This window comes from Lacinutrix sp. MEBiC02404, from assembly GCF_053601575.1.
This window is the reverse complement of record NZ_JBSHNV010000113.1, coordinates 57,672-140,814: the sequence shown is the minus strand read 5'-3', so window position 1 is coordinate 140,814 and position 83,143 is coordinate 57,672. Positions and strand designations below refer to the sequence as shown.

The following is an 83,143-nucleotide window of genomic DNA, read 5'->3' as shown; positions in this document are numbered from 1 at the left end:
GTCTATTGTTAAGTTTTTCTTGAATACTCATTAGTGATTTTTCATCAATTTGATTGAAGTCAGTTCCTTTAGGAAGGTATCTTCTAATAAGTCCATTTGTATTTTCATTAGTTCCTCTTTCCCAGGAAGAATATGGATGGGCAAAGTAAATTTTCATGCCAGTATTTTGTGTTATTTTTTCGTGTTTTGCCATTTCAATTCCGTTATCGTATGTCATTGTTTTCTTAAATAATTGATTTAATAGGTTTAGTTTTTTCGAAAACATTTTTGCTACTTCATCTGATTTTCTGCTATTAAGTTTTATTATAATAGTGTATCTAGACTTTCTTTCAACAATGGTTCCAATAGCACTCTTTTGATTCTTACCAATCATTAAATCTCCTTCCCAATGACCAATTTCTTCTCTTAGTTCAATGTGTTTGGGCCTTAGATCTATACTGACTTGGTTGATTATTTTACTTCCTGTTCGGCGTCTTTTTTTAGGGGTTCTTCGTCTAGTTTTTTTGCGTACAAGAAGCTTAATTAGTTTTTTGTTTAAACTAGCTTGAGGACGTGTATAAATGTGTCTGTAAATAGCTTCATGTGAAATTGTCATTATGGGATCATTAGGATAATCTTGTTTGATTTTACCAGCTATTTGCTCAGGAGTCCAATTTGATAAAAGACCTTTATATACAAAGAATCTTAAAAGAGAGTAGGTGCTTATTTTGTCAAGATTTCTTTTGTTTAAGTAGTCTTCTTTAGCACACCAATGTGCCAAATGAGCTTCGTATTTATCGTACTTATTTTGTACCCACTTATTGACTTCTCGAGAGATTGTAGATCGCGATCGATTTAGTCTTTTAGCTATGTAAGCTTTAGTGTTGTTTTCGTTTAAAAGAGTCTCTATTTGAATTCTCTCCTTTAAGGTAAGTCGTTTATGTTTTTTTACTTCCATTGTAACAAATCTATAAATTTAGATTTGTTGCGTTAAGTTATTGAATTCGGAATCTTACAGGCTTATGCAACATAACTGGTTCATGTATAGCCGTTCTATTTTATAAAATAATAAACAGCTACTTTAGGAAATATATATAGCTAAATTTGAAAAATAAAGCAATGCTGTATATGGAAAAATAAGTCCTAAATTTCATTCTTTTTATAGTCCCATAATAGGATTTTTTCTGTAGGCTAAATCGCTCAATTATTAGCCGTTTAGCATGCAAAAAACGTCTTTTATCGTTATAATTGGATTTTTTTTTACTTTTTTTAAGTTTTTTTTTTACTAAAAATAGTTGCTGTTTTTTTTTTCTTCCAGATGCTCTAAAAGTCAGTGATAGCTTTAACTTAGATGCTTTTTTACAATGTGCTTTGTTTCGTTTTTAGATACAAATTACAGATGGAAATCTCCTATTATATGAGGTTAAATAAAAATTTAGGGTTGTGCATTTTGATTATTTGCCTAGATTTGTTGCATAATTTTAATTATTAAAGATTTACAAATATGAAGCTTAAACTTGTTTTTTTTAGTGTTATTTTTTTATTAATTACTGGAGTAGGAACAGCTCAAAATAGAACTGGAGCTCCAAAGAGTATTATTAATAAAGATGTTGCGATCTCTAAATATCATGATCTTAAAGAGTTAGAGGATATGCAAAAAGGGAAATTATTAGAGTTATATACCGAACGAATGGAAATCATTATTAAACTATTGCCATCCATCGCTTTCGGAATTAAACCAGGTATTACAATGTCTAGTTTTGGTATTCCAGATTCTAAAGAAAATAGAAGTGCATTGGAGGATCATCATGAGGCTACTGCAAGTTTTTTCGCAAATACTATTGCCTTTCAGAGTAGAATTTTGCCATATTCCGATAAAGCTAATTTAATAGCAGCTATTTTGTTTTATGAACAAGTTTTGAAGTCCCTGCATATTTACGGACAGGAAAATAAGTTCTAAATGGATTACAAAAAAGGAGGAATTACTTGAAAATAATTAGAGACGTAAGAAAAAGAGTGCAATGTGATTTTATTTTTTTACCATTACTTTCTCGATTTAGTTTATAAATATTCTTTGAAAGCCTGATTAACAGTCGTTTTTTTTAGTAAAAACCTATTAATCGGGCTTTTTTATTTTTTCGCTTATGATTTTATATTTTGCATTTCGTCGATAAAATTTGCATTACATGGAATTTATCTCTAGATTTACCATCTTAAATAACACACTTAGAATTATTAAATATTTTTCGTTATGAAACATTTACTTAAAACCGCATCTATATTCCTTTTAATTATTGGAAGTACCTACGCACAGCAGGAAAAAGGTATAATAGGTAATAGCAATTGGTTAAATTCTTGGACAGAATTTAAACCAGACTTAGTGGAGTATAATGAGGCTACCGAAATTCTTACAGGAATTATTTCAACAGACACAAAATTACTAAAGAGAAACACTTATATGTTACTCGGTGACGTTTTTGTAACGGCTGGCGCTGTACTTACTATAGAACCAGGTACGGTTATTATTGGTGATTTTAAAACAAAAGGATCGCTAACTATAACTAAAGGTGCTACAATAATTGCAAACGGTCTAGAAACAGATCCTATTGTGTTTACGTCCAATAGAAGTGTGAAAAAAGCTGGGGATTGGGGAGGTATAATTATTCTTGGTGATGCTCCCATAAATAACTTCGGTAATGGCGTTTTAAAAGGCTATAATTTTAATACAGATCCTTCTTTAGATATTAGCTACGGTGGTGAAAACCTAGAAAGTAATTCTGGTGTTTTACGATATGTAAGAATAGAGTATGCAGGTAAAAGAACTAAAGATGGTGATAATTTTAATGCACTATTATTAGCTGCTTTGGGTACGGAAACAACTATTGATAATGTGATGGTAAGCTATTCTGCTGGTAATTCATTTGATATATATGGTGGAGAGCTATACTTAGAAAAGTTGGTTTCCTATAAATCTAATCGTATCGACTATAACTTTAATTTTGGAGCGCAATGTAATTTATTTAACTCGTTGGCAGTTCGATCTTCTTATGTGTCGAGCTCTAAGGGGTCCAGAAGTATGAATGTTGCATCTTACGAAAAAGGGGACGACGTTAGTTCTGTCAAACTAGAAACGACAGTTACGGCTTTAAACTTAACATTAATTAATGTAAGTGATGATTTAGATTACGAAATTAAATTAGACTTAGTTAAGGAAGGTATTTTTATTGGAAATGATGCAACTCTTAGTATGAAAGAAAGCGTGGTATCCGGATTTAGTCCAGCGGTTATAATTGATAGTGACGTGCGTGTTAATAACGAAAGTTTAAAGAAAATAATATTTCAAAAAATGTATTTCAATAATTGTAATGGAAATATCTTTAAAGAATACAATAGTAATAATGAAGATTTAGAAAACTGGTATGGTAACAGTAGCTTTTTTAATGTGTACTCTAAAGGATTAGATTCGGAAACATTTATTGATCTGAAAAATGATAATCGACTAGATTTTAGATTGCGTATTAATAAAATTCTTGCATCTAGTATTGATTAGAATTCAACCATATAATATAACTGTCTTAAATGCGGAAGCATGACGTTTAAATAAGCTTATACTTTTGGTATTTGTCTTTAATAAGTAAGTGTATGATGAAAATTACTTTTCTACGTAAATTATTTTTAGGATTATGCATTAGTGTTTTTTTAGTTTCTCAAAAAATAAATGCACAAATAGTAATTGGTACTCCAAATTTAGGATTCAGTCAAGCATGTGCAAATGCGTCTTTTAATTCTTATAATGTCAATTTTGTCTTTTCACATAGTGCTCCATTAGATGCATCCAATCAATTCAACATATTATTGTCCGATGCTAACGGTGATTTTACTAACGAAACCGTTATTATTCCAACGAATGCAGGGACAATAACTTCTTCTCCTGCAGTTTTAAATTTTTTATTACCAACCAATCTCGCTGGTGAAGGATATAAAATAAAAATAAGAAGTACTGCTCCTGTTGCAACGAGTTCTAGATCTGTAGCATTTGCCGCATATTATAAAATTCAAGACGAACCATTTACCATTAATAATTTGATAGATACTGCGGTTTTTTGTGCCGGCGGAAGCTATTTGTTAACCATTGATAATCCTGGAACAGGAACCAATGATTCGCCACTAAATTATCCTTCTTTATCCTTTAAATGGTATAAAGAAACTAGTATGACAACATCTGTTTTTGTTTCCGATGGCCCTAGTTTATCTGTAAATAGTCCTGGAACTTATTTTGTAGAGACCTATTATGGTTCTTGTACTTCCAGTTCCTATTCTAATAGGGTACAGGTTTCTGAAGCTATGTCAAGTATAGAAGCTGTAATTATCTCTAGTTTAGGTAATCCGTATTGCCCAAGTAATGCACCAACTATCTTAAGTACAACAAATGGAGAAACGTACCAATGGTCCCAAGATGGTATTCCTATTTCAGGAGCTACCAACCAAATGTATGCAACTGCAGAATCCGGATTATTTGAAGTCCGGGTCGATTTAGGTGGATGTGTAGCAACAGGTTCTATCGATTTAATAAGCGAGCAGTTTACTAGTAGTATCAATGTTTTGGAAGAAAACAACATCGAATCCGATCAAACTTTAGAAGTCATTGTTACGTCATCTGCAACAAATCCAGAATACCAATGGTTTTTTAACGATGTCCTTATTACGGATGCTTTAGAGGGAACTTATATAGCAAGCCAAGAAGGAAGCTACAAAGTTATCATAACAGAAACTACAGGTTGCCAAGCTTCTAAAGAATACACTTTTACTGTAATTAAAGCAGAAGACCCATTTCCAGATGTTGCAGAAATTCCAAATTTAATTAGTCCTAATGGTGATGGCGCAAATGATACGTGGGTAATTCCTAATCAATATGTAAGTGGTACCAATACCGAAATAGTTATAATGGATTCCTACGGGAAAATAGTTTTTGAAACGGAAGACTACCAAAATAATTGGCCAGAAAATGAAATGCCTTTTAATGCTGTAAATGCGGTGTATTATTATATGATCATCACAGAAGACAAAAACACAAAAAACGGATCGATAACAATAGTTAAATAGTATGAAAAAAACATTACTTGTAATAGCTTTAATTTTTGGTTTCACGCAGTGCTTCTTTGGACAAGAAGAGGACGGAGTGATTTCGCTAGCTATACCTGTAAGAAATTCATTGAAGTTTAATAGATTCAATATCAATCCAACCTTTAGTTTTGTAAGAGAACAAAACAAATATATAAGTGTAAATAATAAAAGGGAATGGGTGCAATTTGAAGACGCTCCACAAACCTATTTATTAAGCTATTCTGGTCGATTTAGAGAGAATATAGGAGTAGGTATTGGTTTCTTTCAACAAAATTATGGTGTTTTAACTTCTTATGGTGGTATTTTAAACCTAGCCTACAATGCCATGCTGCAACCAGATAGTAATTTAACTTTCGGATTAAATATTGGCTTTTATCAAAGTGGTATCAATGAAGGTAAAGTGGTTACCAATGTGGCAGATCCTTCCTTAGAAAATATACCATCTAATTCTATTTTAAGTGTTAGTCCAGGAATTAATTACGGAACGGTGTTTTTTGACTTCGGAGTTTCCGTTAATAATCTAGTACAGTACAATTTTAAAACATCACAACTTCTTAAAGAAGATCCGCAACAAGTTATTCAGGCACATATAATGTATACCGGATATATGAGTAGTTATGGTTTTCTGGATGAAAGTAAATTTTCGGGTATCATAAAATCGGAATTTAAAAAAGATAAAACAGTGCTTTCCGGATTAGCAATGCTTACGGTACCTAAAGGAATTTGGGGACAAGTTGGTTATAATACGCAGTATGGTATTTCAGGTGGTATCGGACTTAATATTACTTCACAAATAGCTATTGAGTATAACTACGAGAAAGCTATTGGAGATCTTTCCGCTTTTGGTTCTTCACATGATATCACGTTGGCATATAAATTTAAAAACACAAATAATTTTTATTATAGTGGAGATGATGAGGAAGAAACGATGCTTTTCAAAAAGAAGAAAAGAAGAGTGGTTTCTTCAAAACCAAAAGTAGATACAGCAGCTAGAGCGATAATTGCTAAAGAAAAAGCAGATGCAAGAGCCTTAGCCCAAGCCAAAATTAAAGCAAAAGCGGATGCAAGGGCAGCAGCAAAAGCAGAAGCAGCTGCAAATAGAAAACAAGTAGAAGAAGTAACAATACCGGTCGAAGAAGTAGAAGAGGAAAGCGTAATAACAGATACAGAACTACAAGCACAAGCACAAGCACAAGCCGATGAAGCAGCAAGATTAGCAGCAGAAGCAGCAGCAAAAGCGCAAGCAGAGGAAGATGCAAGATTAGCAGCTCAAGCAGCAGCACAAGCACAAGAAGAGGAAGACGCAAGATTAGCAGCAGAAGCAGCGGCACAAGTTCAAGCAGAGGAAGACGCAAGATTAGCAGCAGAAGCAGCAGCACAAACACAAGCCGATGAAGCAGCAAGATTAGCAGCAGAAGCAGCAGCACAAACACAAGCCGATGAAGCAGCCAGATTAGCAGCAGAAGCAGCAGCACAAGCACAAGCCGATGAAGCAGCAAGATTAGCAGCAGAAGCAGCGGCACAAGTTCAAGCAGAGGAAGACGCAAGATTAGCAGCAGAAGCAGCAGCGCAAACACAAGCCGATGAAGCAGCCAGATTAGCAGCAGAAGCACAAGCACAAGCCGATGAAGCAGCAAGATTAGCAGCAGAAGCAGCAGCGCAAACACAAGCCGATGAAGCAGCAAGATTAGCAGCAGAAGCAGCGGCACAAGTTCAAGCAGAGGAAGCAGCCAGATTAGCAGCAGAAGCAGAAGCACAAGCACAAGCCGATGAAGCAGCAAGATTAGCAGCTCAAGCAGCAGCGCAAGTTCAAGCCGATGAAGCAGCCAGATTAGCAGCAGAAGCAGCAGCAAAAGCGCAAGCCGATGAAGCAGCAAGATTAGCAGCCGAAGCAGCAGCGCAAGCACAAGCAGATGAAGACGCAAGATTAGCAGCCGAAGCAGCAGCACAAACACAAGCAGAGGAAGACGCAAGATTAGCAGCGGAAGTAGCAGCGCAAACACAAGCAGAGGAAGCTGCAAGATTAGCAGCGGAAGCTTCTGATAAAGAAGAAGCTCTATCTGAAATCACACAGAAAGATGTGATAGCAAAAGAGATGTTTGCAATTACAGAATCGGCAAAAATATCTAAAGAAAAGCAGGATGCATTGTTAGCGAAATTAAATGAAGCAGTTGCAAGTAAAGATAAAGACCTTAAAGACTTAAAAGAAGAAAATGATTTGAGTGAAAAAGGAATTTATTCAGAACCTAAACCATTTAAAAGTATTGCTGCAGAAAATCGAATGCTAGAATCCTTAAAAACAGAAGTAGATCAAGTTATTCAAGAGCGTGGTGAAGAAATAGTAGCATTAGAAAACCTATATAATAATAGACTTAAAGATGTTTCTAACAAAAAGGACGAAACGAATCAATATTATTTAAATGCAATTCAAACTTTAAAAGAAGAACAATTACAATCTAAAAGAGCGAAAGAACAATTAGTATCTACTTTAGAAAGTATTAAGATTGCTACCGATTTTGAACGTAAACGAAGAATTAAACGTGCCGTTTATGATAATGAGAAAGATCGTTATTTAAAGGATAAAGCAACCCTAGAAAGTATTATAGAAAATACACCTTTAAGCACCGAACCTATTACAGCAGAAGATTTTGATTTTGGCGAAGCGCAAAGTGCAACGGTACAAATATTAAAGGATGTGCAAAATGTAGACGAAGGATATTATATCATTATTGCAGTACATAGTGACAAGGTGAAGAGAGATGCATTTTTAGAAAAAGTAGTCGCTACTGGACAATCTAATATTAATTTCTTCTTTGATGTAAATACCAATAAGTACTTTATTTACTATGAGAAATTTGATTATGTAGATGGAGCTATGCGAGCTTTAGAAGCTAAAGGAAGCAAGCCTTACAATGGAAAAATGTCTGTTATTAAAATAGAAAATTGATAAAAAATTAAAGTAAAAATATCATTTAATCCATATTCCCAAATGGTTTAAATGTATGAAACATATAACATGAAAAAACCTACTTTTTTTAAGATCGGAATAGTAATTATATTACTAACAACTAGTCTGCAGTCTATCGCTCAGAATTACGTTCCATTTACACCTAGATTTAACCAAGACCTAAAAGGAGATATTCGCTTGATTGGGAATAATATATTAGGTCCAGATAACAATGCCTTCAACAATAACAATGTATATAATCACAATGTGGATATGCAGTATATTGATATTGATGGAGATCCTTCAACATTCAATTCTACCAGTGCAGATTTAGAAATTCCGAATCCTGGTTGTTATAAAATTATACATGCAGGTTTGTATTGGGGTGCAGTTACAAATGGAACGGATCCAATTACAGAAGTAAAGTTTAAAGGTCCAGAAGGAGGTTATAATGATGTTGTAGGAACGCCAATTTATAGTGCAGGAGGAGTAGCAACGGGTGATAGTTATCCGTATTCTTGTTATGCAGATGTAACCGCTATAGTTAATGGTTTTACCAATAATTTAGGTACATATACTATAGGAAATGTTTCTACAGCACAGGGAGAAACATCTGATTTTAGTCCTTATAACGGAACAGGATATTCTGCAGGTTGGTCCTTGTTTATTGTTTTTGAAGATCCAACGTTACCAGGAAAATCGATTACCAGTTTTGATGGTTTTAGTGCAATTAGTTTCGCCGATAATCCTAATTTAGATATACCTGTTTCTGGTTTTAGAACAGTACCAGCACCTATACCAGTAAGAGCAAATTTTGCGTTTGCAGCTTTAGAAGGGGATAAACCAATTCAAGGGGATAGATTAAGAATTAATGGCGTAAACATGTCTACGGTAGATCGTCTTGCTAACAACTTTTTTGATAGTTCTGTTACACAACTAGACGCAACGCCTGTAATGAATAGAAATCCTAACAGTACAAATACTTTAGGTTTTGATACAGGGATTATGGCGGTTCCTAATCCAGGGAATTCCGTTATCACAAATGATTCTAATAATGCAACAATAAGTTTGTCAACACAAGGAGATACTTATTTTGTGTACCTGTCTGCTATAGCTGTAGAGATTATAGAACCTAATATTGTTCTTACTAAAATTGTACTCGATGAATTTGGAGCCGATATTGGTGGGCAAATGGTTGCTTTAGGACAGCCTCTAACCTATGTTATTGGTTTTCATAACACAGGAAATGATGATGCCGGAAATTTAATTATCAAAGATATACTTCCTATTAATACCATTTTTGATTATCCTGCTGGTTTAGAATTACCTCCTGGTGTTACGGTTGTCAGTTATGATCCTATTACGCGAGAAATTATCTTTAGTGTAGCTAATTCTTATGTAGAGCAAGGATATCCTGTTTCCGAAATTCGAATTAATGTAAATGTTGTTGAAAACTGTAATGAAATTGATGATGCTTGTTCTAATACGATTAATAATCAGGCTTTTGCAACCTATACAGGTATTACGAATGCTAATTATGAAATTACAGATGATCCTAGTTTAAATAGTAATACTGGATGTTTATTAACACCACAAGCTACTAATTTTCTTGCCGATTTAAACGATTGTGTTTTTACACAAAATGAAGTGCTTTGTGGGGAAAGTGTACAGTTAACTGCCGCTGATGGTTATGATACTTATTCGTGGTCTACAAGTGCTACAGGTACACCTGTAATAGGAACAACGCAGACAATTACAGTGACCAATGTTGGCACGTATTACGTGCATAATGCTGCTGTAGCTCCTTGTCAATCTATAGATCAAATATTTACCGTTACGCCGTATGGTGCTTCTATTACAAATCCTGTAATTCCGTATGCGGATGAAGTTGTTACTTGTCCGAATGATGGAAAATTACTACCAAATATATTCTTATGTGGTGCCAATGATTCCGTTTTTATTGAAACAAATATTGCAGATGCATCTACGATTATTTGGGAGCAATTAGACGAAGCAAGTTGTGCGCCAGTTTCCGATACAGATTGTGCCAATGAAAATACTTCTTGTACTTGGACGCAAGTTGGAACAGGACCCGACTTTTTAGCGAATACTTCCGGACAGTTTAGGTTAACTTTAAACTATGATGGTGGATGTTTTAATCAGTTTTATTTTAATGTGTATCAGAATATTTTAATTCCGACGGTTAATACTCGCGATATTATTTGTACAACTCCTGGTCAAATTACAGTTGGTGGTGTTCCTTCCGGATATGAATATAGCATCGATGGAACAAATTTCCAGGCTAGTAATATTTTCTCCGTTACCGTTGCAGGTATTTATACCATCTATATCAGACAAACAGGAGTAACTACAAATCCTTGTATTTTTACGGTTCCAGATATTCAAATTAGAGAAAGAGATTTTAGCGTTTCTACAAACGTGACACAGCCACTTTGTAATGGCGATAAAGGAAGTATTCAATTGGTTGCAAATGATGTGAGACCACAATATTTTTTCACCATCCATAATGGTGCAACACTAGTAAATAATGTTGGTCCGATTACCGAAAATAATTACGCCTTTAATAATTTAAATCCAGGTACTTATACCGTTTTAGTCGAAACCGAAGATGGATGTAGCTATACCGAAGATATTACCATTTCAGAACCACCACTATTAACAGTTACAGCGGCTATTACTAGTCCGTTAACCTGTGCAGATGGCGAAATTACAGTATATCCACAAGGCGGAACACCTCCGTATTTTTATTATATAAATAGTACAACAGATTTTCAAACCGTACCAGAAATAGTGGTAACAGCTGGAGGTACTTATGATATTACGGTATTAGATGCTAACAATTGTAGTGCTAGTACAACTATTGAAATAGTAGATATACCAGCTCCAGAATATACTATTAGTCAAACCGATGTTTTATGTTATAATGATACTACTGGTGAGATTCAAATTAATGTTACCAATGCAAATGGATATACTTTAGAATATAGTATGGACAACGGAACAACTTTTACTTCCAATTCTACTTTTACTAATCTAAATGGTGGGAATTATGAAGTCGTAATTAAATACACGCTTGGTGGTTCTGAATGTTTTACAACGGCAGAAACAATTACCATAAATCAACCAGATGAAGCTTTAACCGCTACCGCAGGAATATCTGCACTTGCAGGTTGTGGTCCATCAGGAGAAGGTACTATTCGTATTACTAATCCGCAGGGAGGAACACCTTTTCCTGCACCAAATTTTTATGAGTATAGTTTTGATAACCAAACAACATGGACAACATCCAACGAAGCATACGTAAATCCAGGAACATATACCGTTTATATTCGTGATGCTAATGGTTGTGTTTTTGTGATGCAGGATACTATTTTAGATCAGGAACCTCCTGCGCCAACGATTGAAGTTGGTGATACTACGTTTAATTGTGATGGTTCTGGAAATGCAACGGTAACAGTAACCAATAATGGTGGCGTTTCTTATGCTTATGATTATTATTTAGATGGTACACTTAACCCAAATACAACAGATCCAGAAACGTTTATAAATGTGCCTTCCGGATCGCATACGATTAGTGTAGAGTACACTTTATTAACGGTGCCTACATTTAGTAATTTACTTTATGAGACATTTGGTTATGGTGAAGACACTACTTCTCCTGGAATTAACCCAACCTATTATTGTTTTGAAAGACAAGTGGTTGCAACACAATGTAGATATAATCCAGCAATTAATGATGGGGATTATTCTGTTACTGCTAGTATTGTACATCCATTTGGAACATGGATAAACCCAATAGATCATACGCCAGTAACGACTCCTGCAACACCAAACGGACGATTTATGGTGGTGAATATTGGAGCAGCAATTCCTGCAACCGAAATATTATATGAAAAACAAATAGTCGATATTATTCCAAATCAGCCAATACAAGTAGAGTTTGCTGCTATGAATTTGCTGGAAACAGGAAACTCGCAATATGACCCTAATTTAAGAGTAGCATTAGTAGATGGTTCTGGTACAGAAATATCTTTTTACAATACAGGAGATATTCCTAAAACAGAAGATTGGGTAGAGTATCCTACAACACCAATAACTTTAGATCCCGGAGCGAATACTAGTTTAAAATTCATTTTAAGATCCAACGTACAACAAGTTAGTGGAAACGATGTGGCAATAGATGATTTGAAAGTGTTTCAACTTCCTGTCGCTTGTGCTAATCTTGTAGATTTCCCTTTTGTTATTCCTTCCGGAAATGCATTTACTGCAGATATTACAGGAACTTCTATGATAAGCTGTTCTGGTAATGCAGATGGTGAAATTACCATTGCGGCACAAAATTTTGATCCTATTCTAGGTTTTCAATATTCCATAGATAATGGTGTAACTTGGATAACCGAAACAACATCACCGCAAACGATTACCGGATTAACAGATACAACGTATACTATTCAAATACGTTATGAGGATGCAGCCGATACCTGTGTTTTTGACTTTACAGAGACAATAACCTCAGCAAACCCATTAACTATTAGTATTACTAATACCGAAGTAAATTGTGTAGATGGCGCAACCATTACAGCTACTGCAACAGAAGGAACGCCTGGATATTCTTTTCAATTGATCGATACGGTTTCTCCTTTTACAGTAACCGATTTTCAAAATGGTACTTTAACAGATGTTGCTCCGGGAACCTATACTGTGGAAGTGACAGATGCTTCCGGTTGTACAGCATCGACAACACTTACGCTAAGTGCAACAACTGCACCAACGGCAATTATAAGTACTACATCTAATTTTTGTTATGATCCAACAAATGGAGCAACTCTAGAAGTTACTGCTTCAGGAGGTGTAGCACCATATCAATATAGTAGCAATGGAGGCGCATTTCAAAATGACTATATTTTCAATGGCTTAACACCTGGAACATATACCATAACCGTACGAGATACTTTTGGATGTGAAGTTACTTTACCAGCTCAAACGATAGAGCCTCAGTTAGTATTAGGCACTATAATATCTAAAGACTTAGACTGTACAACGTCTCCGGATGCAGTAATCACAGGAACTATATCTGGTGGTACTGCGCCATTTACGTATGCGGTTTCTGAAAACGGTGGGACATACACAGACTTAGGAACTACTGGTACACCTTTCACTTATACGGTGGCAACAGCAGGAACGTATCAATTTCAAGTAACAGATGCACAAGGTTGTATTGCAATATCGGAAGTCAATACTATTGCTTCTATTTCTGCGCCAACAGGAACTGCTACTGGTGTGGACCCACTTTGTTTTAATGATGCAAATGGAGAAATTCAATTGTTTGCAGCAGACGGATCTGGAGGATATACTTTCAGTTTTAATGGAGGTGCTTTTGCAACAACTTCTTTCTATGATGCCTTAGATGCAAATACTACCACAGCTACGACTACAGAATATACCTATCAAATACAAGATAGTAATAACTGTCTATCTCCTATATATACGATTACTTTAAATAATCCGACAGAGATTATTGCGACAGCTACTTTATCGAATAACACCAACTGTAGTACTACAACAGATATTACGGTAACTGCTTCTGGTGGTGCGGGTAATTATACCTATAGTTTTAATGGTAATACTGCTTATACTGCTACAAACGTATTAACAGTAACCAATACAGCTACAACACAAACCGTAACGTATGCAGTAAAAGACGCTAATGGTTGTATCGATACGGAAACGATAGAGATTCCACCATTCAATCCTTTAACAGGAATGACTTTTGTCGATTCTAATACCATTACTTGTAATGCTGCTACTACAGATGTAACCGTGACACCTACAGATGGTGTTGCTCCATTTACCTTTGAAATAACAGCTCCAGCAGCAGCAACTTCTAATACTTCTGGTGCAACAAGTGGAGTTTTCACCAATGTTGGTCCAGGAAATTATACCTTTCAAATAACAGATGGTAATGGTTGTACAAGTACTGCTTCTCATACCATTGCACCAGCAATTAATATTGCAGTAGCGCAAACAAACACAGATCAAATATGTTTTGGTTCGGATGATGGAACTGCTGTTTTTACAATGACAGATGTTAGTAGTTTAGGAAACTATAGCTATACATTAACTCCTTCCGCAGGAACAATAATACAAACTAGTAATGAAGTTACAGTAACTAATTTACCAACAGGAACCTATACGTTTGATGTTGTAGATACTACAACAGGTTGTACTAGTGCTGCTACTGTTACTATAGATGCAGTAACTCCAATTACTTTTACAGTAAACGCAACTAATATAAGTTGTAATACGACGACTTCTACCATTAGTTTTTCTGCATTATCTGGAGGAACTGGTGGTTATAGCTATGCGTATGTAACCTCTGGAAGTGCAGCTCCTACTAGCAGTGATTACAGTACTTCAACAACAGTAGATACTAGCGTTTTAGGATTAGTAATTGATGTTTATGTCATGGATAGTAATAATTGTGTGGTTATGGATACTATAACTATTACAAGTGATGTATTACCTACCGTAACAGCAAGTATAGATAACCAATGTTCAGGAACAGGGAATGATTTCACGATTACAGCAACGGCAACAGGTATTGCCACGTTAATGTATAGTATCGATGGAACGAATTTTCAAACAGGAAATACATTTACAGTAACTGCAGGAACATACACTATAACCGTTAGAGATGGTAACGGTTGTGAAGTAACAGATACGGTTACTGTTAATCCGCAATTAACACTTGCTGCTGTATTAGATAAAGATATTACTTGTGTTTTACCAGCGGAAGCGGAAGTAACATTAACAGCTTCAGGAGGAGATGCGTCGGTTTATACGTATGCATATTCTACAGATGGTGGTGCTACATATACCAATATGGCTACTAGTGTACTAAATACAACAACACCTGGAAGCTATGTTTTTATGGTTACAGATGCAAATTCTTGTACGGCAGTAACAACAATTCCTATAGAAATTACGGCAGCTGTTAATCCAGATATTACAGTAGCACAAACCGGATTCATTAATTGTAATGGAGAAGAAACAGGAGCTATTTCAATAACACCAGATGTAACACTTGGTCAAGCGCCATTTGTTTTTGAAGTATATAATACAACTACAAGTACTTCTTATGGGACACAAATTTCAGGGTTACCAGCAGGAAATTATACGGTGACGGTAACAGACGCAAGAGGTTGTACTGAGGTGGAGCCTATTAATATATTACAACCAAACGCCATTATTGTTAACCATTCGACTGTGCCAATTACATGTACTGCTAGTGGGGTTTCACAAGGGTCGGTAATTGTGGATAATGTTACTGGAGGTACAGGGCCATACAACTATTTTGTAACCGGTACCAATGGTTACGATGAGGTAGAGCTTAATAATATAGGAGATACATCGACTACTTTTGATGTTGTAGATTTCGGTTTATATCAAATTAATGTTGTGGATACCAATGGATGTTCTGTATTAATACAAAATGTATTAGTAGCTTCTCCTCCAGATGATTTAGATATTACTATTGATGCGACTGCAGACTGTGCAACAGGTGGAGAAGCTGTAGTTACAGTAAGTACAGCATTAGCTGGCTCGGGTCCTTTCTATTTTGATATTTATAATGGTACTATTCCAACAGCACCACCAGGAGGAACATGGCAACTAGAGACATCTCCGGGTTCTATTACCTTTTCAGGATTAACAACGGGTGTTTTATATACTTTTATCGTTTATGATTCGCTGACTGGATGTACGTATTTTGAAACTGCAGCTGCTCCAATACCAACAAATGCTACCTTAACAGTAGATACTGTAAGTTCTAATAATATTACATGTACTGGAAGTGCAGATGGTAATGTTTCTTTCACGATACATAATCCGGAAACGAGTGCTATTGATGTTAATTTTGAAATATTTGATTCCTTATCACAAATAACAACAGGTGTAAATGGAAATGGAACGGTACCTGCAGGAGGATCACTTCCTATAACTAATTTAGGACCTCTACCTTTTGGAAACTATTATGTTTTAATTACAGAAACATCTGGAACAAATGCAGGTTGTAGTATTGTAACTGCTTCCCCATTTAATATTACAGAATCTGCTATAGCTTTTAATTTAACAGCTTCGGTTTCTTCCACTGAAAATTGTAATGCTTTAGGAGTTATTACTGCAATTGCAAGTGACGGTACAGCACCTTATCAGTATCAAATTTTATTAGATTCAGATACTGCTCCAATAGCATCAAGTACCAGTTGGGCATCTGCTAACACATTTACTGTAGCAGCAAATGGTTATACCGTTTATGCTATCGATGCTTACGGATGTATTAGAGATTTTGATGTTACTCTAACTAAAGATGCAGAGCCAACAATCGATCCGCAAACGGCACCTTGTTTTGAAGGTAATCCTATAAATATTACCATTACTGGTAGTGTAGCTATAGGAAGTCCGTTGTATAGTATGAATGGAACTACTTTTGTTTCCAATCCTAATTTTACGGTTTCCGCTTCCGGAACGTACACTTTATATATACAAGATGGAAATGGTTGTGTGGCATCTACACCTTATATTGTTAATGATCAGTTATTATTAAGTGCAGCTTTAACTAGCGCATTAGATTGTAGAGCAACACCAAATGCAGAAATTACATTATCCGCAACCGGAGGAGATGCTACATTATATACCTATGAAGTATCTACCGATGGTGGTGCTACATATAGCCCAATGGGTACCAATGTATATACCACTACAACAGCTGGAACGTATACGTTTATGGTTACCGATGCTGCTGGTTGTACGTCTACAGTAACCTATGTTGTGGATGCGATACAGCCAACAACGTTTACAACTGCAGAAATAAATGTGAGTTGTAATGGTGGTAGCGATGGTTCTATTACGGTAACCACAACGTCATCTACAGGTCCTTTTATGTATCAATTAGATAGCGGAACACCACAAAGTGCTAATGTGTTTAGCGGATTATCTCAAGGAACGTTTACAATTACCGTTATAGATGCAAATGCTTGTACTACTACAAGTACACCAATTACTATAAACGAACCATTGCCATTAACAGCTACCGATTCTGTTTTAGCAACCACGACTTGTGATGTTGCAACCGTTATTACAGTATTAGGTCAAGATGGAACGCCTACAGTTTCTGGAGAATATTATTATGATTTTAATGGAACTGGTTTTTCAACAACCAATACATACACCGTTAATAGTAATGGTGCGATACAAACAATTAATTATACGGTAAGAGATGCAAATGGTTGTGAGGTTATGGGTTCTGTAATTGTTAATCCGTTAGATTCTCCAACAGATTTAGATTTTTCTGCAACGCCAATTACCTGTTTAGTTAGTATTAGCGATATAACCTTAACAGCAACAGGAGGTACTGGAGCGTTAAGCTATGAGATTTTGTCTCCTGCAAGTGCAACAACAAATACTACAGGTGCAACAAATGGAATTTTTACAGGATTAACAACAGATAGTTATACGTTTCAAATTACAGACGCTAATGGTTGTTCTTACCAAGAATTATATGTGTTAGAAGATGTAGATAATATAGAAGTTACCGGTCAATTAATTAGTGATGTTACTTGTAACCCAGGAACAGATGGGGAAGTGTTATTTACTATTTCTAATTTTACAGGAACATACAGCTATTCTATTAATGGAAATCCAGATGTCACCGGACAAACAAATCCTACAGTTACCATAAATGGATTAACAGCTGCAGGTACACAAACGATTGTGGTTACCGATGAAGCAACAGGATGTACGGCAACAACATCTATAACCGTATCTCAATCTACACCATTAAGTTTAGTAGCAGATCCTTTTATTAATGCGAATTGTAATGCAGGTGCTCAAGTAAGTGTAACCGCTTCTGGAGGAAATGGTTCTTACAGCTATTCTTTTGTTGTAAGTGGTGCGCTAGTAGGAACGTATTCTAGTTCCAATACCGCAGTTTTAGATCCAGCAATTTCAACCACTTGGGATGTTTATGTTCAGGATACTAATAGTTGTACTATTTCTACACCTTTAACCATTACGATTGCTACAGATCCTATTCCAACAGGAATAACGGTTTCAGGTTCTCCTTGTCTAAGTGCAGCAAACGATTATACGTTTACCGTAAATGTGGCTTCCGGAATAGCGCCTTACGAATATAGCATAGGAAACGGATTTCAATCTAGTCCTATATTTACAGTAAACGCTACTGGTACATATACTATAACCGTGCGAGATGCTAATGGTTGTGAGGCTACAATTCCATATACTATTGATGAACCAATAGCTTTAACTTTAGCAGCGGTATCTCCAAGTTGTAGTGATGATGATGGAGAAATTACAGTAACAGGTTTTGGAGGAACTGGTAGTTATACCTATTCTATAAATCCGAATCCTGCTTCTATAACTATAACAGGAAATGTGTTTTCAGGAGTGCCTTCTGGAAATTATGTAATGACTATTACCGATGCAGCAACATCTTGTTCTAATGATGCGAGCGTAACATTAGATACAGCAACACCAGTATTATTTTCTACTAGTGTTAACGATGTAACTTGTAATGGAGATGCGAATGGTGTAATTACGGTAGACTTACCTGCAAGTAATGATAACCCAATTTATACGTATGAGATTACTGCACCAATTATTGTAGCGCCACAAAGCTCCAATATATTTACAGGATTAGCTGCAGGTACCTATACGGTTCAAGTAACTTCGGGAAGAGGTTGTACAATGACAGCTAACGTTCTTGTTGAAGAACCAACAATTATCGATGTTCCTGCACCAGCAATTGTACAATACACATGTACAATTGGAACAAACACCATTAATTATGCTTCTATAACGGTAACTGGTGTTACTGGAGGTTCTGGAACCTATACTATTTATGAATTTCTAGAAAGTGGTACCGTTGTGCAATCTGGTACTAGCAATGTGTATACAGAGTCCGATGCTTCTGGAGGGAATTACATAGTGAATGTATATGACGATCAAGGTTGTTTAGGAAGTACACTAACCGCAGTTATTATTAATCCGTATCTAGATTTAGATACGATAGCTGTTGCTGTGGATAATGCTATTACATGTACTAATTTAGAAGATATTACCGTTACCGCTTCAGGAACTACTGGTACACCAACAAATTTAGAATATACAGTAGAAGATGTTACTGGTACTGTAACAGGTGGAATATATAGCGAGACAAATACAACAGGAATCTTTACAGGATTAGATGTTGGAAACTACAGTATTACCGTAGTAAATTTAGATACCGGATGTACGTTAGAAAGTGTACATTATGTAAACAATCCAAATACTTTCGATCTTATTGTCGATGCGGTTATAGATGTTACTTGTTTTAACGACAACAGTGGTAGTGTTACCATTACTTTTGTAGACGACGTTGTTACCGGTACAAACCCAGATCAATCCGGGCCATTTAACTACACTATTTTAGATAGTTCTGGTACCACAGTAAATTCTGGAGCTACTGCAAATGCAGGGCCAGTTAGTATTACAGGATTAGCAGGAGGAACCTATACTATAAATGCTACTTTAATAGGAAGTCCTTTTTGTACCGTAAGTGAAAACTTTACCATTACAAGACCTACAGAAGCATTGGCACTTAGTACAACGCAAACTTCCGTAACCTGTTTGGATGGTGTAGGTACAATTTCAGCTGTTGGTACAGGTGGTTGGGGGAATCTAGAATACGAATTAACTGGAGATGCTACTGTAGCATATTCTTCTAACGGAACCTTTACAGGACTGTTTGCAGGAAATTATGTAGTGAATGTGAGAGATGCTCAAGGTTGTATTGTTTCCGAAAATGTGATTTTAGCGCCAACACCGCCAATAGATAATACTTTCATCGTAACGCCAAGTATATTATCGTGTTTTGGGGATCAAGACGCAACGATAACGGTAACGAATGTTACTGGCGGACAAGGAAGCAATTACACATATACTTTAAATAGTGCATCGCCTAGTGTTACTAATTCCGGACCACAAACTTCTAATGTCTTTACCGATTTGGCAGCTGGTGTATACTCTGTTACTATAGCAGATGGTTTTAACTGTACAGTTACTTCCGCAGATATCAACATACAAGCACCATTAGAAATAGACGCAAGTCTAGTAAAACAGACACCTATAACTTGTTTCAATGATGCAACTTTAACTTTAAGTGCGTCAGGCGGAACTGGTGCATATACGTATAGTGCGAATAGTTCCATGATACCGGTACTAGGTACATTTACAAATGCTATTACATTTCCTGTCGCGGAAGGAAATTACATGTATTATGTAAGCGATGCTAATGGTTGTATTTCTGAAGTTTCTAATGATATTCAAATTGATGCACTTCCAGATTTAATAATAGATTTAACATTAACCAATGTAGTTATTAACTGTGCTGGTGATAATAATGGTGCAGTTGTAGCGGTTGCTGCAGGTGGTTTAGGAAATTACGTGTACACATTGCAAGATGCTACTGGTGCTCCAATTACTGCAACACAAACAAGTCCAGGAGTTTTTACTGAATTAATTGCAGGTACCTATCAAGTAGAAGTAGTTAGTGGAGATTGTCTTACAACATCTGCATGGATTAATATTACAGAACCAACAGCGCCATTAACCGCAACGTTTATAGTAAACGATATTACGTGTAATGGTGCAGATGATGGTTCCTTAATCATTAATGCTTCGGGTGGAACAGGTATTATTAAATATGCTATTTCTCCGCAAATGAATCAGTTTTTTGAAACGAATACGTTTGAGAATTTAGAACCTGGTAATTACGATGTTGTTGTTCAAGATGAACTAGGTTGTTATTTAACTTCTAGTTTCACCATAAATGAACCAGCTGCTGTATTACTTAGTATGGTTGCTGGATCTATATTACCAGAAATATGTTCTGGAGATAATAATGGTGAATTTAGTGTGGATATTTCCGGAGGAACACCGGTATATTCGGTGAGTTTAGATGATTATAATGGACCATATATAACCGGAGCCGTAGGACAAACACAATTTGATTTTATGAACTTAAGTGGTGGAGATCATACGGTGTTTATAAGAGATAGTTTTGGATGTGAATCGGAATGGAATATTAATTTTCCAGAATCTGTAACTATTAATCCGATAGTTGAAATCGAGTACGGTTGTGTGAATAATGTTTCCAGTAATGTGGTTACCGTAACGGTAGATGCTAGTATTACAGATCCAACAGATTTAGATTATTCTTTAAATGGAGGCCCATATCAGGCTAGTAATGTCTTTATAGATGTGGTTCCTGGAATAGGACATTATATTGATGTAAGACACACCAATACCTGTGAGAAAAGAACAGCGCTTTTCGATATCTCCGCTTTTGATCCGTTAACTCTTTCTATAACAGATGGGGAGTTTAATGAGATTGTTGCTGTCGTTACAGGAGGGTCTGGTAATTATGTGTTTACGTTTAATGGCGAAGATTTTGGAAGCACAAGCATATTCACGATCACCGAATCTGGAAACTATACCGTAACGGTTACCGATAGTAATGGATGTATGGCAATAGCTACAGATTATTTTGAGTTTGTTGATATTTGTATTCCAGACTATTTTACGCCAAATGGAGATGGCGTTTTAGATGGTTGGGCTCCAGAGTGTGTGAATCAATACCAAAATATTGAATATTCTATTTTTGATCGTTATGGTCGTAAAATAGCAACATTACGAAGAGGTGAAAAGTGGGACGGAAGATATAACCAAACAGAACTTCCTACGGGAGATTATTGGTATGTTATTAAATTAAATGATCCGGAGGAAAACAGAGATTTCGTAGGGCATTTTACTCTATATAGATAATCATAATGTGTTTTTATTATCCAACTAAATACTATTTAAAATGAAAAAATTAACCATATATATCCTTTTATTATCTTTAACAGTAAGTTATAGTCAAGAGCTAAACTTACCTGTATTTACACAGTATTTAGCAGATAATAGTTTTGTGATTTCTCCAACTTATGCAGGTATTGGTGACAATATCAAAATTAGAGCGAATGGATTAACACAATGGGTTGGTATTAAAGGAGCTCCAGATAATCAATCTTTATACGTAGACGCTAGACTAGGTAATCGTTCGGGTGTTGGACTATCTTTATATAATGATAGAAACGGAAATACAGTACAAAAAGGATTTAAAGCTTCTTTTGCACATCATCTTACTTTAGATTATTACTCCAAACAATATTTGTCTTTTGGTATTTCATATAACTATAATACGTTTAAAATTGATATCCATAATTTCAGACCTACAGCGAGTATGCCTGTAATAGATCCTAGAGTAACAGACGATAGATATATTGCGAATAATAACTTTGATGTTGGTGCTTTATATAGAAATAAAGGTTTTTATTTTAGTTTTAACGCGAGTAATATTCTACCTAAAAAGATTGATAATTTTGTGGGTGTAGAGCCAGATTTACTTTTAAATTATCAAGCATATACCGGACTTGTGCTTGTAAACCCAAGAAATAAAAAAATAGAAATTGAACCTTCCTTATTTTTTCAATATTTTGCTAGTGATGATCGATCTAGTACCGATGTAAATATTAAAGTAAGAAAATTTAGTAGAAATGAAGATTATGTTTGGGGAGGAATTTCCTATCGTTTTTTGAATGATCAATTTTTTAATCCTTTAAATCTAGGGCCTATGGTTGGTTTTAATAAATCTAATTTTTATTTTGGATATGCCTATCAAATTACCATAAATGAGCTCGCTGGTTATAATGCTGGAACACATATGGTAACTATAGGATTCGACTTTTTACAAGGTATTAGTGAATGTGAGTGCACGCAGACTAGATCACATGTAAAATAAATCATTTTATTTTTAAAGTAAAAGCGCCGTATAAAAAACATCTTTTATACGGCGCTTTTACAGTTTGAAATTGCTATGCTTTATTCCAATAAGACCTTTCTAGAAATCACATTGTTTTCGTTTGTGATTTTTATAATATAAACTCCTTTTGCTAAACGATTTGTTTGTATTAGCAATCTTTCTGGATTAAGAGATCCTGACTAATCTTTCCTAAAGCCCAGATCCATGAACAAATCCTGTTCTGCACATATTAAAATCTTAACATAAAAAAGAAATGTATTGATTTTTGTCAAAAACACAGGAAATGACCTAGATCATTTCCTGTGTTTTAAGAAAGTGCAACCTTTGAAAAGGATAATTGTAAATATGTAACACGATGGAAAAAGAAATTTTATATAACACGAACATGCATTTTGAGCATGAACAATGGAAAGGAGAACTTGCTTTTTGGAAGGACGAATTAAAATCCTTTAATAATAGATTGAGCGAATTAGTAACGCGTTGGACAGATAAAGATGTACTAGCGAAATTAGAACACTTTCAAAATGAATTTGTCCTTCATGGTGGCGTGATTGAAGATTTGCAAGAAACTATTGAAGAGCATGAAACTCGAATAGCTGGGCAAAGTAAAACAGGAACAGATGCAATGGATATGGAATTAGCAAAAAGACATATGGAGTTTAGAAACCGCATGGAAACGCAAAGACATATTTATGCAGAACTTAAAAAAGACTTTTTTAGGTTTTTGACGAAGTATATGTAGTAATAAATTAAAACCATAAAAACAAATTACAAAAACAGACCTATTATTAGAGGCTGTATTTTAGAATATTGATTTGCATTTCAAACCTCGTTTTATGGTCTTTAATTAATCGTTTATGACATTAATGCTAATACAATGGAAAAAATAACTGCACTTATAAATGAAATTCAGGATTGTACTTTAGAGATAGAAGTGCATTATCCAGAACTATATAACAGTTTAGATGAAACAACTTATAAAGAGCTGTTTTCAGGAGTTTCTACAGAAACACTCCATGATTATTTAAACAAACTCAAAGTAGCATTAAAAAATTTCAAAAAGCCTAAATGTCATGAGTCAAGAGAAAGAATTTAGCAAGGAAAGATATATCTAATAATAAATCAAAACCATAAAAATGAATTACAAAAATATTACCATTGCAGGAAGTGGTGTTTTAGGATATCAAATTGCATTTCAATCCGCATTTCATGGATTTAACGTAACTGTTTATGATATTAGTGATGAGGTTTTGGAAAAAGCAAAAGCCAAATTTAACGGCATGTGTGAAGCTTTTAAAAAAGATCTACATGCAACACAGCAACAACTAGATAAAACAGGTGAAAACTTAAGTTATACTTCCAGTTTAGCAGATGCGGTTAAAGATGCCGATTTGCTAATTGAAGCAGTACCTGAAAATGTGAAAATAAAAATAGATTTTTATAGAAAACTGGCAAAATTGGCACCCGAAAAAACCGTTTTTGCAACCAATTCTTCCACACTATTGCCAAGTCAATTTGCAGAAGAAACAGGAAGACCTGCCAAATTTTTAGCCTTACATTTTGCGAATACCATTTGGATTCACAATACCGCAGAAATAATGGGACATGCCACAACGGATCCAAAGGTTTTTAAAGATGTAGTTGCATTTGCCAAAGCTATTGGCATGTTGGCATTGCCTTTACATAAAGAGCAACCAGGTTATATTCTTAATTCTTTATTAGTACCTCTGTTAAGCGCGGCAACCAACTTATTAGTAAATGAAGTTGCAGACCCAGAAACTATAGATAAAACTTGGATGAAAGCAACAGGAGCGCCATTAGGCCCTTTTGCTATTCTAGATATTGTAGGTGTTACAACAGCTTATAATATTAATAAAATAGCAGCAGAGAATAGCAAAAATCCATTAACAAGAAAAACCGTAGAATACTTAAAAGAAAATTTTATAGATAAAAATAAATTAGGAGTTTCTACAGGAGAAGGATTTTATAAATATCCAAATCCGACGTATAAAAATCCAGATTTCTTAAAGTAGGTTTTAAATCTTTTTATAGTTTGATTTATGTGACCTTATAATTTGTCATCTTTTAATTACCATAGTTACAACTTCTGATCTTTGTTCTAGTGATAATCTTTTTTTCAAAAGATGGCTTGCTAAATATTTCCTTTGTAGACTATAATAAAAGCCCATGAAGTGCTGAGTAGTATCCGTCGTATTATATTCTTTAGCATATAAGTTTAGTTCCATACTATTCGTTTTTAATATGGGCATATAAAGGTGCAAATAGAAGTACACTAATAAAAGGACAAGCGTAAGTAAATAACCGATAATTAGATGTTTAATAATATATGCAGGGAGAATTACTAGGTTGAAATAGTATTGGCATATTTCATAAAAAGAATACTATTTTTTTGTAAAGTGTTCTTTAATAGGAGCTTAATACTGTTTTTATACTCTCTAATACACTACTTTCTCCTCGGATAATTAAACAATAACGGCCGTTTTTCAATGCCGCTAAATAACTATTTATGTCTCCTGTCTTCATTCCCAATCCTCTAAAAATACCTAAAAGTCCTGCGGGTAATGAAGCGAGTTCTGTTTTATCTACTTTATTAAGAAATGTAGGTGTTAAATGACCTGCAATACATAACGAACCAATCTCTGGATTATGGAAATAACCAAATTGAAATGACGCACCAAATAGAACACGTAATTGCTGTTTTAAATGTTCTAAGATTTTTTTAAGTTCTTTTTTAGTACTTGTTTTATTTGTAGAAAGTGTAACTAAGAGGGATAACTGAAGCGATATATTCTTTTTTTGAGCAATAGTATTTAATACGGACTTTATTTGTAATAAACTCTGGAAGGTTTTTATAACAAATAGTTTATGTGTCGCTTTATGTTCTATGGAAGACATGCTACAAATATGAATTTAGATTCATCGTATTGCTAAATTAATGGTAACATTCCTTTTCTTCAATGACTAGGGTCAGTTCCTCAAGTTTTATCCAAAAAGAGCAATTTCCTCTAAGTTGGTTTTGTCTTCGATAATGATTTCTCTATGCGGACCTATAATTATTAATCGTTCCTCCTTAAAACCCGTTAGCATTCTAATAGTAGTTTCATTAGCGGTACCAATAAGACTAGCTAGATCTTCTCTTGAAATATGGATTCCTTTATTCTTAGAGGTACTAAGTATTTCTTTTTTAGATAAGTCTAAAAGTACTTTCGCTAATCTTTGTCTAACTGTCGAAAAAGCCATGTTCACCAGTTGTTCTTGAAGATCAATTAAATCGTTAGAAATCATGGTGATAAATTTATTAGAAATCAACTTGTCACCAAATAGCAACGTTTTAAAATCGGTTTTAGGGATTTCAAAAACTTCTGTTTGCTCTAAAACGGTTGCCGTATCTCTATAGGTACCTTTATTCGTTAGTAAAGATAATTGACCAACAAATTGTCCAGGTCCAAATAAACCGGTTACCAAAGATTTTCCAGACTCGGTAGTTTTATGTGTTTTTATAGCTCCTTTTTGGATGAAATAAAGTGTGTTTGCAGCATTTCCTTCCATGAAAAGAACCTCCTTTTTATTAAATTTTACCACATTTCGATCTGCGGAAAGACTTTCCATACCTTCATGTGTCGATATTTCATCAAAAAACTGATTAATACCTTTTATGTCTCTAGAAAATTCTTTTTTAAGAAAATTGTATTTTTTAAGTCTACAAGCAACAGCATCTAACAATTCGTTTTCTTCAAAAGGCTTAGTAAGATAATCGTCGGCTCCAAGGTTCATTCCTTTTCTAACATCTATTCTTTCCGTTTTTGCGGTTAGAAAAATAAAAGGAATGCTGGCTGTTGTTTTATCTTTATTTAGCTCCTCCAATACATCATACCCGTTAAGTTCTGGCATCATAATATCACAAATAATAATATCGGGTTTTGTAAGCTTCGCCATGGCAACTCCTTTTTTACCATTTTCTGCAGTACAAACGTCATAGTTTGCTAATTCTAAGATCTCTGCTGTATTCTCTCTCACATCTTGATTGTCTTCAATTAAAAGTATTTTTATCATGGTTTTAGAATTAAAGTGGGATGTTAGATTTTGGTAACTTCACTAAAAAAGTAGTACCTATATTTAAGGCACTCTTAAAGCTAATAGTGCCATTCATGAGTTCTACATATTGTTTTACAATATTAAGACCTAGACCGGTTCCTTCAATATTATGCGCGTTTTCTGCTCTAAAAAAACGCTCGAATAGTTTGTCTTGCTCTAGCTCTGGAATCCCAATACCTTGATCTTGAATTTCAAGATAGGCATATTGGTCGTCTTCATCAATTTTAATATGTATATCGGTGTTTTTTGGCGAATATTTAATCGCATTAGATAATAAATTCATGAAAATATGTCGCACTAGTTTTGGATCCAGATGTAGTGAAATAGGTTTTCCTGGAGATGAAAAAAGCATATTTTTACCTATACTTTTAGTCATAGACATTTCTTCAATAAGTGTTTTAGAAAGAGCAACAAAATCAAATAATTCCTTGTTTGCTGTAACCTTTCCTTCTTCTAACTTACTTAGTGATAAGAAATCATTCAAAATCACCACCAAGTGTTTTACATTGTTCTTAATTTGAGTTACATATCGCTCTCGTTTTTGTTCTTTACCAGTTCCATTTTGTTTACCAATTAAGATTGCAGAAGTCTGTATAGCACTTAAAGGTGTTCTAAACTCATGAGAAGCCATAGAGATAAAACGCGATTTTAATTCGTTCAATTCCTGCTCTTTTTTTAATGCATTCTTTGCATCTCTTTCGATAGTTTTTTGTTCCGTAATATTACTATATACAAATAAGGCATTAGAAATAATATTATTCTCATCCAGCAACGGAACGGTGTTTACCGAGAAGTATTTATTTCTATATGTGATTTCAAAACGAAGGTGCTCTCCAGAAATCGTTTTTAAAATATCCTGCTTTAGTTTGGTTTTTTGTTCTTCAGAAAAAATAGCGACGTTATCCACATTGGTGTGATTAAAAATCATTTTGTCTAAACCTAATTGCATAAACGCTTCTCCTTCTACAAGTAGCATTTCAAAATTCAGATTAAAAACAATAATAACTCCATTCGGAAAATTTTTAGCAATTGCCGAGGATAAATATTTACTGGCAGCGGCATTTTTTTCAGCGTCCTTAGTTTCCTGCATTTGATCTTCGAGACTTAAATTCGAGGCAACCAATTTTTGAACAGTAGAAGTTAATTCACTGGTTCGACTAACAACTTTTGCCTCTAACTCTTCCGAATAGTTTTTTAGTTGTTCTTGGTTAATTTGTAATATTTTTTCTGTTTTTTTCTGCTCGGTAATATCCATTACAAAAGCGATTACCACTTGTTTTCCTTTTATGGTCGTAGGGCTTAAACTTATTTCTAAAGGAAACTGCGAATCATCCTTTTTTAGTCCCCATAATTCTAAATCTAAACCCATGCGTCTTGCTTTGGGTTTTGCAATATATCCTTCTCTATGGCTTTGATGATTTTTTTTGAATTTCTTAGGAATAAGACTTTCTACTTTTTGATGAATGAGTTCTCCTTCATTATAACCAAATAGTTGTTCACTCGCTGGATTGGCTTTAATAATGAAGCCATCTGCATCTACTACCAAAATACCTTCCACAGAAGATTGAAAGATGCTTTTAAATAGGTCGGTATCTTGTAATTTTTTATTCAATAGTATTCCTGTTTAGCGCTACTAATTTACGTTATTTAAAAATGACATGCCAACCTTACGCTAATATGATTTTTAATTATTTATTTAAGCTGATCTATGTCATTTTAATTTAGGATTAAGGTCTGTAAATTTGGTCTTTATCCACAGGAGTTAAAACAATAGAAATGGAAACAATACAAGAAAAAGAACTGGTTACTTCAATGCCTAGAATAGGAGATGAGGCGCCTAAATTTAAGGCAGTTACAACGCAAGGAGATATTAATTTTCCAGAAGATTATGCAGGTAAATGGGTGATTTTATTTAGCCATCCAGCAGATTTTACGCCGGTTTGTACTTCTGAGTTTATAACGTTTGCACATTTAGAAAGTAAGTTTAATAAAGCCAATTGTGAATTAGTTGGTTTATCTATTGATGGATTATACAGCCATATCGCTTGGTTGCGAACCATTAAAGATAAAATTGAATTTAACGGAATGAAAAATGTAGAAGTCAAATTCCCGTTGATTGAAGATATTACCATGGAAGTAGCTAAAAAGTACGGAATGATTCAACCTGGTGAAAGTAAAACACAGGCAGTAAGAGCAGTATTCTTTATTGACCCTAAAGGAATAGTTAGAGCACTTATTTATTATCCGTTAAGCCTAGGAAGAAACTTTGATGAAATCTATAGAGCATTAATAGCAATGCAAACATCGGATGCATTTAACGTTGCGACTCCAGCAGATTGGAACCCTGGTGATGATGTTATTGTTTCGCCTGCAGGAACTTGTGGTGTTGCCGAAGAAAGAATGACTTCTACGGAAGAATTGGAATGTAAAGATTGGTTTTTCTGCACTAAAAAATTAGATAAAGAGGTAGTGCTAAAAGCTATTTTGAAAAAATAATGAAGACATTTCAAATGTTCCTTCACTTAAAATAATACAAATATTCACGGACAATTCATTTTAATATAAAGCATATGAAAAATACAAAAAACTTAGGCATTTGGATGGATCATTCCATTGCAAATTTGATTGATTTAAACTCCAATAAACATAGTTATGCCATAGAGTCCGAATTTACTTTCGACACCAAAGAAGAAGCATTAAATAAAAGCGAAAGTGGTATGCATAATAAAAAGCAGCAAATGCAGGAAGCCTACTATAAAGAAATTGGAGATGTTATTTTAAACTATACTAATGTACTTCTATTTGGACCCACAAATGCAAAAACAGAATTGCATAATTACCTCCATAAAGATTTGCATTTTAAGAATATAAAAATGGATGTGGAATCTGCAGATAAGATGACAGATAATCAACAACATGCTTTTGTTAAAAACCATTTTAAAGAATAAAGCATCTTCCGTATTTACATCCTATTGGTGCTATATATGTATCCAACAGGATGTATACTGTTAACTTTTTTGCAATAAGCAAAGTTGTTTCTTTTATAAGTCCTCTATTTTTATGAATTTTGGGCATTTCTACTAATCCTATTTTCTCTCTTTCAACATTTGCCTGCGCACTTATCGAAACGTATTCTTCTGCTGCCATAGATAAAACGCCAGCTACTAATCCTGCGCACTTACCAAAACAACAGCTGCTCTTAACCAATTACTTCGGTGTATGTAAAGGGTATCTAAATAGTACTCAAATATTCTAAATTGCGTTCATTGCATGTTGTAGATTTTATGAACACGAATATTTGATAGCACCTATCAAGATACAAATATTTGCTATTAAACTATTGGTATATAGCACTTTAATCCTGTGGTTTTTTAAACTAAAAGGAACGTTTAGTGATAGTTTCAACAACTGATAAATATCATTTTTTGTGGATAAAAGTTATCCTATTTTTAACTTCAGATAATAAATATGTATTGAGCCAAACAAATTCTATAACAACAAGAACCAAACTCTTTTTAGATGAAGTGGGAGATATGACTTATTTCGCCATTCGTTTTTTTAGAGAAGTATTTACATCTCCATTTGAATGGAAAGAATTATTAAGGCAATGTTACCAAATGGGTAATCGCTCTTTTGTATTAGTTGGTGTTACTGGTTTTATTTTAGGATTGGTTTTTACACTACAATCCAGGCCTACACTTTCCGAGTTTGGAGCAGCTTCTTGGATGCCATCCATGGTAAGTCTGTCTGTAATAAGGGAGATCGGTCCAGTGATTTTTGCATTAATATGTGCAGGAAGAATTGGTTCTGGAATCGGTGCAGAACTTGGTTCTATGAAAGTGACAGAGCAAATAGATGCTATGGAAGTATCTGGAACCAATCCTTTTAAATATTTAGTAGTTACACGCATATTAGCGACTACATTAATGCTTCCGTTGCTAATTCTTATGGGAGATGCTATTGCTTTATTAGGGTCTGCACTCGTCGAGAATTTAAAAGGGGAAGTTTCCTATTTGTTATATTTTAACAAGGTATTTGATGCGTTGCAGTTTAGCGATGTACTTCCGGCTACTATAAAGTCTTTTTTCTTTGGTTTTGTTATTGGTTTGGTAGGTTGTTATAAAGGCTATAATTGCTCAAAAGGGACTGTAGGAGTTGGAAAAGCATCCAATGATGCGGTAGTATATACCTCTATGCTGCTATTTGTTATCGATTTTATAGCAGTATTTATTACCGATATTTTTTTTGAAATATGATAGAAATTAAAGAGAACATAAAACCTGTTTTAGAAATTAAAGACCTTCATAAAAGCTTTGGAGATAATCACGTACTTAATGGTTTTAACTTAAAATTATACAAAGGTGAAAATCTTGTAGTCATGGGCAAATCGGGATCTGGAAAATCGGTGATGATAAAATGCTTGGTTGGCTTATTAGAAGCAGATAGTGGTAGTATTACTATAAAAGATCTTGATATTCTAAAATTAGGACGAAAAGAATTAGATGTGCTTAGAACAGAAATCGGATTTTTATTTCAAGGAAGTGCATTATATGATTCTATGACTGTTCGAGAAAATTTAGAATTTCCTTTACGAAGAAATCGAGATAAAGTGGACGCTTCTAAAACTACGGAAGAATTAGTTGTAGAAGCATTAGAAAATGTAGGATTGGCTAAGGCTATAGATTTAATGCCAGCCGAACTTTCTGGAGGAATGCAACGACGTGTCGCTTTAGCGAGAGCTTTAATATTAAAACCAAAAATTATTTTATATGACGAGCCTACCACCGGGCTAGACCCAATTACAGCAAAAGAAATTATTCAATTAATGCGAACTATTCAAAAAACATATAAAACATCTTCTTTAATTATCACGCATGATGTGGATTGCGCCCGCGTAATTAGCAACCGAATGATTTTGCTGGTCGATGGCGTTAATTATGCAGAAGGGACTTTTGAAGAACTCTCCAATTCCAAAGATATAAAAGTTCAAGCCTTTTTTAAAAATTAGATATTATGCAAAAATCAATTTCCCATAAAACCCGACTAGGCTTCTTTGTAATTCTTGGTACAGGTATTCTATTAGCAGCACTTTATTTTATTGGTAATAGGCAGTACCTTTTTAGTAATAATATGCAACTATATGCCGTGTTTAAAAATGTAAACGGACTTCAATTAGGTAATAATGTTCGCTATTCTGGAATAAATGTAGGTACCGTTAGTGGTATTGAAATGATAAACAATAAAGAGATAATTGTAGAAATGATGGTGGATGATAAAACAGGAGTTTTCATCAAAAAAGATGCAATTGCAAGTATAGGATCCGATGGATTGGTAGGTAGCATGGTTGTCAATATTACTCCTGGTAAAGAGAATTTACAAACGGTTATTTCTACAGATACCATTACTTCGTCTAGCAATATTGGTACAGATGAAATGTTATCTACACTAAATGTTACCAATGAAAATGCAGCATTGCTAACTGCAGATTTATTAAAAATCACCAATAAGATCTTGAATGGAGAAGGTGCTTTAGGTGCTCTAATTTCCGATTCCCTGCTTACTCAAGATATTCGGACTGCATTAATCAATCTAAAACAAACGACCAACGGCGCCAATACACTGATAGGTTCTCTAAACAATAAAGTTTCAAAAATCGATATGGAAGAAAGTGCCGTTGGTGTTTTATTGACGGACACTATTGTTGGAAATCAAGCCAAGAATGTGTTTTTGCAATTGGAGAATTCAAGTATTAAAATTTCGGAAGCTACAAAAATGCTAACGGATATGATTTCTGAAATAAATACTACGGAAAGCACCTTCAATTATCTTACAAAAAATGAAGCTTTACCAAAAACGATAGATTCTACCATGTTGGAAATTAAAGAAGCTTCAGAAAAGTTAAATGAAAATATGGAAGCCCTGAAACATAATTTCTTCTTTAGAGGTTATTTCAGAAAACAAGAGAAGATCGAAAAAAGAAACAATAAAGTACAAGAAGGAAATTAAATATGTAGATCCGTATTTGAAAGTTTTTATATATTCTATAGAAAAAGCTAATCGATTCTTAAAAAGAGGTTGGTCATGTATGCATCTTAATTCTCTAGTACTTTTATACACTTATAGGAACAATACCCGCCGCACCGCCACCAGATAGCACTAATCTAATCTTGTATTTGTTTTTGTACTTATTGTTTTAATAAATTATGAATGCTGTACGTGCTGTCTTCCTCTTTTACCGAAATAAGATGATCACCAATAAATTTAGAGGTTATAGTTGGTATGCTATGTTGTGATTTTAATTTATCAAATAACAAATTATGCGGACCACTTATATGTAATATAAATTTATTTTTAGTGTCCATAACTAACTCATTATAACTATAGTTAACTATGTTTTTGCCTAAAGTGTTTTTGTCACCTGTATCTATTTTATAATATTTTATTGCTCTAGCGAAACCATTTTCAAAAGAGGTTGCCGCTATATATTCTGTAGGAATAACGGTTTCTCCTTTGGTGTTTATATAACCATAAAAGACAATATTTTCACGCTTTTCTTCAATAAGACATAATCCATTACTAAATATTGGAGGCGCTGTAGCGGTAGCAACAATATCTTTTCTATAGTCAATAACAAGGGTTCCGTTGGTATCTATAAATCCCCAAGAATTTCCATTGCTAATAGCCATCAAGCCTTCATTAAAGTGGCCTAATGCATCTATGTTTTTAAGGGATTGGGCATTTGCCGAATACGCTGTACTTAAAAGAAATAATACTACTAATTTTAAATGTTTCATCGTTTTATTTTTTGTTTCTATTTAGGTGAAGTTATGGCTCTGCTTTGTTTTTTCAAATGACGAATGTCAGTTGCATTAAATTTCCTATTTAAATATATTGTTGTTTTTAAATAGCACTTATAATTTAAAATAGACTGTTTATTTTTGTTATTTACGCTATCCTAAGTTTTAATAAATTAAAGGATTTGCATCGTATTTTCTTAATACAGAAAGCAATTGTTCTAATGGGATTTGTATGGAGTAACTACCTGTATAAGAGGGACACATTACGCAATCATCAAAATAATATTCTACATAGGTTTCATTAACAACAAAGTTGTCTTTGTATTTAAAAAAATCATCATTAGATAATTCCCAGCAGTCGTAGTATGTTTCACCTAAGTTTATTTGTTTGGTGATTTCTTCGTTTAAAATAGTTGTAAACTCATCTTCAGAACCAACATTAAAAAAATCTTCATAATTCATAAATACACCTCTGGTTAAATCAAAGTTTATACAGTCAAAAGAATAGGTTGGGTGCAATGTGCCAGAATAAAAGTTCTCTTTATAAAATAAGATGCTTACCAACTCGTCATTTACATTGTAAATCTTGTAATCTATATAGCGTTTTTCTCTAAATTTTTTGGATTCTATAGAGTCACATAATGCTTTGTCTTTAAGAATCTCAGCTTCTGTGCCTACAATATCCACATAGTAATCGTTTATGTATTCATTAAAATTAATAGTAGTAGGATTAAAGTCTTCATTAAGTAAAGGATACGTGAAGTCTAAAGTGTAATTTTTTTCTTCTTTAAAATATTTTTTTTGAATAATGAGTTCCTGTAATTCGCTTCGTTCATCTTTTTTTTTGATTAGTGTTTTTTGCTTCAACTCGATAGATAGTGCTTTACTAATAGGAAGGTCTTTATCTAAAACAAGAATAGAATCGGTTAATTTTTCCGAAGGAATAATAACTTCTTCATCCATTATTGTTGGAGATTTTAACTTAGGGTCATTTTTACAAGAAATAATACTAAGTAATAATAGAATATAAAGATATTTCATAGTGTTTCGTTTATGGCAAAAGTAAAGCGCTTTGTTTATGGAAAGAATGACTTTTGTCATTTTATGTCTACTAATATGGGATTAGCTTTGAAATATATATTAAATAAATACGAGATGAAAAAAGTATTAATTCCTACAGATTTTTCGGAAACATCCATGAATGCTATTAAATATGCCATGCAATTATTAAAATATGATATTAGTGAATTTACAATAATGAATGCTTTTGCAGATGAGGTGTACAAGAATACAAATCAAATGTGTAGAGAAGATTTTGAGGAATTTAAAGATGCATTTCAGAAAAAAGTAGACCGCACATTACAGCAAGAAATTGCGGAGATGCTTGCTATTTCTCCAAATCCTAAACACACCTACACCTATATTTCTCGATTTGGAAGTTTGGTAGATGAGACCAATGAAATTGTAGAAAAAGAGAATATAGATATGGTTATAATGGGAACCAAAGGAAAAACAAATGACAGAAATATCACTTTTGGAAGCAACACGATACAAGTAATAAAATATGTAAGATGTCCTGTTTTGGTAGTGCCTGTAGGTTATCATGAATATGCTCCTAGTAATATATTATTCCCGACAGATTATATGCTTCCTTTTAAACGACGGGAACTTAAATTAGTAAGCACATTGGCAATGAGTTTTGCAGCCTCTATTCATTTCTTATATATATCCGATTTTAAAGAATCATCGCATAGACAAGTAGATAATAAATCATTTTTGGATTACTGTTTTATAGATAATCAGATCACTTTTGTGCAAACTCCTGGAAAGGATGTAACAGAACGTATTAATAAAACTATAGACGACCAAAAAATAGATATGCTTGTTATGGTAAATCAGCGCCATTCTTATTTAGAAAATATTTTTCACAACGCAACAATTGAGGAGATAGGCCTACAAATTAAAATACCATTTCTAGTGCTTCAAAATTTGAATCGCTAATACATAAACGTATTACCGTGTGTCTCCTGATAAATGTCATAGTTATTGGCAGTTTGTTGTAGTACTTTTATACTACAAATAAACTTGTCATGAAAAAAAAGATATTATTACCAACAGACTTTTCAGAAAACGCATTCAACGCTATAAATTATGCCATTGCACTCTATAAAAAGGAGCCTTGCGAATTCTATATTGTTCATTCCTATTACCTTTCAGGATATAATAAAAACAATCGCTTGAGTGCTGAACCTACAGACGAAAAATTAAAGGAGGTAAAAGAGAGAGCAGACAAAAATATGGAAGGGTTAAAGGTGCAAACCCGTTTTAATGATTTTAGTAATAACCATACGCTTCATTTTTTAAATGTATTTGGATCTTTTAATGATGTACTTAAAGATATTGTTGAAAAGGAAGATATTAAGTTAGTTATTATGGGAACGCATGGAGAAACAGATGATAGAAATGCTGTTCTTGGTAGCAACGCCGTAAATGCAATGGAGAAAATAAGAAATTGTCCAGTGCTTACTATTCCTGGAGATTATATTTTTAAAGATCTAAATGAGATTGTGTTTCCTACCGGTTTTAAAATCCCTTACAAAGAAAATGAATTAGCAACTTTAATAGAAATCTCGAAATTAGCAGATGCACCAATCCGTGTTTTGCATATCCAAAAAAATAAAAAATGGACTAAGGAGCAATTGGAAAATAAAGAGTTGCTCCACCAAATTTTAGATACCACCAGTTTTACACATCACGATCTATTCCACTTAGATTTACAAGAAGGCGTTCGTTGTTTTGCACAAAGTAGAGGGAGTGATATGATTGCTTTTATAAACAAGAAACATAGTTTTTTTGGCAGTATTTTTTCAAACCCAATGGTAAAAGACTTAGGCAATAATGCCAATGTTCCAGTACTAGCTTTACACGATTTAAGAAACTAGAGCGCTAAGTATCCATAAAAAGGAAGTTTAAAAAGAAAATTAAAAACAACGTATTCATTATAATTGGTACCTATGACTTATGTCCTTTCAAGCTTTATTCGTAGGTGTTAATTTTATTATAAATATTGAAATTATGAAAACAAGTGTTCGCTATTATCAAAACAAACAATAGTTTCGTTTATTCATAAAAAAAAGAGCTAATATTTAGCTCTTTTTTTTGTTATAGCTTTTTTTAAGCTCTTAAATCTAGTCGTTTTTTCCCTGTTATTTCTTCAATATTTATTAAGAAAACAGCAGGAATATCATCTTTATAAATTTTACTAGAAAAGTCGCTAATAAAATTTGCTTTACTTTGTTCTTTCTCTAAAAGGATATCTTTAATACCTAAGGAGAACTTGTGTAAATACGCTTTTGCATCACTACCAAAACGCTGTTCAAAAGTACCATGTACTAATACCGATCTCCAATCGGTTACATCTTTAATATCCGAAATAAGTAAAGATACTCTAGGGTTTTTGCGCATTGCATTCATTTTATGTCCATCTCCAGAATAGCATATTATAGCATTCGATTCTTTATCAAAAAAATAAGTGATTGGTACAACAAAAGGGCTGTTGTTAAATATATAACCTAACTGGCCGGTATAATTGTTTTCTAAAATATAATCCATTTCTTTTTCTTCTAAGTTTTTAAACATGGCTATTTTTATTTAATTAGTAGATGTGTTATTTTGAATGCTTTTATAGAAAATTACCTGCAGCATCTAGTTTTACTTTTATGCGTTTGTTTCCATTTGTTAATGTGATTTTATACTTTTTTTTGGCAATATCACCTTCATGATATTTTACTAAATATAAATCAGATGTAATATCCCATTTTGGAAATCTTTTTAAAACAGCTTTCACCACAGGTATTGGTAAATCGATATCCTTGAATTTTTCGGCAGTTCTTAAAATGTTGCCATCACTATCATAGGTTGCAAGAATTTTTCCTTCAGGTATTATAAAATACACCTCATAAAACTCATACTCATCCGCATAAACATCTAATGTTTTAATATCAAAATTTGCAGCTTTTAGTTCTAATTGTTCTACAGGAACAGCCAAATCTTCAGCATCTGTACCACTAATGTATTTGTAGTTTGTATTTACTAATACCACTTCATCCAATTCCGTAAGTGTAGGGTCTTGAGCATACAATGAAAAGGTTAGCCCGAAAACCAATACGCACCTAATTATTTTTTTCATAATCATACAATTTAAAGTTTATATTATATGGTATTAAAAGTAGGTATACATTACAATGGGAACTATGATAAATGTCAGTTAATGAGTAGTTTCTGTTTTATGTTTCCTTGTTTTTAATACCAACTTGTATCTCTGGTATTTTTATTAGTTCTATAGTTGTAGATGCTAAAATAACTTTTCCATTTGTTGCTTCTATTTCTTTTCGAATCGCATCGTTTAATACATGTTTTGTGATTCGTCTTTTTTTATAATCGATAATATATCTTAAATTAAATTTCACCCAATTATCGGTTAATGTTATAGCTAATGTTGGGTCTACCATAGCATCTTCAATATAATATTTAGCTACAATTTCTGTCCATTGCTCTTTAGATGCTCGGGTATATTCTGAAAGTAAATCTGTAGCAACTTTAATAATGATAGTTTTTGCTAGTTCTATATCTGAGCCATATCGTATGGGTAAATTAAATTCATCCCAAATAAACGGGAAATCTTTAGAGTAGTTATGAACAGGTCCTTTAAATACAAATGCGTTGCTAAGCTTTACAATTCTACCGGTGTAATTATCACTCTCCACCCATTGTCCAATTTCCATCATTGTGGTATAAACGCTGTCGACATCCATAACGTCTCCTTTTATACCGTTAATTTCTATTCGATCTCCAGGCTCATACACTTTTACCAAAAATATATATAAGGAGCCAGCAATACTTAAAATTAACTCTTGTAAAGTGAAAGCTAGTCCAGCGGAAAGTAATCCTAACGTAACTGTAAAGTCTTTAATACTTCCGGTGAAATATAAAATAGTAATAAAAGCAAGTATAAAATAGCCTAGTAATTCTACACCTTTTTGCGACTTATATCGTACCGAAGCATTGTCTATATTTCGTTTTAAAAATTTTCTAATAAACCGAATGCATAACAATACAAATGCAACAATTACAACGTATTTAAGAATACTTTGTAGAAGCGGGTAGTCTTGAAGCCATTGTTGTATTGTGTCCATTTTCTTTCTCTAAATTATTTATATATCTTCATATAATCTTAATTTATTATGCAATGTTGTTATTTCATTTTGTAAGCCTTCTACGTGTTGTAATAAGTTATAAACGGCATCTAAACCTTCTAAATTTATGTTTAAGTCAAAATGTAAACGCATCATTTTTTCAACCTCAATAATTTGTGTTGTTTTTATATAATTTACATTATTGGAAACTACAATTTCAATCAATTCATAATCTTGTAACTCCTTTAGAAAAGTTGCAGGCACATTATAATGTGTACAAAAGGTGGTGATAGAAATTAAATCTGTTACTTCCATAATTATCTTAGTTTTTGAAGTTCTGTAAATAATTCTTTCTCTTTATCTGTAAGTTTTGTTGGCGTTTTTAGTTGATAGGTTATATATAAATCACCATGTCCTTCTTTTTTATACTTCGGAAATCCTTTTCCTTTCAATTTTACTTTCGTTCCATTTTGGGTTTCTGGTTTAATGGTAAGTTTTACTTTTCCGTTAAAAGTATCTACCATCAAATCACCTCCAAGCATTGCGGTATATAAATCTAAATCTACCGTTGCGTACAGGTTCTCTTTATCTCTTTTAAATTTAGAATGGTTTTGAATGGAAAATTGAATTAATAAATCGCCATTCGGCCCATTATTGACACCTTTTCCACCATGCCCTTTAATCTTAATCGTTTGTCCGTTTTCTACACCTGCAGGAATAGTAATTCGTATGTTTTTATTATTTACTGTAAGTGTGCGTTTATGGTCTTCGTAAACATCTTTAAGCTCTAACTGAAGCTCTGCGTTAAAATCTTGTCCTCTAAATCTGGAGTTTCTTTCGCCTCTGCCTGAAGATTGACCTCCAAACATGTTACCAAAAATATCTTCAAAATCTCTTTCGCTATAACCACCAGATGGACCAGATTGTCCTTGATACGCTCGTTGTTGTCTACTTTGCTGCTGTTTTGCTTGTTCGTAAGCTTCCGAGTTTTGCCAATGCTCTCCATATTGATCGTACTTTTTACGATTTTCCGGATTACTCAATACTTCATTAGCTTCATTAATTTCTTTAAACTTTTTTTCCGCTTCTTTATCATTCGGGTTTAAATCTGGATGATGTTTACGCGCTAGTTTTCTGTAGGCTTTTTTTATGTCTTTTTCGGAAGCTGTTTTAGAAATCCCTAAAGCTTTATAATAATCTATAAATGCCATTTATTTCGATTTATGCGTTTCTATATGGTGTTTTAATTCTTGTTTTAAGGTTTCCAAATAATCTTGCAATTCTGCAACATCCACTTGAGGATGTTCTTTGGAAGGAATTGTAACGGGTTCTTCTAATAAAAAGGTGTACAATTCTGGGTAATTAGTTTCTATATTGGTAGTTATCTGGGTGATCTGCGTGAGCAACTCTTGTTTTGTTTTCATACCTAACTTTTATATTAACTATAAATTTACTGATAAAAATACTTCAATACTATGATTATAATCAGTTTTAATAAGTTAATTATTGACTAATTATTTTACCGTCTTCCATCGTGATAATTCGATCTGTTCGATTAGCGAATTCTTCGTCGTGCGTAACAATTAATAAAGATAGATTTTGATCTACACTTAGCTTTTTAAATATGTTAAAGACATTATCGGCATTATGACTATCTAGGTTTCCTGTTGGCTCATCTCCCATAATTATTAAAGGGTTATTTATAAGGGCTCTTGCTATTGCCACACGTTGCTTTTCTCCACCAGAAACTTGTGACGCGCGTTTATGTGCCAGATGTTCTATGTTTAATATTTTAAGCTTTTCATATGCATCTTTTTCAATTTCTTTTACACTTTTTTCACCTAATTTTTTAGCAGGAAGCATCACGTTTTCTAATACGGTAAATTCGGAAAGTAAATAATGAAACTGAAACACAAAGCCAATATGTTTATTTCTAATTACCGTCAATTTTTGTCTATTATCTCCTGTTATTAAATCGTTATTCAAATACAATTCGCCTTCATATTCTGTATCCATTGTAGATAAGATGTACAATAAGGTAGATTTTCCACAACCAGATTTTCCCATTATGGAAACGAACTCTCCTTTGTTAATCTTAAAATTAATATCCTTAAGCACATGAAAAAGCACAGGTTTTTTAAAGTATTTATTGATGTTTTTTGCTTCTAAAACGGTTTCCATTATTGTCCTCTTATTATTTTTACTGGATCTATTTTTTTAGCTTTCAGGGATGGCAAATAGCCAGCAAAAAAAGTCGATATGATTGCAAAAGCGAAACCTATTACATAATACCAAACATTAAAGTCAATAGGATAGGTATCTACTTTAGCTAATGCATCTGTTTTAAAAGGAATAGTGCTAATTATGTTAGTGAAAATTAACCCTATTAATAATCCTAAGGTTCCGCCAATTACACCAATTATCATGGCTTGACTCATAAAAATGTATTGTACATCTTTACCCGAAAAACCAATGGCTTTTAAAATGGCAATGTCATTCATTTTTTCATAAATAAGCATACTTAAAATATTATAAACACCAAAACCAGCAACTATTAATAAGGCTATAGAAACCGCGTAGGTAATAAGGTTTCTAACATCTGTACCTGTTTCAAATTGTGCATTTGCAGTTTTAATATCTATTGCTGTTACATTAAATTGTTGTTCTGTTTTTTTAGATAATGGTAATGCTTTTTCGATATCATAAAGCTTCACATTAATATCTGTGATATAATTTTCGGCTTCCCCTAAAATGCGTTGCACCGTTTTTAAGTTTACAAAACTTTGAATCGCATCAATATCGGAAACACCACTTTGATAAAGACCCACGATTTTTAAAGGGAATAGATCTCCTTTTATAGTACTTATTTGTACTCTGTCTCCAACAGATAAGGCCATTTTTTTTGCAACACCCGAACCTAATAAAATCCCGTTTTCTGTATTTTTAAGTTTCTCGGGAGAGCCCGCAATAATATAATCTCTAAAATTAAATAATCTAGCTTCTTCAATAGGTTGTACACCTGTTAAATTACCAGCGATTTCAATAGATCCTGCTATGTAAAATATTTGTGTTTTTATTTGTGGTATGGCGCCTTTTACATCTTTATTTTTCTTTAAAAAATCGATGATTGGTGAGGCGTTATGGATTTTTTTCTGACTTAATTTGGGTTTAATAGAATGTACAATGTTAAAACTATTTTTAAAAGGATCATAGATGTCAACTGGTTGTTTTTTTGAGGGTTCAATTTCGTTATAGATATGAATGTGAGGTGTTTGATTTAAAATTAAATCATCTAACATATTATTCAATCCTGTCATGAAACTGACCAAAGTAATGTAGGCGCCAATACCAAAAGTAACACCTAATGCGGCAATGGCAGTAGATTTAAACTTTGTTAGTAATTGCTTTTTTGCAATGTCTAGTATGACGGTCCAGTTTACCATTATTCAAGTTTATAAATATAGGTGTCTTTGGTAATTCCGCTTAGAACTTCAATAAATTCCATGTTTGCTAAACCTGTAGTAATAGATACTAAGCCATCGTCGGTATGCACTTGGTTGTTATCTGTGATGTAACTTTTTGGAATCGTTAAAACTTTTTCTTTTTTAGATATTACAATATTAGCTTCGCCTGAAAGTCCTGGGTATAATATTTCTGGAGGATTTATAAAAATAGCTTCTACTTTAAATGTTTGGTTCCGTTCATCTTTTTTAGGATATATCTTAGATACTTTTCCTTTTAACAGTTTACCACTATAAGCGTCCAATGTTATTAGAACCTCTTGGTTTTTTACAATTTTTACAATATCGACTTCATCTACCAACATTTCAATAATAAAAGTAGTTGCGCTACCAATAGAAGCTACTGGCTCCATGGTGTTTACTAATTCGCCAGATTCTTTATACAGCGCATATACCTTGCCATTTATAGCACTTTTTATAGTGAAATCTTTCGTGCTTATTATAGAGGTTTGATATGCATTATGTGCTTGTTGTACACTGGTGCTTAACTGGTTTTTAGTTTGATTGTATTTATTTTTAAGTACGGTTAGATTATTTTTAGACAATTGATAGTTTAGTTGTTTGGCATCAAACTCTGCTTTAGATCCTATACTTTGTTTCCAAAGGTTTTGTTGTCTGAAAAAATTAATAGAATCGTTTTTATATTTCAAATTTGCAGCTTCAATTTCATCTTTTATTCCAGATAAAATAGCAGCAGTTCCGTTGTAGTTTTCTTTTGCTAAATCTAAAGATAGTTTTGCATTTTGTGTATTTAAAATTGGAGTGTTATTTATTATTTGAGAAATAGTTTGATTTCTTTTAATCCAATCGCCTTCCTCTACGACGTTTTTATCTAAAATACCAGATACAATAGCATATGCTTGGTACATGCTATCTGGTTGAATAGTTACAGAAGAATATACCGATTCTGTTAAATCTTGCTCCGTAGGAAGGATTTTATCGGTTGATTTCTTGCAGGATATAACGATAGCGATAACTATAAATGCATAAAGTTTTTTCATTATTTTTTTAATTCCATTTCTAGTTTTGCAAGCATTATTAATTCTGATTTATTTCTGCCAGAAAAACTGCTAGCAATAGCGTTCGACGTTTGTAGTATTAAACTTTTAATCGAATTGGTAAATAAATGTGTTTCTTCCTTTTTATAGGTTACAAAATCTTGGTAGAGCGCTTCTGTATTTTGGTAATCTTCTTCCTGTAATGTGTTAAATGTACTTTCTATTTGTTGCACGGCAACTGGATCTAAAGAAGCCATAGGAAGCCATTGCGATTGTATGATTTCTTTAAGACTCTCGATTTCTAGGACTTCTACTTTTTTGTCTGAAGCAGCAATTGCATAAAATAATTTCCCTAAGTTTTTAAAAAAAGTAGGAGTGAAAATTTCATTCTTTTCCATAGTTATATACTAGATGATAGAGTAAAAATATAGGTAAGTGGATTAATAAACTATGATAAAAATCAGTTGTTATAATTTATTGTCGAAGGAGTCAAATGAATAGTGGTTTGGGATACACCGAAAGAGAAATATGATAAAAATCATATTCTGTTCGTTTTTAGTAAATTATATTTGTAATGTAGTTTTAGGGAATTACATGTTAATTAAATCGGAAGCGATTTATCCATAGAAAGCCAGATAAAAGTCTGGCTTTCTTGTGTGTTATTAAATAAGAATATTTTTATTTACTGATATTTGTCATAGTTTTTTATCGTTGTCGGCGTTAATTTTAAGGTATTAATCTTAAATACTATAGCGATGATGAAAATACTGATTCCCACTGATTTTTCAGACAATGCCATGAATGCTATTAGGTATGCATTGGCATTTTTTAATTACCAAAAAGCTGAATTTTATTTTATGCATGCTTATGAAGCTGAGGTATATAATCATAAAGACTTATTAAGTAGAACAGATTTCAATACCATTGTAGAACGCGTTAAAAAGCAATCGGAGGTGAATTTAGCAAATTTGTTACATAAAGTTAAAGAGATTTCTCCGAATCCGAATTTCAAATATTTTACAAAATCCGCTTATAATTCTTTGCTAGACGAAGCAGATTTAATAGTAGAAAGTGAAAATATAGACCTTATTGTTATGGGAACAAAAGGAAAGTCTAATAATAGTAGTCTAACCTTTGGGAGCAATACATTACAGGTTTTAAAATATGTGCGATGTCCTATATTGGCTATTCCTCAAGGTTATGTATATGAGAAGCCCAAGCAAGCATTGTTCCCTACCAATTACTTGATTCCCTATAAAAGAAGAGAACTCAAGTTGCTGTGCGATTTGCTTTCGCCTTACCGAACAAAAATAGATATGCTTTATGTTTCTAAAAGCAAAGCCTTATCCTTTAGACAAGAAGATAATAAAGCTTTTATTGAAGAAACGGTATGTAAAAACAAAATTAATTTTTATCAAACAGATAGTAAGAAAATCGATGCTGCCATCAATACGTATGTTATGAATAATAGTATAGATTTTTTAGTAATGGTGAATACGCAACATTCCTATTTAGAAAACATATTATTTCGGTCTACAATAGATAAAATTAGTTTAAAAATTGCTATTCCATTATTGGTTATGCAAAATTTAAGACGCGAATAAATTAAAAATAATATCATGAAAAAAATACTATTACCAACAGACTTTTCAGACAATTCTAAGAACGCTATAGTCTACGCCTTAAATCTATTTAAAGATGATGTATGTACTTTTTATGTTTTAAATACATACACGCCAATTGTATATCAAATGGAATATATGCAAACGAGTAGTGCACAATTTGAACTACTAGATATAGTAAAGAAAAGTTCCTTAAATGGTTTATCTGCTATAAAAGAGGAGATAGAGAAAACGTATTCTAACGCAAAACATACTGTCGAAACTATTTCTACATTTAATACTTTAATATCGGAAATAGAAGAACAGGTAAAACGTGAGAAAATCGACTTGGTGGTTATGGGAACACAAGGAGCTTCCAACGTACAAGGTGTTTTATTTGGATCTAATACAGTACATGTTTTTAAGAATATAAAATCACCAGTTTTAGCAATTCCTAGTGGTTTTGAATTTGAGTCCGTACTTGAAGTTTTGTTTCCAACAGATTATGGATTAGATTTTCAGGATAACCAACTAGAACCATTACTACATTTAGCATCTAGCAATCATTTTCGTGTAAATATTTTACATGTTAATTATGGGGAACCGCTTTCCGAAAAACAAAAACAAAATAAAGAAAATCTGAAAGTTTATTTTAAGCATGTTGCTCACATATTTCATGACGTTAAAAATAATAATGTGCAGGATGCGATAAACGAATTTCAACTAAAAACTAAAATTAATTTACTGGTTATGATTAATAATAAACATTCCTTTTTCGAGAATCTGTTTTTCAAGTCCACCATAAACCAAATCGGTTTTCATTTAAATATTCCATTTCTAGTAATTCCATCTAAATTATAAACATTAAAAAATGAAAATAAATATTTTACTACCTACAGATTTTTCAGATAACGCATGGAGCGCAATAGTATATGCCTTAAAGTTGTATGCAAACGAGTCTTGCGTCTTTTATTTTTTGCATACTATAAATGACGAAAATTTATATAAAAGAAGCCTAGTGACCGATTATTTTTTAGAAGCATTAGAAGAAGGAGCTACTAAAGATTTATCAGAATTAAAGGAACAATCTATAGCTTCTAATGCAAATGAAAAACATGAATTTGAAGTGGTTTTAAGTGCTGAAAAAATAGAGGTTGCTATTAAAAAGAGCATAGAAGAATATGCTATTGATATGGTCATTATGGGAACCAAAGGCGCATCTAAAAATGAAAATATATTTTTTGGTAGCAATACGGTTCGTGTTTTAAATAAAGTAAAAACCTGTCCGCTGTTGGTGGTTCCAAATGAATTTGATTTTGTAGAACCAACGCAAATTGCTTTTCCAACAGATTATAATCGTTTTTATAATGGGGAAGAAATTCAAGTATTACGAAACCTAACCGAATTGTATAATTCTAAAATTAGAATAGTTCATATTGAAGAAGAAAAGAAATTAAATGAAGTACAGCGATATAATATAAATGAATTAGACGAATACTTAAATCAAGTAGAACACAGTTTTCATTGGATGCCAAACTATGCTAAAAAAGCAAGTGTAATTAATGATTTTATCGAAGAATTAGATATCAATATACTTGCGATGGTAAATTATAAACACAGTTTTATTGAAAGTGTTATAAATGAGCCAGTTCTTAAAAAAATTAGTTTTCATCCTGTAATTCCTTTTTTAGTGATTCCAGAATAATTTAAAATTTTAAAACTATGGATGCTTTAGACATTAATATCATTAAATCTTCTGGGGAGAAGGTGAAGTTTTCTATAGATAAATTGCGTAATTCTTTACAGCGTAGCGGAGCAAATAAAGCTACGGTGAATCAGATTTTAGATATTGTTAGAGACGAATTATACCAAGGTATTTCAACTAAAGAAATTTATAATAGAGCTTTTGCATTACTAAAAAAAAAGCACAGGCATTTCGCTTCAAAATACAAGCTTAAAAAAGCCATTTATGAGCTTGGACCAACAGGTTTTCCTTTTGAAAATTTTATAAGTGCAATTTTAAAATATTCTGGTTATCAAACATCGACCGGAGATATTCTTCAAGGCACTTGTGTAAAGCACGAAATAGATGTGCTAGCGCATAAAAAAGAGAATACCACGATGGTAGAATGTAAGTTTCATGGGGAGCAAGGTCTTAATTGTAATGTGAAAATTCCTTTATATATAAACTCTAGATATATAGATGTGAAAACCCATTGGAATGCAAATAATAATAACAGCACCAAACTCACTGCTGCTTGGGTAGTAACAAATACACGTTTTACAGAGGATGCCACACTATTTGGGAAATGTGCAGGACTGTATTTGTTAAGTTGGGATTACCCAAAAAAGGATGGGTTGAAAGATAGAATAGATAGATTAGGATTGTACCCAATAACCGTTTCCACCTTGTTAACCAATAGAGAGAAGCAATTTTTGCTAAGTAGAGATGTTGTTTTATGTAGAGATTTACTGGATGATGCTTTCTTTTTAGACCATTTAGGGGTTTCTGAAGTTAGAAAGGAAAAGATATTGGAAGAAATAAAAAGTTTGTGTACTAATTAAAATAAGAAATGATGTCAGATTATGCTAAAATAACATTCTTAGGTGCCGCAAAAACGGTTACAGGTTCTAAATATTTACTAGAGGCTTTTGGTAAAAAGATACTTGTAGATTGCGGTATGTTTCAAGGACTTAAAGAACTTAGAGAACGCAATTGGGAAGCGCTACCAATTAAGGTTGAAAATATAGATGTGGTTTTATTAACACATGGACATTTAGATCATGTTGGCTATCTACCACGATTATTAAAGCAAGGTTTTAAAGGGAAAATTATAGGCACAGCACCAACCTTGGCTATTGCAGAAATTATTTTAAAAGATAGTGGTAAAATTCATGAAGAAGAAGCTGAAAAGGCTAATAAAGAAAAGTTTACAAAACACCAGCCAGCTCTTCCTTTTTACACGATTAAAGATGCCGAAAGAACAATACAGCACTTTCAAGTAGAAGTAGCAGATAAATGGATTTCATTTACAGATAAAATAGCGTATCGTTTTCAATATAATGGACATATAATTGGTGCAACTTTTATCGAGTTAGATGTTAACGGAAAACGATTCGTCTTTTCTGGAGATATTGGTAGAACAGATGATTATTTGCTAAACGATCCTAAAAAACCAGAATGGGCAGATTTTCTCTTTATAGAAAGTACCTATGGAAATAAATTGCATCCAAAGGAAGATGTCGAGCATATTCTTTCCGATATTATAAAAGAAACCATACATAAAAAAGGCAATCTAATCATACCCAGTTTTGCAGTAGAGCGTCTGCAAACACTTATGTATATTCTTTGGAAACTATATAAAGAAAACAAGATTCCGAACATTCCCATTTTTGTCGATAGCCCAATGGGAAATAACGTTTTAGAAGTTTTTAATCGTTTTCCAAAATGGCATAAATTATCTCCAGAAAATTATAGAGCCATGTGTAATCATGTGAATATTATTCAATCGTACAAAGAAACCTGGGAAACCATCGATGATAAAAGATCCAAAATTATTATTGCCGGAAGTGGTATGGTAACTGGAGGTCGGGTTTTAACCTATTTGCAACAGCTCATTGATGAATCATCTACTACCGTGTTGCTCGTAGGTTATCAGGCCGAAGGAACTCGCGGAAGACAATTACTAGAAGGAGCACATGAAATTAAATTCTTCGGAAAATATTATCCTGTAAATGCCACTATTAAAAACATCGATAGCCTTTCTGCACATGCAGATCAAAACGGTTTAATAAACTGGATGCGTGCTATTAAAAATGTTCCAGAAAAAGTATATCTAGTGCATGGTGAACCAACAGCTTTAGATGCTTTTAGAGTAAAAATTAAAGACACATTTAACTGGAATGTAACTATTCCGAAGCTTTTGGATACCGAAAAAGTCCAGATTTAATCGTAGAAAAAATAACCTTTAAAATATATAATTATGATAACTACAAAAACACAAGCTAAATATTTAGAACTGATGAATGCAACAGAAATGCATGAAGCATCCAAGAAATGGTATTCCGAATTAAGCTTCATCAAAGACGAACAACTATTTTTTGATGACTTAGTAAAAACATATACCCTAGAATTAATAGATAAAAAGGAATTTGCAAATAGTAAAGAAATTGTAGATGTTTTAAATAGATCTCAAAAAAGAACCGATGAACTTTTAAATATTGTTAACACACATACCAATGATCTAGAGATTTTGGTAGACAATATAAAGCAACCCAAAGAAGAAATGAGCTATAAAAAAGAGCACAAAGAACTTCTTAACATCATCAGTGATTTTTTTATAGAATATAAAAATCTAAAAACACAACTATTTCAAATCTTTAAAGGAATTCTAAAAGATGAAAAACAAATCCGTTTAATGAATAGATAGTAAACACAAGAGTTTCCTTTTTATATTTAAGAGAATACAATAAATAAGTCTTTGGTTTTTTATTATTTAAGAACGAATTACAGATGTTTATAAAATGGTAATAACCTTCATAATTTATACCCGTTTTACCAATTGGTTTTGTAAAATAATCAGCATCTTTGCATCGTTAATTATAATAAGAATAAAATAAGTTTATTAAACGTATTAAAATATAAAAAATGAACAAGCAAATTGACCAACAAGCAGCAGATAACATAAGAGCCTTGGCAGTAGCCATGGTAGAAAAAGCCAACTCAGGACATCCAGGTGGACCAATGGGAGGAGCAGATTTTATGCATATTCTGTATTCTGAATTCTTTAATTTTGATCCGTCAGATATGACTTGGGCTTCTAGAGATCGCTTTTTTATGGATGCTGGTCATTTATCTACTTTAATGTATTCGCAATATTATCTTTTAGGAAATTACAAAAAAGACGATATAGCAAACTTTAGACAATGGGGATCTAATACTCCTGGTCATCCAGAAGTAGATGTTGCAAGAGGTGTTGAAAACACTTCTGGACCTTTAGGTCAAGGGCACACCATGGGAGTTGGAGCTGCAATTGCTACCAAGTTTTTACAAGCTCGTTTTGGAGATTGGATGAATCATAAAGTATATGGTTTTATTTCAGATGGTGGAATTCAAGAAGAAATTTCGCAAGGAGCTGGTAGAATTGCTGGTCATTTAGGTTTGAATAACTTTATTATGTTTTTCGATTCTAATGATATTCAATTATCTACTTCTACAGACGAGGTAACTTCAGAAAATACTGCAATGAAGTATGAAGCTTGGGGTTGGAAAGTAGTAACTATTGATGGTCATAACCATGACGAAATTAGAAAAGCTTTAACAGACGCAAATAACGAAACGGAAAAACCGACGCTAATTATTGGTAAAACAATAATGGGTAAAGGTTGTGTTACTGCAGATGGAAGTAAGTTTGAAGGTCACTGTGAATCTCACGGACAACCAATTAGTAATACAGGAGCAGATTACGAAAAAACATTAGTAAACTTAGGGGCGAATCCTGAAAGTCCTTTTGATATTTATGAAGATGTGCAGGCATTTTATAAAAATATTATAGCGGAGAAAACGGCACAAGCAGCAGAAAAGAAAGCAGAAATTGCTACTTGGAGAAAAGCAAACGAAGCATTAGCCACTAAATTAGACTTCTTCTTATCTGGAGAGTTACCAGAATTAGATTTCGCAAGTATAGAACATAAAGCAGGATTGGCAACAAGAGCTGCATCTTCTGGAGTACTAGGATATTTGGCTGAGAATGTAGAAAACATGATTGTTTCTTCTGCAGATTTATCCAATTCGGATAAAACAGATGGTTTCTTAAAGAAAACACATGCCATACAAAAAGGAGACTTTTCAGGTTCTTTCTTACAGGCAGGTGTTGCCGAGTTAACCATGGCTTGTATTGCAAACGGATTAGCATTACACGGAGGAGTTATTCCTGTAGTAGCAACATTCTTTGTGTTCTCCGATTATATGAAACCTGCAATTCGTTTAAGTGCACTACAAGAATTAGGTGTGAAATTTGTTTGGACTCATGACGCATTTAGAGTTGGTGAAGATGGACCAACACACCAGCCAATTGAACAAGAAGCACAAATACGTTTATTAGAAAAATTAAAAAATCATAGTGGAGATCCTAGTTTCTTAGCATTACGTCCTGCAGATTCTGCAGAAACTAGCGTGGCTTGGAAAATGGCTTTAGAAAACAAAAGCAGACCAACTGGTTTAATTTTATCTAGACAAGGTATTAAAGATATCGAAGCACAAGGAGATTCTAGATATAACGAAGCTTTAGCTGCCGAAAAAGGTGGTTACTTAGTAAAAGAAGTAGGAAATCCAGATGTTGTTTTAATCGCAAACGGATCGGAAGTTGCAACATTATTTGCTGCAGCAGAAATATTGGAGAAAGAGAATAATTTAAAAGTGAATATCGCTTCTGTAATTTCAGAAGGTGTTTTTAGATTACAATCTAAAGAATATCAAAATAGCGTGATTCCTAAAAATAAACCGTTATTTGGTTTAACAGCAGGTTTACCAGTAAACTTAGAAGGTTTAGTTGGGGATTCTGGTAAAGTTTTTGGTTTAGATCACTTTGGTTATTCTGCACCAGCAAAAGTATTAGACGAGAAATTCGGATTTACTGGCGAAAAAGTAAGCAAACAAGTATTAGAATATTTACAAACCGTATAACATAATAGATATGAAATTTTTTATTGACACAGCAAACCTAGACCAAATTAAAGAAGCACAAGATTTAGGTGTTTTAGATGGTGTAACAACCAATCCGTCTTTAATGGCTAAAGAAGGAATTACTGGAGCAGAAAATATTTTAAACCATTACAAAAAGATTTGTGAAGTAGTAGAAGGCGATGTTTCGGCTGAAGTTATTGCTACAGATTTTGATGGTATGGTAAAAGAAGGTGAGGCTTTAGCTGCATTGCATCCTCAGATTGTTGTAAAACTTCCTATGATTGCAGATGGTGTAAAAGCATGTAAGTATTTTTCTGATAAAGGAATTAAAACGAACGTAACTTTAGTTTTTTCAGCAGGACAAGCATTATTAGCTGCTAAAGCTGGAGCAACTTATGTTTCTCCTTTCTTAGGAAGACTAGACGATATCTCTACAGATGGTTTAAACCTTGTAGATGAAATTAGAATAATTTATGATAATTACGGATTTCAAACACAAATATTAGCAGCATCTATTCGTAACACCATGCACGTTATTAACTGCGCTAAAATCGGTGCAGATGTAATGACAGGACCTTTATCTTCTATTACAGGATTGTTAAAGCACCCATTAACAGATAGTGGATTAGCTAAATTTTTAGAAGATTATAATAAAGGAAATTAAAGCCTTTATTAGAACTATATTTGAACAGGCTATATTTTAAATATAGCCTGTTTTTTTATTTATAAAAACTCTTTTTTATCCTTTTCATATTAAGCAAGAGTTATTTTTTTCTAGTAGATTAAATGTGGTAATTTGTAGTCTAATATAAAACGTTATTTAAATGATTTGGTGCTTATTTCTATTCCATATGTTATCGTATCCAGATCAAGGTTTGCATACAAACGATACGCATTTAAAATTTGATATTGTTTTAAAAGACAAAGTAGTAGGACAGCTTCAGGCAACTAAAAGTTTTAAGGATGCAAAAGCGCATTATCAAAGTTCTACCAATATCACCACTAGATTTATAAAAGATATTACCGTAAATTATAAATATAATGTGATTTTTAATGCTAATAATTTAGAAAAAGCAGATGTGCATATTACCGTAAATAATAAACCACATGCAGAAACTAAAACACAGTGGTTAGACGATCATTATCTCATTCAGCAAAATGAAGACAAGACAATAGTTTTTAATAAAACCATTAAATACAGCACGATTTTAATGTACTTTGTAGAACCAGAAAATATTAGTTTTTGTTTCTCGGAAGAAGATGGAAGTATAAATACCATTATACCATTAGGGAATCATACTTACAAGAAAGTCAATGCTAAAGGAAAAGAAAATATCTATTACTATAAAAATGGAAAGCTTATGAAGGTAGAAGTGGATGGCGGATTAATTAGTTTTCAAATGATAGCGAAATAGAAGAAGTTATCTAGAAGGGAATAAAATTTCAGAGAAATAAATGAACATAGGATTAGTTTTATCCGGTGGCGGCGTTCGAGGAGTCGCTCATATTGGTGCTATCAAAGCACTAGAAGAAGCAGGAATATATCCTACACATATTTCGGGTACAAGTGCAGGAGCAATTGTCGGTTCTTTATATGCTGCAGGTTTAGGTTGGGAAGAAATACTTCATTTTTTTAAAACGGTACCCGTTTTTAAGACGAGTAAATTCACGTTTAAAAAACCAGGTTTTATAGATACCGAAAAGCTTGCCGATGAGTTTAAGAGCTTTTTTCCAATCGATGATTTTAATAGTTTGCAGAAAAGACTTTTTGTTACGGCTACCAATATAGAAACTGGTAAACTAGAGGTTTTTAGCGCTGGCGAATTAATAAAACCAATATTAGCATCTGCTTCTTTTCCTGGTGTTTTTACTCCTGTTAATATTGGGAAATTCCATTATATAGATGGTGGTGTACTCAATAACTTCCCTATAGAACCTTTAAAAGATATATGTTCATCTATTATTGGTGTGTATGTAAATCCTTTAAAACCAATTAAAGTAAAAAGCTTAAAACACTCTTATTCCGTATTGGAAAGAGCATATAAAATTATGGCAGAATCCCATTCTATATCGAAGTTTTCGGATTTTGATTTAGTGATTTCCCCAGAGGAACTTATAAATTTTGGTACGTTTAGTATGAAAAGTATGGATGCCATATTTGATCTAGGTTATAGCCATACGAAAGAAAAACTAGAGAGTAATGCATCTAAACTAGAAGGAATTATAGCGAATTTATAGATGTAATTTTCTAAAAAAGAAACGTATCTTTGCAGCAAAATGTAAAGAAATGCACAAAGCAGGTTTTGTAAATATTATTGGAAATCCAAACGTTGGTAAGTCTACACTAATGAATGCCTTTGTTGGCGAAAAACTATCTATTATCACATCTAAAGCGCAAACAACGCGTCATAGAATTTTAGGTATTGTTAATGGGGAAGATTTTCAAGTAGTGCTTTCTGATACGCCAGGAATTATAAAACCAGCTTACGAGTTGCAACAATCTATGATGGGGTTTGTGAAATCTGCCTTTGAAGATGCAGATGTGCTAATCTACATGGTAGAGATTGGTGAAAAAGAATTAAAAGATGAAGCGTTTTTTAATAAAATAACCAATTCCAAAATCCCTGTTTTATTATTGCTTAATAAGATTGATAAATCCGACCAAGCACAATTAGAAGAACAAGTACAAACTTGGCAAGAAAAAGTGCCAAATGGAGAGATTTTTCCTATTTCTGCTTTAGAAGGTTTTAATGTAAAAGAAGTCTTTGATAGAATTATTGAATTACTTCCAGAATCTCCTCCGTTTTATCCAAAAGACCAGCTTACCGATAAGCCAGAACGTTTTTTTATAAACGAAACCATTAGAGAGAAAATCCTAATGCATTATAAAAAGGAAATTCCGTATGCAGTAGAGGTAGATACCGAAGAGTTTTTTGAAGAAGAAAAAATCATTCGTATTCGTTCTGTAATTATGGTAGAACGGGAAACGCAAAAAGGAATTATTATAGGTCATAAAGGAGCTGCTTTAAAAAGAGTAGGAGTAGAAGCTAGAAAAGATTTAGAAAAATTCTTTGGTAAGCAAATCCATTTAGAGCTTTATGTAAAAGTGAATAAAAACTGGAGAAGTAACCAAAGACAGTTGAAACGTTTTGGTTACAATAACTAACCATTGCTAATAGTTTCTTTTTATTAAGCTAACCTTAACTTAAAGTGCAAGCATCATATTTGGAGGATAAATAAATCAACCAAATATGAAGAATGTAAACACCCTTTTATTAGTATTATGTGTCACAATATTTTTTAATTGTGATAGCGATGATAACAATTCGCAAAACACGCCAATAAATACAACAGTAAACTTTCAGTATAAATCTACTATTAATGTAGGTGGTGAAGGCGCTTCAGAAATCTCCGCTTTTGATGCATTAACAAACAAGTTATACATTGTAAATGTAGCATCTAATGAAATTTCTGTTTTTAATATTTCCAATATAAATGCTCCTTTGCAAGAAGCGTCTATAAGTTTAAGTGCTTATGGATCTCCTAATAGTGTTGCTGTAAAAGATGGAAAATTAGCCGTTGCAGTAGAAGCTTCCGTAAAACAAGACCCTGGAAAAATTTTAGTTTTTAATACAGAAGATGATTCGTTATTAAACCAATATAATGTTGGAGCATTACCAGATATGGTAACTTTTTCAAAAGACGGAAATTTAATTGTTTCGGCTAATGAAGGAGAGCCAAATGATGACTATACAGTAGATCCTATGGGAACTATTAGTATTATAGATTTAACAAATAATACAACTACTACCTTAGATTTTACCAGCTTTAATGCAAAACAAGCTACTTTAGAAGCACAAGGTTTTAGAGTTTTTGGTCCGGGAGCAACATTAGCACAAGATGTAGAACCAGAATATGTTGCTGTTTCTGAGGACTCCCAAACTGCTTGGGTGTCCTTACAGGAAAACAACGGAATGGCTAAAGTGAATTTAGTTTCTAAAACTATTGAAGCTATTTATCCATTCGGATTTAAAGATTATAACGCCGCAGGAAATGCATTAGATGCAAGTGATAAAGATAATGTTTCCGAATTAAAAAATTGGCCAGTTTTTGGTATGTATCAACCAGATGCTATTGTAAATGTGAATATTAATGGTACAGATTATATCATTTCTGCTAATGAAGGCGATTCTAGAGATTATGATGGTTTTTCCGAAGAGGAAAGAGTAGACGATTTAACTTTAGACGAAACTGCTTTTCCGCTAATAGAAGACTATCAAAACGAAATAAACTTAGGTCGGCTAAAAACAACAAATACTTTGGGAGATACCGATAATGATGGTGATATGGATGTAATCTATTCGTATGGAGCACGATCTTTTAGTGTGTGGTCTGCAAACGGAAACCTAATGTATGATAGTGGAAATAGTATTGCTAGAGAAACATTGGCTTTGTCTCCTAATCAATTTAATGACGAAGATAAGCGAAGTGATGATAAAGGAGCAGAACCAGAATCTGTTGAAGTTTTAAATATTGGCAATCAGCGTTACATTCTTTTTGTTGGTTTAGAACGTACAGATCAAGTGATGGTGTATGATATTACAAATCCAACTTCGCCAGAATTTTTATCTATATTATCGCATTCTGGTGACGAAGCTCCAGAAGGAATTTTAGTTATTCCAGCAACAACTAGCCCTACAGGAAAAGATTTGTTGGTAGTTTCTAATGAAGATAGCGGTACCGTAAGTTTTTATGAAAACGAGTAATAAAAAGATATAGCACCTAAAAAAGCCTTAGTATGTACTAAGGCTTTTTTTTATATAATGTATTAATGTATTATGGTGTGTTTAGGTATGCATTGCATGAATACCTTTACTTCTTAAAGTGTCACGCATAAAATGGTGCAGCTCATACATTTGTGCTGTTCCCGTTTTTTTTCCAATGCTTCCACCAAAATAAAGCGCCATCCAAACCACAATCATAAATAGGGTTATTGCTAGTTGTATGGAATAATTAGTATTTAAAGACCAACTGGTATATGCCCAAACGCCAAAACCAAAAAACAGTCCTATAACTATAAAGTGGAAAAACATAAACATCGTCCAAACGGTTGGGTTCGGACCAAATAAACCATGAATAGTACTATTTGTGTTGGTTTCGTTTCTATTAATTTCTAAATGCAATTGTGGCGACCAAAAGTGTTGCTTTGCTTTAGGTATTTTAATAAAAACATGATCATCGATTCTTGAGACAATAAAATCGTTTTGTGTGTTTTTAGTTTCTTCAAATAGTTTTAAAAGCGTTTCATTATCTAGCTTTGCTTCAAATTTAAAACGTGGCCTTAATATTATTTCGTTGGTTAAAGACATTTTGCTTATTTTTAAAGTATCAATGTACCGTTTTTCTAGGAACTCATTTGTGTTTTTTATTTAGAAATGAAAATTAGCCTTTTGGAATATAGTTAAAATACTGAGGTGTAGAGGCTTATGAGGCGATACCACGGAAAAATGAAAGTAATAAGACCGTATTGAAACGATTTTTGTGCTATTTGAAAAATAAATCAATCAAATCGATAACTAAACACTACCTTTGCAGCCGCTTACAGGATATGTAAGGCAGATTAAAACATGAAATTATGAGTAATATAGTAGCTATTGTAGGAAGACCAAATGTTGGAAAATCAACATTTTTTAACCGTTTAATTCAACGAAGAGAAGCCATTGTAGATGCAGTAAGTGGTGTAACTAGAGATAGACATTACGGTAAAAGTGACTGGAACGGAAAAGAATTTTCGTTAATCGATACTGGAGGATATGTCAAAGGAAGCGATGATGTTTTTGAAGCTGAGATTGACAAACAAGTAGAATTAGCTATCGATGAAGCAGATGCCATTATCTTTATGGTAGATGTAGAATCTGGTGTTACAGGAATGGACGAAGATGTGGCTAAATTACTTCGTAAAATTACAAAACCTGTTTTTTTAGTAGTTAATAAAGTAGATAATGGTAAACGTGCCGAAGATGCTGTAGAATTTTATTCTTTAGGTCTAGGTGAATATTATACCGTTGCAAGTATAAATGGAAGTGGTACAGGAGATTTATTAGATGATCTTGTAAAAGCTTTACCAGAAGTGGAAGAAGTAGAAGAAGAAGCGGAAGCACTTCCTCGTTTTGCAGTAGTTGGTCGTCCAAATGCAGGAAAATCTTCCTTTATAAATGCATTAATTGGAGAAGACAGATACATTGTTACAGATATTGCTGGAACAACTAGAGATTCTATCGATACCAAATACAATCGTTTTGGTTTTGAATTTAATCTTGTAGATACTGCAGGAATTAGAAAAAAATCGAAAGTAAAAGAAGATTTAGAATTTTATTCTGTAATGCGAAGCGTAAGAGCTATTGAGCATTGTGATGTTTGTCTTGTAGTTTTAGATGCTACTCGTGGTTTTGATGGGCAAGTACAAAATATCTTTTGGCTAGCACAACGTAACAGAAAAGGTATTGTCGTTCTAGTAAACAAATGGGATTTAGTTGAGGATAAGGACAACAGAACCATGAAAGAGTTTGAGCGAGCAATTAAACAACAAATGGAGCCTTTTACCGATGTGCCAGTTGTATTTATTTCTGTATTAAACAAACAACGTATTTATAAAGCTATTGAAACTGCGGTTGAGGTTTACAAGAATAGAAGCAAACGTATTAAAACAAGTGTGCTTAATGAGGTAATGTTACCAATAATAGAAAACCGTCCGCCACCAGCACTTAAAGCGAAATTTGTAAAAATTAAATATATCATGCAATTGCCTACACCGCAACCGCAATTTGCATTTTTCTGTAACTTACCACAATACGTAAAAGATCCTTACAAACGATTCTTGGAAAATAAATTACGTGAAAAATTCGATTTTCATGGTGTTCCAATAAGCGTGTATATGCGTAAGAAGTAATAAAGTTTAAATTAATATGTAGGCATAATATAAAACAGTAAATGTTTTATATTATGCTTTTTTTTTGCTTTTATATTAAGAGAAAATGCGAAAAAGATAGAGATTAAGATAATATAACGAAGGGTATTACGCTATTTAAATAAGCCGTAAAATAACGTGTGGAATAGTGTGTGCGTCTTCCGAAAAAAGAAGTGATTATATGTAGGATAAAAAATATGGAAAGTATTATTGGTGCGTTTTACCAAAGAAGTAATTTTTCTTACGGAACATGGAACATGGAACATGGAACACGGAACACGGCTAACAAATAGATTACCAACCTCCAGAAGCTCCTCCACCTCCAAAGCCACCGCCACCGAAGCCGCCGCCAAAACCACCACCGCCAAATCCGCCGCCGGAGCTTCCACCAAAGCCACCACTTCCAAAACCACCACGACCAGCGTTGCTTAAAATGATTGCTTCTAGGATATTTCGAGTGGTATTTCTACCGCCACCAAAATTGTCTGTGCCATTTCCTCCACCACGTTTGTTTTTAGAAATAGAAATTAGGATGATGATAAAAATGATAAAAAGAAGAATTACAAAACCTACAGGGAACTCTCCTGAGTTAGATGCTTGACGCGATCCTTGGTATTCGCCAGTTAGTACTTCAAAAACAGCGTCAGAACCTCTATTTAAGCCTCCGTAATAATCGTTTTGTTTAAAGTATGGTATAATGTCACGCTCAATAATACGTCTAGACATTGCGTCTGTAAGTAAATGCTCCACACCATAACCTGTTGCAATAGCAATTTTTCTGTCGTCTCTAGCAAGCAAAATAAAAACGCCATTGTCTTTTTCTTTGCTACCACCAACGCCCCATTTATGCGCCCATTCTGTGGCTAAATACATTATGTTTTCTCCTTTTGTAGAAGCGATTATGGAAACCACAATTTGAGTAGATGTGGTATCCGAATATTTAATAAGTTTGTTTTCTAAAGAAGATTTTTCGCTAGAAGAAAGCATCCCAATATAGTCATAAACACTAGTTTGAAATGCTGGTGTTTCTGGAATATCAAATTGCGCAGAAACATTTCCGAAAGAAAGCAATGCGAAACAGGTGATTAAAAATAAGTATTTTAGCTTCTGCATTAACTTTTAGATATTTCGTTAGCAAGTTCGTTTTTATCAGAATCACTAATAGGAAAATGTTTTTTTAATTGTTCGCCAGCGTGTAAAATACCATCCACTAGACCTTGTTTAAAGCTTCCCGATTTAAATTGGTTTGCAATGGTTGTTTTGGTATCGTTCCAAAAGTTGGCCGCAACTACTTCATGAATCCCTTTGTCGCCATAAATAGCGAATGCTCTATCTTGAACAGCAACATAGATTAAAACGCCATTTTGTAATTTGGTATTATGCATTTTTAAAGTAGAAAACACTTCTAAAGCACGACTTTCTATGTCGCCTTTAAAAGTGTTTTCTATATGCACACGTATTTCTCCCGAAGTGTTTTTTTCGGCTAAACGAATAGCTTCCACAACTTCTTGTTCTTCTACAGTACTTAAAAATTCTTCAACGCTATCTGACATGATTTTTATTTAAAATCAAAATCTACATCAGGAGCGTTTTCACTTCCTGCATCTGCTTTATAATAATCCATTGGTGCAAAATTTAAAAAGCCTGCTAATAAACTATTTGGAAATGTTTTTATATGTTTATTATAAGGCTCTACAGACTCATTGAATCGATCTCTTGCAACATTGATTCTGTTTTCTGTACCTTCTAATTGACTTTGTAATTCTAAAAAGTTTTGGTTTGCTTTAAGTTCTGGGTAACGCTCTACAGAAACTAATAATTTAGATAATGCACCGCTTAAACCACTTTGCGCTTGTTGAAATTGTGCCATATTATCTGCGGTTAAATTGCTAGCATCAATAGTAGTTGAGGTCGCTTTTGCACGCGCTTCTATCACTTCTCTTAATGTTGTTCTTTCAAAATCTGCAGCACCTTGCACTGTTTTTATTAAATTACCAATAAGGTCATTTCTTCTTTGGTAAGAACTTTCCACATTTCCCCATGTTTTTGTTGCAGATTCTTTTAAGTTTACTGCGGTATTATTAAAATTCTTTCCCCAAGAAAATATTGCAAAAGCAATTAAGCCTAATACTATTAATGGAATAAGTGCCTTTTTCATAATTGTTAGTTTTAAAGTTGTTCTTTTATTTTAGTTAATTGATTTCTAATTCCTTCTAATTTACTAATTATATCGAAATTAGATAATGTTTTTTGTTTTTCTTCTTTTAAATGTGTTTTTGCTCCGTCTAGAGTGAAGCCTCTTTCTTTTACTAAATGATAAATAAGCTTGAGATTATTAATGTCTTCTGGAGTGAATTTCCGATTGCCTTTTGCATTCTTTTTAGGTTTTAAAGCATCAAATTCTTTTTCCCAAAAACGAATAAGAGAAGTGTTCACACCAAATGCTTTGGCTACTTCGCCAATAGCATAATATCGTTTTTCTGGTAAATCTATAAACATTTAATCTAGGGATTGATTTTCTAAGGAAGCATGTTTTAATAACTCATTAAACTCTTCAGCAGACAAACTACCATAGTAAAAGTTTATTGGGTTAATACGTTGTCCGTCTTTAAAAACTTCATAATGTACATGAGGAGCTTCACTTCTTCCAGTACTACCAACAAAACCAATTAAATCGCCACGATTTACCTTTTGATTTTTTCTTACATTATATTTGTACATGTGTGCGTACAATGAAACATAGCCGTAACCATGATTTATTCGTATATGATTTCCATAACCAGCAGCATTACTATCTGCTCGTTCTACAACACCATCTCCAGCGGCATAAATTGGTGTGCCTCGTGGGGCTGTAAAGTCCATTCCCCAGTGCATTTTTCTTGCTTTTGTAAAAGGATCTGTTCGCATACCATAACCAGAAGCCATTCGTGTTAAATCTTCATTTCTTACGGGTTGTATAGCAGGAATTGCTGCTAAAAGTTCTTCTTTTTCTGTAGCAAGAATAGCAATTTCGTCTAAAGATTTAGATTGCACAACAATTCGTTTTTGTAGTCTGTCAATACGTTTGTTACTTTCTATGATAAGTTTGGAATTGTCGTAACCTTCAAAACTTTTATATCTGTTAATTCCTCCAAAACCAGCTTTGCGTTGTTCGTCTGGTATTGGGTTTGCTTCAAAATAATGTCTGTAAATGTTATTGTCTCTATCCTCTACGTTGGCCAAAACAGCTTCCGCTTCATCAAACTTTTTGTTTAGTAAATCAAAGTTTAGCTTTAAATTTTGAAGTTCTCTGTTTAGGGCTTTTTCTTTGGGAGATTCAAAGTAATGCCCTGCAATAAAAAGGAAAAAGAAACCAAACAATGCCGCAGCACTTAAAAAACCAAGAATGTATTTAAAAGTCTTGCGTTTTTTACGCTCTATCTTTCTATAGGAAAGCGTTTCAGAATCATAATAATATTTTACCTTACTCATTATATAATTTATACTATTTTTGCATGAAATATAATGAGGATTTCTCTTTATATTGTATTAGCAAACGAACAAACCTACAAATTATTATTATAATAATATTAATGATTTTTCAATTGTAGGTCTAGGGTCTCCATAATTTTAAATATTTTTGGAGAGTAAATATAGAAATTGTTTCGCATTAAAAGCAATTTAACAGAAACAAGATATTAATAAAAGTACATGAAGTCTCAAGAAATTCGCTCAAAGTTTTTAAGTTTTTTTGAAGAAAAAAAGCATAGCATCGTGCAATCTGCACCAATCGTTTTAAAGGATGATCCAACATTAATGTTTGTCAATTCTGGAATGGCCCCTTTTAAAGAATACTTTTTAGGGAATGCAGAACCAAAAAATACTAGACTTACAGATAGTCAAAAATGTTTGCGTGTTTCTGGTAAACATAATGATTTAGAGGAGGTTGGTTATGATACCTATCATCACACACTTTTCGAAATGTTAGGGAATTGGTCTTTTGGGGATTACTTTAAAAAGGAAGCAATTGCTTGGGCTTGGGAGCTTTTAGTGGATGTTTACGGAATAGATAAAGATATTTTATACGTAACTGTTTTTGAAGGAACTGACGATGCAGATAACCTTCAAATGGATACGGAAGCTTATGATATTTGGAAACAATATATAGCGGAAGACCGTATTTTAAAAGGAAATAAAAAAGATAATTTCTGGGAAATGGGTGAGCAAGGACCTTGCGGACCTTGTAGTGAAATTCATGTAGATATTCGTTCTGCCGAAGAAAAAGCAAAAGTAGACGGTAAGTCTTTAATAAATATGGACCATCCGCAGGTAGTGGAAATATGGAATCTTGTATTTATGCAGTACAACCGAAAAGCAAACGGTTCGCTAGAGAATTTGCCAAACAAACATATTGATACAGGAATGGGGTTTGAGCGCCTTTGTATGGTGTTACAAAACGTGCAGTCTAATTATGATACCGATGTTTTTACACCAATAATTCGCGAAATAGAAACCATTACAGATAAAGATTATGGTAAAGACGAAAAAGTAGATGTTGCTATTCGTGTAATATCCGATCACGTTCGCGCAGTTGCATTTTCTATTGCAGACGGACAGCTACCAAGTAATACAGGTGCTGGTTATGTAATTCGTAGAATTTTACGTCGTGCTATTCGCTATGCCTTTACTTTTTTAGATAAAAAAGAACCGTTTATTTATAGATTGGTAGATGTTTTATCGAAAAAAATGGGAACTGCATTTCCGGAGTTAAAAGCGCAAAAACAACTTATTGAAAATGTAATTAAAGAGGAAGAAGCTTCGTTTTTAAGAACATTAGATCAAGGATTATTGTTGTTAGATAGAATTATTGAAACCACCAACGGAAAAGAAATTTTAGGAGCCAAAGTATTCGAATTAAAAGATACTTATGGTTTTCCTGAAGATTTAACCGATTTAATTTTACGCGAAAAAGGATATACCTATAATGTTTCCGAATTTAATGCGGAATTAAAAAAGCAAAAAGAAAGAGGTAGAGAATCTTCAGCATTAACCTCTGAAGATTGGACCGTTTTATTAGAAGATGCCGAACAAGAATTTGTTGGTTATGATACTTTAGAAACCAAAGTGAAAATTACACGATACAGAAAAGTTACTTCTAAAAAGGATGGCGAGATGTATCAATTAGTATTCAATTTAACACCATTCTATGCGGAAGGTGGTGGACAGGTAGGAGATAAAGGATATCTAGAAGATATAAATGGAGACGTGTCTTATATTGTTGATACCAAGAGAGAGAATAATGTAATCATTCATCTTACTAAAAACTTGCCAAAGCATTTAAAGGAGACTTTTAAGGCTGCTGTAGACGCAAAACAGCGTGGCAGAACAGAATGTAATCACACGGCAACACATTTATTGCACCAAGCTTTACGTGAGGTTTTAGGGGAGCATGTAGAACAAAAAGGTTCTGCGGTACACTCGAAGTATTTACGTTTCGATTTTTCCCATTTTTCTAAAGTTACAACAGAGGAGCTTCGGGATGTAGAAAATTTTGTCAATGCTAGAATTGATGGCAAATTGGCTTTGCAGGAAAATAGAAATGTGCCAATGGAAAAAGCGCTAGAAGAAGGAGCAATGGCTCTTTTTGGCGAAAAATACGGAGATACAGTGCGTACCATTCGTTTTGGACAATCTATGGAACTTTGTGGAGGAACGCACGTAAAGAATACCGCTGATATTTGGCATTTTAAAATAACTTCGGAAGGTGCAGTTGCATCTGGAATTCGTAGAATTGAAGCAATAACCAATGATGCGGTAAAAGATTTCTATTTTGAAAATAATAGATCTTATTTCGAAATGAAAGATTTATTGAATAATGCTAAAGAACCAGTAAAAGCATTACAGAATCTGCAAAGCGAGAATACCGATTTAAAAAAGCAAATCGAAAGCTTATTAAAAGATAAAGCTAAAAATATTATTGGCGATTTAAAAAACGAATTAACCGAAATAAACGGTATTCAGTTCTTGTCTAAAAAGTTAGATTTAGATGCAGGAGGAATTAAAGATGTTTGCTTTAAATTAGGAGAAAATCAGACTAATTTATTTTTATTATTCGCAACCGAACAAAACGGAAAGGCATTACTTTCGTGTTATATTTCTAAGGAACTAGTTGCAGAAAAAGGCTTGAATGCAGGAACGGTAGTTAGAGAACTTGGTAAACATATTCAAGGAGGTGGTGGCGGACAACCTTTCTTCGCAACCGCTGGAGGGAAAAATCCTGCAGGAATTGAAAAGGCGCTGAGTGAAGCAAAGAGTTATATGGAATAAAAGGTGCAGCACAAAAATTATTAGTGCTTCGGTATAGATTTCTCAAGAGATACTTACTGGTTTCAGGATGAGAGTTTTAATTTGAAGTTAAAGCCTCTCTGGGAATCTTTGTGGTCTCAGTGATTCTCTGTGAGCTAATTTTAAAAGAGTGTTTTTCCGAAAACCGGATAAATTTGTATCAAAATGAAACTACAAACACAAATACCACTAAAACAACAACAGCATAATCTTATCGATTATAACGCAAAACTCTTGTTGTTAGGTTCGTGTTTTTCAGAAAATATAGGTGATAAGGTTGGCTATTTTAAGTTTCGATCTAAAGTAAATCCTTTCGGAATTTTATTTCATCCAAAAGCGATTGAATACTTATTAGTAAATGCAAGTCAAGAAAAAGTGTATTCCGAAAAAGATATCTTTTTTCATAACGAACAATGGCATTGTTTTGACGCACATTCTAAATTAAGTAATGCGTCCAAAGAAAATTTACTAAGAGAATTAAATACTGCTATTGTATCCACAAACAAACAGATAACCGAAGCTACACACGTTATAATTACATTAGGAACCGCTTGGGTATACAAACATGTGAAAACTAAAAGTATTGTCGCTAATTGCCATAAAGTACCTCAAAAAGAGTTTACAAAAGAATTATTGGCTGTTCCCGAAATCGTAGCGTCACTTGAAAAGATTGTTGCAACCATTCTGCAGGTAAATACTAATGCTTCCATAATTTTTACAGTTTCTCCTGTTAGACATGTAAAAGATGGTTTTATAGAAAACACACAAAGCAAAGCACATTTAATTACAGCAATTCATCAAGTTCTAAATCAAAAATCATTAAGCAACAAGCAGCAATCTTTTTACTTTCCGTCTTTCGAAATTATGTTAGACGAACTTCGGGATTATCGTTTTTATAACGAAGATATGCTGCACCCAAATAAAACAGCGATACAATATATTTGGAATACGTTTCAGGAAGTCTGGATTTCTTCCGAAGCAAGTAAAACCATGCAAGAAATAGATAGCATCCAAAGAGGATTATTGCATAAGCCATTCCATCCAAAAGCAGAAGCACATCTTCAATTTATTGCAAAATTGGAAGAAAAAATCGAAAAGCTAAAAGTAAAATATGATTTTGTAAGTTTTTAATTACAAAAAGGGTAAGTGTTTACATATCATCTTTTTAATTCTCGTTTAGTCGAAAAAGTAGGAGTAGATAGTTAATTAGTGTTATATTTATAATGCTATTAATCAATTATATACTAAACATCAACCATAAACTTATTCATTTAAGTATTTATAGTTGATGTTTTTTTTATGTGTATTTTTGATATATGCGAAAAATAATTCAAGGTGTAATTATAGCACTTGTTGTGCTGTTTACCTTCAAATACTGTGTCGATAAAAAAGAAGACAAAATAGTACTTCAAGAAAGCTCTATGCTTATTCAGGAGCAAATTAAAAACGTCGGAAAACTAATTGTTACCGAAGGTCATTTTAGCGAAGTTTTCAATTATAAAAACTCTAAAGAGATTTTCGGACAATACTTTACTTCCGATAAAAAAGCACTTGTAGTAGTTAATGCCGATGTAACTATTGCTTACGATTTAAGTAAAATAGAATTTAAAGTAAACGAAGCAACCAAAACATTAACCATTATAAGTATTCCAAAAGAAGAAATTAAAATCAGTCCAGATTTTGAATATTATGATGTGCAATCCGAATTTTTAAACCCTTTCGAAGCACAAGATTATAACGCTATTAAAGAAACCGTAAAACAATCTTTAATGAAAAAAGTAGAAGCATCCGATTTAAAAACGAATGCTAAAAACAGACTAATTAGCGAATTGTCTAAATTTTATATTCTAACCAATTCTTTAGGTTGGACCTTAAAATACAACGAAACTACAATCCTAAAAGCGGAAGAATTTAATACTATAAAACGCTAGCCGCAAACAAGAGTAAGCTATAATCGTTTCCTTTCCACAGGAAAGGATTAAGGATAGAAATTTATAACTTCTTACTCAAACTTAACCAGCCGCCACCATTAATAGCTTCAATACCTTGTGCTTTTAAAATACTTGCTGCACTACCAGAACGCATACCGCTTGCACAACAGGTGATTACTGGTTTGTTAAGCTTTTTTATCTCGCTTATTTTTCCGGTTATCACTTGCAGTGGAATATTTTTAGACCCAGGAATCGCACCTTGGCTATATTCTCCTTTCGATCTAACGTCGATAATTATTGCGCCTCTAGATTGCAATTCTTTAATTTTATCATTTTTATTTCCAAATAATGAATCTAATAATCCCATAACTTATTTTTTTACAAATTACAGGTATCTTTTTATAAAGATTTGTAACAATAGTTACAAGTTATTTTTTTTATCTTCCTCAACAATATGAAAACAGAAACTAGAAAAGACGAAATAATTAAAACAGCAGCTAAACTTTTTAAAGAAAAAGGATATAGTGCGGTTACCATGCGCGATTTAGCAACAGCGATGGGAATGAAAGCCGCCAGTTTATATAATCATATAAGCTCGAAGCAAGAGATTCTTAAGATTATTATCATTTCCATAGCCGAAGATTTTACACATGGAATCGATGTTATTTATAATTCAGAAAGTAATAACTTAGGGAAACTAAGCCAAGTCATAGAACTTCACGTAAAAATAGCAACCAATAATACCTATGGAATGGCTTCCTTAAATAATGATTGGATGCATTTAGAAGGTCAACTCGATTATTATTTGTCCCTAAGAAATAAATATGAAGCTACTTTTTTAAAGATTATTAAAGAAGGTATTGCATCTTCAGAAATTAAAGCTGTCAATCCCGAAATTATAATGTTTACCATGCTTTCCACTTTGCGTTCCCTTTTTCTATGGATTCCTAAAAAGGAAGATCTTAACGCAAACGATTTAGCAAATAGCCTCAGTAGTATCCTAATTCAAGGAATTAACAAATAGTTATGAAATAATTTTGTAGATTTGTAGAGCAGACTAACAAGTGTTAGTTTTGAATAAGTAACAACTATGGGGCAATTTTATAAGCTTAAAATAAAGAATATATACAAAGAAACAGACGATTGTTCTGTTATCGATTTTCATGTTCCAGAGACACTTGAAAACGAATTCAAATTCCGTCAAGGGCAGCATTTAACACTAAAAGCAGATATTAATGGAGAAGATGTTCGTCGTTCGTATTCGCTATGTTCAGGTCCTTTAGATAAAGAATGGAAAGTCGCTGTAAAGGGAATTCCAGGAGGTAAATTTTCTACCTACGTTAATGCGGTTTTACAAACGGGTGACGAACTAGAAGTTATGTCGCCAAGCGGAAATTTTGGAGTTCCTGTAGAACCAGAAGCATCTAAAAATTATCTGTTTTTTGCAGCAGGAAGTGGTGTTACACCAGTTTTGTCTATGCTTAAAGCACATTTGTCTGCAGAATCAAATGCAACATGTAAACTGTTTTATGTAAATAAAACGGCAAAATCCATTATCTTTAAAGAAGAACTAGAGCAACTTCGAAATATGTATTTCGGAAGACTAGAAATCTATTACTTTTTAACCAAAGAACGTAGAGATATAGCGTTGTTTAATGGACGATTCGACGATGATAAAATGAAAGTACTTACAAAGACTTTTATCGATGTTCCAGATACCAATGAAGTTTTCTTATGCGGACCAGAAAAAATGGTAAACTACGTAAGCGACTATCTAATAGAAGCTGGATTACCAAAAGAATTAGTGCATTTTGAGTTGTTTGTCACCGGACTTTCAGACGAAGATATTAAAAGAGCAGAACGTCTAGCAAAACAAAATGTAGAAGGTATTGAAGTAACGATTGTAGATGGCGGAAAAGAATTTTCTTTCACCATGACCAAAGATTACGATAACATTCTCGATGCAGCTTTAGGTGCAGGAGCAGATTTGCCATTTGCATGTAAAGGAGGCGTTTGTAGCACCTGCAAATGCGAAGTAAAAGAAGGCGCAGTCGAAATGAAAGTAAATTACGCATTAAGCGATAAAGAAGTAGCTCAAAATCTGGTGTTAAGCTGTCAAGCAGTACCAACAACAGATCGAGTAATAGTCGATTTTGATGTGTAATAAATTCCTGCAAGGTTTTAAAAACCTTGTAGGTATAAAAATATAAATTTTGGCGTTACACTACTTCGCAAAAGCTACGTAGTGTCAGGCTTTCGGCAGTCGCTCTTTTCAAGGAGCTCCAACAAAGCCTCAATCCTTAACGCGCCAACAGCTAAAGCCCAACAGCCAACAGCTAATAAAAATAAGTTTCACTAGCTAAAAGCCAAGAGCTAATAGCCAAAAGCTAAGAACTATGAGTGAAGAACAAATAAAAAACCTAGAAACGCAATTCGAAGCACGTATTGCAAGAGACGAGAAAATCGAACCAAAAGATTGGATGCCAGAAAAATATCGCAAAACGCATATTAGGCAAATGTCGCAACATGCACATTCCGAAATTGTAGGTATGCTTCCAGAAGGAAACTGGATTACAAGAGCACCTTCCTTACGTCGTAAAGTTGCCTTGTTGGCAAAAGTACAAGACGAAGCAGGACACGGTTTATATTTATATTCTGCTTGCGAAACCTTAGGTGTTTCTCGAGAAGAGTTATACGAGCAATTACACTCCGGAAAAGCAAAGTACTCCTCCATTTTTAACTACCCAACAGTAACTTGGGCAGATATGGGAGCTGTAGGTTGGTTAGTAGATGGTGCAGCAATTATAAATCAAGTGCCTTTATGTAATACTTCTTACGGACCATACGCAAGAGCAATGGTTCGCGTATGTAAAGAAGAAAGTTTTCACCAACGTCAAGGTTATGAAATCATGATAAAATTGGCTAACGGATCACCAGAACAAAAAGAATTAGCGCAAGACGCTTTAAATCGTTGGTGGTGGCCAAGTCTTATGATGTTAGGTCCTACAGATGCAGAATCTATCCACACCGAACAATCCATGAAATGGAAATTAAAACGTAAGTCTAATGATGATTTACGTCAGCAATTTATAGATCAAACCGTACCGCAAGCAGAATTAATCGGACTCACCATTCCAGATCCAGATTTAAAATGGAACGAAGAAAAAGGGAATTACGATTTCGGTGCAATTAATTGGGACGAGTTTTGGCAAGTTGTAAAAGGACATGGGCCATGTAATAAAGAACGTATGAAAGCACGAGTTGGTGCTTGGGAAGAAGGAGAATGGGTTCGTGATGCAGCGATGGCTTACGCAGAAAAAAAACAAGAAAGAAAACAAAAACAAGCAGTTTAAATTTCATTGTCAGTTCGATTGAAATTGCATTTTAGCAATTTTGTATCGAGAACAACAAGAAAGAAAAGGAAAACAAGCAATTTAAATTTCATTGTCAGTTCGAGTGAAATTGCATTTTAGCAATTTTGTATCGAGAACAAGATGAAAAATAATTATTTAAAATTTCTTCCCTTTTTTTAAGGGAAGGTGGATTTAATTCCAATAAAAGGAATTAAAGACGGAAGGGTATGTCTCCTTGAGGGGACTTTAGGGGTGTTAAAAAAGAATCCCTCTAAGCATTAAAATACGCTGGAAGACTTTCATTTTGGAAAGGCCCTTCAAACGAAGAAACAAGCAATTTAATTATCCTGCAAGGTTTTAAAAACCTAGTAGGTATTTATAAAAAAATATAAATTATGTCTGATAAAAAAAACTGGCCACTTTGGGAGGTCTTCGTAAGAAGTAAAAACGGATTAGAACATCGTCACTGTGGAAGTTTACACGCAGCAGATGAAGATATGGCTTTAGAAAATGCACGCGACGTGTACACAAGAAGAAGTGAAGGTGTGAGTATTTGGGTAGTAGAATCTAAAAATATTACAGCTTCTAATCCAGAGAATAATGGCGAAATGTTTGAGCCAGCTCACGATAAAGTGTATCGTCATCCAACATTTTATGTTTTACCAGACGAGGTGAAACACATGTAAAATTCCTGCGAAGGCAGGAATCTCATAAATTGAAACTAATTGTCACTTCGAGTGATTCCGATTTTTTATCGGAATTGTATCGAGAAGTAATTAAATAGATATCCACTTTCGTGGGCACTTAAAATGAAAAACGAAAACTTATACAAATACATTCTAGGTATAGCAGATAATTCTCTAATTCTCGGACAAAGATTAGGGGCATTAACAGGTCATGGACCAAGCCTAGAAACAGATATCGCTTGTACAAATATGTCTTTAGATTTATTCGGACAAGTAAGAAGCTATTACCAATATGCGGCAAAAATTGCAGGCGATAATAGAACCGAAGATGATATTGCAATGCTACGTAAAGAAAGAGAATATGTAAATGTATTGTTGGTAGAACAACCAAATACAGATTTTGCATATACTATGGCACGTCAGTTTTTATTCGATGTTTATCACTTATTGTTTTTAAAAGAATTAGAAAAAAGTAAGGATTTAACTTTGTCCGCAATCGCAACAAAATCGATTAAAGAAGTAAGTTATCATTTGCGTTTTTCTTCCGATTGGATAAAGCGTTTAGGAGATGGAACGGAAGTAAGTCATCAGAAAATGCAAGATGCTATGGATGATTTGTGGACCTATACAGACGAGTTATTTCATCAAACCGAAGCAGATAAAGCAATGGTTCAAGAAGGAATAGGTGTAGATGTTACTGCTTTAAAAGATGCGTATTATGAAAAAGTAAATGCCGTTTTAGAAGAAGCAACTTTGCAAACTCCAGAATCGAAATGGTTTCAAAAAGGAGGGAAAGAAGGAATTCATACAGAGCATTTAGGATATTTATTAGCAGAGCTTCAATACATGCAACGTACATTTCCAAATATGGAGTGGTAGTAAATGTTTGTGTAGGGAGCAATCTCATAAATTAAAACAAAATGTCACTTCGAGTGATTTGTGAAGCATGAACAAATTGTATCGAGAAGCAATAAAATAAAAGTCACCCCGAGCGCAGTCGAGAGGTCTCAAAAATTATGACAACAACAGAACAAATCATAGACGAAATCTTAATTCCAATCCTAGAACAAGTCTCCGATCCTGAAATTCCAGTATTGTCAATTATGGATATGGGTGTTGTTCGTACAGCGGTTATAGAAAACGATATGGTGAAAGTCCAAATAACACCAACCTATAGCGGTTGTCCAGCAATGGATGTTATTGGAGATGATATTAAAGCAGCGCTAAAAGCAGCAGGATACCATTCTGAAATAGAATTAATTCTTGCACCAGCTTGGACAACCGATTGGATTACACCAAGAGGTAGAAAAGCATTAGAAGATTATGGTATTGCAGCACCTTTAAACGCAGAAGCAGATAAAGATGTATTGCTAAATGGGAAACGATTAGTAAAGTGTACCAATTGTGGTTCCACAAATACAAGATTAGTAAGTCAGTTTGGTTCCACAGCATGCAAGGCGCAATTTCAGTGTGATGATTGCCAAGAACCATTTGATTACTTTAAATGTTTAAAATAGTAAAACAGACCTGTCAGGTTTTTAAAACTTGACAGGTCTAAAAGAATATAATATGAGCAAAAGCATACAACTCAAAATAGAAAATAAAGTAGCATACATAACGCTAAACAGACCAGAAGTCTTCAATAGTTTCAACCGTGAAATGGCATTTTTACTTCATGATACTTTAGATGCTTGTGAAGCAAACGAAGACGTAAGAGCAATCGTTCTTACAGGAAACGGGAAAGCATTTTGTGCTGGTCAAGATTTAAAGGAAGTTACAGATCCAGATTTAAACCCAGGATTTAAAAAAATATTAGAAGAACATTACAATCCGATAATCACTAGAATAAGAAACATTAAAAAACCGGTAATCGCTGCGGTTAACGGAGTAGCAGCAGGAGCAGGAGCAAACATCGCTTTGGCTTGCGATATTGTTGTAGCACATGAAAAAGTAAGTTTTATTCAAGCTTTTAGCTTGATTGGCTTAGTTCCAGATAGTGCTGGGACATTCTTTTTACCAAGGCTAATCGGATTTCAAAAAGCACTAGCATTAGCCATGTTAGGTGATAAAATTTCCGCAGAAGAAGCAGAAAAAATGGGAATGATTTATAAAATGATTCCTTTAGAAAGTTTTGAAGAAGACGTAAATAAGCTGGCTTTAAAACTAGCAAACATGCCAACCAAAGCACTTGGTATGATTAAAGAACTATTCAATAAATCAATGACTAACGATTTAGAAGCGCAATTGGCTTTAGAATCTAAATTACAAATAGAAGCTGCACAAAGCAATGATTATGCGGAAGGCGTTGCTGCATTTATTGAAAAACGTAAACCAGAATTCAAAGGCAATTAAAAATTGGCTTTGTTCCGAACTAGTTTCGGGATCTCATCAAAATAAGTAATCAGTTTTGTCATTCCGCACTTGATGCGGAATCCATAATAAAAGAAGAATATGAACATAGGAATCATAGGAGGAGGAACCATGGGAAGCGGCATCGCGCAAGTGGCTGCAACTTCTGGTTGTACAGTAAAGTTATACGATACCAATCAAGCGGCTTTAGATAAAGCAAAAGCAAGTTTGGAGAAAATATTATTGCGTTTAATTGAAAAAGGAAGAATAGATACTTCCGAAAAAGAAAGAATTCAAGCAAACATCTCTTACGTAAGCAATCTAAAAGATTTAGCAGATTCTAATCTTACCATTGAAGCCATTATTGAAAACCTAGAGATCAAGAAAAAAGTATTTTCAGAATTGGAAAGCTATGTTGCAGACGATTGTATTATTGCATCCAATACTTCCAGCTTATCCATAGCATCCATAGCAGCTTCGCTTAAAAAACCGGAACGCTGCGTAGGAATTCACTTTTTCAATCCAGCGCCTTTAATGAAATTGGTGGAGGTAATTCCTGCCATTCAAACTTCAAAAGAAGTACTTGAAAAATCCATACAAACTATTTCCAACTGGAAAAAAGTAGTAGCCGTCGCTAAAGACACACCAGGTTTTATAGTAAATAGAGTCGCAAGACCTTTTTACGGAGAGGCTCTAAGAATATACGAAGAAGGATTGGCCGATTTTGCAACTATTGATAATAGTTTAAAATCTTTAGGTGGTTTCAGAATGGGGCCATTCGAATTGATGGATTTCATTGGTAATGATGTGAATTATACTGTTACCGAAACTGTTTTTACAGCCTTTTATTTCGATCCAAGGTACAAGCCTTCATTTACGCAAAAACGTTTTTCAGAAGCAGGTTATTTAGGTCGTAAATCAGGAAAAGGATATTACGATTATGCCGAAGGAGCTGTAAAACCAGATCCAACAGAAGATGTAACATTATCACAAACTATTTTCGATCGTGTTTTAGTTATGCTAATTAATGAAGCTGCAGACGCACTATTTTTAAGCATAGCATCCGCAGAAGATATCGATATCGCAATGACCAAAGGAGTTAACTACCCGAAAGGATTATTAGCTTGGGCAGACGAAAAAAGTATCCATTGGTGTGTGTCAAAATTAGACGAGTTATACAACGAATACCACGAAGATAGATACCGTTGTAGTCCGTTATTACGAAAAATGTACAGAGAAAATAAAACATTTTTCTAATTTTTTATTGTCCCCTGGAAGGGACTTTAGGGATGTACTAGAGAAATGAAAAATAATTAATAAGATTCCCGTTTTGATGGGTGATACATATGAAACCAGAACAAATTCCACATAAAATGCTATCCCAAGATGCCTATAGTCAATGGCTAGGAATAGAAATTCTAGAATGTGAAATCGGACGATGTAAAGTAGCGATGACCATTAGAAAAGAAATGCTAAACAGTATGAAAAAAGCACATGGCGGAATAAGCTATTCTTTAGCAGATACCGCTTTCGGATTTGCAGCAAATACCCACGGTAAATATGCGGTTTCCATAGAAACAAGTATTAACCATATTGAAGCATTAAATGAAGGAGATTATCTAACAGCAGAATCTGTAATAGAAACGGTAAAGAATAGATTAGGCTTTAATATTATAGAAGTGAAACGTGGAGACGAACTAGTAGCTCTTTTTAAAGGAGTGGTGTATAGAACACAAAAAGATTGGGAATAAAAACAAACAAAATATTAAATTGTTTAAAGTATGAAATGGCAAGGTAGAAGGCAAAGTGGAAATCTTGAAGACCAACGTGGTAAGAGCAATAAAGGTAAATTAGTAGCAGGTGGTGGAGTAATTGCTGTGGTGGTTATTCTTTTACAACTTTTTGGAGGAGAAACAGGACAGCAAATAGCACCATTAATAGAACAAGTAGCAAATAGCCAGACTACACAACAAGTAGAACAACGCGAATTAACCAATGAGGAAAAAGTCATGGGTGATTTTATGGGTACCGTTTTAGCAGATACCGAAGATGTTTGGAATGCTATTTTTAGAGAATATAATTTAGGGGATTATAAAGAACCAAAAATGGTATTGTTTACAAATGCGGTTTCTACAGCTTGTGGAAGCGCAACTTCTGCTTCCGGACCTTTTTATTGTCCTGGCGATCAAAAATTATATATGGATTTAGCTTTTTTCGATGAACTAAAAACGCGATTCGGAGCTAAAGGTGGTGATTTTGCTATCGCTTATGTGACAGCGCATGAAATTGGGCATCACATACAAACATTACTAGGTACATCATCAAAAGTAAGACAATTACAACAACAAGGTGGTCCAGTTCAAGCTAATAAATTATCGGTAGCGCAAGAATTACAGGCCGATTTTTATGCAGGAGTTTGGGCGCATCATAATAAAAAATATTTACAGGCTGGAGATATTGAAGAAGCAATGAGTGCTGCCAATGCAGTTGGTGACGATGCGATTCAAAAACGAATGAGCGGAAGCGTCAATTCAGACAGTTTCACACACGGTACATCCGAGCAACGTATGGAGTGGTTTATGAAAGGCTATAACACAGGAGATATTAGAAATGGAGATACCTTTTCTGCACTTATAAATTAAATTTCTGCGCAGGCAGGAATCTCTTAGTGTAAATAAAATAAACTTTGGCTAAGATAAAAAACATAACAAGTACCGGCGTTAGGGATTGAAACGATATCCTTTTTTATGTCAGTTCGAGTGAAATTGCTTTTTCAGCAATTTTGTATCGAGAACAAGAAAAAAAGATATAGTGGATAGTGCGACCTTTAGATAACGCCAAAAAAGAATAAGAATAAAAAGTAAATAAAATATTAATTTGAAATAGAAGTTTCATTTTTCGACTTCCCTTTCAATTTCAATTTCATAAAATGGAAGCATATATAATAGACGGCATTAGAACACCAATAGGAAACTACAAAGGCACATTATCTGCTGTGAGAACAGACGATTTGGGTGCATTAGTGATTTCAGAAATCGTAAAACGTAATCCAAGTATTCCAAAAGAAGCATACGACGATGTGATTATGGGTTGCGCAAATCAGGCGGGAGAAGATAATCGTAACGTTGCGAGAATGTCTTCTCTTTTAGCAGGATTGCCATTTACCGTTCCTGGTGAAACCGTAAACCGATTATGCAGCTCTGGCTTATCGGCAATCATTCACGCAAATCGTGCAATAAAAGCAGGAGACGGAGATGTCTTTATTTCTGGTGGTGTAGAGAACATGACTCGCGGACCGTACGTAATGGCAAAACCATCAACCGCATTTGGAGGCGATTCTAAAATGTACGATTCTACTTTCGGATGGCGTTTTATCAACCCTAAAATGCAACAAATGTATGGTATAGATAGCATGGGAATGACGGCTGAAAATCTAGTAGAAAAATATAATATCTCTAGAGAAGACCAAGATAAGTTCGCACTTTGGAGTCAGCAAAAAGCAACCAAAGCACAAGAAAACGGTCGACTAGCAAAAGAAATAGTTACTGTCGAAATTCCGCAACGTAAAAAAGATCCCATACAATTTTCAAAAGATGAGTTTGTAAAACCAACATCTTCTTTAGAAATCTTAGGAAAACTAAGAGCCGCATTCAAAAAAGAAGGTGGAAGCGTAACTGCAGGGAATTCTTCAGGATTGAATGATGGAGCAGCAGCAACCATTATCGCTTCGGCAGATGCTGTAAAAAAATATAATTTAAAACCATTAGCAAGAATCGTGAGTTCTGCAGTGGTTGGTGTAGAACCAAGAATTATGGGAATTGGTCCTGTACAAGCTTCCAATAAAGCATTAGAAAAAGCAGGATTGACCATGGAAGACATGGATATTATCGAGCTTAACGAAGCCTTCGCTGCGCAAGCATTAGCGTGTATTCGCGCTTGGGGACTTGCCGATAACGACCCGAGAATAAATCCAAATGGAGGTGCAATTGCTATTGGTCATCCGCTTGGTGTTACAGGAGCAAGAGTTGCTTTTTCTGCAGCTTTAGAATTAAAACAACAGAACAAAAAATATGCGTTGATCACGATGTGTATTGGTGTCGGACAAGGATATGCAGCGATTATTGAAAATGTGAATTTGTAAAATAGTTTGGGCGTTACCACAAGGGTCGCGCTTTCACTACTCGCTCTTTTTGAGAAAATCAAAAAGGAGCTCAAACAAGCCGTTCAATCGCTAACGCAAACCCACTCGAATGAAAATAACCGCATAGGTTTTTTACACTTTTGAGGTTTAGAAAAAAGTTGTCCTGCGAGGTTTTGAAAACCTTGTAGGTATTTTAATAAAATTAGGAATATGAGTGTAAAAAGAACAGGTGTTATTTTATATGTTAAAGCGTATAAGGAATGTGTTCATTTTTATACCAAATTTTTAAACCTTTCGATATTATTTCAGAAGGAAGATTTAATTTGTTTTGATTTCTTCGGAACCTATTTAATGATTGAAAAAGAAGATAGATTAGATTATCTAGAAGACAATTCAGAAAAGAAAAATGATACTTGTCTACGGATAAATGTAGCAGATGTAACAGCGGTTTCCGATAGATTAAAAAAACAAAATATCGAAGTAGATTACCAAGAACATACTTGGGGAAAAGTAGCAAAATTTAAAGATCCAGATGGAAATTTAATTGCTTTTAAAGATGAGGATAGTTTTGCAAAACAAATAGAAGATTACAAATCTATCCAGGATTCAAAAACCTGGTAGGTAAAAAAATATAATTATAAAGTCACTTCGAATGATTCCGGTTTTTTCTATCGGAATGGTATCGAGAAGACATAAAAATAGTTTCCCGTTTGGCGGGAATGATAAATACATTTATCAATGAAAAAGATAGAGCACTACGTTCAAGGACAATGGACAACAGGTAAAGAAGAAGGAATACCAATTCTAGATGCAGTAACAGGTGAAGCGTTCACTAGCATTGCTATTGAAGGATTAGATATTCCAGAAATTCTAAACTACGGAAGAACCAAAGGAGGAGAGAAACTTCGTAAAATGACTTTTCAAGAGCGAGGAAACATGCTTAAGAGTTTAGCCATGTATCTTACCAATAGAAAAAATGCATTTTACGAATTAAGTTATAGAACTGGAGCGACCAAAGTAGATAGTTGGATAGATATCGAAGGTGGTTTCGGAAACTTATTTGCAAACGCTTCATTAAGAAAACTGTTTCCAAATCAGCCGTATCATGTAGAAGGTGATGCTATCGATTTATCGCGTGGCGGACGCTTTATGGCGCATCATATTATGGTGCCTAAAAAAGGAGTTGCTGTGCATATTAATGCATTCAATTTCCCGGTTTGGGGAATGTTAGAAAAGTGTGCAGTAAATTGGATGGCTGGCGTGCCTGCAGTAGTTTTACCAGCACCTTCCACATCTTATTTAGCAGAAGCAGTAGCAAAAGAAATTATAGCATCTGGTATTTTACCAGAAGGCGCATTACAAATCATAAACGGAACCGTAAAAACAATTCTAGATACTGTAGAATCTCAAGATGTTGTAACTTTTACAGGTTCTGCAAAAATAGGACGCTTATTAAAAGCGCATCCACAACTTATTAAAGAATCGGTGCCATTCACTATGGAAGCCGATTCTTTAAATGCATCTATCTTAGGAGAAGATGCAGTTCCGGGAACACCAGAATTCGACTTATTCATTAAAGAAGTAAGAAAAGAAATGACGGTAAAAGCAGGACAGAAATGTACTGCTATTAGAAGAATTATTGTGCCGCAAAATTTAGTAGAAGATGTGCAAAGTGCATTGTCTAAGCAATTAGATAAAGTAACTATTGGAGATCCTAGATTGAAAGAAGTTAGAATGGGATCTTTGGTAAGTCATCAACAAGTACAAGCCGTTAGAGATTCTGTCAATGATTTATCTAAAGAAGCACAAATCGTTTACGGAAGTTTAGATCATATAAACACGATTGGAGCAGATGCTAAAAAAGGTGCTTTTATTAGTCCGATTTTATTACGTTCCGATCATCCTTTTGAAAATACAATCATTCACGAACGTGAAGCTTTCGGACCAGTAAGTACTATAATGCCTTATAAAAACTTAGATGAAGCTATATTATTGGCGCAAATGGGTAAAGGTTCGTTGGTTTCTTCTATTGCCACAAATGATGATGAGATTGCTAAAGAGTATGTTATAAACGCAGCATCTCATCATGGTCGTATTATGGTTGTGAATCGGGATATGGCTAAAGAAAGTACAGGTCATGGTTCACCTTTACCTTACTTGGTACATGGAGGACCTGGTCGTGCTGGTGGTGGAGAAGAAATGGGTGGAATGCGTGGCATAAAACATTATTTGCAACGTACAGCAATACAAGGTTCGCCAACTACAATTACAGAGATCACTGGTATTTACCAGCAAAATGCAAAATATAAGGAAGCACCACAGCATCCATTTAAATACCATTGGGAAGATATTCAACCAGGAATGTCGCTAAAAACGCATAAACGTACCTTCACAGATACCGACATTATCAACTTTGCGAATCTTACTTGGGATCATTTTTACGCGCATACAGATATTACATCGTTAGAAGGTAGTATTTTTGAGAAGCGAACTGCGCATGGATATTTCATTATTTCTGCAGCGGCAGGATTATTTGTATATCCAAATAAAGGACCTGTAGCTGCGAATTACGGATTAGAAGACTGTAGATTCTTGCGTCCGTTATATCATAATGATACGGTCTATGTACGATTAACGTGTAAGCAAAAAGTAGATAGAGATGTCGCTTCGGCAGAACATCCTAGCGGTATCGTAAAATGGTATGTGGAGGTTTTTGATGCGGAAGATGAATTAGTTGCTATTGCTACTATTTTAACCATGGTGCAAAAGAAACAGGAAGCTTTCATTGAAATGACGGAAGATAAAATCACGGAATGTCTTTCCAAATTAAAAGAAGATGCAAAACCAAATTGGGGACTTTTAACGCCTCAGCATTTGATGGAGCATTTAGAACTTACGTATAGAATTTGTTCTGGAGAGATTCAGGATTTTGAAATAGCAACACCAGAAAAAATATTAGAAAAAGTGCATAACTCTTTATATAGTTATGATAAATTCCCAATGGGAACCGCTTTTCCAACATATAGAAAAAAGGAATTAGAAGATTTAGTACATGCTGATTTTGAAACAGCAAAAGCAAAGTTTGTAGAAGCTAGAGAAGCTTATAAAACATTTTTTAAAGAAAATCCAGAAGCTAAATTGAAGAATATGGTTTTTGGGGAGTTGAATAAATATGAATCGTATTTGTTAGAGAGAAAACACTTGAATCATCATTTCGAACAATTCAATTTACTCTAAATTTTAATTAAAAGTCACTGCGCACGTGTTGCACAGTCGCTATAATGGAAATAAAATGTCTAAAAAGTATTACACGTACATCCTAACACATGAAAGAAATCATATCTTTTATGTAGGAGTAACAAATAATATTAAAAGACGAATGAGTGAACATAAAGCAGCAACTTTTGGGACGCATGTTGGACATTACAATATTAAAAAGTTGGCTATTTTGAAGAACATACAGACATAAGAATCGCAATTCGTAGAGAAAAGACAATTAAGAAGTGGAAAAAAGAATGGAAGAAAAATCAAATAATCGAAATGAATCCAGATTGGATAGACTTGAGTTTAGATTGGGATCTTTAAAAGTATATTAAAAGTTAAAAATAATACGAATGCGCAACAAGTGCGCGTTGACATACAAAGAATATGACTGAAGCATACGTTAAAATAAACATAGAAAACGAAGTAGGATATATCGAATTTTTCCATCCTGCACACAACTCTTTACCCGGAGATATATTAGCAAAACTAGCACAAACAATTACAGATGCTGGAACTAACGACGCTATTAAAGTTGTTGTTCTTAAAAGTGGAGGAGAAAGAACTTTTTGCGCAGGAGCAAGCTTCGAAGAATTAATAAACATCAACGATGCGGCAACAGGGAAAGTATTCTTTTCTGGATTCGCAAACGTAATTAACGCGATGCGTAAATGTCCGAAATTCATTATCGGTCGCATACAAGGAAAAACCGTTGGTGGTGGCGTTGGACTAGCAGCTGCAACCGATTATTGTATGGCTTCCAAATTTGCCGCTATTAAGTTATCTGAATTAAATATTGGTATTGGACCATTTGTGGTCGGACCAGCAATAGAACGTAAAATGGGATTAAGCGCGATGTCGCAAATCGCGATAGATGCAAATACATTTTACGCTCCAGAATTCGCAAAACAAAAAGGCTTATTCACGCAAGTGTATGAAAGTACAGAAGAACTAGATGAGGCTGTAAAAACAACAGCAGAGCATCTTTGTACATACAATACAGAAGCCATGCTAGAAATGAAAAAAGTATTCTGGCACGGAACTGACCATTGGGATGCACTATTAGCAGAACGAGCAGCAACTAGTGGTAAACTTGTGTTAAGCGATTTTACAAAAGAAAAATTAAAAGGATTTAAATAGAAAAGTCATTGCGAGGCCAAAGTACGAAGCAATCTCATGATAAGATTCTAATTTTCACTCCAAATGACAGTAATTAGTAAAGTATGATTTACAAATTCAAAGGCTACACACCAGTTGTACACGAATCTAGTTTCGTGCATCCATTAGCAGCAGTAACAGGAAATGTCATCATTGGTAAAAACTGTTACATTGGACCAGGTGCGGCTATTCGTGGGGATTGGGGTCAAATTATTTTAGAAGATGGTGTAAATGTGCAAGAGAATTGCACGGTTCACATGTTTCCTGGGAAATCTATTACACTTAAAGAAAGTGCACATGTTGGTCATGGAGCCATTATTCATGGTGCTAATTTGGGTAGAAATTGTCTTATTGGAATGAACACCGTAATCATGGATGATGCCGAAATTGGCGACGAATCCATAGTTGGTGCCATGGCATTTGTAAAAGCCGAAACTAAAATTCCTAAGCGAAGCTTAGTTGTCGGTAACCCAGCAAAAGTAATTAAGCAAGTGAGTGATGAAATGATCGCTTGGAAAACAAAGGGCACACAATTGTATCAGGAATTACCAGCCGATTGTCACGAGAGTTTGCGGGCTGTAGAACCATTAAGAGAGGTTCCAGAAAATATGAAAATACAGGAGGATGTTTATAAAACGTTACGAGAGTCTTTTAAAAAGTAATTTTAGATAACTACTCTCGTATTGGATATAATTTTCTTCTTATACGCCATAGGAGAGATTCCTTCTATTTTTTTAAACGATTTACAAAAATGCACATAGGTGTTAAAGCCACTTTGAAAGGCAACACTTTGAAGGTTGTCAATCCCTTCAATTATTTTAATAGAATACTTTATGCGTTCCTTCATTATATAATTAACAGGTGTAACGCCCAATGTATCTTTAAAACGATTAAAGAGTTTTGTTTTTCCAAACCCAGAAATACTAACAAGGTCATCGATGGTTATTTTATTCCTTAAATTAGTCATTATATAACTAATTGTCTTTTCTAAATTCTTATCCTTTATATTACTCTTTATATTTTTAATCAGAAGCGATCCTGCTTCCGTTTGAAGAACTCTTAATATCAA

Annotated in this window: 73 protein-coding genes and 1 pseudogene (1 of these 74 running past the window's edge); 48 read left to right on the top strand and 26 right to left on the bottom strand. The window is 33.7% G+C overall.

From position 1 onward, the window contains the following. A partial coding sequence (locus ACVCXO_RS02890) for an IS30 family transposase (RefSeq protein WP_452228093.1) occupies positions 1–937 on the bottom strand: 937 nt, incomplete at its 3' end. Between the two features lie 546 nt (positions 938–1,483). Between ACVCXO_RS02890 and ACVCXO_RS02885 the strand changes: the two genes are divergently transcribed. From ACVCXO_RS02885 to ACVCXO_RS02860, 6 genes are all read left to right on the top strand, one after another. Continuing rightward, positions 1,484–1,939: a hypothetical protein gene (locus ACVCXO_RS02885; RefSeq protein ID WP_203457969.1), complete on the top strand. Its 456-nt coding sequence runs from the start codon at positions 1,484–1,486 to the stop codon at positions 1,937–1,939. A gap of 291 nt (positions 1,940–2,230) precedes the next feature. Further along, positions 2,231–3,529 carry a hypothetical protein gene (locus ACVCXO_RS02880; RefSeq protein WP_452228092.1) on the top strand — a complete coding sequence of 433 codons (1,299 nt, stop codon included), beginning with the start codon at positions 2,231–2,233 and terminating at the stop codon, positions 3,527–3,529. Positions 3,530–3,621: 92 nt separating this feature from the next. Beyond that, entirely contained in the window at positions 3,622–5,082 is a 1,461-nt protein-coding gene (locus ACVCXO_RS02875; RefSeq protein ID WP_452228091.1) for a T9SS type B sorting domain-containing protein, read from the top strand. Between the two features lies 1 nt (position 5,083). Further along, the gene (locus ACVCXO_RS02870; protein WP_452228090.1) at positions 5,084–8,050 is read left to right on the top strand and encodes a PorP/SprF family type IX secretion system membrane protein; all 2,967 of its coding nucleotides are present in this window, start codon (positions 5,084–5,086) and stop codon (positions 8,048–8,050) included. Positions 8,051–8,119: 69 nt separating this feature from the next. Further along, positions 8,120–21,952 (top strand): T9SS type B sorting domain-containing protein, encoded by a 13,833-nt coding sequence (locus tag ACVCXO_RS02865; RefSeq protein WP_452228089.1) that lies wholly within the window; start codon positions 8,120–8,122, stop codon positions 21,950–21,952. Positions 21,953–21,992: 40 nt separating this feature from the next. After that, positions 21,993–22,970 (top strand): PorP/SprF family type IX secretion system membrane protein, encoded by a 978-nt coding sequence (locus tag ACVCXO_RS02860; protein WP_452228088.1) that lies wholly within the window; start codon positions 21,993–21,995, stop codon positions 22,968–22,970. Between the two features lie 80 nt (positions 22,971–23,050). Here ACVCXO_RS02860 and ACVCXO_RS02855 read toward each other — a convergent pair whose 3' ends face one another. Next, the gene (locus ACVCXO_RS02855) at positions 23,051–23,146 is read right to left on the bottom strand and encodes a T9SS type A sorting domain-containing protein (protein WP_452228087.1); all 96 of its coding nucleotides are present in this window, start codon (positions 23,144–23,146) and stop codon (positions 23,051–23,053) included. A gap of 200 nt (positions 23,147–23,346) precedes the next feature. On the opposite strand from ACVCXO_RS02855, the gene ACVCXO_RS02850 reads away from it, so the two are divergent. The 3 genes from ACVCXO_RS02850 (at position 23,347) to ACVCXO_RS02840 (ending at position 25,024) form a co-directional block, all read left to right on the top strand. Next, entirely contained in the window at positions 23,347–23,733 is a 387-nt protein-coding gene (locus ACVCXO_RS02850; RefSeq protein ID WP_452228086.1) for a hypothetical protein, read from the top strand. 135 nt (positions 23,734–23,868) lie between these two features. Beyond that, complete coding sequence (locus ACVCXO_RS02845; RefSeq protein WP_452228085.1) at positions 23,869–24,087, top strand: hypothetical protein; 219 nt, start codon at positions 23,869–23,871, stop codon at positions 24,085–24,087. 40 nt (positions 24,088–24,127) lie between these two features. Beyond that, positions 24,128–25,024, top strand: a complete 897-nt coding sequence (locus ACVCXO_RS02840; protein ID WP_452228084.1) for a 3-hydroxyacyl-CoA dehydrogenase — start codon at positions 24,128–24,130, stop codon at positions 25,022–25,024. A 391-nt stretch (positions 25,025–25,415) separates the two neighbouring features. On the opposite strand, the gene ACVCXO_RS02835 is transcribed toward ACVCXO_RS02840, so the two are convergent. From ACVCXO_RS02835 to ACVCXO_RS02825, 3 genes are all read right to left on the bottom strand, one after another. Next, positions 25,416–25,907, bottom strand: coding sequence for a hypothetical protein (locus ACVCXO_RS02835; RefSeq protein WP_452228083.1), 492 nt, complete (start codon positions 25,905–25,907; stop codon positions 25,416–25,418). An 87-nt stretch (positions 25,908–25,994) separates the two neighbouring features. Beyond that, on the bottom strand, positions 25,995–27,065 hold the full coding sequence (locus tag ACVCXO_RS02830) for a response regulator (protein WP_452228082.1): 1,071 nt from the start codon (positions 27,063–27,065) through the stop codon (positions 25,995–25,997). Between the two features lie 10 nt (positions 27,066–27,075). After that, entirely contained in the window at positions 27,076–28,719 is a 1,644-nt protein-coding gene (locus tag ACVCXO_RS02825; RefSeq protein ID WP_452228081.1) for a PAS domain-containing sensor histidine kinase, read from the bottom strand. Between the two features lie 164 nt (positions 28,720–28,883). Here ACVCXO_RS02825 and ACVCXO_RS02820 point away from each other — a divergent pair, with 164 nt between their 5' ends. Further along, complete coding sequence (locus ACVCXO_RS02820; protein ID WP_452228080.1) at positions 28,884–29,603, top strand: peroxiredoxin; 720 nt, start codon at positions 28,884–28,886, stop codon at positions 29,601–29,603. Between the two features lie 74 nt (positions 29,604–29,677). After that, on the top strand, positions 29,678–30,055 hold the full coding sequence (locus tag ACVCXO_RS02815; protein WP_452228079.1) for a hypothetical protein: 378 nt from the start codon (positions 29,678–29,680) through the stop codon (positions 30,053–30,055). 58 nt (positions 30,056–30,113) lie between these two features. Here ACVCXO_RS02815 and ACVCXO_RS02810 read toward each other — a convergent pair. Then, positions 30,114–30,358 (bottom strand): annotated as a pseudogene (locus ACVCXO_RS02810) (VIT1/CCC1 transporter family protein); the annotation flags it as partial. A gap of 222 nt (positions 30,359–30,580) precedes the next feature. On the opposite strand from ACVCXO_RS02810, the gene ACVCXO_RS02805 reads away from it, so the two are divergent. From ACVCXO_RS02805 to ACVCXO_RS02795, 3 genes are read left to right on the top strand one after another with little or no spacing between them, the layout of a single operon-like run. After that, positions 30,581–31,363, top strand: coding sequence for an MlaE family ABC transporter permease (locus ACVCXO_RS02805; RefSeq protein WP_452228078.1), 783 nt, complete (start codon positions 30,581–30,583; stop codon positions 31,361–31,363). Next, complete coding sequence (locus tag ACVCXO_RS02800; protein ID WP_452228077.1) at positions 31,360–32,115, top strand: ABC transporter ATP-binding protein; 756 nt, start codon at positions 31,360–31,362, stop codon at positions 32,113–32,115. The genes ACVCXO_RS02805 and ACVCXO_RS02800 overlap by 4 nt, the downstream gene beginning before the upstream one ends. Before the next feature lie 5 nt (positions 32,116–32,120). Beyond that, the gene (locus ACVCXO_RS02795) at positions 32,121–33,113 is read left to right on the top strand and encodes an MlaD family protein (RefSeq protein WP_452228076.1); all 993 of its coding nucleotides are present in this window, start codon (positions 32,121–32,123) and stop codon (positions 33,111–33,113) included. Between the two features lie 179 nt (positions 33,114–33,292). Here ACVCXO_RS02795 and ACVCXO_RS02790 read toward each other — a convergent pair whose 3' ends face one another. Beyond that, on the bottom strand, positions 33,293–33,901 hold the full coding sequence (locus tag ACVCXO_RS02790) for a WG repeat-containing protein (protein ID WP_452228075.1): 609 nt from the start codon (positions 33,899–33,901) through the stop codon (positions 33,293–33,295). 168 nt (positions 33,902–34,069) lie between these two features. Then, positions 34,070–34,945 (bottom strand): hypothetical protein, encoded by an 876-nt coding sequence (locus ACVCXO_RS02785; protein ID WP_452228074.1) that lies wholly within the window; start codon positions 34,943–34,945, stop codon positions 34,070–34,072. A 114-nt stretch (positions 34,946–35,059) separates the two neighbouring features. Between ACVCXO_RS02785 and ACVCXO_RS02780 the strand changes: the two genes are divergently transcribed. Both ACVCXO_RS02780 and ACVCXO_RS02775 read left to right on the top strand, forming a co-directional pair. Further along, complete coding sequence (locus tag ACVCXO_RS02780; RefSeq protein WP_452228073.1) at positions 35,060–35,905, top strand: universal stress protein; 846 nt, start codon at positions 35,060–35,062, stop codon at positions 35,903–35,905. A gap of 89 nt (positions 35,906–35,994) precedes the next feature. Then, on the top strand, positions 35,995–36,846 hold the full coding sequence (locus tag ACVCXO_RS02775; protein ID WP_452228072.1) for a universal stress protein: 852 nt from the start codon (positions 35,995–35,997) through the stop codon (positions 36,844–36,846). A 232-nt stretch (positions 36,847–37,078) separates the two neighbouring features. On the opposite strand, the gene ACVCXO_RS02770 is transcribed toward ACVCXO_RS02775, so the two are convergent. The 10 genes from ACVCXO_RS02770 to ACVCXO_RS02725 all read right to left on the bottom strand — a co-directional run bounded on the left by ACVCXO_RS02770 (position 37,079) and on the right by ACVCXO_RS02725 (position 44,016). After that, positions 37,079–37,543, bottom strand: a complete 465-nt coding sequence (locus tag ACVCXO_RS02770) for a pyridoxamine 5'-phosphate oxidase family protein (protein WP_452228071.1) — start codon at positions 37,541–37,543, stop codon at positions 37,079–37,081. Positions 37,544–37,586: 43 nt separating this feature from the next. Next, positions 37,587–38,093: a nicotinate-nucleotide adenylyltransferase gene (locus tag ACVCXO_RS02765; protein WP_452228070.1), complete on the bottom strand. Its 507-nt coding sequence runs from the start codon at positions 38,091–38,093 to the stop codon at positions 37,587–37,589. A gap of 97 nt (positions 38,094–38,190) precedes the next feature. Further along, positions 38,191–39,099 (bottom strand): mechanosensitive ion channel family protein, encoded by a 909-nt coding sequence (locus tag ACVCXO_RS02760; RefSeq protein WP_452228069.1) that lies wholly within the window; start codon positions 39,097–39,099, stop codon positions 38,191–38,193. 18 nt (positions 39,100–39,117) lie between these two features. Next, entirely contained in the window at positions 39,118–39,414 is a 297-nt protein-coding gene (locus tag ACVCXO_RS02755) for a chaperone modulator CbpM (RefSeq protein ID WP_452228068.1), read from the bottom strand. 2 nt (positions 39,415–39,416) lie between these two features. Further along, positions 39,417–40,310 carry a DnaJ C-terminal domain-containing protein gene (locus ACVCXO_RS02750; RefSeq protein WP_452228067.1) on the bottom strand — a complete coding sequence of 298 codons (894 nt, stop codon included), beginning with the start codon at positions 40,308–40,310 and terminating at the stop codon, positions 39,417–39,419. After that, positions 40,311–40,523 carry a hypothetical protein gene (locus ACVCXO_RS02745; protein WP_452228066.1) on the bottom strand — a complete coding sequence of 71 codons (213 nt, stop codon included), beginning with the start codon at positions 40,521–40,523 and terminating at the stop codon, positions 40,311–40,313. Positions 40,524–40,602: 79 nt separating this feature from the next. Next, entirely contained in the window at positions 40,603–41,280 is a 678-nt protein-coding gene (locus ACVCXO_RS02740; RefSeq protein WP_452228065.1) for an ABC transporter ATP-binding protein, read from the bottom strand. Continuing rightward, positions 41,280–42,542, bottom strand: coding sequence for an ABC transporter permease (locus tag ACVCXO_RS02735; RefSeq protein ID WP_452228064.1), 1,263 nt, complete (start codon positions 42,540–42,542; stop codon positions 41,280–41,282). Before ACVCXO_RS02735 ends, ACVCXO_RS02740 begins: the two co-directional genes overlap by 1 nt. After that, positions 42,542–43,621 carry an efflux RND transporter periplasmic adaptor subunit gene (locus tag ACVCXO_RS02730; protein ID WP_452228063.1) on the bottom strand — a complete coding sequence of 360 codons (1,080 nt, stop codon included), beginning with the start codon at positions 43,619–43,621 and terminating at the stop codon, positions 42,542–42,544. Before ACVCXO_RS02730 ends, ACVCXO_RS02735 begins: the two co-directional genes overlap by 1 nt. After that, positions 43,621–44,016 (bottom strand): hypothetical protein, encoded by a 396-nt coding sequence (locus ACVCXO_RS02725; RefSeq protein WP_452228062.1) that lies wholly within the window; start codon positions 44,014–44,016, stop codon positions 43,621–43,623. Before ACVCXO_RS02725 ends, ACVCXO_RS02730 begins: the two co-directional genes overlap by 1 nt. A gap of 357 nt (positions 44,017–44,373) precedes the next feature. Between ACVCXO_RS02725 and ACVCXO_RS02720 the strand changes: the two genes are divergently transcribed. The 12 genes from ACVCXO_RS02720 (at position 44,374) to ACVCXO_RS02665 (ending at position 56,670) form a co-directional block, all read left to right on the top strand. Continuing rightward, entirely contained in the window at positions 44,374–45,222 is an 849-nt protein-coding gene (locus ACVCXO_RS02720) for a universal stress protein (protein ID WP_452228061.1), read from the top strand. Between the two features lie 15 nt (positions 45,223–45,237). Further along, positions 45,238–46,080: a universal stress protein gene (locus ACVCXO_RS02715; protein WP_452228060.1), complete on the top strand. Its 843-nt coding sequence runs from the start codon at positions 45,238–45,240 to the stop codon at positions 46,078–46,080. 10 nt (positions 46,081–46,090) lie between these two features. Continuing rightward, positions 46,091–46,924 carry a universal stress protein gene (locus ACVCXO_RS02710; protein WP_452228059.1) on the top strand — a complete coding sequence of 278 codons (834 nt, stop codon included), beginning with the start codon at positions 46,091–46,093 and terminating at the stop codon, positions 46,922–46,924. A 17-nt stretch (positions 46,925–46,941) separates the two neighbouring features. Next, positions 46,942–47,784: an ATP cone domain-containing protein gene (locus ACVCXO_RS02705; protein WP_452228058.1), complete on the top strand. Its 843-nt coding sequence runs from the start codon at positions 46,942–46,944 to the stop codon at positions 47,782–47,784. Positions 47,785–47,795: 11 nt separating this feature from the next. Next, positions 47,796–49,169: an MBL fold metallo-hydrolase RNA specificity domain-containing protein gene (locus ACVCXO_RS02700; protein ID WP_452228095.1), complete on the top strand. Its 1,374-nt coding sequence runs from the start codon at positions 47,796–47,798 to the stop codon at positions 49,167–49,169. Positions 49,170–49,202: 33 nt separating this feature from the next. Then, on the top strand, positions 49,203–49,649 hold the full coding sequence (locus ACVCXO_RS02695; RefSeq protein WP_452228057.1) for a hypothetical protein: 447 nt from the start codon (positions 49,203–49,205) through the stop codon (positions 49,647–49,649). 218 nt (positions 49,650–49,867) lie between these two features. Continuing rightward, positions 49,868–51,904, top strand: coding sequence for a transketolase family protein (locus tag ACVCXO_RS02690; RefSeq protein WP_452228056.1), 2,037 nt, complete (start codon positions 49,868–49,870; stop codon positions 51,902–51,904). Between the two features lie 10 nt (positions 51,905–51,914). Further along, entirely contained in the window at positions 51,915–52,568 is a 654-nt protein-coding gene (gene fsa, locus ACVCXO_RS02685; RefSeq protein ID WP_055444517.1) for a fructose-6-phosphate aldolase, read from the top strand. A gap of 160 nt (positions 52,569–52,728) precedes the next feature. Beyond that, positions 52,729–53,319 (top strand): DUF6134 family protein, encoded by a 591-nt coding sequence (locus tag ACVCXO_RS02680; protein ID WP_452228055.1) that lies wholly within the window; start codon positions 52,729–52,731, stop codon positions 53,317–53,319. 40 nt (positions 53,320–53,359) lie between these two features. Next, positions 53,360–54,142, top strand: a complete 783-nt coding sequence (locus ACVCXO_RS02675; RefSeq protein WP_452228054.1) for a patatin-like phospholipase family protein — start codon at positions 53,360–53,362, stop codon at positions 54,140–54,142. A gap of 49 nt (positions 54,143–54,191) precedes the next feature. After that, entirely contained in the window at positions 54,192–55,070 is an 879-nt protein-coding gene (era, locus tag ACVCXO_RS02670) for a GTPase Era (RefSeq protein ID WP_452228053.1), read from the top strand. Positions 55,071–55,155: 85 nt separating this feature from the next. Continuing rightward, on the top strand, positions 55,156–56,670 hold the full coding sequence (locus tag ACVCXO_RS02665; RefSeq protein ID WP_452228052.1) for a choice-of-anchor I family protein: 1,515 nt from the start codon (positions 55,156–55,158) through the stop codon (positions 56,668–56,670). An 81-nt stretch (positions 56,671–56,751) separates the two neighbouring features. On the opposite strand, the gene ACVCXO_RS02660 is transcribed toward ACVCXO_RS02665, so the two are convergent. Beyond that, on the bottom strand, positions 56,752–57,273 hold the full coding sequence (locus tag ACVCXO_RS02660) for a GTP-binding protein (protein WP_452228051.1): 522 nt from the start codon (positions 57,271–57,273) through the stop codon (positions 56,752–56,754). 266 nt (positions 57,274–57,539) lie between these two features. Here ACVCXO_RS02660 and der point away from each other — a divergent pair, with 266 nt between their 5' ends. Beyond that, positions 57,540–58,853 (top strand): ribosome biogenesis GTPase Der, encoded by a 1,314-nt coding sequence (gene der / locus ACVCXO_RS02655; RefSeq protein WP_452228050.1) that lies wholly within the window; start codon positions 57,540–57,542, stop codon positions 58,851–58,853. Positions 58,854–59,165: 312 nt separating this feature from the next. Here der and ACVCXO_RS02650 read toward each other — a convergent pair whose 3' ends face one another. Genes ACVCXO_RS02650 through ACVCXO_RS02630 form a run of 5 tightly spaced genes read right to left on the bottom strand, consistent with a single transcriptional unit; the run spans position 59,166 to position 62,342 of the window. Beyond that, positions 59,166–59,984, bottom strand: a complete 819-nt coding sequence (locus ACVCXO_RS02650; protein ID WP_452228049.1) for a TPM domain-containing protein — start codon at positions 59,982–59,984, stop codon at positions 59,166–59,168. Continuing rightward, entirely contained in the window at positions 59,984–60,424 is a 441-nt protein-coding gene (locus ACVCXO_RS02645) for a TPM domain-containing protein (RefSeq protein WP_452228048.1), read from the bottom strand. Before ACVCXO_RS02645 ends, ACVCXO_RS02650 begins: the two co-directional genes overlap by 1 nt. Positions 60,425–60,429: 5 nt before the next feature. After that, positions 60,430–61,029: a LemA family protein gene (locus ACVCXO_RS02640; RefSeq protein ID WP_452228047.1), complete on the bottom strand. Its 600-nt coding sequence runs from the start codon at positions 61,027–61,029 to the stop codon at positions 60,430–60,432. An 11-nt stretch (positions 61,030–61,040) separates the two neighbouring features. Continuing rightward, positions 61,041–61,370: a MerR family transcriptional regulator gene (locus ACVCXO_RS02635; RefSeq protein ID WP_452228046.1), complete on the bottom strand. Its 330-nt coding sequence runs from the start codon at positions 61,368–61,370 to the stop codon at positions 61,041–61,043. Further along, on the bottom strand, positions 61,371–62,342 hold the full coding sequence (locus tag ACVCXO_RS02630) for a M23 family metallopeptidase (protein WP_452228045.1): 972 nt from the start codon (positions 62,340–62,342) through the stop codon (positions 61,371–61,373). A 219-nt stretch (positions 62,343–62,561) separates the two neighbouring features. On the opposite strand from ACVCXO_RS02630, the gene alaS reads away from it, so the two are divergent. From alaS to ACVCXO_RS02615, 3 genes are all read left to right on the top strand, one after another. Continuing rightward, entirely contained in the window at positions 62,562–65,177 is a 2,616-nt protein-coding gene (gene alaS, locus ACVCXO_RS02625; protein WP_452228044.1) for an alanine--tRNA ligase, read from the top strand. Positions 65,178–65,360: 183 nt separating this feature from the next. Beyond that, entirely contained in the window at positions 65,361–66,326 is a 966-nt protein-coding gene (locus tag ACVCXO_RS02620; RefSeq protein WP_452228043.1) for a GSCFA domain-containing protein, read from the top strand. Positions 66,327–66,511: 185 nt separating this feature from the next. After that, entirely contained in the window at positions 66,512–67,126 is a 615-nt protein-coding gene (locus tag ACVCXO_RS02615) for a DUF4230 domain-containing protein (protein WP_452228042.1), read from the top strand. Positions 67,127–67,187: 61 nt separating this feature from the next. Here ACVCXO_RS02615 and ACVCXO_RS02610 read toward each other — a convergent pair whose 3' ends face one another. Continuing rightward, a complete protein-coding gene (locus tag ACVCXO_RS02610; protein ID WP_452228041.1) occupies positions 67,188–67,493 on the bottom strand; it encodes a rhodanese-like domain-containing protein in 306 nt (101 codons plus the stop codon). A gap of 87 nt (positions 67,494–67,580) precedes the next feature. Here ACVCXO_RS02610 and ACVCXO_RS02605 point away from each other — a divergent pair, with 87 nt between their 5' ends. The 16 genes from ACVCXO_RS02605 (at position 67,581) to ACVCXO_RS02530 (ending at position 82,736) form a co-directional block, all read left to right on the top strand. Next, positions 67,581–68,150 (top strand): TetR/AcrR family transcriptional regulator, encoded by a 570-nt coding sequence (locus ACVCXO_RS02605; protein WP_452228040.1) that lies wholly within the window; start codon positions 67,581–67,583, stop codon positions 68,148–68,150. Between the two features lie 66 nt (positions 68,151–68,216). Next, positions 68,217–69,290 (top strand): 2Fe-2S iron-sulfur cluster-binding protein, encoded by a 1,074-nt coding sequence (locus ACVCXO_RS02600; RefSeq protein ID WP_452228039.1) that lies wholly within the window; start codon positions 68,217–68,219, stop codon positions 69,288–69,290. 232 nt (positions 69,291–69,522) lie between these two features. Beyond that, positions 69,523–70,479, top strand: coding sequence for a 1,2-phenylacetyl-CoA epoxidase subunit PaaA (gene paaA / locus ACVCXO_RS02595; protein WP_452228038.1), 957 nt, complete (start codon positions 69,523–69,525; stop codon positions 70,477–70,479). A gap of 395 nt (positions 70,480–70,874) precedes the next feature. Then, a complete protein-coding gene (paaB, locus tag ACVCXO_RS02590; RefSeq protein WP_452228037.1) occupies positions 70,875–71,165 on the top strand; it encodes a 1,2-phenylacetyl-CoA epoxidase subunit PaaB in 291 nt (96 codons plus the stop codon). A 123-nt stretch (positions 71,166–71,288) separates the two neighbouring features. Then, on the top strand, positions 71,289–72,044 hold the full coding sequence (paaC, locus tag ACVCXO_RS02585) for a 1,2-phenylacetyl-CoA epoxidase subunit PaaC (protein ID WP_452228036.1): 756 nt from the start codon (positions 71,289–71,291) through the stop codon (positions 72,042–72,044). Between the two features lie 137 nt (positions 72,045–72,181). Continuing rightward, entirely contained in the window at positions 72,182–72,682 is a 501-nt protein-coding gene (gene paaD, locus ACVCXO_RS02580) for a 1,2-phenylacetyl-CoA epoxidase subunit PaaD (RefSeq protein WP_452228035.1), read from the top strand. A 52-nt stretch (positions 72,683–72,734) separates the two neighbouring features. Next, the gene (locus ACVCXO_RS02575; protein WP_452228034.1) at positions 72,735–73,517 is read left to right on the top strand and encodes an enoyl-CoA hydratase-related protein; all 783 of its coding nucleotides are present in this window, start codon (positions 72,735–72,737) and stop codon (positions 73,515–73,517) included. 99 nt (positions 73,518–73,616) lie between these two features. Further along, positions 73,617–74,771, top strand: coding sequence for a 3-hydroxyacyl-CoA dehydrogenase NAD-binding domain-containing protein (locus tag ACVCXO_RS02570; RefSeq protein ID WP_452228033.1), 1,155 nt, complete (start codon positions 73,617–73,619; stop codon positions 74,769–74,771). A gap of 89 nt (positions 74,772–74,860) precedes the next feature. Next, positions 74,861–75,265 (top strand): hotdog fold thioesterase, encoded by a 405-nt coding sequence (locus tag ACVCXO_RS02565; protein WP_452228032.1) that lies wholly within the window; start codon positions 74,861–74,863, stop codon positions 75,263–75,265. A 30-nt stretch (positions 75,266–75,295) separates the two neighbouring features. Then, the gene (ypfJ, locus tag ACVCXO_RS02560) at positions 75,296–76,156 is read left to right on the top strand and encodes a KPN_02809 family neutral zinc metallopeptidase (RefSeq protein ID WP_452228031.1); all 861 of its coding nucleotides are present in this window, start codon (positions 75,296–75,298) and stop codon (positions 76,154–76,156) included. Positions 76,157–76,443: 287 nt separating this feature from the next. Next, entirely contained in the window at positions 76,444–77,655 is a 1,212-nt protein-coding gene (pcaF, locus tag ACVCXO_RS02555; RefSeq protein WP_452228030.1) for a 3-oxoadipyl-CoA thiolase, read from the top strand. 210 nt (positions 77,656–77,865) lie between these two features. Continuing rightward, on the top strand, positions 77,866–78,276 hold the full coding sequence (locus tag ACVCXO_RS02550) for a VOC family protein (protein ID WP_452228029.1): 411 nt from the start codon (positions 77,866–77,868) through the stop codon (positions 78,274–78,276). A gap of 117 nt (positions 78,277–78,393) precedes the next feature. Beyond that, positions 78,394–80,892 (top strand): phenylacetic acid degradation bifunctional protein PaaZ, encoded by a 2,499-nt coding sequence (paaZ, locus tag ACVCXO_RS02545; RefSeq protein ID WP_452228028.1) that lies wholly within the window; start codon positions 78,394–78,396, stop codon positions 80,890–80,892. A 55-nt stretch (positions 80,893–80,947) separates the two neighbouring features. Then, positions 80,948–81,124, top strand: coding sequence for a GIY-YIG nuclease family protein (locus ACVCXO_RS02540; protein WP_452228027.1), 177 nt, complete (start codon positions 80,948–80,950; stop codon positions 81,122–81,124). A gap of 179 nt (positions 81,125–81,303) precedes the next feature. Further along, positions 81,304–82,056 carry an enoyl-CoA hydratase/isomerase family protein gene (locus ACVCXO_RS02535; protein WP_452228026.1) on the top strand — a complete coding sequence of 251 codons (753 nt, stop codon included), beginning with the start codon at positions 81,304–81,306 and terminating at the stop codon, positions 82,054–82,056. Positions 82,057–82,139: 83 nt separating this feature from the next. Then, positions 82,140–82,736: an acyltransferase gene (locus ACVCXO_RS02530; protein WP_452228025.1), complete on the top strand. Its 597-nt coding sequence runs from the start codon at positions 82,140–82,142 to the stop codon at positions 82,734–82,736. Positions 82,737–82,738: 2 nt separating this feature from the next. Here ACVCXO_RS02530 and ACVCXO_RS02525 read toward each other — a convergent pair whose 3' ends face one another. Next, a protein-coding gene (locus ACVCXO_RS02525) for an AraC family transcriptional regulator (RefSeq protein ID WP_452228024.1) crosses the window boundary here: on the bottom strand, positions 82,739–83,143 show its 3' end. 495 nt of this gene lie beyond the right edge of the window; the window shows 405 of its 900 coding nt (coding positions 496–900); its start codon lies off the right edge, out of view; it ends in the stop codon at positions 82,739–82,741.

What these genes read in the sequence shown, in the direction of transcription:
- ACVCXO_RS02640 (WP_452228047.1), bottom strand. Translation starts at nt 61,029, where the DNA reads ATGAAAAAGGCACTTATTCCATTAATAGTATTAGGCTTAATTGCTTTT.
- ACVCXO_RS02845 (WP_452228085.1), top strand. Translation starts at nt 23,869, where the DNA reads ATGGAAAAAATAACTGCACTTATAAATGAAATTCAGGATTGTACTTTA.
- ACVCXO_RS02550 (WP_452228029.1), top strand. Translation starts at nt 77,866, where the DNA reads ATGAGTGTAAAAAGAACAGGTGTTATTTTATATGTTAAAGCGTATAAG.
- ACVCXO_RS02540 (WP_452228027.1), top strand. Translation starts at nt 80,948, where the DNA reads ATGTCTAAAAAGTATTACACGTACATCCTAACACATGAAAGAAATCAT.
- ACVCXO_RS02600 (WP_452228039.1), top strand. Translation starts at nt 68,217, where the DNA reads ATGGGGCAATTTTATAAGCTTAAAATAAAGAATATATACAAAGAAACA.
- ACVCXO_RS02565 (WP_452228032.1), top strand. Translation starts at nt 74,861, where the DNA reads ATGAAACCAGAACAAATTCCACATAAAATGCTATCCCAAGATGCCTAT.
- ACVCXO_RS02710 (WP_452228059.1), top strand. Translation starts at nt 46,091, where the DNA reads ATGAAAATAAATATTTTACTACCTACAGATTTTTCAGATAACGCATGG.
- pcaF (WP_452228030.1), top strand. Translation starts at nt 76,444, where the DNA reads ATGGAAGCATATATAATAGACGGCATTAGAACACCAATAGGAAACTAC.
- ACVCXO_RS02680 (WP_452228055.1), top strand. Translation starts at nt 52,729, where the DNA reads ATGATTTGGTGCTTATTTCTATTCCATATGTTATCGTATCCAGATCAA.
- ACVCXO_RS02775 (WP_452228072.1), top strand. Translation starts at nt 35,995, where the DNA reads ATGAAAAAAAAGATATTATTACCAACAGACTTTTCAGAAAACGCATTC.
- ACVCXO_RS02750 (WP_452228067.1), bottom strand. Translation starts at nt 40,310, where the DNA reads ATGGCATTTATAGATTATTATAAAGCTTTAGGGATTTCTAAAACAGCT.
- ACVCXO_RS02840 (WP_452228084.1), top strand. Translation starts at nt 24,128, where the DNA reads ATGAATTACAAAAATATTACCATTGCAGGAAGTGGTGTTTTAGGATAT.
- ACVCXO_RS02650 (WP_452228049.1), bottom strand. Translation starts at nt 59,984, where the DNA reads ATGCAGAAGCTAAAATACTTATTTTTAATCACCTGTTTCGCATTGCTT.
- ACVCXO_RS02830 (WP_452228082.1), bottom strand. Translation starts at nt 27,065, where the DNA reads ATGATAAAAATACTTTTAATTGAAGACAATCAAGATGTGAGAGAGAAT.
- ACVCXO_RS02820 (WP_452228080.1), top strand. Translation starts at nt 28,884, where the DNA reads ATGGAAACAATACAAGAAAAAGAACTGGTTACTTCAATGCCTAGAATA.
- ACVCXO_RS02730 (WP_452228063.1), bottom strand. Translation starts at nt 43,621, where the DNA reads ATGAAAAAACTTTATGCATTTATAGTTATCGCTATCGTTATATCCTGC.
- era (WP_452228053.1), top strand. Translation starts at nt 54,192, where the DNA reads ATGCACAAAGCAGGTTTTGTAAATATTATTGGAAATCCAAACGTTGGT.
- ACVCXO_RS02660 (WP_452228051.1), bottom strand. Translation starts at nt 57,273, where the DNA reads ATGTCTTTAACCAACGAAATAATATTAAGGCCACGTTTTAAATTTGAA.
- ACVCXO_RS02795 (WP_452228076.1), top strand. Translation starts at nt 32,121, where the DNA reads ATGCAAAAATCAATTTCCCATAAAACCCGACTAGGCTTCTTTGTAATT.
- ACVCXO_RS02570 (WP_452228033.1), top strand. Translation starts at nt 73,617, where the DNA reads ATGAACATAGGAATCATAGGAGGAGGAACCATGGGAAGCGGCATCGCG.
- paaB (WP_452228037.1), top strand. Translation starts at nt 70,875, where the DNA reads ATGTCTGATAAAAAAAACTGGCCACTTTGGGAGGTCTTCGTAAGAAGT.
- ACVCXO_RS02865 (WP_452228089.1), top strand. Translation starts at nt 8,120, where the DNA reads ATGAAAAAACCTACTTTTTTTAAGATCGGAATAGTAATTATATTACTA.
- ACVCXO_RS02530 (WP_452228025.1), top strand. Translation starts at nt 82,140, where the DNA reads ATGATTTACAAATTCAAAGGCTACACACCAGTTGTACACGAATCTAGT.
- ACVCXO_RS02645 (WP_452228048.1), bottom strand. Translation starts at nt 60,424, where the DNA reads ATGTCAGATAGCGTTGAAGAATTTTTAAGTACTGTAGAAGAACAAGAA.
- ACVCXO_RS02835 (WP_452228083.1), bottom strand. Translation starts at nt 25,907, where the DNA reads ATGTCTTCCATAGAACATAAAGCGACACATAAACTATTTGTTATAAAA.
- ACVCXO_RS02735 (WP_452228064.1), bottom strand. Translation starts at nt 42,542, where the DNA reads ATGGTAAACTGGACCGTCATACTAGACATTGCAAAAAAGCAATTACTA.
- ACVCXO_RS02605 (WP_452228040.1), top strand. Translation starts at nt 67,581, where the DNA reads ATGAAAACAGAAACTAGAAAAGACGAAATAATTAAAACAGCAGCTAAA.
- ACVCXO_RS02745 (WP_452228066.1), bottom strand. Translation starts at nt 40,523, where the DNA reads ATGAAAACAAAACAAGAGTTGCTCACGCAGATCACCCAGATAACTACC.
- ACVCXO_RS02700 (WP_452228095.1), top strand. Translation starts at nt 47,796, where the DNA reads ATGTCAGATTATGCTAAAATAACATTCTTAGGTGCCGCAAAAACGGTT.
- ACVCXO_RS02860 (WP_452228088.1), top strand. Translation starts at nt 21,993, where the DNA reads ATGAAAAAATTAACCATATATATCCTTTTATTATCTTTAACAGTAAGT.
- alaS (WP_452228044.1), top strand. Translation starts at nt 62,562, where the DNA reads ATGAAGTCTCAAGAAATTCGCTCAAAGTTTTTAAGTTTTTTTGAAGAA.
- ACVCXO_RS02850 (WP_452228086.1), top strand. Translation starts at nt 23,347, where the DNA reads ATGGAAAAAGAAATTTTATATAACACGAACATGCATTTTGAGCATGAA.
- ACVCXO_RS02675 (WP_452228054.1), top strand. Translation starts at nt 53,360, where the DNA reads ATGAACATAGGATTAGTTTTATCCGGTGGCGGCGTTCGAGGAGTCGCT.
- ACVCXO_RS02765 (WP_452228070.1), bottom strand. Translation starts at nt 38,093, where the DNA reads ATGAAAAAAATAATTAGGTGCGTATTGGTTTTCGGGCTAACCTTTTCA.
- ACVCXO_RS02620 (WP_452228043.1), top strand. Translation starts at nt 65,361, where the DNA reads ATGAAACTACAAACACAAATACCACTAAAACAACAACAGCATAATCTT.
- ACVCXO_RS02535 (WP_452228026.1), top strand. Translation starts at nt 81,304, where the DNA reads ATGACTGAAGCATACGTTAAAATAAACATAGAAAACGAAGTAGGATAT.
- ACVCXO_RS02690 (WP_452228056.1), top strand. Translation starts at nt 49,868, where the DNA reads ATGAACAAGCAAATTGACCAACAAGCAGCAGATAACATAAGAGCCTTG.
- ACVCXO_RS02615 (WP_452228042.1), top strand. Translation starts at nt 66,512, where the DNA reads ATGCGAAAAATAATTCAAGGTGTAATTATAGCACTTGTTGTGCTGTTT.
- ACVCXO_RS02760 (WP_452228069.1), bottom strand. Translation starts at nt 39,099, where the DNA reads ATGGACACAATACAACAATGGCTTCAAGACTACCCGCTTCTACAAAGT.
- ACVCXO_RS02725 (WP_452228062.1), bottom strand. Translation starts at nt 44,016, where the DNA reads ATGGAAAAGAATGAAATTTTCACTCCTACTTTTTTTAAAAACTTAGGG.
- ypfJ (WP_452228031.1), top strand. Translation starts at nt 75,296, where the DNA reads ATGAAATGGCAAGGTAGAAGGCAAAGTGGAAATCTTGAAGACCAACGT.
- paaD (WP_452228035.1), top strand. Translation starts at nt 72,182, where the DNA reads ATGACAACAACAGAACAAATCATAGACGAAATCTTAATTCCAATCCTA.
- paaZ (WP_452228028.1), top strand. Translation starts at nt 78,394, where the DNA reads ATGAAAAAGATAGAGCACTACGTTCAAGGACAATGGACAACAGGTAAA.
- paaC (WP_452228036.1), top strand. Translation starts at nt 71,289, where the DNA reads ATGAAAAACGAAAACTTATACAAATACATTCTAGGTATAGCAGATAAT.
- ACVCXO_RS02785 (WP_452228074.1), bottom strand. Translation starts at nt 34,945, where the DNA reads ATGAAATATCTTTATATTCTATTATTACTTAGTATTATTTCTTGTAAA.
- ACVCXO_RS02800 (WP_452228077.1), top strand. Translation starts at nt 31,360, where the DNA reads ATGATAGAAATTAAAGAGAACATAAAACCTGTTTTAGAAATTAAAGAC.
- ACVCXO_RS02630 (WP_452228045.1), bottom strand. Translation starts at nt 62,342, where the DNA reads ATGAGTAAGGTAAAATATTATTATGATTCTGAAACGCTTTCCTATAGA.
- ACVCXO_RS02720 (WP_452228061.1), top strand. Translation starts at nt 44,374, where the DNA reads ATGATGAAAATACTGATTCCCACTGATTTTTCAGACAATGCCATGAAT.
- ACVCXO_RS02815 (WP_452228079.1), top strand. Translation starts at nt 29,678, where the DNA reads ATGAAAAATACAAAAAACTTAGGCATTTGGATGGATCATTCCATTGCA.
- fsa (WP_055444517.1), top strand. Translation starts at nt 51,915, where the DNA reads ATGAAATTTTTTATTGACACAGCAAACCTAGACCAAATTAAAGAAGCA.
- ACVCXO_RS02575 (WP_452228034.1), top strand. Translation starts at nt 72,735, where the DNA reads ATGAGCAAAAGCATACAACTCAAAATAGAAAATAAAGTAGCATACATA.
- paaA (WP_452228038.1), top strand. Translation starts at nt 69,523, where the DNA reads ATGAGTGAAGAACAAATAAAAAACCTAGAAACGCAATTCGAAGCACGT.
- ACVCXO_RS02715 (WP_452228060.1), top strand. Translation starts at nt 45,238, where the DNA reads ATGAAAAAAATACTATTACCAACAGACTTTTCAGACAATTCTAAGAAC.
- ACVCXO_RS02780 (WP_452228073.1), top strand. Translation starts at nt 35,060, where the DNA reads ATGAAAAAAGTATTAATTCCTACAGATTTTTCGGAAACATCCATGAAT.
- ACVCXO_RS02870 (WP_452228090.1), top strand. Translation starts at nt 5,084, where the DNA reads ATGAAAAAAACATTACTTGTAATAGCTTTAATTTTTGGTTTCACGCAG.
- ACVCXO_RS02610 (WP_452228041.1), bottom strand. Translation starts at nt 67,493, where the DNA reads ATGGGATTATTAGATTCATTATTTGGAAATAAAAATGATAAAATTAAA.
- ACVCXO_RS02755 (WP_452228068.1), bottom strand. Translation starts at nt 39,414, where the DNA reads ATGGAAGTAACAGATTTAATTTCTATCACCACCTTTTGTACACATTAT.
- ACVCXO_RS02885 (WP_203457969.1), top strand. Translation starts at nt 1,484, where the DNA reads ATGAAGCTTAAACTTGTTTTTTTTAGTGTTATTTTTTTATTAATTACT.
- ACVCXO_RS02635 (WP_452228046.1), bottom strand. Translation starts at nt 61,370, where the DNA reads ATGTTTATAGATTTACCAGAAAAACGATATTATGCTATTGGCGAAGTA.
- ACVCXO_RS02875 (WP_452228091.1), top strand. Translation starts at nt 3,622, where the DNA reads ATGATGAAAATTACTTTTCTACGTAAATTATTTTTAGGATTATGCATT.
- ACVCXO_RS02705 (WP_452228058.1), top strand. Translation starts at nt 46,942, where the DNA reads ATGGATGCTTTAGACATTAATATCATTAAATCTTCTGGGGAGAAGGTG.
- ACVCXO_RS02665 (WP_452228052.1), top strand. Translation starts at nt 55,156, where the DNA reads ATGAAGAATGTAAACACCCTTTTATTAGTATTATGTGTCACAATATTT.
- ACVCXO_RS02695 (WP_452228057.1), top strand. Translation starts at nt 49,203, where the DNA reads ATGATAACTACAAAAACACAAGCTAAATATTTAGAACTGATGAATGCA.
- ACVCXO_RS02740 (WP_452228065.1), bottom strand. Translation starts at nt 41,280, where the DNA reads ATGGAAACCGTTTTAGAAGCAAAAAACATCAATAAATACTTTAAAAAA.
- der (WP_452228050.1), top strand. Translation starts at nt 57,540, where the DNA reads ATGAGTAATATAGTAGCTATTGTAGGAAGACCAAATGTTGGAAAATCA.
- ACVCXO_RS02790 (WP_452228075.1), bottom strand. Translation starts at nt 33,901, where the DNA reads ATGAAACATTTAAAATTAGTAGTATTATTTCTTTTAAGTACAGCGTAT.
- ACVCXO_RS02880 (WP_452228092.1), top strand. Translation starts at nt 2,231, where the DNA reads ATGAAACATTTACTTAAAACCGCATCTATATTCCTTTTAATTATTGGA.
- ACVCXO_RS02770 (WP_452228071.1), bottom strand. Translation starts at nt 37,543, where the DNA reads ATGTTTAAAAACTTAGAAGAAAAAGAAATGGATTATATTTTAGAAAAC.